Below are 115,343 nucleotides of genomic sequence, written 5' to 3'. Positions count from 1 at the left end.
GTTTGGCCGAATGATAGCCACACATGCCGTGTACCCCCCCGCCCGGAGGTGTAGATGACGAACAGATATAAATTCCCTTTGCCGATGTACGATAAGGCGAGCGCCGCAAAACCGGCCTGGTAAATAACTGGCCAATGTCGATGACGCCACCATTGATATCTCCGCCAATGTAGTTAGGATTATAATTCTCCAATTGCCGGGTATTAAAGGTATGCCTGCCAATAATGCGGTCCTGAAAACCGGGAGCGAACCGTTCCACCTGTTTCTCGATGATATCTGTCATATCCTTATTTGATCCGTTAGGGACATGGCAGTAAGCCCAGGCCGTATGTTTACCTTCGGGTGCACGGGTATTGTCAAAAAGGCTTTGCTGGGCCAATAAAACAAATGGCTTTTCAGGATGCAAACCCTCCCAGATCTGTTGTTCGCCAATTGCGATTTCGTTTAACGTGCCGCCAATATGTACCGTTCCGGCTTGTTTTGCCCCTTCTGCCTTAAATGGCACAACGTCGTCAAGCGCCCAGTCTACCTTAAAAACGCCCATGCCGTAACGATACCGTTCCAATTGCCATTTATACAGCGATGAAAACTTATGCCCGGCAATTTGCAGCAGTTGTTTAGGCGTAACATCAAACAAAACCGCGTTAGCCGATGGCAGCTGATCAAAAGCGGTGATATAGGTATTGGTTTCAATCTTTCCTCCAATCGAAATAAAATACGATGCCAGCGCATCCGCTATTTTTACAGAGCCTCCTTTAGGTACCGGCCAGCCTTTTAAATGCCCGTTAGCCATCAACACCAAAGCAATAGCCGATGTAGTAAGGTTGGTTAATGGCTGAATACTATGCGCGGCCATACCTGCCAAAAGCCCTTTGGCCTCTTCGGTTTTAAACTTTTTGGCGAGGTGAGTTGATGATGTCAGTGCATCCAGTCCAAAAATTGCCAGATCAACCGGGTGTTTCGGAAACGTAAGCGGTCCTAATACGTCAGCAGCCAAACCCGGCCATGATTTTACCAGGTGCGCCATCAGTTTAATATAGGCATCCCTATCCTCGCCAAGCAAATCGGCAGTTTCAATGATCGATTTTTTGAGTACCGCGGCTGTCCCGTTATCAAAGGGGTGCGCCGCCGCAACCTCCGGATAAATATATTCCAGGCCGTGCTCATGCAGGGGCAGCTTTTCAAAAAATGGCGATCCGGCAGCCAGCGGATGAATTGCCGAGCAAACGTCATGTTTAAAACCGGGCAGCGTAAGTTCTTCGGTGCGTAAGCCGCCGCCTATTTTGTCCTTCCCTTCCAGCAATAAAACCGAAAGCCCATGCTGCTGCAATAATATGGCTGCTGCAAGGCCGTTTGGCCCCGAGCCTACTATCACTGCATCATAATCACGTTTTTCCGGTTTCATCTGGTATCTGTTTTTAGTATTTGCCCGCCACCAATTTGCTATCGGTAAGCGCGTATGGACGGTTTACGCGGTCAAGCACAATATACACATCATTTTTCTTGTCGTCCTTGCCGGTCAACACAATGTGCGATCCCGTTGCATCTGCGTTGTAACTTAACACCATGTGCGCACGTTTACGTTTATCTTTTAGCTCTTCGGGCACACCACGCTCCCGGCGGGTTGATTGTGCCGCCGGATCAATAGCCGTTACTTCATTGCGGATGTTAGCCTTTGCTTCGGCAGGGATAAATGGTTTTGCTAATTTATTATCGCCTGCTTTCTCTCCGCCGCGATTACCACGCCTGCCTTTGCGTTTGGTAAACTCGGGCAGTTTATCCTGTAGGTAAAGCACCTTGTTCACGGTATCGGCATCGTAATAAAATACCCTTTTACCTCCGGCTACGCCTGTAAGCTCGAAGTTACGGTTGATATCGCGCATAGCGGCACCACCACCATTAGATAAGTCGAGATTTAATGGCTTATTAATATTAAAGGTTAAGGAAGACCATTTCTCGAACGTTACCCCTTGCCAGCGCACCGAATCTAAAGGAGAATAAGGGATATCCTGCCCGTTGAGTTTAAATTCACTCACATTATAATTACCCCGTAATTGTTTTACGCCGCTTGTAGATGGTTGCTTATAGGGATCATATTTAAAGTTTACATACTGCAAATAGTACAGCCAAACCAGGAATATGCCAACAGTACCAGTCTTTAAAACGATGCGTGTAACGATAAGCCATTTCTGGTTAATTTCCGGGATCAAAACCGGAGGAACGGTAAAGCGCTCTTTGATAAGCAGGTTATAAACCGGCACAATATCGTACCATAATAAAAACGCCGAGAACAATACAAAATATGAGGCATACACATGAACTCCGCCATCATAGGCAAAGTTTACATAAGTGATATCGCCCAAAGCTCCCAATAGCAACACCGCGCCAAAAGTGGTGGTTTTGCGAAAGAAAAGCATGGTGCCCGCAGCCAGCTCCACAACACCGGCAAACACCTGGTACCAGGGCACAATGCCTACCGAAAGCCAGTAGATCTTTTGCGCTGTCAGATCGCCGAAATGCGTGTTAAGTACACCTAATGAAGGATAAGGCATTTGAACCGGGAACAGCTTTGTAAAGCCGAACCCGATTATGCCTATACCTGCCCTGTACCGCACCACCACGCGCAGCCAGTAATACAGGTTATGATATTGCTTGTTTTTGTTATCAAACGCAGTCCAGATCAGACCGCCTACGATACCAATAGCAAGCGCTTCAACCCAATCAATATAGCCTAACAGGTTATATGCCGGGGTTTGAAATTTGTAAATGCTTGGCGAAAACCGCGCTATGTCATACAAGTCGCGGTAATGCAGATGGAACCAATTGATGGTTACCAGGTTATTCCACCACTCGGCAGTGGTTGGGATACACATGATAATGAAAAAGATGAAAGCGATACGAAAAGCTACACGCTGGGTAGCAGTCCATTCCTTCTGTGCGCCGGTATCAGTTACTGGGGCAGCTTGCCGGGCTTTGCTTTCCGGGACAACATTGCCCACCTGTTCGGTGTCGGGGTTTATTACTGTTGTTGCCATGATAAATATCTTTTAAAGGTTTATAGCTTATAGTTTAAGTGCCTTGCTCCTGCCCTGGGCTGCTTCCTGCAGCAGGTATTTTTTGTTAATCCTGTCCAGCTGCACATAAACAGAGTCCTTGTTATGATCAACACCTGTCAGGATAATAGTGCCGTTTTCAGGTTTGGTATAAAGCAGCGTAAACTGATCAGCCTTGTAATTACTGTTCCTATTTTTGAGCAGCAAAAGCTGTTTTACGGTATCGGCCACATAGCTGTAATAGGCCCTGCCGGTTGTACCGTTAAGTTCATATTTACGATCATCGTTGTTCCTGCTGATTTCTTCGGTGGTAGCGGTATCGGCTTTATATCTTTTTAATGAACCTATGCTGATGGTATTCCATTTTTCAAAAACAACATCGTTCCAACGACTGGTATCTGTTTGTGAGTAAGGCAATTGTTTGCTATTGATCCTGAAATCGCTCACATTATATAAACCTGCTGCACCGGCTAAACCTTTAGCTTTTGGGTATTGATAGATATCATGATGATAAGCCGCGTAAGTTTTATATCCGTACAGAAACACGAAAAAGAAAATAAACAGGCTTTTTAACACCAAACGTGATGTACGCCATTGCCCGTTTAATGAAATTTTCACTGTATTTGGTGCCGTTGGTTTACGCAGGGCTACCAGGTTATAAATACGTTGGATATCGTAAACCGTAAGGAATAAAGCAATGTTGATGAGGTAAAGCGCGTAAATTGCTTCGCCGCCATCATAAGCTATATTGGATATGAACACATTACCCGTAAATACCAGGATAATGATAGCACCGAGTGTCGCGGTTTTACGGAACAGCAGCAATACGCCAACTATTATCTCCACCAAACCCAAAAACGATTCATAACCCGGCACTATACCCAGGCTTAACGAGAAAAGTTTCCAACGGTCAAAATCACCATAAGATGTGTTCAGGTTACTGATAGATGGCAGCGGTGATTGTAAAGGAAAGAACTTGATAAAACCATAAGCGATGATTCCGATAGCCAGGCGGTAACGCAAAATCACCCTTAACCAGTAGTACAACTTATTATAGTTTTCGCTCTTTTTATCGCGGATACTCCAAACGATAGCGCCTATCAATGCAATGCCGGCTATGAATGCCCAATCGGCAAGGGTACCTATGCCCCATGTGCCGGGTGTACTGCTGCCAGATATAAATTGCGGCGTGTAACGACTGATGTAAAAAATATCGCCAAAGCCGAGGCTGCCCCACTGAATGCGGAACAGGTTGCCGAAGTACTTCCAGTCAAGCGGAAGGGCCTGCAGCACAAAGTAAATGAAGAAGAACCGAAAAGCCCCCTTTTCGTATTCCTTCCATTTGGTTTGGTTGGTGGTTAATGTGCTCATTGTTTTATGTTTTTAAATTGATTTAGAAGACGCCGGGGGCAGGTTCGAACTGCCGTACAAGGTTTTGCAGACCTCTACTTAGCCACTCAGTCACCCGGCTTTATGTCCTTACTAATAACCCGGATTCTGCGTTAGCGCCGGGTCAACATTCAGCTGATCTACCGGGATAGGCAAAATATTTTTCGTGGCGTCTGTTACGCCCAATACGGCTGCTGCCCTTCCCGTGCGCACCAAATCAAACCAGCGATGGCCTTCCAAAGCAAACTCTATACGGCGCTCGTTTTCAATGGCCAGCAAAATATCGGCTTGTGAAACCGCTGTTGTTGCTGTTAAGCCTGCGCGGTCACGTACAGCGTTCAAATCAATCCGGGCATCGGCAAGCTTATTAAGCTGTGCACGCGCTTCCGAGCGGATCAGGTATTCTTCGGCAATCCTGATGACATAAGCCGGATCTGTTGCCGGGCTGCGGTAATAAAGGTTGCCATACCATAAACCTGCAGATGTTTTAGCCACCAAAGCACTCCGGTTACCTCCTATGGTAGCGTCGTTTACCAATGCTAAAAACGCGGCGTTAGGCGCCCATTGGCGGGTACCGCTATTAGCAGGCGGCTGCCATTGCCCACGGTGACCATTGGTATAAGTAGCACTGTAAGCCAGTTCAAACACCGATTCTTTAGTACCTACCGCATTGTTGGCAAACCACGCGCTGTAAGGCTTTAACAGCGAATAATTCTGCGTATCGCCCAATACCAGCGTAGCATAGTTTTCGGCGTTAGTCCAGTCTTTTTGGTACAGGTAGTACCTTGCCTTCAAGGCATAAACTGTTTCTTTATTGGCCCTTACCGGGTTTTGCGAAGTTGGTAGCGGCAACAATGGTTCGGCAGTATTCAGGTCGCTAAGTACCTGTGCGTAAGTTTGCTCAAGCGTGCTGCGTTTGATGCCATTTTTATCTGTAGCCGATATGGTTGGCGTGGTCACTATCTGTACACCACCCCAGGTACGGGCAAGGTCAAAGTAGCATAAGGCCCGGATGAAGTACGCTTCCCCAAGCAGCTGGTTTCTTTCGGCTGTTGTCAGGGTAGCATCGGTAACGCCGGGTAATTTGGCTATTACATAGTTTGCGCGGTTTATGGTTGTGTAAATAGCCAGCCAAATACCCGATACCGTGGCGTTATCGGCCTTTACATTATGGTCAATAAACTGTTGCACGATAGATTGCGAACCTGTCCACTGGATATTATCGCCTGATAAATAGCCTACCGAAACAAAGTTTACGCCATAGTAGTTATCGGCAGATAATGCCCTGTAAATACCGCGCACCGCGGTTTCGGCAGATGCTCGATCAACAATGGTTTGTGAATCAGATACCGAATCTTTCGGCTGAACCTCCAGGAATTTTTTGCAGGAAGCCAGCGTCACAAGCGACAGAACCGGGATTGTATATTTTAAAGTTTTAAGTAATTTCATGATCGTTGCCCTCCTTATAAAGTAATATTTACACCTAACTGAACTGAGCGTGGTTGCGGTGGTGTACCCAGGTCAATACCCTGCACATCCTGTCCGCCGCCTACGTTAGCTTCCGGATCGGGCCCTGTGTATTTGGTGAACAGCAGCAGGTTACTGCCCACCACGTAAATGCGCAGCGACTGGATGTCAATTTTTTGAGTAAGTGCTTTTGGCAGTGTATAACCCAGGCTCAATGATTTAAGGCGAATAAAGGAACCGTCTTCCAGGAAGCGGCTGTTTTGTTCAAGCGTATAGTTGTTGCCATAGGCAGTTAAGCGCGGTACATCAGTAATATCGCCCGGCTTTTGCCACCTGTTCAATTGGCTGGCGAATATTACACGGTTAGCATCGCGGGTACCGCCACCTTCGCCAAAAAAGCGGTTCAGGTTAAGCACTTTGTTACCTTCTTCAAAGCTGAACAGAAAGCTGGCATCAAAACCTTTGTAAGTAATGGTGTTGCTTAAGCCGCCAAAGTACTTAGGCAGGGCATTGCCAACTATCTGGCGATCCGCAGTGTTAATCACACCATCTTTGTTAACGTCCTCGAATATGGCGTTGCCCGTTTGCGGATCGACACCTAACTGTTTATACATCCAGAACGAGAACATAGAGTAGCCCTGCTGCATCCTGATCCAGTCGCGGCTGTACTGGTTAATTGGTACCGGCAGCGATTTAATTTTATTAACGTTACCCGAGATATTGAAACTGCTGCTCCAGCTAAAATCTTTTGTTTTGATATTGTTTGAGCTGATGCTTATCTCGTAACCCTTGTTGCTTATTTTACCTACGTTGCTGTAATAAGTGCTATAACCGGTAATCTCCGGAACGGGTAATTGCAGCAATACATCGCTGGTTTGTTTAGAATATAGATCGACAGACAGGTTTAGGTGGTTGTTCAGCAAACCGAGGTCGAAGCCTACGTTGGCCTGCGCGGTGCGCTCCCATTTCAGGTTGGGATTAGCCAACTGCTGCGGCGCGGTACCTGCTTTATCGCCTCCGGTTGTATTGTCAGGATAACCTGCACCGCCGCTCCATAAACCCTGCGCCGCAAAGTTGTTGATACCCGCCTGGTTACCGGTAACACCATAGCTTGCACGCAATTTAAGATCACTGATTGAGTTTACATCTTTCAAAAAGCTTTCTTCCTTAGCACGCCATGAGGCACCTACCGATGGGAAATATCCCCATTTATTATTGACACCGAATTTTGATGAACCATCGGCACGGGCACTTACCTCCAGATAATACTTGCTGGCATAGTTGTATGAAATGCGTGAGAAGTATGAAGATAAGTTAGCCTTTGTCCAGGTTTGGTTGGCCGTACGGGTTGAAGCTGATGAAATATCAGTGTAAGCGTTGTTAGGGAAACCTGTACCCTGTGCCGATGTTAGCTGTATAATATTGCTTTGCAGTGTGTTACCCGCAACTACATCCAAAGTATGTTTTTCGCCAAACAGGTGGTGATAGTTTAAGGTTTGTTCGTTGATCCAGGCAGTGCTTTGGGTTATGGCCGATGTAGCCAGACCATTGGTTGGCGATGCACCTAACTGCGTTTTATCGTTCCAGTATTCAGATTCGTTGTAGTTGTTATAATCAACACTCCAGCTTGAGCGGAATTTCAAACCTTTCAAAATCTCAATATCAGCATAAACATTGCCGATATAGCGTAAGCTTGTGGTATGTACGTTGTAATTATCAATCAACACCTGCAGGTTATCAAAGCCAGCGTAGCGTGCAGGTGTACCATCCGGATTGGTTTCGGGCAGATAGGTTGGTGTATGCAAAGCAGACTGGAACAAACCACCCGCCGGACCATCGCCTGAGCGGGCCTGGTTACGGTACGAACGTGAAACGCTGTTACTTGTACCTACCTGTACCCTATCGCTGATGCGCTGGTCAAGGTTTACTTTAAAACCAAGGCGACTAAAATCAATTGGCTTAATATCAGCCTGCTGTTTAGTATAACCCGCCCCTATATAATATTTGGTATCCTTTGAACCACCTTCTAAAGACAGGTCATAATTAGCCAGGTTACCTGTGCGGAATAATTCGCTCAAACGGTCGTAGGTATTTTGCTGAGATGGTAAGCCCCTTGGTGCCGGTGAAGCGGTAGGGTTATCGTCAGTTGCACGGAAGGGTTGATATTGATAAGTTTTAATACCCGCCGCGTTACCCGCCGCAATGGCATCAGCCTCAGAGTTACGGTAAAACTCATTTACAATCTCGGCGTGCTGAGGGCCGGTTGTCAACTTCCAAAGCCTGCCTTTTGGCTGCCAGGCTAAACCCTGCGAAACATTGAAGTTAATTTTAGGCCTGCTGTTATAATTACCGCGTTTGGTAGTAACAATAACAACACCATTAGCGCCACGCGAGCCATAAATAGCTGTAGCACTGGCATCTTTTAAAACCTCTATATTCTCGATGTCATCCGGGTTAATGTCGGCAATTGGCGATGTAGCCCTGCCGCCTGTGTTTACCGTTTGCAAGCTGGTGTTATTTAAAAACACCCCATCAACTATATACAGCGGATCATTACTGGCGTTGATTGACGTAGTACCACGCACGCGGATAAATATTCCATCGCCAGGTACACCGGTATTTGAATTGATCTGTACGCCGGATGCCTTACCTTGTAACTGCGCGTCAAAGCTGGCAACGGGAGTTTTCTTTACTTCATCGGCCTTTATGGTTGATACCGAGCTGATGAGGTCTTTACGGGTTTTGGTACCATACCCAACTACCACTACGTCATTTAGCTGCTGCGGAATTGGCTTCAGGTAAATTTCAACAGGGCTGCCGTTAACAACTATTTCCTGCTGATCATAACCGATAAAACGAACAATTAATGTATAAGGGAATTTCTGGCCGGTTACAAAATCAAAACGGCCTTCGGCATTAGTTGAAACGGCGTGTGTAGTGCCTTTAATTGATACTACCGCCCCCGGAAGTACATCCCGGGTGGCAGCATCAAATACACGTCCTTTTAAAATGGAATTAACGGTTGCAGGCGGCTCCTGCTGGGCCACTGCCGCAAATGGGAAAAAGAACAGAAGCAGGAAAATATATTTGGAAAGTACAGTTGTGTTTTTACGGATAAATATTTCCATATTTAACGAGGTTAAAATAAATGTTCAATGCGTTTAGTTTAGCTCAGATGCAAACAGGCGGAGTGATTGGCGTTACGTAGCCGGTTTGTCATTGCTACACCGGCAAGGCTTCCTTGCCGGTTATTTTTTAATAGGGGGGTATAGTTTTAGTTCATATGCTGTGTTAAGGTACCTTACAAATTCAAATCATTTTTTTCATAGCGATGCAGGGCCGGTTTGTTAACCTGCTATAATTAATTTCACGAACAGATAGCGTTATTTACAACAACTGCACATACATGCTTTTGGAGAAGCGTGCATTAATTGTGCGTGTTCAGGAAGTACTTTGGTGGTGGTAAAAAAAGTGTTCATCACTCTTGTTTTTTTATTAGTACGGCGACAAACATAGAAATTAAAAAATAAACTACCAAATCTATAGACTATATATTTAATTTGTTACAATTGTTACATTTATCAACCAATAACAAACGTTTGCGTTGCTGCCTGTGCACGTTTGGCTTACTAATACATTATTTTAGAGGAGACCTTTTCTGATGTATTGAACTCGATATGAAGAAGTACGCATTCCTTGTTTATTATATTTTGCTTGCCACAGGCACATTTGGCCAATCAACAAAGCATGATATGCACTTTGATACACTTGCCAGCCGCTGGGATGAGGCTATTCCATTGGGTAATGGTATGCTTGGCGCGCTGATATGGCAAAAATCGGATCATTTACGTTTTTCGCTCGACAGGGCCGACATATGGGACATGCGCCCGATGAAGGGTTTACACCGGCCGGAGTTTAACTATCAATGGGTTATTGACCACGTGAATAAAAAAGACTATGCCCCGGTGCAAAAGTATTTTGATGAACCCTATGATAATGAACCAGCTCCCTCAAAAATCCCGGCGGGTGCTTTGGAGTTTAACACAGGTAGCTGGGGCAAGGTGGTATCTGTTAATTTACATTTGGCAGATGCCCTTTGCCGTGTGGAATGGGCTAATCACGCTGTTCTTAAAACATATATTCATGCTACCGCGCCGGTCGGCTGGTTCCGGTTTGAAAATATCGATACCGATCTTGTACCGCAAATAATTACGCCAAGGTATCAGGGAGAAGTAAAAGTATCCGGCGACCCGGTTGGAGGCGATGACCTTTCAAGGCTTGGCTATCCGCAGGGAAGCATCACAAAACACGGGAATAACATTACCTACATACAAAAAGGATGGAATGGCTTCACTTACCAAATTAATGTAAGCTGGCACAAAAAAGGCCTTCATACTATTGAAGGGATATGGAGTATTTCCTCGCAATACCCAAATCAACAAAAAAATGTTACGGCTGCTGTTACCAACGGGAAAGCTTTAACAAGAGGGTATGATAATGATTATGCTTCGCACAGCACCTGGTGGAAAAAGTTCTGGAATAAATCGGCAATTCATATTCCGGATACCCTGCTCGAAAAACAATGGTATCTTGAACAGTATAAATTTGGTGCTGCTTCAAGAGCCGGGGCTCCCCCTATCTCGCTGCAGGCCGTGTGGACTGCCGATAACGGGCGCTTACCGCCATGGAAAGGTGATTTCCATCATGACCTCAACACCCAGTTGAGCTACTGGCCGGGCTACAGCGCCAACCATCTGGACGAGAGCATGGCCTACCTTGATCACCTTGATCAAAACAAGGTCAACTACAAACGGTATACAAAAATGTACTTCGGCAAAGACGGCCTTGCAGTACCCGGCGTTACCACACTTAATGGTACCGAAATGGGAGGCTGGATCCAGTATTCGCTCTCTCCCACAGTATCCTCATGGCTGGCACAGCATTATTACCTGCAATGGCGGTACAGTATGGACAGAGATTTTTTACAGCGCAGGGCTTATCCCTGGGTTAGCGATGTGGCTAAGTTTATTGAAAACATAACAGTGTTGGATAGCACCGGCCATCGCAAGTTACCCATCAGTTCCAGCCCCGAAATTAATGACAATGACATTACAGCCTGGTTTCATCAAAACACCAATTATGACCTGTCGCTTATGAAATTCATTTTCAAGGCAGCAACTGAAATGGCTGTTGAATTAGGCCTTAAAGCTGAAGCTTCGCACTGGGAAAAAATTGGTTCGGAGTATGGAGACTTTGCCCTAACCAATGCAAATGAACTGATGTTTGCCCCAGGGATGCCCTACAATCAATCCCATCGTCACTTTTCTAACATGATGAGCATCCACCCCTTAGGCCTCATCAAGTGGGAAGATGGGCCGAAAGCACAATCCATAATCAATAACTCTATCCATCTGCTTGATAGTATAGGGCCCGCCTATTGGTGCGGTTACTCTTACTCCTGGCTTGCAAATATGAAAGCACGGGCTAAGGATGGTGAAGGCGCATTGAAGGACCTTAATATTTTTGCTAAGGCGTTTTGTTCTGTCAACAGTTTCCACCTTAACGGCGACCAAACCAAATCAGGATATTCCCGATATCAATACCGCCCTTTTACACTTGAAGGTAATTTTGCATTTGCATCCGGGCTACAGGAAATGCTTATTCAAAGTTATGCCGGATTTATTGAGGTATTGCCTGCTGTACCTGCAGCATGGAAAGACGTGGCATTTGAAAACCTGCGTACTGAAGGAGCTTTCCTGGTAAGTGTAAAGAAAACTGAAGGGCAGATTTCAGAAATAACCATCGCTTCAGAAAAAGGAGGTAAAACAAAATTAAAACTGCCGTTTAAAACCTGGTTTACTAACGCCCGGGAAAATGTGGAAGCAGATCAATTGGAACCTGGCTTTTTAAATCTCAGTTTTAAGCCGGGTGCTGTTATTACTATAAAGAATGGGTTCGAGTAAAAGGAGTAACCAAATGTCTCCCGGTTTTATTATCCTCCTGTTAATTATTGGCAGCTTTATTATTTTCAATATCAAACGTTTGCGCAACATTTAAAAGTAAAACGGGTGAGCTATAAAGGCCGATTTAGACTCCTACTTTACTCACAGCATTTAATCAAGCCTCTGGGTACCTGGCTTAAAAAATACCCGGAAAATGGTACCCACATCCGGCTTGCTTTCTACCACGATATACCCACCTTGTGATTCGATCTGCGTTTTAACGAGGAACAAGCCAACGCCATGAGCTCCAGGCCTGTGCGTAAATGTTTTATATAAACCAAATATTTTGCTGCCGTAGCGTTTAAGATCTATACCGATACCGTTGTCCTGGTACTCCAGGATCACACAATTCTTTTCCTCATCCAAATAGGTACTAATCAGCACTTCCGGCTTCTCATGTTCTTTCTTGTATTTAATAGAATTACTGATCAGGTTCATTAATATGCTGTCAAGGTACAGGCGCGGAAAAAAGACGGCCGGTACAATAAAATCGGTTTCAATGTCGGCTGCATGCAGGTCCAGTTCTGCCCGCATCACAGACAGGACATTCCCTGTAATTTCTTCAAAGCGCAGCAGTTCCGATTCAATTACATTTTCGTTGACCTTAATAATACCTGAGATCTGTTCGATGGTTGCTATCAGGTTATCAGAAACGGTTGTTACTTTATCAAGCAGATCGGCATGGTAAGCATCCAGCTTACTGCGGTCTGCCAGCCCGGTAAGCATCATAATATTGTACGCGTGTGTTCGGAGATTGTGAGTGAGGATGTGCGCAAAACCACTCAACTGCTGATGTCGCTGTTTCAATAAATGATGCGAGGCCTCCTCGGCCCGGTACTTATCAATTTCTACCAGGCTCCCTTTTATCTTAACAACGGTATCGTTCTCGAAAACCGCGCTTCCGGAAAAACGTACCCAAATTATTTTACCCTTAGCAGTTACCAGCTCCAGTTCAAGGTCCCAGGGTGCTCCTGATCGAGATGCTTCAGTTATGGCCGTTTCCAAAGTCCCAAGAAATGGCTCTCTAAAAAAACTTAAGAGATAAGATTTATCCGGTCGCGACTCATTTGAAATATCAAGTATGTCAAATATGGTGTCGGACCAACTGTCACTATGGTTTACCGCATCATGTTCCCAACTCCCTTCACGGGGCAGGTAGTCCGGTTTATCCTGTGGAAAAGCCCGTAAAGGCTGCATTCCGGCATCATCATAGTGATCCATATCCAATCAGTTTATAAGTATTGCAAAATAACCATTAATATGATTATTGGATAAAATACTGATAATTACAACAAATAGTTTTAAAATATAATCATTTACCCGGCATAATTTCCCAATTCCGCTATAAAATGCCATTTTCCGGATGTTTATTTTTTGTTTAAATTCAGCATTAAAATCATAATAATGAAATTGAGATATCTTGCTGCGCTGCTATTGTTTACTATAATTAGCTGTAAAATGAGCAGGGCTGCAAATGCGGCTGGGATTACCGATACTTTAGGCACGAAGATCCAGACTATTAACTACCAATTGAAAGCATCGGGCGAAGACACCGCGACTTTGGAAGATGGGCTGATGCCATGGATTAGCCTGGACCATCCCGAAAAACAGATAGACAGCCTGATTGGTGCCAATGAAGTAGTGCTTCCTTATAAAAAAGTCACTTTGATTATAGACTATCCGCTAACCAGGCAAGCCGTTTTGGAGATCAGCTCTCAAACCGAAAACTTTACCAGGAAAGACCTGATCCTGGCTATTAGCAAAAAATATCACGAGATATATGAAGAGGAAACAAAAACGGCGCAAACAAAAGTAGTCCCTCCCGACCAGCGAAATGGCGTGATAAACCGGAATGAAACCGAGGGTAAATATGGTATTTGCTGTCATGATCTTACCGATCTCGACCTCGGTTCTGTTGAGGTTTACAAGGGCATTAATGATAAAATATACCTGATATTGGAAGTTGAATCATGACAAGGATGGTAAAAACACTTTTAACAAATACTTAACATCGGCCTATTAATTTCGAACCATGAAAAAGCTCATCTCTTTACCGCTCGCTATTATTGTTATCCTATTTCTTGCTTCATGGGGCAAGACGGGGCATTTTGCTGTAGGCCGCATTGCCGAGAAACATCTTTCCGAAAAAGCTAAAGCTGGTATCCGCGAGCTGATTGGCGATACATCCCTGGCAGAGATCAGCGTTTATGCCGATGAATTAAGAATGCAGGATGCCTATAAATATACCACGCCGTTTCATTATATCAACCTGCCCCTCGGCCTTAACCGTGATAAGTTTAACACTACCGTCGTGAAGCAAACCCAAAGCAATGTGTATTCGGCACTGAGCAAATTCAGTCTTGACCTTATAGAACCGGGTAAAAGTCATGAGGAAAAAGTAATGGCCCTAAAAATGATCGTTCATTTGGTAGGCGACCTGCACCAGCCTATGCACGTGAGCAGGGCCGAAGATCAGGGTGGCAATACCATCATGGTATCGTTTCTTGGCAAACCCGGTAATCTGCATGGCCTGTGGGATAGCGGACTTATTGAACACACCGGCCTGAACGATGTTGAACTGGCCAAAAAAGTAGATCATGCTACCGACAGCCAGATCAGCGCCTGGCAACAGGATGATATCCTCACCTGGATGTATGAAAGTTACCAGGCCAGCAGCCAGCTTTACCGCGATGCCCAAAAAACGCCAGACTTTAACGAAGCTTACTATCGCTCGCATCTGCCACTGGTTGAAAGCAGGCTCGAAAAAGCAGGCATCCGCTTAGCAGGTATCCTGAATGAAGCCTTTAGCGGTGGGCCTTATAAGATCATCCCGCCGCCTGCCGTAATGGAGCTACATTAAGGTTTATTCAGCTTTAAACTGCGGATGCAGCACGATCTGCGCGGCCATAGCCGATAAATCCTGACCGGTAAATGCACCCGCGCCATCAAACTCGAAGCGATGGGCGCTGTGTACGGTGATGGTTCCGAGTGAGCCATCCGGCGGTAGGTCAACCGACCTCGCCTGCTCGCGGTCAAGCCAGTCTTCTGACTTATCAACGGCATAGATTTTAAAAGTATTGGGTTGTGTCTGCGGTTCAAACCTTAACAGTTGCTGGCTTTGGCCAACCCGGATTTCAAATGGTTTCATAAGTGTTTTGATCAATTAATGAACGGCCTCCTGTTATTGCTTCCAACAGGTCGCTTAAATTATGGTTTTGTCGCACCAAAGAAATAATACACCATCATCTCCACAAAAAAACGAAGGTTACCGGTTGATATTAGTTTTGTTACCGCTGCACTTTTTTTATACCTTCGCCGTCCGCAAATTTTTATCGTTTTATCCCTCCTGTTATGAAGAAGTTTTTATACGGCATCGATTTTGGGACAACCAACTCGGCCCTTGCTATTTACGACGAAGAAACGAAAGAAATAAGCAATACCATCATTATCCCGTCGCTCATTTATTTCTACCCGCAGTCGGGCCCGGGCAATACGCCAAATTATGTTGTGGGTGAAGAAGCGATAACAGCTTACCTTAATGATAATATGAAGGGGCGCTTTATCAAATCAGTAAAACAGATCCTGTCCAGAAGTAGTTTTATAGAAACCCGCATCCAGGGCAAGAAATATAACGCATCTGAACTCGTAGCGATCATTTTAAAAGAACTGAAAAGCCGCGCAGATGAACTAACGGGACAGGATTGCAAAAAAGCCATCATCGGCCGACCTGTTTTTTTTGATGACGACGATACTAAAAAAGACAGCCTGGCACAAACCCGGCTTACTAAAGCCGTAGGGCTGGCTGGTTTTGAAGAGATCCGCTTTCAGTTTGAACCAATCGGGGCTGCTTTTGCTTATGAAAAAAGCCTCTTAAAAAAGGAACATGTATTGGTAGCCGACCTTGGCGGTGGTACTACGGATTTTACCTATTTAGTTCTTGATCCCGAAAAAACCGGCAGTAAAGACCGGCAGAACGATATCCTGGCCAATGGCGGTATTTATATTGGCGGGGATAGCTTTGACTCGGCATTTATGTGGGACAAAGGCACCCCATACTTTGGTAAAAACACGCAGTATGAAGCCACCCCGGGTAAGGTATTAACTGTACCTAAATCGCTGTTTGCCAATATCTGCTCGTGGGAACAAATGAACTTTTTTAATAGCCTGCGCATCCAGAAGGACATAGAGGATTACTACTATTTTTCGGGCAATGATCCGCAATTTAAAAACCTCATTACCCTTATCGAGAATAACCTGGGCTATTCGGTATTTCAATCTATAGAAGAAACAAAGATCAGGCTTACAACCGCCAGCGCGGCTAAGTTTAGCTACCGTAAAATGGATATCCGCATTGATGAAGAAATCTCATTAGCTGATTATGAACAGATCATCGCTAAAGATGTAAACCGCATTGCCAACTACCTCGATGAGTTTCTGTCAAAAAACAACATCGATCCGGCTAATATTGACAGCCTGTTTTTAACCGGCGGTACATCTATGGTAGGCAGCATTCAAAAGCTGTTCAAAAACCGCTTCCCTCATATCCGGCTAAATTCGGGAGATAATTTCAAGAGTGTTGCTAAAGGTCTGGCTTATAGCGGGTACCTTTTCGCCGAGTGATCTCCAATAAAAGAATCAAAATAAGGCAATCGCCGGAGCAATACTCCGGCGATTGCTTTTTATAGCTTAGTTAATAAGTGGCAGCAAGTCTATCAAATCATTGATAACCGCGTCTGGCTTGGCCGAAAGCAATTGTTCTGCAGTATGGGCCCCAGTAGTTATCCCGATATTTAGGCTGCAACCGGCATTTTGGCCTTCTTCTATATCGATGATCGAGTCGCCTACTTTAGCTACTTCGCTTCCATTAGTGATACCGAATTTATCCATAGCAAACAAGATCATATCCGGGTTAGGCCTGTTCTTGCTCACATCCGAAGCGGTAACAAGGGCATCAAAGTCAGTACCTTCTTTCCATCCTAATTTATCGATGATTGATTGCGCTGTTGCCCTGTCATAACCTGTATCCAACACGGCATAGATATTCCGCTGTTTCAATGCCGAAAAAAGGGCTAAAGCATTATTTTGCGGCAGGATATCGGCAGTAGCGTAGGCTGTTGTAAGCTGCTCCATAAAATTCTCAAAAATCTGTCCAATCAGTTCTTCATCGGTATTATTAGCGTAAACAGCCAAAACCGACCTGATAGCCTGCTTTTTTTCTTTGCCGGCACCTTCGGTTAGTACCTGGTCAAGATTAAAATCAAACCCGGCCTCATTAATAGCTTTCTGAAGAGTTTTATATACCAGGTTATCTTCATTAACTGTTGTACCGGCCATATCAAAAACGACCATTTTTAGGTTATGCTTCATTTTAATATTTTTTAAAAATTCATGTTTTAATTAATAGCGACGCCCACCCGCACCGGTTTGCTTTCGGTAGCGTAACGAAAAGCATTGTCTACTTCGTTGAGCGTAAATTCTTTTTCTACCAGTTGTTCAAAAGGGTATTTGCGATAGTTGTTTTCAATAAAGATGGCTGCATTTAAAAAATCATCATAGTTATAATTATGCAGCCCTTTTATTCCGAGCACGCGACGTACAATCAGCTGCGCATCGACAGGTACGGGAGCAGCCGGAAATACGGCCCCTATCCAAATGGCACTGCCACCAAGCGCAAGCGATTCGACACCTGCTTTCATCGCTTCAGGATGGCCGGTCATATCGAATACCAGGTCGGCATCGGGCCATGCAAAACGCCCGTCATCATTGTTTTTTGCAAAGGTAAATATTTCGTCGGCACCAAATTTCGGCCCCCAGGTAAGGCGTACCTCATCATTATCAATAAGACCTACCCATTTAGCTCCTGCTTCCCGGCACATGGATACGCAGGATATCCCCAGCAGCCCCGCGCCAAAAACAAGCACGCTTTTACCGGCCATATCACCGGCAACCCTTAACGCGCCGGCTACTGTTGCATGCGCACAGCTGATAGTTGCGGCAACCTTTAACGGAATTTCAGAGGAGATTTTCAGAAAGGCTGTATTAGGCCTTAATACACAATAATCGGCCAGGCCTCCGTTAAACAAATCGTGGGTTGAGGCCTGGGCATGTCCATACTTAAATAACTGTTCGCTTTTTTGAGGCAGATCAGCTCTTGGCGCTTCAATGCCCGGGGGCACCGCGAAGATAGACCAGGTAACCCTGTCGCCAACAGCCACAGTTTCGCCCCTCATATCCTTTACTGTTTCCCCTTGTGGTAGCCATAGTATATCGCCCGCAATTTCATGGCCTAAAACTACCTCGTCAGGCTCCTTACGATGCCCGCAAAAAGTGTGAATATCGCTGCCACAAAGCGTGGTATAACGGTTCCTGACCAATATCGATTCCTTGTCAAGGAAGATATTTCCCTCAACCGTGCGAAAAGGCTTTCCAGGCCCTTCAAACACTACAGCTTTGCCCGGCGGGAAGTTTGGTGTTTCTTTGAACATGGGGTTTTAATTTTGATTTAAAATATAAATGACCGAATACCATCAGCAGCATCCCGGCTATACCCAGGAAAGTGCACATTTGTAAAAAGAGTGATAATACGGAATCGGTTGTATGTGTAAAATACCGTAAAAGCATCAACCCGATGTAGCCCGTGTACCCAACCGAGTCAACCACATACATCAGGAAACTTACTGTTGCGCACTCACGGGTAATAGCGATGAGCCGCTCAAAAACAACCGCGTGCACAGCCACATAGGGCAGGTAAACACCCAAACCAACCAATACCATAAATGTAAATTTCCCCATACCGCCGTACAAACCGGCCAGGGCCAGCAGCAGGATCAGAAAACCGGCAAAACTGGTGAGCATGGAAAGACTGAACGCCCGGTAATGATTTTTGATAAGTACAGTAAGGCCCGTAACTATGATAACACAGAATGAAACAATTAACTCGGAAGTAGTGAACAGTTGCGGTGTTTGCTTATAGCCAAGGCCAGCCCATAGTTCAACGGCAAAATCAGCCCTTACACTGCGCAGCAAAGTAACAAACAGGTAAACGGCTATGATGGCCAGTAAGCCCGGTGCGTATTTATTGAAAAAGTGCCACCTGTCGGCCCCCGTCATCGGCTCCCTTGCCGAACGTGAACTTACGTCAGTAACAGTAGGCCGCGGCACACAGGCCAGCATGATAATAAACAATAGTGCCGGCAACATAAACACCAGTCCGGCGACAAAGGGCATCCAGTTTTCGTTAACACCCACTGTTAACAAAAAAGCCCCTACCGATTTTGATACCCCATCCGACAGGATAAAGCTTGCGCAAAGCCCGGCAATTAAAAATTCGGTTTGTTTACGTCCCTCTAAAAAACTGAGCACCAAACCAAATATCACGCCCAAGGGCAAACCGTTCAATAACATGAACGCTAAATTCCAGGGGCGGGGAACCAATGCAAAAAGCAACAGCATCAGCTCGGCGAAACCTATCAGCATGATGATAGCCCAGATGCGCCTTGCGGGCCTTATTTCCGAAACGAATTTAATACCCACCCATTTTGCCAGTACATAGCCTATGGTTTGGGCAATGATCATCCCAAACTTATAACTCAAGCCCCATAAACCGGCATCAGCAAACGCGGCTGCAGTATAGGGTTTCCGGTAGCCGTACATACAAAAATATGTGCCAAATGCCGCGATCAACGACCATGCGGGATTGGCAAATACTTTTTTTAACCTCTCGGAGCTATTCTGGAAAAACATTTAAATTGGCTTAAGATGTCAATGTTTAGCAAAACTAAACAAAGTTTAACAAGCCAATGGATTGTAAATATTAAATTTATGTTATTAATTCATTCTCAAATAACTCTTAAAACAAAGATCAGCGACTTCAGAAAGGCAAAAATGTAAACATCCATTTCACCGGGTTATTGCTATCCTTCGCGGTGAAAACTGCAACCGGCAGTTTTATCAACACGGTATTCCATCCCTTTTTTAAACTGATCTTTACCGGATCCCGGTATTCATAGTCTTCATCTATCAATGGTGATTCGAGATTTCCTTTCCTGCCTGCAAATTTCAAATCAGGTGCTTTTACAAGGTTTCCATTTACCCATACGGCGCTTCCCCTGCCATCCCATGTACCAGGATTGGCGGTATCGGTGGCATATGAACGTGAAAGATTGTTAAAACCTATCCAACAGTTTTTATCTACATCGGTATCACTCCATATTTTTGTGGAAGCATACCATGTGGTATTTTCCTTAGGATTAGCTATTAAACCAGTCACCAAAGGATGCCACCAATGCTTTAATATTAATGTGCCGCCTGCCGCGGTAAATACCGAGCTATTCTCAACCAGGGAATCCAATTCTGGTTTAAACCTTGCTTCCAGATTACCGCCATTGCTATAAGGGCCATAAAATTTCCACACTAAATTTTGCTGTTTCCGATACGGAAAAGGTAGTGTTTTAAAGTGTTGCTGCTTTTGATCAAGCAGCCGGTTTTCAAATGCTTTAAAACTATCAAATGCTGATGTATCTGATACCGGAATAGCTGCTGTCCAACCCGGTCGCCCTCCGCCCCGCCATGACCTTTCGGCAAAGGTTAGTATAGCCGGATAAACCGGGTTCATCGTTAAAAGGTCTTCCTGCCGGTTTACGGCCCTATCGTTCCACAAACAGATCTCACCTCCTAAAACATTATCATTACCTGCAGGCACATCACCAATCATGCGGTAAAAAAGAGTTGTCACACTTTCCAGCGGATCCATATGATTAAGGTACATATGCCGCGAGTCGATATATTTTATCTTTTTATCAACAGCACCTTCTTTCATCCACAGTTGCCTGATAGTATTTGCAGGTACAATACCGCCCGGGCTCCATCCTATGGTTTTTACACCGTATTGTTCAACTGTGCGGCAGATCTCCGGTAAAAAGCCTGCATTGCTAATCTTCACCTCGTCACCGCCAATATGCAGGTAAGCAGGTTGATAGGTTTCACATACCTCCCGGATGATATCTTTCAATATCCGTATGCCGGTATCGCTTTGCATGTCGACATGAAAGGCTCTTTTAAACGCGCCGCTGTGCCCTGGCATGTCAATTTCAGGCACAAATTCTATATGGCGGTCTTTGCAAAAGCGTTGTAATTCTTTTACGTCATCAACACTATAAAATTGTCCCTTATCCCTGAGCATATTTTCGGGCTTAGTCAACTCCGGATATTGTTTTATGGCCAGGCGCCAGGCAATGTCTTCCGTTACGTGAAAGTGAAACACATTCAGTTTGTACAAAGCCATTATATCAATCTGTTGCTTCAACTGCTCAACCGATTGATAATTGCGACCAACATCAACCATATAACCCCGCCATGAAAATGCAGGCCAATCTGTTATATCACAGGCATCCAGCATTACATTATCTCTTAGTAACTGACGTAAGGTTTGGATGCCGTTAAAAATACCGTGAGCTGTGTTGGCCGTTATCTTTACATGATTTTCCGAAACCTGCAAGCGATAAGCCTCCTCCGCGTGTTGGGGCACCTTAATTTTAGCGAGCTTTAATTCGATGTAAGGTTTATGAGCAGAGGAATCATGGTCGATTGAATATGCGCCATTTACCTTTAACAGTTCCTCTACAATATTTGCCTCATTTACCAAACCTTTATCGGCAATAACAGAACTGCAACTGTAAAATGGAAACAAACCGGACTGCCACTTTAAAGATCGCGGCAAGGGCATTAAAGACGGTTTCGCACCCAGGTCAAATACATAGGGATAAAGCAGGTGCTTCCAAAGTAGGTATCCTTCGCCTTTTAAATGAAGCCCATCATTAGTAAGCTCGGGGTTGAGCAGTCCGTCTGCCCCGCAAAAAGCGTCATGAATATTGATAAAGGTGTAATGATTGCTGTTCGCACCTGTTTCAAGTTGTTGATTTACTTTAATAATTTGTGCAGACTTACCCGTATGTGTTCCAAACTTGTTATAAATTTTATTAACAGGTAAAATGCTCTGTACATAAAGCTTTGTATCAGAAGTTTTTTCATGCAGATAATTGGCGATCAGCATAATGTTTTTAACAACGCTATCCGGCGAGGTATTCCGCGACAGATCATTTACGCCGATAAGCAGAAAAACTTTCGCCGGTTTGCGGTCAGCCACTTCAGGTAGTCTGGCGATTAAACCGGCACTGATGTCCCCACTGATCCCGCGGTTTTTAATACGGCTATCACCAAATAATTCGTTCCACTCCGCTCCGTCGGTAATACTATTCCCTAAAAAAATGATATCGCCCGTAGTTTTGGGCAGCGTTTTAAAATGGGTTACCCGCTGCTGATAGTAAGTTGAAAATAGCGAATCACGATATACAGGCAATTGCACCTGCGCAGCCGTCATCAGCCTGAAAACAAGCAAACAGCACAAAGTGGTAAAAGTCCGTTTACCAGTCATGTCGGGTAAAAACTATCTGTTTATAATCGTCCTTTTCGTACAGGATACCTATATGCTTTTGATCAATAGCCACCAGGTCTGAGTAAGCGCTGTAATCTCCATTATAACCTTCTGGCGATTTTGCGATAACATAGTTCTGTTTCCAACTTTTACCTTCGTCAAAACTAACACGAAGCGTTAGGTTATCCCGGTGCAGCGTATCGGCATCATTACAAACTGCTATAATAGCTTTGCCTTTACTCTTACCCAAATTTAAGATACTCCCCTGGCAAACCGGATCGGGCAAGTGCGCGTCAAAATAAGTGGTATCCCAGGTTTGGCCACCGTTGCTGCTTATAGCAACAATTCGTTGTTTTACATTACCCAACTGGTTACGAATATTCATCATCAGTTTGTTACCACTGAGTTCGGCAGCCATATTTTCATTGGCTCCCGGTAAATTCACTTCATCGCTCAGCTTAAATGTTTTGCCATGATCATCCGTATAATAACCAAAAGCCCGTCCATCGGCGTAATGCTTTTGCGGCTCACCTGCCGAATGATTAGATGCTATATAGATCCTGCCCTTATATTTTCCGGCTGTTAGCTGTATGGCATGGCCAGGGGTATTGGCATAGCTGCGCCAGTCTTCATTAAAGTTATAAGCGCTGTTAACCTGCGGCTGTTTGGGTTTGTGCACCTGCAAGGTAATATTCACCGGGGCTGACCAGCTTAAGCCATTATCGGTTGATGTTTTATACCACACCTCACGCAGACCTTTTCCTTTACGCACCATGTTTTCGGGTGCATTACCTGTATTATAAAATAGGAACAAACGTCCTTTGGGATAGGCAGGATCGGTGTAGTCAACCACCGGGGCGGCATTACCTGTTTGCAGCGTATCATTGGAGGCCACTACCTGTAAGGCTCCCCATGTTTTACCACCATCAGTGCTTCGTTTCAATACGATCTGGATATTACCAAAATCGCCTCCGCCATTTACTCTACCTTCTGCAAAGGCAAGTAGCTCCCCGTTTGGCGCTTTAACAATAGCCGGAATCCTAAACGACTTATAGCCGTCGGCCCCCGATTTAAAAACCGTTACTTCCTGCTGCTGCGCATAAACAGCACTAACAAACAGGCTGATCAATATGGATATGATTGATTTCTTCATGTTATTTCAGTTGTTTTAATAATTGCATACAATACCATTCCTGACGGGGTAAATGAAAAGGCCCTTTAAACAAATTACCTTTGGCCGTTTGCGCCAAACTACCATCCCTGTGCAGGTAGCCAAACCATTCGCCGTTTACCGGGTCATGAAATTTATCATAAGCATAATCATGAACCATTTTGTGCCAGCGGGCATATTTTTCGTTACCAGTGAGGGTATAAGCCAACAGGGTGGCTATGATCACCTCGTTGTGCGGCCACCAGAATTTCATATCCTGCCAGTATTCCTGCACGGGTTTATCATAAACATCGCGGTAATATAAAATGCCGCCATGCTCCTTGTCCCAACCGCGTTCCCACATATAATCCAGCATAGTGCAGCCAAGCTCAATCAGGTGCGCATCATTATTTCGGTATTTGGCTTCGTGAAGTATAAACCAGGCACCCTCCATGGCATGACCGGGGTTTAGGGTACGCCCATCGATATGGTCAATAATACTGCCATCAGGTGCAACCTGTTCCATAACGCATTTAATATCGTGCTTTACAAAATCGGTCTCAATTTCTTTGATCCATTTTTCGATGTACCCGTCGCAGCGTTCATCGCCAATGGTTTCGCGTAATTGCTGGGCCGTATTGATCATGATCATGGGTACACCAATACCTTTTGAAGGACGTGTAGAGGTAAACTTTGCCGGAAGCAAACCGGGCACCGTGGCATACTCAATACATTTGCCAAACAGCTCCCTTGCTTTTTGAGCGATACCCTCATCGCCCGAGGCCTTGGCGTAAGCCGCCATGGCAATAACCGCGAATGTTTCGGAAAAAAAGTAACGACGTTTCCGGATGGGTTTGCCATCGCGGGTTACGTGGAAAAACATTTGTCCGTCGGTATCGAAACAATGATCAAGCAAAAAGTTAATGCCCGAGCGGGAAGCATCCAGCCACTCCTGTTTGGGCTCTACGGTATTATACAAAGTGGCCAGCAACCAGGCGGCCCTGCCCTGGATCCAGACGGCTTTGTCATCATCAATCAGGCTTCCGTCCTGATCACGCATGAACAGGTAGCCACCGTGTTCTTCATCAACAGAGCGGGGGAACCAGAACGGCACCGTATCCTGGAGTAATTGACGTTCGTAAAATGTTTTTAAAGTATGTAAATCGGTTTCAGAATAACTCATTTCAGTAGATTTTAATAGAACACATTTTCCTTTTCATGCGGTTGCATGGTAAATGTTGGAGCTGGCAGCCCCATCTCATTAATTAAATTAGCGCGGGTAAATGGCTGCATGGCGTAGTTGATTGCCTTGATATTTTCACCTGCCGGAATAGTAAGGTATACTTTACTCCCCCTGATAGCTGCGATTGGCAAAATACTTTGACCTTTATTGTTGATCAGCTCAAAACCTATCAGGTCTTTATTATTTGCTGTTTTTAGCTGGGCGGCAAATTCAAAGGATATCACAATTTGATTACCTTGTCTGGTAGCTGTCAACGGTTCGGGACTATTGGCTTTTACAGGTTGGTGATAAGTATAACGCGCTGCCAGCAGGGCCAGTCGTTCTCCTATTTCCCGCTTCCTGGTGGGGTGTACGTTCAATGAATCGCCGAAGTCAAAGCTTACAGCCATTTGCATATCGGGGATCTTCTTTTGCAACTTACGCTGAGTATCCCTGAAAACTGGCCATGAGGGCCTGTTGATACCCGATAGTTGTACAGTGTAAAAAGGCAGATCAGCCCCCCACGTCTGCCGCCAGCTACTTACGAGCGTTGTAAATAAATGGCTGTAAAGTTCAACGTTATGCGTATTGCTTTCGCCCTGGTACCATACCACTCCTTTTATGGGGAAGCGCGTAAGCGGATCGATGGCCGCTTCATAATTATAACAGGGCTCATAGCTATGCCGTTGCTTAATATTAACTGCATTCTTTAAATTGATAGCTGCCCTCTCCCGGCAAAAAGCCATTTCATAATCAGAACTACGCCAGTTATTCAGCATATCAACCAGTTGATCATCATGCTCCATAGTATAACGATCTATCCATGACTCGGTTGGTGAACCGCCTACAGCCACTTCAATCAAGCCGATAGGCACATCGGTATCTTTGGCTATCTTTTCACCGAAATAATAACCAACCGCCGAAAAGTCCGCCGTCGAACCGCTGTCGCATGCTTTCCATGAACCTGAAAAAAAATCGAGTTTGTTGGCTTTGGCTAAACTTACCGAATCCCAAACTACCGGATAAGTTTCTGCCTGTGGGCCGAGTTTATATAAATGCAGTTTTGCGTTTGTCGATGCAGCTTTTATAGCAGCAATACCCTCTGCCGAGTGATTTAGCGGAAAATACATGTTGGATTGTCCGGCACAAAGCCAAACATCGCCCATCAAAATATTGTTGAGGGTGATGCTGGTATCTTTAGTACTCACCGTCATTTGAAAAGGCCCGCCTGCCTTTGATGCAGGCAGCGTTACTTTCCATTCGCCATTTTCATCTGTATTCGCTTTTACAACAACTTTTTCGAATCTAACGGTTATTTCAACTCCGGCATTAGCTGTACCATATACCGGGATTGGCCTGTCACGCTGTAATACCATCTGGCTGGCGAACACGGACGGTAGTTTTAAACCACCATAATTACCGGTAAGCCTGCTGTAAGCCGTCCGGGCCAATATTGATGCACCTTCCTTATCTGGATGCAAATTATCGGCAAAGAGATCAGGGCGGTTATGAAGCGGCTTATTAAAATCGATCAGGTCGACTTGATTTGCTTTTGCAATCAAAGGGATCAGGTTTTGAATTTGCCAGTACCAATCCCTTGTACCTGATTTAAACCGCGGATGCCCGCTAAAGATTGGCGTTAACCGGCAAATGAAAATATGTACACGCGGATTGGCTTTCCTGATTGTATCAATCAACCAAGCATAATCCGCTTCAAAGTTTTGCCTGTAATCGGGCCAGTCCCGCGGATCGGTATCGTTAAGTCCGAGATGAATAATGGCTATGTTTGGCTTAGATGCTATGAGCCCTTTAAACTCCGGCGTTTTATAGTACGGATTATGACCGCTTTTAAGCAATGTAGCGCCGCTATGCCCAAAGTTTAAAACGCTGTATTGAGTGCCCAGCAGTTTTTGTAACCGAGCGGGGTAGCTTTCCTGTGCAGGATTAGCCAACCCGTAGCCATAGGTAACCGAATTACCAATGCAGGCTACCTTGATACCTCCGGTTTGCGCACATAACTGTTTTACCCCAATCAATAAAGCAAACAGCAGCAATGGGTAATACTTATTATTAAATTTCATCTGCTAAATTTTAAGGATTGGAATTAGATCAGGCATCAGTATACTCGTCGTGTGCCGGTTGCAGAAAATATAGCTGCACCGCGAGGGCTATGAGCACAACTGCCGCCAGCATGGCAAAGTCGGCCCCGAGGCTTCCGGCATCTGATGATTTGCCTAACCTATCCGTGATAAAGGCGCCAAAAAATACGCCCGTCATGTTCATGATACCGTAGGCAGTCGCCCGATTTTTTACCGGAACAAACTGGCACAGGATGGGCATATTATTAGCATCGAACATACCATAGCCCAACCCAAAGCAAATGCCCGCACCTACAACAAAGATCAGTGAATGACCAAAGCCCATTAGTAATAGTGCCGGGATAGTGAGGGACAACCCAATAGCACTTGTAAATACGCGGCCTTTTTTATTCTTATGTACCCATTTGTCGGATAAAAGCCCGCCCATGATCACTCCTACAAATGACGAAACAGCTATGGTTATGGTAGACAACGGCCCGGCGGTCGCCATATCAATATGCAGGTTTTGAGCAAACAGCGTAGGCAGCCAGTTTTTGGTCGCCCAGCCCGGCAAACTGGAAACGGCAAAATAAAACAGGATCACCCAAAAGGCTTTGTTGCCTATCAGGGCTGCAAGTCCTTTAAATAAATTTTTGTTTTGCTTTGGCTGTTGTGCTACTGTTAACTGTGTATCGCCTGTTTTATCTTTCTCTTTCAAAAACATGATCAGTATAACAGAGTACACCATGCCCACCACCCCAAATGTTTGAAAAGTAGCCTGCCACGAAAAAGCGGCAGCGGCCGTGGCTCCAAAGCCTCCCAGCGCCTGCCCAACATATAAACCCGTCATATGCACACCTACAGCGAGCGACCTTGATTTAGCGGTATGAAAATCAGCTATTAACGACAACCCAGCCGGGATATACAAGGCTTCGCTAATACCCATAACAGCACGAAGAATATACAGCTGGTTAAACGTAGCGGCATACCCCATGGCAAACGTAACACCCGACCAAACAAACAAGCTGCAAACAATTAACCATTTACGGTTTAGCCTGTCGGCGATGATCCCTGAAACCGGGCTCATCAAACCATATATCCACAGGAATACCGCCATCAGGTAGCCAAAGTTTGTGGCCGATTTCAGTTCGGCAATATTCACCTCCATGGCCGGTTTCATTACCGAGAGCATTTGCCTGTCCATATAATTGAGCAGCGCTACTACCAATAATAAGGCGACCACAAGCCAGGGATAATTTTTTCCTTGTTTCATTTGCTGTTAAATTTTCCCATGCTTACTGCCGCTGTACGGATGCCCGGCTTGATCTCGCCTCCGGGGATAAATATCTCACTACCCCATAACACAGCAGTAGTAGTTACTTGCCCGTAAAACGGTAATTGGCCAATTTTTTGCCAGGAGTTGCTCACAGTATTAAATTGAAATACATCTTTACTAAAACCCGGATGATTATTCAACAATGTTAATTTCTGTTGCTGTAAGCTTTGCTTTTCTTCATCAGTTTTAGCTTTGGCTATAAGCGCGTTATAAGTTTCAATCTGATGGAAGATGGTTCCCTTGTCTCCGCCTATTAGCAGTATGTGACGCGTACCAACAGTTACCGCGGTGGCTGCCGAAATATTAATTGGCTGTTTAGCATCTGTTACTTTGCTCAGCCCTATCCATTTGTTAATCAGCGGATCATAGCAAAAAGTATAGCCATGCAAATCGCTAATGCCCGATGCTGTACTGCTCCGGCCACCAATCACATAAACACAGGGATATTTCCCGTTGGATTGCGTAACCGCGACAGAATGTGACATAGCTACCGGCAGATCAGCAATAGACTTCCATCGCAGCGCTTGATCTGCCAGATTTAGTGCAAAACATTTAGCGGATGGCTTGCCTTCGCTTTCGCCGCCAATTAAATAGATCACTTTTCCAATACTGGTCATGCAGGCGTTTGCCAATGGCAAGGGCAATGATGGCAGATCAACAAAAACCACATCCTTTTTTTCTGAATCCCAATTCATTAAAAAAACATTAGTGCTGCCTGGGCTTGTTTCGGTTTCACCACCAGCGCAAACAATTCCTTCAGGAAGGGTTGTGCTGGCGCCATAAGCTATTCTTTGTGATAGATGTTCTGTTTTAGGTTTAAGCCAGTTGAATTTACCAGTCGAACCCTTTTCCAAAACATACACATCATCATAGTGCAGCTTTTTACCACCCTGCCAGGGCATAGCGCCATCGGCAAAGTTAGAGCCTCCGGCAATGATCAAAACACCATTGCTTGTCCCCGTAAAAACGCCGGCCAAACCTAATTGCTTATCAGTACCGGGTACAGGGGGGATACGTACCGGTACCGACCAGCTTATTTTTTCTGAACCTTTATCCTGGGCCATAACCTGCCCTGCTAACGCGATGCTGCCTGTCATTAAAAATATGTAGATTATAAATTTCATTATTACAGGTTTGCAGCAGGCGCAATTGATTTGAAATGATCAAAGCCCAGTTCAGAAACATCTAATTTAAAGTTTTCAAACTGTTTTGCCGTCATATTGGCCACCGGTAACCTAAATTCTCCGCAATCCACACCCACCAGTTTCATATAAGCTTTGCCTGTCGCTATTCCACCGTATTTGCCAAGCAGACGGATCATATCTATTGATTTTTGCTGAAGTTGTTGTGCTTCGCTCAAATCATTATTGTTAAATGCATCAATAAGCCAGTGGTATAATGGAGCGGCATAATTAAAAGTGCTGCCTACCGCCCCTTTGCTACCCACGGCAAGGGCCGAAAGCATATTTTCGTCCCTTCCCCAAAGCATATCGTATTTACCGTTTTTAAAGTTGATACAGCTTTGAAAATCCATAAAATCTTCATGAGTGTATTTAATACCGGCAAGGTTATCCATTTTGCCATCCAGGGCTTTCAGCAAATCAAGCATCGCGAAATTTCCTCCGGTCAACACCGGGATATGGTAATAATAAAAAGGCATGTTAGGTACCGCTGCTGCTACTGCCATACAGGCCTCTGCCAGCATATTTACATTGGCCGGTTTAAAGTAAAAAGGCGAGGTTAGCGAAACGGCATATAAACCTATTTTTTGCGCATGTTTGGCCAGGTCGATACAATCGGCAAGGCAGGTTCCGCCTAAAAGGGGCATCACCTTAAAATCAGGATCATGGTTTGATGCCTTGGCCCAGGCTTCGGCCACCAGCTTCTTTTCGTTCAGCGTTAAGGATACCCCCTCGCCTGTTGAGCCGTTGATGAATGCGCCGGTGATGCCGTTATGCTTCAGAAAAGCGTAGTAGGCCGGGATAATACTCAGGTCCAGTTCGCCATTTGCGTTCAATGGCGAAAAAGGCGCGCTGATCAATCCCTGTAGATGTTCAATTTTCATGTTATATATATGTAATGAGCAATAACCGGGAGACCATGCTCCCGGTTAAAAAATAGATAATGTTAAAAAGAGGCGTAACCTGCTGTTTGTACCAACAACCTGTTATTGGTTAATGTGGTACGGTCAACCGGCCAAAACAGCGCGTATGCCTGCGATGCCGGTAATGTAGTGTGTTCATACACATAGCTGTCGCCCGCTCTGCGTAAATCATACCAGCGCTTACCTTCAAATACAAACTCAAAGAAACGCTCCTGCAAAATGGCTTCCGTAGGATTGGTATCTATAGTTTGGTTAGGATATCCTTGTGTTGTCGCATCATAATTAGCACCAAAAGCTCTTGCCCTTACCAAATTGAGCTCCGCAGCCGGCGATTCGCCTAATGCTACTTTAGCCTCGGCAAGCATCAGCAGTAAGTCGGCATAACGGTAAATCGGGAAATCGTTAGTGATAAGCCTTGCTCCCGCGTTTTGCTCGCCCTGGTATTTATCTGTAAAACATCCGGCAATTTTAAAAGTACCATCGGCTAATTTTTGATAGGCTGGTTGAATGCTGGCCAGCTTGCGGCTATCCTTATCGTTAAAAGCCCTAAAAGCGGCTATCCTTACAGGCGCCCTCAGCAAACCACCCCAGTTATCAATAGTAGGCGAAAACTGGCGGTTAGCCAATGAATCATAAAAATTGGAGATCAGCCCGCTTTGCGGCACAAAACTGCTTTGCACAAATGACATCGTAGCCTCATTAAACTGGTAATGGCTTACAAATATCATCTCGTTATTGCCTTTGGTAGTTGTGGCAAAAACATCGCTGTATTTAGGCAGCAATTGCAGGGCAGGTACATTGGTTTGGATATCAGTCAATGCGGCTTTAGCTGTAGCGGCATCCGCGGCAGCATTACCACGATGGGCCGTCCACAAATAAACATCGGCTTTTAGCATCAGCGTAGCCGATTTTGACCAATACGATTTCAGGTTCCTGAAAGAATAATCCGATCCGAAACTGCCAACCGATTTATCGATATCAGCTTTAATCAATGTCAATACATCAGCCGCTGGTGAAGCCGCCTTAGCCAGGTTGGAGATGTTAAGCGTTGAACCCGAAGTTGGCTCGGTTTGGATAATAACATTTCCCCAGCTGCGGTATAATTGAAAATAGTAAAAGGCGCGCATGCCGTAGGCTATACCCAAATAGTAATTTTTATTTGTGGCCGATACGATATCGGTACTATTCAGTTTGCTTATCAATAAATTAAGCTGGTTGATATTGGTATAAAAACCACCAAAGCTGCTTATGCCGGGATTATCAAGATTAAGGTTTTGAGTCCAGAGACGTTCAAAACCCTGGGTGGCTTCGCCGGTAAAAGTGCCGTTAGTACCGGGATCTGTAGCGAAGATATCTGCACGCATCTCACCCAGCGTTTGAAAAGCGCTGTTATTAGCCCTGAACTGTGTGTGTACGCCGGCTACAAATGAATCAAACTGATCGGCAGTTTTCCAGAAATTACCATCGGTAACACTGCTTACCGGTGCCAGATCCAGTTGCTTCCGGCAGGAGCTCGATAATCCCAGGATCAAAAATCCTGCAAAGATGACTATAGTATATTTTTTCATTTCGAAATATTTAAAGGTTAGAATGATGCCTGAACACCTACTACAAATGATTTAGGGGTTGGATATGTACCCTGGTAAACTCCGGTCAGCGCTCCGTTTGATACCGGTGCCTCAGGCGTCGGTCCGCTGAATTTTTTGATATAGAAAAGGTTGCTGCCACTGGCAAACAAACGCACTTTAGACAGGAACTTGGTTTTATTAAGCATTGACGAAGCAAAATCGTACGACAAGGTTATTTCGCGGCAGGCCAGATAATTTCCGCTCTCATAAAAATTGGAATTATTGCCGTTTAGTACCGCGCTTGCATTATTGCCCCTGGTATAGTTTTGCTTGGAACCAACCACCTGATCGGCATAGTAAACCTTTGGTATGTTGGTATTGGTGTTGGTTGGCGACCATGCCTGTTTTTGCAGATCGATGTAGTTAAAAGTACCCTGGTAGTTACCCAAAGTACGTGCTACAAGATCATTATAAATGGTATTACCTAAAGTATATTCAAACCTTGAGTATAAAGAGAACGCTTTGTATGATACATTCACGTTGAAGCCACCAGTCCATTTAGGGTAGATATTACCAAGGTATACCTGGTCGCGCGAATCGATGGTATCGTTCTTGTCCACATCCTGCCAATTCACGTCGCCTGGCGTAATATGTCCACCTTTGCCTGCTGCCAGGTTAGGGCCGGTAATACCTGCAACGTTATCTATACGGTTGCCTGCTTTGGCTGCGACATCCGCGGCATCTTTAAATATAGATACCTGTTTGTAGCCATAAATCTGACCAAGTGGCTGCCCTTCCTGGATACCGCCTACCCAAATAACCTTGCCCGATTTAGGATCATATACCTGTAAGCCACCCTGCCTGTTGTTTTCGTTACCGTTATATGGCAGCTTTAAAACTTTGTTTTTTACGTACGAAGCCGTCGCGCCTACATCAATCCGCAAACCATTCGGATTGTTGATCACGTTGGCTTTTACAGTAAACTCGTAGCCTTTATTTTGCAGCGTGCCCAGGTTGGTTTGAATACTTGAGAAACCGGTATAGCTTGGCAACGGCAAACTGGTGAGCAGATCGCTGGTGATGCGGTTGTAGTAATCAAACAGGAAACTTACCCTGTCCTTAAAGAAACCGATATCGGCACCAACATCTGTAGTGCGGCTTTTTTCCCACCTTAGGTTTGCATTAGTTAAACCGGTGTTCAGGAAGCTGCCCTGCCCATTGTATAGTGTTTGGGCGGCATAAACACCCTGCACATCGTAGTTGCCTAAACCTGCGATATTACCGTTTGAGCCATAGCTTGCGCGAGGTTTAAAGGTTGAGAATACTTTATTAAGTCCCCATTTTTCAAAAAATGCCTCACGACCAACATTCCAGCCTGCAGATACACCGGGGAAATAACCGATCCTGTTGCCCGGAGCTAATTGCGAAACACCATCTTCCCTCAATACAAAGGTTAACAGGTACTTGCTGTCATAAGCATAGTTAACGCGGGTAAAGGTTGAAATGATCCGGTTTTCGGCCTGGTTACTGTAATTACCACCAACGGCAAATAAAGTGGAGGCATTAGCTGTTGATATATTATCTGTAGGCGCGTTAGTACCATCTACCTGGATACCAAGCGCTTTCTGATCATAATATTCGGCACCTATCATGGCGCTCAGGTCATGCTTGCCGAATGATTTGGTGTAATTCAGGATAGCATTATAGGTTTGTTGAAAGTTGCGTGAATAACCCGCGATAGATTCCCTGCTGGTGCTGCTGTATGATGGCGGGTTGGCAAACAAAGTAGCATAAGTTTGCGTAGCCTGCTGAAACGACTGGTTAATTTGCTGATTGAGATAGCCACTACCCGAAACCTTGAAAAACAAGCCCGGCATGATGTCCCATTTAACGGCGGCATTAGCTACGATTCTGTCAACCTCGTTACTGCGTTTAAGCTTACCCAACCAGTATAGTGGGTTACCATCACTGATGCTGTTACCAGGATTAGGCTGTGTTTTAGCCGCGTCCAACCATGGGTTAAAAGTTGGCCATAAAGCCAATGTGCGGTACAGCGAGTTCACATCACCGGCAGGTGCACCTAATTGCGATGAGGTTGAAAGTGTAACTCCGGTTGATACCTCAACATTGGGCTTAACCTTATATGAACCATTAAAATCGCCGGAATAGCGGTTATAATTAGAGCCAACTATGACACCATCCTCGTTGTAATAATCCAAACTGGCAAAAAATTTGCCTTTGTCGTTACCGCCAATGGCGCTCAGGTAGTGATCCTGCGTACGGGTGTTCCTGAATAATACGTTTTCAACTTCCTTACTATGATCTTTATAGATAATCTTACTGCCGGGATTGGCAGGATCATCCAAATCTTGCCAGCCTTGCGATAACAGGTTTTGGTTTGCGGCTGTTTCAGCACGGATATCAAAAGATGCCAGATTTGCGGCATCCGTCAGTAAACCGTATCCACGTGTGCCATTGATCTGCGCCAGTGTACGGCCAGAGTTTACGTTGCCTAAACGATTATAGTATATGTAATCGCCGGCATTCATGTAATTATAACCCTGGCGTTGACGGTTAAAACCTTCGGTGAATTTATAGGTCACCTGGGCGGTTCCGTTTTTACCTTGTTTGGTGGTGATCAGTATCACCCCGTTATTGGCACGCGCACCGTAAATAGCGGTCGAAGCAGCATCCTTCAGCAGGTCAATAGATGCAATATCATCAGCCGGGATATCATTATAAGCCCGGATAACCCCATCTACCACCACTAATGGGGCACCCGGACTATTAATAGATGCGCCTCCCCTCAATACAATCAGCGGAGTTGCACCAGGAGCACCACTACTATTAACTACCTGTAAGCCGGAAACGGTTCCCTGCAGCGCGCTGCCAATGTTTGCTCGCGGCGCTGTTGCCAATACTTTGTTATCTAAAGTAGCTATAGCGCTGGTTACGCTTTTACGTGATTGCGTACCGTAACCTACTACCACAACTTCGTTAAGAGCTTTATTATCCGGTTTAAGCGCCACGTTGATGGTAGTTTGCTGACCGACTGTAATTTCCTGTGTTCCGTATCCCATAAAACGGAAAACCAATACATCGTTTGGTGATGCCTGGATGCTGTAAGTACCATCGGCCGATGTTGGGCCACCTTGGGTTGTGCCTTTAATGGTTACGCTCACACCCGGCAGCGAGCTATGATCGTCATCTGCGGTTACCTTGCCGCTGATCTTTTTTGTTTGCGCCTGAACAACCATAAAAAGCAATAAGCTTAGTACGGTCATCAGGCCTTTTTTTAGGGTAAAACTTTGATTCATATTTTATTGATTATTTTGTATTATGTATGACATAATACAATTATGAAGTTTTAATTTTAATTTTGCAAATCAATCCGATAAAATATTTTTCGGCTGATTTACTGAGTGTTTCAAATACACTAAATGAATTAGGGTATTATTTACGGTTGATTTGTATGTTTGCAGGGAAAGAAAAAATGAAGAGCAACGGCCTTATTCAAAGCATAAAAAACATTGATACCAGTTCGCTGGTAGACCGGGTAGAAAAGAACCTGGTTGAACTGTTTATTGAAAAAAAGTTTAAGGTTGGCGACCCTATTCCAAAAGAGCTGGAATTGGCCGACGCACTCGGTGTAAGCCGAACGGTGATCAGGGAAGCTTTGTTGAGGTTGAGGCTGATGGGCCTGATAGATTCAAAGAAAAAACGCGGCGCGGTACTTACCAGCCCGGATTTGGTTTCTATCCTTGAAAAAAGCATGAACCCGGAGATCCTTGACAAGTCTACCCTAAAAGAGATCTTTGAGATGCGGCTGGCGTTGGAAATCGGGATGGCCGATTTCATTATTGAGCGGGTAAAGCCGGAAGACATTGCCGAGCTGCGCGCAATTGTTTCGGTAGAGACCTCTTCTTCCCAGGCTGTTATTTTTGATGTTGAACAGGAGATCCGTTTCCATGGAAAGCTATACGATATCACCGGTAACGAAACTCTCCGCAAATTTCAAAAAATGCTGTTGCCGGTATTTGATTATGTACACCAGAGCGGCTTACTGAAAAAGCCCGTAAAGCATAAAAAGTTCGTATCTCATGCCGGACTTATCGACTTGATTGAAAAAGGATCGGCCGAGATGCTCCGTAACGGTATGCGCAATCATTTGGAAAATCATTTTGCCAGGCTTTTTGAATAGGAATAACTCTCTTGTCTTTTGATTTAATTTCAATAAAAGGCAGCTAATTACAGGCATTGTATTTATTGTTACGTAAGGCGAACAAACTTACATTCTTATCCTTTCTATCTCTCCTATTTTTTTAGCGATTGCGGCAATATCAAATCCAAAACTTTGGCTTCAACCTCTTTTGGATTATCACTGATAAGCACAGCGCCAAGTTTATTCGCGTCCGCATCGGTATATCTTGAGGCCTTATCGGTGTAAAAAATAAGCGCATATCCATTTCAATTTTTCCCAATAAATATGAAATTCAAAAAGTAGTCTTTTTATATCTTCTGATATATATTTCTTTACATATGCCACACCTTTCATATTGGTTATTTTTATTAACCTAAACATATCGCAACTAACTAAACATCAGGTAATTTACCGTGAAAAAACGGATTGCTTTTCTTATTTCAATTATTTATTTTAGATAGCAAAATCTAACTTATCATCCACATTCATGAATACCATAATAATTGTATACCGTTCTGCCTTTTTCACGAACTGGAAGTTTTATAATACAGCTACAATTAAATATTGAGAATTCTACAGCCAGGATAACAGCATGACAACTATTTATCTTTCATCTACATTCAGAGATATGGAACCTTACAGGGCGGCTGTGGTTGAAGCTATATTAACAGATGCCTATAATGAGGAGATCAGATTATTGCATGCAGAGACTGCTGTAAATAAACCTACAACTGTGTGGGAAGAAGTTGAAAGTGAAGTTATGCGCTGCAAATATTACTTTATTTTATTGGGTGAACGTTACGGTGATATTTATGATAATAAAGGGGTAAACCCCCAAAGAATTTCTTATACAGAACATGAGTTCAATACAGCTGTAAAAGGGGGAAAAAAAATTGTTGCTTTTTGGGGAGAAGGTGAGCACTTGCAGCAGTTTATTGACCTAACCTCCAACAAACGGCCTGATAAAGAAAAACAAGAAAAGTTAAAATCCTTTAAAAAACGGGTAGAGGCGCTATCGCTTATCAAAGAGAAGGAGCCTTTTTCCAATAAAGAAGGTCTGGTTAACCAGGTACAACGGACGGTACATATCATTACAAAATCAAACCGTTCGTTATCTATAGATAACTATATTCACGTTTACTGCGACAGAAAAGATCAGGTTACCATATTTAATCAAAAAAGGTTAAGAAGTGGCTTATTCAATACATTCGTCGTCCGAGGCGATTCAAATGACTTCGGCCTGGATCTCATTACACGTTTTTGCTTTCGCGACTTAAGTATAAAACGACAACCACCAACTGTTGAACTGGGAATACTGGCTGATAATAATGATGATAATGTAACCGCTCTTTTAAATGAATTCCTGAAATTGGTTAACCGGCGCTTTTTCAAAGCCGGCCAGCAAAAGGATATGCTGATTGCATTTGATCTTGAAAAAGGTCAACAAATATTACCGCTATGTCTTAACGTATCTGAGAAAGTACTCATAGAAGACCAAAAGGTTAATTTTTTGAAATACTTTATTGATCAATGTACGAATCATTTGCCTAAGTCAGGCAAAACAGAATTCTACCTTTTCATTAACATACAAGAGGAAAAAGTAATACGCGAAAAAAGCCTTCTAAGTTTTTTTCAAAGACCCAGTTTACCGAGCCAGGAAAAAAAAAGTTCGCCAACTATCTTGAACCTCATTGATAAGCTATCGCCCAATGCGAACGATACAAAAAGGCTTGGCCGCGTATCGCAGCAAGAAATTGTTCTCTGGATGATGAAAGAACTCGGTATAAGTGAAGCCAAAGCCTACTCCGCGTTTGACGAGGAACTTAAAGATTTAAAAGATGGATACCATGATATGACCTTGGTTTATAAAAACATAAAAGAACACGTCCTAAAACCGAACCAATAGCAAAATATGGAAAATAAAATTAACCTTAACAGATTTGCTTTAACAAAGGATCGCACACGTTATTTGCCCGGGGGCGAATTAACAGAAGCTGTTGAAATTGCAATTGCCCTCGATAAGCCCTTGTTAATTACAGGCGAGCCGGGAACTGGTAAAACGCAATTAGCCCACTGGCTTGCAGAACAATTGGCTCAGCAAACGATAGGCATGGACGGGGCTTTCCGCAGTAAGCCGTTTATTTTTGATACAAAATCCACTTCCGTGGCATCTGATCTCTTTTATAGCTACGATGCTGTTAGCCATTTTGGAAAAATTCAGCGAATACCTCAAACCAAACAATTGAGTAAGGAGGAAGAAGATCTGATTTTGCGCCAGTACATTGAGTTACGTCCAATGGGGTTAGCTATCGCACAAACCCATGGTACTAATTTCGACGATTTGCGTGGGATTCGTAACTACTACAGTTCAAAAAAGGAGGAAATAAAAGAAACCGCAGAGAGAAAAGATGATAAACTAAAACATGACGCCCCACTTGAAGAAGCGCCAATGAGTAGTATCGTTCTGATAGATGAAATTGATAAAGCACCACGCGAGTTTCCGAACGACTTACTTAATGAAATGGATAATTACCAGTTTGAGATAAAGGAACTGAACAAAACTATAAAAAGAGCAAAAAACGATTGCCGGATAGTGGTAATATTAACCAGTAATGATGAGAAAACATTACCTAACGCTTTCTTGAGAAGATGCGTGTTTTATCATATCGAATTTCCTGAGGGAAAAAGGCTGCTTGATATAGCCAAACTGAAATTAAGTATTCCTCCCGACAGTCAGGGCTTCGATAATTCTATTACTGAAGCTATCAACCATTTCGAATTGCTGCGAGATAAGGTAGTAAATAAAAAACCAAGCACTGCCGAGTTTCTTGACTGGATAAACCTATTATATCATTTAAAAGACGAAAACAATGATAGTCTGCTGAACGGCGAAGGCGGCCCTCTGCATCCCTCAGCACGGTCAGCCCGTTTTGACGGCGTATTAACCAAAACACAACCTGACATTGAAGCAACCCGTATGTAATGAGCGAGATCCAGACAGCAACCGATGCAGAACTCCTGTTTAAGCTGGAAATTCTTTTTTCAATTTTGAAAAAAGAAGGCTTCCAGATTACGCCAGATCATTATGTACAAATGCTGCTGGTGGCTACACAGTTAAAACCGCAAAATCTTGGGCAAATAGCTAATAAACTTGCCCCCCTGCTGGCCACTAACCAATATGAGCAAAAAAAATTCCATGAAGTAATACAAAAGGTTGATCCTATAAGCTTTGCCAATATTGATAAGATTGAAACTGATTTACCTCCCCCATCCGAACCCGGCAATCGACCTGCATTTAAGTCTATCCAATGGCCTTGGCTTAGTCTTATTTCTATTATACTACTGTGTGCTATAATAGTTTTTTTCTTTTATCATCCTACACGTAAACCAATTAAAAACCTTTTTACAACCAATAGATTTGGCCCGTTCTATACACTGCAGAAGGATAGCTTATTAAATGTAGATGCACTCAAGCTAATAGACACGAACATTAATGCGGAAAAAATAAACTTCACCTGGGATTTCGGCAACGGAAAGCCACAGCATGGTATCAAAGCCAGTTACAGGTACAATAAGGAAGGCGATTATTCCATTAAGATTTCAGCAAATTCAAACTACTATGCGATTCCAGATTCCGCTACTGTATTGAATGTACATATTTGCCAATGGCTGCCTGTTCCAAAATTACAGGTTAAAGGCCCCGCATATATCGGTGATACAGTACAGCTTTCTGTAAAGATAAACGGTACGCCCCAAAGTTATAAATGGCAAATTGATGATAGCATTAAAAGGAATACCAATACTCCTGCATTGAACTATATTTTCAAAAAGGAAGGCTATCACCGCATAGGCTGTACAATATTAACCGGCAATAACGGCTGCGACGCCTCTACGTATACTACGGTCGAGGTATTAAATAAAAAACTTCAATTTAATGTAAAGATTTCGGGAACAAGGCAACTGAACAAAGAAATGCAACTTAAACCATGGGTATCCTGGATAATCATTTTGCTTGCTCTCGCTTGCCTGCCGATATTTTTTTTGAAACAGAAAATAAAGCAAAAAACCAAATTATTGCCTGAAAAAGGTGGCAATAAAAAGGGAAGCCTTGAGGTACCTTTTATAATGAATGATTTTGCCATCATAAAACCAGGCAGAGATCTTTATAAAATGATGCACTTGCTGAGGCGCCGCGCCGAGGAAGAGTTAGCTGCGTTAAGCATTCCACTAACACTAAAAAAGACTATCCGCAATAGTGGGCTCAGCGAATTGGTGTTTTTGCAAAAGAAAAAGTTTGTTGATTATATTTTACTGATTGACGTTAGTTTTCCCGATGGCGCAGTAGGCAAACTGTATGAATACCTGGCTCGCCTGATGTTAAAAACAGACGTACGGCTAACTATTTATAAAACCGACTACCGGTTCCACTTCAAAAACATAATGTCCGGTGCAGAAGTAAATATGATGCAATTACTGAACAATCACCCCAATAGCCTGCCTATACTCATGGGTGATGCCAGTAATCTTTTTTATACCCTATTGCCAATAATCCGCAGGAAATATCTTTCATTTTTTAATTCATGGGAAACCCGCGTAGTCATTACACCTGTACCCCGTGCTCAATGGGGCATACACGAAAAAATATTAACTAAACACTTCCTCATTTGCAGCGCCGATGAAACGGATATATTACAGTTAGTTCAAAAACTTCATTTGTCGCCAGAGCAGCAAGACGAATCGTCGATTCCTAAGAGCACCAGCACTTATGACGATGATATGGAAAATGTAAGTGAAGCCTTTAACTACCTGGAGAATGACCCTTTTTTAACGCAATGGCTTTGTGCCATTGCTATATACCCAAAATTCAGATGGGAGCTGATGCTCGCCGGTGGTCAACTATTGGAAAAAAATTACAAAAATGATAATGGCACCAGCTATGCTAATATATTAAAACTTTGCCGGATACCATGGCTAAGACGGGGTAGCATACCGTTTGCCATCAGGCTTGAGTTATTAAAGCACCTTACTGTTGAAAACGAAATTGCAGTAAGGCTGCAACTCATTAAAATGCTTGAATCAGCGAGGCTCGCAGGTACAGGTTTCTTTTACGATAGCGAATTGGAAGACCAGTTGATTACAAACAAATTTATTCTCTACGTACATAATCCTGAAATATACCACCAGTATTATGAGGCCAGTCTGCAATTCAAAAACTTATGGAAAGACGGCCGGTTATTGGATTCGCCCCTACGGATTTATCTCGAAAACAACGAGGAAGAACAATGGCAAACCCCATTGCAAAGTAATGGCACGCCACTTGCCCTCAACAAATACTTTGATGCGATTTCAAAAACCAGCCGGACAAAAGTTTACTATAAAGTTGCTGCATGTTTCTTACTTTGCGCAGTTTTTTTTGCGGCCAACTTCTACCTGCGCTCACTTGCTGCACCTCCGGCAGGTTTGGGCAGCTTATTTTCAATAAAACCGGGTCAAATGGTTAATATCAAATACAAAATTGAAAAGTTTGCTACAGAATGCGACACCCGGCAAGGTATAGTATCGGATTTAACAGGGGCGTTTCTGATAAAGGGAAAAACATACCTGATTAACTATGATTCTGTCAGTCATGAAATCCGTGCTACTGTTCCATATGACGCAGTTGCGGGTAATCAAGGTAAAGCCATCTTAAATATGGACTCAGGCAATCCCTCATATGTAGAAAACAATATTACATTAGATACACTGTTTACCAACGGGATTATTAGATTCACTTGTCATAAAAAATCTCAATCTCCGTCTCGCCCTGATTCTCTGGCTTCTCTTCGTGTTATTAGCGAAATATGGCAAGGAGGCACCAGCAAGCGGCTGATCAATATTGATGCAGCCAGGAATGTTATTTATTACTCCATAGGCAATGAATCCTCATTTGGAACCTACAATATTGCACATGTAACAAAAAAAGCAGGTGTTTATAAAATAATTACTCAAACCCAGAATCAAGGCTATAAACTTTTCTTTATCAAAAACTTCAAACAGGGAGAGTCGTTTGACTTATCCGTTTGCCAAAATTTCGCCCAAACACAAGAAGAGTTACAGACTAAAGACACCTCTTATTGTGATCATTTTAATACCATGCGACTATATTATCCGAATGATCCGGATAAAATTTTCTATCCAGCTGTTACTTCCAATACAAACCTGGCAACAAGCCAACGCAATAAACTAATACAATTGATCTCTAATAGTAAAACGAATCTCTTGAGTAAAAACGGGGTAGTAAAACCAGGCGACTTAACTTGTGATATCATTCATTTTGTTGCCCTTCAACCTAATCCAAATTCACTTTCATTACCTATTCTTAACGCAGAGGGGATTACTTTAAAAAATGGTCAATCAAGAAAAATCAGCAATCCATCGCCATTTCAACGGGACTATGATATAGTCACATTATCACCTCTCCCTAATGGCTACCGCATACTCTGGGTTGATGACCACCCAAGGGAAAATAATATAAATGATATCCACTTCTTTGAAAGAAACCACATTATTGTTGACACGCCTAAAACTAACCAGGAAGCATATAACCTCCTGAATAAAAACATATATTCCTATATCATCACAGATATTGTGCGCGATAAGGATGAATTACCCTGTGTTCTTGATAAAAGCAGAGGAGGTCTATCATTTGTTTCGGCTGTTAATTTCCCTAAACAATTTATTATCATTTGCTCTCCGGAAGGTGTTGGTGTTAATAAAGGGGAATTATTGGCCTCGGGAATACCAGAGAATCATTTAAATGCTGACAAAGATGTACTTCGAAAAATGGTAATGACATCTATTGGGAACGGGAATAAGGAAAAACACCTGCAAACCGATTGTAATGCAGTCATCACCTCGCAATTGACAGCAAAATATGACACAATACACAATTCTTATTTGGGATATAAAACATTTATTATGAATATTAGGGGAAAAATTTATGTAAACACGCCATTAAAAAAATACGGCATTGATCTTTCACTAACTTCAAAACCATCCAAAAACGCGGCTACATTTCATTATCAACGCACCGATGGATGTTCAAATACTCAGGGAGATATATTTGTACCCGTCGGTAAACAACAGCAGCTTTTTAATGATTGTAATCTTAAGCTCATTATTAATTTACAGTCTATTGAGAATAACAGAGCCAATTTCGATGTATATATCGAAGATAGCAGGGGTAAAAAGACAAATTAGCACGCTCGTAATAAAAGGACTATGCCAATAAATACAGCGGTTATTTTTTTGATATAAAATATCTTTACAAACAACAAAGAAATGGCTACAGATCCATTTAAAATAACCATCCACATGGTATCAAGTCTTGATGGCTATATTGCCAGAAAAGACAACAGCATTTCATGGTTTGAAACATCCGACAGCTATGAAAAAGGAGTTACCGTTACTCAGGAGGAAGCAACGGAGTTTCTTAAAAAGATAGATTGTTATATCATGGGATCCCGAACATATGAACTTGCGCTGGAGCTTTCAAAATCATACGGCTGGGTTTATGGCGATATACCTACTATTGTATTAACCCACAGAAATCTGCCTGTTGAAAGGCAAAATGTTGAGCTCTTTTCTGGCGATCTGGAGAAACTCATAAACGAAAAACTGAAACCAAACTATAAAAATGTCTGGCTTGTGGGCGGCGCCGAGCTTACCAAAGATTTCATCCATTTAAACCTGGCCGACGAAATAAGGCAATCCATTTTACCGATTATTCTGGGAAGCGGAACACCATTTTTTGATCAGATAGGTCAAGAAATAGCCCTGCATTTAAACAACGTAACAGCCTACAAAAACGGAATGGTGGAGCTGTGCTATGAAATAAAAAAATAATTCAAAGGCCTATAATATAAAAAGCGCTTTAGTTTTTACTAAAGCGCTTTTTTATACCAATTACGGTCAATGTTAATACTCAGTAGCACCTATATCAAACGCAGAACCTGACGGACGCACAGCGTTATAATAATCAAATTTTATGCCGTACGACAAAACATTGGCGCCTTTATTAATAAGCGGCGACGATGATTGCAGATGAAAGTTATCTGCACCGTAATTCACAAATTTACAGGTATTTACATCTGTGCTTACATAATTATTTGAGGCTGTAAGCTTCACACCTGTGCTTTTTCTGATGATGGCCTGCACCGATGCCGATTGTATAAGTACGTTATTAATAACAGTATTCATCGGGATAGTTTCAGAGTTCAACTTAATCCCGCCTAACACCGAACCAATGATGGTATTATTGATAAACTGGAAGTTTTTTCCCGGAGTATACCTCGAATCTGCAAAAATACCATACGATTTTGTGTTTATAATATAGTTGTTAAACACTACGTTATCACCCCAGCCCAAAACGATAATACCGTTACCCGGCGCGTTTTTTACCAGATTATTATAACATTTACCACCCGTGCCTTCACCTATCTGAATCCCGTTATCCTGGTATGCAGAAAAAGGGCTCCGTCCCGGGTTTTTGACTGTGTTGCTGTAAATCTCGCAGCCAGAGGTAGCACTGCCAACCTGGATACCTTCTGAACCGGTTGAATCAACCAGATTTCTATAGATCTTGGCGTTCACTACATCGTGAGGCAATACAGTACCGCATGATGTCGAAACACCATCTTCGTAAAATGAGTTTCCTATGTAAAGCCCTTCGCCTCCGGTTTTATGAACATAGTTATCGTGAATAAAAACATTCTTCATCACAAACCGGCCGCGTTGAGTTGCTACATCGCATGTAGGATCTGTTTTAGCCATGATACCTGCAAAACCACTGTTGCGTACCTCAACGGCTGCAATTTCAAAATCTGTGCTCAGATCGTCCATTGTCATGCCGATGTTGCCGCCGTTTACATCAAAGCCATACTTAATTGTTGATACGCCATTGCCCATCACCTTAAAGTATTGACAATTTTGCGTTTTAAACGCGTATGACGCCGTAGTTTCGGTAGTAAAAGATACCCTGCCGCCTTTGTTAATGATTATAATGGGGGCAACGGCTGTTCCTTTAAGATTTTTAAGCAGTAAAGAGCCTCGTTTGCCCGCCGGAACATATATGGTTGCACCTGCGGGGATCTTTGTGCCGTCAACCATCCAGTCGGTAGTTTTAACGGTGTAAGTGTAGGTACTAACTGCTGCAGTTGCTAAACTTTGTTGCGCGTTAACCTGCTCCGGAATAGCCGCTACCGGCTTTTCAATTTTGTTTACGCTTTTGGAACATCTGGCAAAACATGCTACAACGAGCAAAGTAGCTGCCATGCGAATTAAGTAATTGCTATTTCTCATTAAAAGAGCTTCTAAATATGTTTTAATTAAAAAGGTATTGATAGTCAACTTGCCCCTGCTGCGCAGAACCAGTTGTTATACGCTATACTTTTAGGTTTTGTTGCCAGGTCAATTACCACTATAAGTTTTACATATTAAAACATACTTAAAATCAGATAGTTACAAATTTTCTTTTGCCCAGCCGCGCAGCCTGTTTATGGCTTCATAAAGCACACCGGCTTCTCCCCTGAAATCGCCGGAGCCTTTCGCTTCACCCGTTCTCACATCGTACCACTCAAAAAAGCCTTTATTTTTTAGCACCCGGTCAATCATTGGGCTCAATTCAGTATAAGCTTCATTAACCATATTATTTTCAATTAACGGAGCTATCATTCGCCCGCCAAACCATGTCCAGTCGCCCCCGTTTTGGTAAGTGTATGGAGGGATGTTCGGAAACTCATCAAGAGGATATGGCGGATAAACGGTAAGGCCGATGGTTGCGTACTTTTCTTTAGAAGCTGCCTTCAGAAATTGGTTATTGATATCGGCTATCTCCTTCGGCGTATTCAGCCCTGCTTTTACAGCACATATAGTGCCGCCGAGATAAAGGATCTGTTTTTCATTAAATGAAGGAGGAAATGGCGAGCCATCAAGATAAATGTGCGGGATATATTTACCTGCCTTCGCATCCCACAAATGATTCCGTACCCTCATTTTCATTCCGACGGCTATATCTCCCCAGTAACGGGATGCTTTATAACCGGCAGGTTTAATGGCCAAAAAATCATGTACGGCCAGCAAAAACATCGCGTTATCATAAATATCAATTGCCCATTTTGTTTTATCATTGATAGCTACGCCCCAACCTTTCTGCGTTTGCACATCGCCCCAGTCAACAGTAGTAGCACCGATAACCAAATTATACTTTGCCGACCAGCGGTATTTCAGGATGTAGTTCATCGCATCTTCCATGCGTTGTGTTACTGTCAGGCCGCCTATGGTATCAGTTAAAATGCTTTTATCGCCGGTAATATCAATATACTTTTTAACCGCCTGGATCAACGATGACTCCTGGTCGGTTTCCACGGTATTTTTATGAATAGCCCAGCCGGGGGCCAGTTCCGAGTATAAATACTGGTAACCTCCGTTTGCCTGATCTTTATGGATAGCGCCGTCGGGAATATTGCCGTCTTTACCCTGAATTTTAAAAAACAGCAACAGCTTTTCTTTAACCTCATGCCTGCTATGAACCTTTAAAGAGCCTTCAATAAATGTATTAAAATCGCGGATCCAGATTTCGCCGTATGAAGTACCCGCGGTAAAGCCGGTTAACAAACGTAAAGCACGGGCCTCTACTGTATCCAGGCGGCTATCGCTCATAATTTTGTTTGCCAGCTCCTTGTCGGATACGCGGTTTTGCGCTAACAAGATTCCCGGGATAGTAATTGCAACAGATAATAGGATTGATCTTAATAGGTTCATCGATAGTAATAATCAGGTAAATTTATTAGTAATAATCAACTTTCTTCCCAATAAAAATCGAGGCTTCGGTTAAACAACAAACAACTATTTGTATGAACATTTAGTATCAAAGCCCTCAAATATTATTTAAATACGAGAAATTAGCCCTTAACAATTAAGTTAATCCTGGCACCCAGTTTTTCCATGCCAAACAATCAGCTACATTGTATATATCAAATTAAAAACATCAGCTTAAACCATGTAAATACATGGCTTAGCTTTTTATTATCTTTACCGCATTAAACTCATTAAGGTTAGTAAAGCCACTATGAAATTATCTATCGACCACAAGAGCCCTGTGCCTCTGCATATCCAAGCCGAGCAGTTGCTTCGCGAACTGATTAAAGACCCTGCCTACCAGGCAGGCAAGCTACTGCCCAATGAAGTTGAGCTGGCCAAAAAGCTGGCTATATCCCGCACCACACTGCGCCAGGCTATTAATAAATTGGTTTATGACGAGCTGCTGATCCGTAAAAAAGGCTTCGGCACCAAGGTTGCCAGTTCCAAAATCAGTTCAAAATCCATGAACTGGCTCAGCTTTTCGCAGGAAATGAAAGCGAGGGGCATCAACGTAAAAAATTACGAGCTGCATGTGAGTTGGGTATTTCCAGATGAGAGTACTGCCAGCTTTTTTGATATCAGTACTGATAAAAAGATTGTAAAAATGGAACGGTTACGCGGAGGCAGTGATAATCCCTTTGTTTATTTCATATCTTATTTTCATCCAAGGATAGGCCTTACAGGCGAAGAGGATTTTAAACGCCCGCTCTATGAAATGCTTGAGGACGAATATTCTACCGTGGCAAACCTGTCAAAAGAAGAGATTAGTGCCATTGAAGCTAATAAGTTTATTGCCGATAAGCTTGAAATTGAAACCGGCGGCCCTGTTTTATTCAGAAAAAGATTTGTTTATGACCAGGGCGAGCGCCCCATGGAGTATAATTTGGGCTATTACAAAGCCGAAAGCTTTGTATACACCGTTGAAAGCAGAAGGACCTGATCCGGTTTTGTAAAGCTTCTGTTATAAATCGTTGCAAATTATCCATAAACCGACTGTCATTTATAGCAGAATACCAATAAAAGTAAAATTTTCATATTAAGATGACAATAATTGTACGGATTACACGTATATTTGTACCATCATGTGAATAGCTGACAGGCAGCGACTCCGGTTCGACCCCGGGTTTACATCTCTTCTCATAATTTAGGTTTATAATTGGTTAGAACGCATTCCTGCCCAACAGGAGTGCTTCTTTTTTTATACCCTTTTTGAAAAGCGGAAAGCTTAATGCCTAAAGCCATTGATTTTGTTAAAACCCTAAAGCGATTTTGGGGTAACCGGTTTTGTTTGATTGCTTTGCTTAGTATCCTGCACACACCTGAAGCCAACGTGGTTTGTTGCTGAACGATATTCGCCCTTACCTCTTGAACCCACCATATAGCGCGTACAATATTGATCGGTACATAAAAACGAGCCTCCTCTTTGTACCTTCTTCTTTTGTCCGGGCTCCTGCGGATCATATGAATCTGCCGGGCCTTTTGGGTTGCGGGCAACTACATTTGGATTGAAACTATTATAATAGTCATTACGGTACCAGTCGGCACACCATTCCCAGGCGTTACCTGCCATGTCATATAAACCGTAAGCATTAGCCGGATATTTTTTTACCGGGCCGAGACCTGTTTCCCCATCCTCCGCATTGTCATGGTTAGGGAACGATCCCTGGAATGTATTGGCCATCCACCGGCCATCCTGTTTTAACTGGTTTCCCCAGGGATATAATTCACCGGCTTTGCCTCCCCTTGCAGCAAATTCCCACTCGGCTTCTGTAGGTAAACGTTTTCCCGCCCATTTTGCATAAGCGGCAGCATCCTCCCAGGCCACCTGTACCACGGGAAAATTCTCTTTCCCTTTTAAGTCGGATCCAGGCCCAAGCGGATGCCTCCAATCGGCACCTTTTTTGTATGACCACCATTGCGAAATATCATCTAATGGCACTTTTTGATTTGGCGGCGTAAAAACAACCGATCCGGCAACCAAGTCTTCAGCAGGAACGCCCGGAAACTCTTCGGCTGTTGGTTTTTGCTCGGCCACGGTTATGTAGCCGGTGGCTTTTACAAATTTGGCAAACTGCGCGTTGGTCACCTCGGTTTTATCCATATAAAAACCATCAACCAATACCCGGTGAACAGGCCTTGCGTCATCCATGGCTTCCATGCCGCCATCGGTCATGCCGGTAGGATTTACACCACCCATACTAAATGTACCGCCCGGAATCCAGGCCATATCATTATCAACTTTGTTAGCCGATGCATTGCTCACATTAACTATTGTAGGCTGAAAAGACCCACCTCCCTGGTGCATATATAAAATACTATCCTCCCTGATCATGCCATTTTTAGTGCACGAAATAGCTGCCTTAATTTTAAAACCGGCAGGGGTGGAAGTTGCAGTTGCAGGCCGCGAAGTTGCAGTATCAGTTTTGTTTTGTTCTTTATGATCGGAGGTATGGCAACTCTGAAAGACCGCTAAAAACAGCAGTAGGGCCGTTATAATTCCGGGAAGAGAAATATGCTTGCTTTTCATCAAATTCAAACTTAATGATCTTTATGCAATCAGGAATATCATTTTTGTAAAGATTGTAGGATAAAAATATTTACCAGTCTTACATTAATTACTTGTTTCCGGTTTTTTATAAATTTATCAATCCTGTTGCATCAAAAAATGCAACAACAAAAATGGACAGAAAACGCTTCATCTCCTCATTAGTAACTGCCGGCGCTGTATTGTCAACTTCGGGGGCATGGGCCAATATGCCCGAACATCCTGTTGCTAAAGCCGGTCATCAAATCCCCCCCTATTTAAAACCGGGAGATACCATTGGCATTATCAGCCCTTCAGGGTATATGAGCCTGGCCGAAATTTTACCTGCTGTACAATTGATGCAAAGCTGGAGCTTTAATATAGTTATCGGCGATAACACAGGCAAAAAGGATTTTATATACGGGGGGACGGATGAAGAGCGCATAGCAGATCTGCAGCAGATGCTGGATGATCCGGAAATTAAGGCCATCATGTGTGCAAGGGGCGGCTATGGCCTGGTCAGGATCATTGATCGTTTAAATTTTAAGCAGTTTAAAAAGCATCCTAAATGGATCATCGGCTTTAGTGATATTACCGCATTGCATTGCCATATCAGCCGCAATTTCGGGATTGCAACCATCCATTCAAAAATGTGCAACAGTTTTCCGGACGATTGGACAAAAGCTGATGCCATGCAGGTTGCCACTATTCAATCCATCAGGCAGGCTTTGACCGGCGAAAGTCTTAGCTATTCCTCGCCCACAGTTCCACAAAACCGTTATGGGAAAGCGGAAGCTACCCTGGTAGGTGGAAACCTGAGCCTGATCGCGACACTGTCAGGTACCCCGTCTGACCTGCATACCGACGGCAAGATCTTATTTGTTGAGGATACCCATGAGTACCTCTACAACATCGATCGCATGTTCTGGAACCTGAAACAAAGCGGTAAACTTTCAAACCTGGCCGGGCTCATCATTGGCGGTTTTCAGCTTAAACCCGATATTGAAGGCGAAGAATTTGGCCACACCATTTATGATATTGTTACTGAAAAAGTAAAGGAGTATACCTATCCCGTTTGCTTTGATTTTCCGGTAGGGCATCAGAAAAACAATTTCGCACTTAAATGCGGAGTAAGACACACTCTTGAGGTCGGCGCTGAAGGGAGTACACTCACATCACTATGACCTTATTTTAAGGCCTCATCAAAGTCAATAAACAAATCTGCCTGATCATTATCGTAAACCGCTCCGGCTATAATGCTTTGACCCGTTGTTCCGGGATTATTACCATGCCCCAACGGCCATGAACCTTTTGAATTGGTAACCCCAAAACCGGCATAAGAAGCTGCCTGCAAAGCAAAATCGGTACAGTTATTTTTTGATAAATGATACTCTAATCCGTCGTAATTACGGGTAAGCTTTAGGATCCGTTTAAAGCGGCGCTCGGTTATAAACTTACCCATAACCTCGTCCCACTGGTGAGCTTCATCGTTTTTAAAAGTACCAGAAGTTTCCGGCTCCCATGGCGTAGCCGAAAATATGTTATCCTTTTTAGGATAAAATCCGAAAGAAACCGAAACCGAGGTTGAATCGGTATTATACTTGATAAGCGTGATAAAAGTATGACCTGTATTAGCCCTCACAAAAACAGCTGGTTTACCGGGTTTGGGCTGCTTTACGTGAAATAACAAAGCATAGGCCGCCGCTTTTTTCCCATCATCAAAAGTGCTTACAATACGGTTGTACGTGATTGATTTACTTTTCTTTTCCTTTTTATCCTTCAGTTGAACAGGGTTGTTTACAAAAACCGAATCATCCTGAGCATTAATAGCCAACAGGCCGCTGTTTAAGCGTAACTCCCTGCCCGTAGTATCCGAGCTCAAAGAATCAGAAGCTGCGGGTAAAAGATTATTGCCATCATTTTTAAACGCCATCGCTTTAAAAAAGCATTTCATAGCCAAGGGGTACAAATGCAGTTTGGCAAATACATTGGCCAGCTTATAGTAAGTTTTAACCTTAGCCTGGTTATAGTTTGCCTCATTGGTATTGGTTACCGATAGATCTTTTAAATAGGTAAGCAATTTTTTGCGGCCTGCATGGGAATCCAGTTGACTTTCCAGCTCTGTTTCAAAGCCGGCATCGGTTTTATCAGTAACAGGCTTGTTTAATATGGGCCCGGCGGCTAAGCTTACCGGGTAACTTTCATCGATGATATTATGTGCAGATGTATCGTGCTGCAGGTTTAGCTTATACTTTACCGCGGCAGATAGCTGAGCTGATACCGGAAGCCTGAATGATATTAAAACAATGCTTACAAAAGCACTGAATAAATATTTTATATGATGAGTAGTCATGATCAATTTTAAGCTTGTGATAGTTTGTTGTTGAAATAATAACGAAGGGGGAGAGCGGTTTTTATTTACCGGCAACAACAATAGCGGGGTTGGCTATAGCTTAAAAAACGAAAACATGTGGCAGTGTTTTTCATATCTACACAAACGTAATAACATTTTAAATAGTCTACAAGTTTAGTAGATTATTTTTCTTTAAACTTGTATCGTCGATATTTCAATAAAAACAATGGATCAATACGCTTTAATTACGGGGGCCGGGAAAGGCATTGGGCGGTCAATGGCCATATTGCTTGCTCAAAAAGGATATAACCTGCTGTTGGTTTCCCGGTCGGAAAATGATCTCATTGCCTTATCCGCTCAAATAAAAACCGCCTATAAGGTTAAGGCTGATCACCTCACTATTGATCTTTCGGGGGCGGGCGCAGCCCTCCGGGTTTTCAATTGGGCTAAAAGCTTAAATGTACCTGTATCGATATTAATAAATAACGCGGGGCTTGGGGTGTGGGGAAATTTCGATGAATTAGATCTGACCGCACAAACCGCTATGATGCAGGTTAATATGAATGCCCTTACCGAGCTTTCGTATTATTTCATTCCCGTTTTAAAATCACAACAACAGGCGTTTATCCTCAACGTATCCAGCACCGCGGCCTACCAGGCTGTGCCTACACTGGCGATTTATGCGGCCACTAAAGCATTTGTTTTATCATTTAGCCGGGCTTTGCGATATGAACTTAAAGACACGTCGATAGCTGTGAGCTGCTTGTGCCCGGGCCCTACGGATACCAGTTTTGCCCACCGCGCGGGAATGGATGCCCTGGCCGATCTGGCAGCAAAATTCAACATGAAACCCGAGGAGGTTGCAGCAATTGGTATAAAAGGCATGTTCAATAAAAAAGCCGAAATAGTTCCCGGATTTTTAAATAAACTTTCGGCAGTAGCAGCAACACATAGTCCTAAAAGCCTGATTGAAAGGGTAACCGCCGGATTGTACAAGCATTAAAAAATATTTTCATAAATATTTGGACTGATTAACAATTTGTTTACATTTGCATTAGTCTACTAAAAAGATAGATTTAATATACATTGAACAATAAGCACAACATACTATTTGCATACCCAATGCGAATGCCCTTGATAACAAGGGCCATGTGCAGCTGTTGTTGTTAATTTCCCTTAAAAGGACCAGCTCCTTTCCTAAAACCGCCCCGGCGGCACCCAGCGTTTACAATTTCATTTTCCAGGTACTTTAATATCTTTTCCACCACATGGCAACGTCATATCAAAAATTCACATTAGGCTCAACAATTACGCCCGAACAACAAGCTTTTTTCAATCAGCACGGCTTTATCCATTTCAAAAATTTCATTAAGCCCGAAACTGTTACCGACATTATTAACGCGTCAAAACAGGTTGAAACAACCTGGCTAAATAACAACACCGAAAAGGTGAATGGCGTACCTATCAAATACGGTAAAGACCTTGACGGATCGCCCATTGTGCAACGTTTTGCTTTTATCAATCAGCATCACAGCCTGTTAGATGAATTTACTAAAGATCCACGTTTCCAGGTATTGCTTAACCTGATTGGCGAGGGCTCAAGGCTGGGAACAGATGAAAAGGACGGAATGGTTTTTAATCACTATGTAAACGGCCCCGAAAGCAGTTTTTCTAAAATGGGCTGGCATACTGATGGCCTCCGCGATATTTTTCACGGGCAGAAATTAAACCCGATGCTTAATGTTGGCATCCACCTGAGCACTCTGAAACCGGAGAACGGTGGTTTACGCATCCTGCCCGGTACCCATAAACAAAACCTTTACCAGATGCTTTTCCGTAAAAAATACTTCCTTGATCATGATACCGACGAAAATGAGGTAGCTATTATCCCCACGGCCGGCGACCTGACCATACATGATGGCCGTCTTTGGCATCGCGTAGCCCAATCAACCGTAATTGGTGAAGAAAGCCGCCGCAGGGTAATATATATCCCCATCATTGCCGGTAAATACGAGCCGAAACACGCCGACAGCCCTACCGCCTTTTATCAACGTTTTGCAAGTATTGTTAAATAAAAATTTATGTTAATAGCCTTATTCGTTAGTTATCTCATCCGCACCGGGAAAATATCAGCCCTGAAGAGCTTTTTTACAGAGCGGGCACTGGTTAAAGTACCTGTAAAATACACGCCAAAATACTTAAGAAGAACGGTTCAGGCCTGAGTATTACCTGAATCATTCTCCCCAAGTCATACTCGCCGCCCCCGCCGCCGCTCGGCTGGAGCCGAGCGGCGGCGGGGGATTTATAATTATCTGTTTTACTTCAACCACACAGTTTGCGTATACGCACCATTAACGGCGGCATCCCAAACTTCAAGTCGTGCCCACTTGCGGTCTTTCATGTTTAACACTTTACTAAATGTTTTTGTGCCGAAAGCTTGAGTTGAGGTAAGGTCAATGCGTTCACGGTAAACCTGTTTGCCATCGCCCGAAATGATCTCGGCAAAATTTAGCGGGAATGTCCAGCTGGTTTTAAAGCTGATGACGCATTTTCCGTCGGCCGGGATAGCTGTAGTTTCGCCCGAAGAATGGCCATTTACTGTAAAATCTTCTATCAAAACCTCGCCCGTGGTGGAAAAGAATTTGCCCTGTTCCAGCACATCCAATACTGGTTGCCAACCATTTTTATATTCCGGCTGTTTGGCAAGTTTCAGATAGTTTACATTGAGGTGTGCGTACATTTCGTTTTCGGGCTCGATACTAAAAAGGTCGGCTTCGGAGAGCACCTTCTTTTTTAGCCCCCAATTGTTCATGTCATCCATCAGGTCGAATACACGTTTCCCTAAACGAGGCTCCGACAGATCGGCTGGTAAGGCTTTCCAGGCCGCCCCCAAAAACCTGTCTGATAGGTAAAATTCTTCTTTTTTGTAAGCATCCGGAAATCCGGTAGAGCCTTTTGTACGGGCATGCGCTGTCCAGGCCAAACCGTTTTCGGCTTTGAGCAGATTTAACATATCGGTTTTATCGCCTATATGGTAAACTTTACCATACCCTGCATTCGTGCTTTCAAAAGGCGTACCTGCCTTGCGCGACATGACCCAGTAAACCGGCTTCGGGAAAAACGCCAGCCAATGGCCGCCGAAAAATTCATTAGGCTCTTCGCCGGGCAACAGCAAAAAGTTTCTGTTAGACAAACGGCTGCATTGGTCAAATAGCGCTTTTAATTCCTTAAGGCGCTGCTCATCCGGACCTTTGGGATGTGCCGTATAATGAAACTCGGCCAGGTGAACTATGTTAATACCCTGGCGCTTTAAAACCTTCACAAACGACGGACTATCAGGCACCGGCTTGCCCGCCAGTACAACACTCATGATAAACTCGTTATGAAAATGGCTGGCCATGGTTTTATAACCGGGAAGTGGTTTGTAGCTATCATCATGGGTAAATTGCTTTACCTTACTCAGCAAATTATCAGCACCATCTGTACCCAGCAGGCAAAAAAAGTTGAGCCGTTGTTTGGTTCCCGGAGGCGCGTTAAACCATGGTACAAAACGCTTATCGCCCTGTAGTTCCTGCCTGATACCAAGCCCATAGCCAGGAAGCAGATCGCGGTAATTATTGCCATACCATACAAACTTGAGGTTAAAAGCTTCATCCAACGGATAAAAATACTGGTGCGGAGCAGGGAATACGGCAATGCCTGCTCTATCATTTGTACCGATGATGGTACGATATTTTACAGCAAGGTTTTTAGCGGTATCCGGCCTATTAACATCATTGGTTTGCAGGTGTTCATAAACATCGCTGTAGCTTATTGCTTTAACCGGTTGAGTTTTCGCTACCAAACCGGCATCATACAAAATAGCCGTAGAATCAATTTGGGTTGATACAACTGCCGCCACGTTAAATAAAGGTTGCCCGTTGTAGAATGTAATTTCCAGGTCTCCTTTAAAGTTAGGCGCTTCTACTCCAGGCAAAGTAATTATTGTACGTGTGCCTTTGCTGCTTACGCTGATTGATTTTTTATGAAAATCTACTTTGTAAGAATGGTGCGGCTTCAGCGGTACCTTATCAAAAAAGATGTTCCAGCCATTTTGAGAAACGAGATCGCGCTTGCCTTCCGTGAGGATAAACTGCGGATCAACATTTTCAATCACTTGTTTATAAACTCCGGCTTTACTTAGCTGAACGCTGCTAAATAGTGGCTCGTCATTTTTTAAGTTTAGAATAAGTCGGCCATTAGTATTAGTCCCCGCAGGCCAGGTTACTGTAACATTTGAGGCACTTGCCTTTACACTTACACTGGCGGCCGGTTTAAAGTTTTTATCGCCCGCTACCTGTGCTTCCGACTTAAAACAAGTCAGTGACAGCAATCCGAAAAGAACAAGATGTTTTATTTGATTAACCATGTCGCATATTATTTAGTTACTAACGGCCAACCGTTTTGATACTTAACAGGGCTGATACACATTACCCTGCCCTTTTCTTTATGGGCTATTTCGATGGCATGATAGGCTATGAATTTATTCCCCTTTTCATCCGTAAAAATAGAGTTGTGGCCAGGGGCTGTATAAACGGCGTCTTTTACTAAAATTGTACTATTTAGCGTTTTATCGCTTTCACCTAACCGTACAAACGGACCGAGCGGATTATCGGCCTTAGCTATCATTACGGCATAATTGGCCCCCACTCCGCAACAGTTATCGCCCGAGTAATACAGGTAATAGGTACCGTTATCATAATCAAGCCACGAGCCTTCAACCAGGTTGCTGTAACTTTTATCCTTACCCGGCTCAACAACAACTGTTGGCTGCGAGCCATCTTTAAAGTCCGACCAGTCATCTTTCATTTCCTGTACCCGCAACGGCTGAAAATCCGATCCCCAGTAAAGGAAGTGCTTCCCGGTTTTAGGATCAACAAAAGCTTTAGGATCTATACAGTGAAAATCCGGGCCTTTCATAAAGGGTGTACCTCTGTCGGTGAACGGACCAAGCGGATTATCGGCGTAAGCTATGCCCATCCATTTGCCGGTCAGCTCATTGGGATCGGCAGAAAAAAACATGACAAACTTGTTGAGTTTAGCATCGAAGAAAACATCAGGCGCCCAAAAGTTTTGTGTATTGGAGGCCCATGAAGGTTTTTGCGGCAGGGCGTCGCCTGCGTAGGTCCAATGCTCATGATCTGTTGACCAGGCCACCTGGATATTGATCATTTTTCCATCACCTCCCGGCGATTGGGTTGCATAAGCGTAATACTTACCATTATAACTGATCACCGTGGGATCGGGAAAATCCCTGTCAAGCACAACATGAATAAGACCGCTGTAAGGCACTGCCTTAGTTGGCTCAACTTGCTGCGCATGGCTGCTACAGGCAGTCATAGTACCAAGCAGGCCCAGCATCAGATAAGTAAAAAACTTCTTCATAGGTATAATTGGTTTAAAGGAGGCATTAGCTGGAAACAAGACTTACGAAGTTTTAAAAACTTCGTAAGTCTGTAATAAACCTGCATGTCAGGTAATAAGCAGATTTTTGTGATAAGTTAACGCGAGAGGCGCATGTGACGCGGCCCTGCTTTAAATATTGGTTTCCGGATCAGGAAATCATCTGCACATCAGCACATTTGAAATCCGCACATCCTAAAAACTATCGTCCGGTCAATTTCTTGATCAGGTTTGTTTCTTCCGGAATGTAGGCAGTACCATCCTTACGGAAAATATCATGGAACCATAGTTTAGGTTCTTTGCCATCAGGCATTGGGGTATCCCAGGCGTAAATGGTATTGGTTTTGCCGCTTACAAAACCCCAGTTTATAGCGCCCACATTTTCTTTTTTAAGCATTGGCAATACCGTGCCGAACAGACTGTTGCGCGGACGGGCCATGTATTCAGTACAAATCAACGGGCGACCATTCATTTTCAAAAACTGCACTGTTTTCAGGTGTTCAGCTTCTGGAGTATAGTCATGATAAGTAACAATGTCCGAGTTAGCTATCTGGAATTTGTTTAACTCTTCCAGGTCCCAGCGCCAAACACCGGCACTAATTGGCTGACTCGGGTTTACCTGCCTTGCCCATTTGAAAACGCTTTTAAGCAATGGTAACGAGCGGCTGCCTTTATCTGAGTTGCCTGGCTCATTGTACAAATCCCAAAGCAGTACGCGCTTATCATTGGCGAAACGCTTCAATACGTCTTTTACATATTTTTCAAGCACCGGCGAATTTGCCGCGTTATCAGATGCCGGCTGCCCCGGATCCTGCATCCAGCCTGAATTATGGATACCCGGTTTTGGCTCTGGCTGCTTACCAACTTTAGGCACTTTGTTCCAGCAATCGTCAAAAAATACAAACATGGTTTTAACGCCGTGCTTACTGGAGATAGCCAGGTACTCGTCCATACGTTTTTTGAAACCTTCAGGATCCTGCTCCCAAGCTAAATGGTGCAGGAATACGCGCATTACATTCATGCCGATGCCCTGAGCATAGCCCAATTCTTTATCTATTGTTTTTGGATCGAAAGTATCGGCTTGCCACATCTCTAACTGATTGATGGCTGTGCTTGGAATAAAATCGGCACCAACCAGCCATTGTTGCTGCGCGTACCATGTTTTTGCCTTCGCTTCAGACCATACCTGCGCCGGCGCTTTCTGCTGCGCCATTACCCTCATCCCCAATGGCATTGCCAAAGCAAGGGCCAATACTTTTAGTTTTGTTTGCATTTATATGTATTTAATAGTTTAATTCTGTTTTACCCATTTGTCATTTCGACGAACCGGAGGGGGATTATGAGCGAGGTGTGAGGAGAAATCTTATACGCCATGCTATTGACTCTGCATAATGTACAAGATTTCTCTTTCGCCCCAGCGCTCCAAGCCTCCACTGCTCTATCGAAATGACATTTACTTTTTGTTTTGCTCTTATTTCTTTACCACTTTCCCCTTTATCATCCAAATCTCTGTCCCCTTCCCAAACGCGTTAGTTGATGTAAGCGCTATGATAGTATCATCATTAAGCACACACAACGCATTCCACAATCCGTGTTTGTTAAGCGGAATATCAAATGGCGTTGGTACACTTACAAAATCTTTAGCATTGCTGTTACCCAAAGCTACCTGCATACAGGCTTGCTCCCAGTTATGGTTGCGGTTTTGGGTACTTTGATATGATAACACCGTTTCGCCGCTGTGCAGCTGCCTTAAATAAGGCGCCCCTGCATAAACTGTATCAGGTAGTTTGGTTGCGAGCGCGTATGTGCGTTCGGCATCATCGCCGCCTACTGTTTTTTTCCAGTTTTGGCCTATGCTGTTACGGATGATGGACGGCTTAAAAGTTGCTCCGGCGTTATCTTCTATCGAAAATACGATCTCATTTTTCCCTTTCAGGATAATGGGTACCGGCATACCATCCCGGTGATTTGGCCTGAAGGATACTATTTCAGGCTGTTTTGTCCAGCTTAAGCCATTATCCTTTGAACGGAATATGGAAATATTTTGCTCGTTTGATTTGGTATAAACACCCTCGTTTGAAAAGTATAACTGGATCTCGCCCGATGGCAATTGAATTTGGGATGGTTCCCAGCAGCCGTCGTCAAAGTTGTAATGTGCTTCGTAAATCAGGCGCTCATCCGTCCACGTTTTGCCTTTATCGTAGCTTTTTTTGGTACGGATAGCAAAGTGTTTAGTGGTATCCCAATTGCCGTTTACTTTATGTGGGCGTGGGTTGTATGATGCCAGCAAGGAATGATCCTTTAGCTCTAATATTTCGGGCACCGCCATATTTACACCAGGTACAGGTTTGGCAATTACAACGGGTTCATTCCAGCTTTTACCAAGATCATTACTTGTGATACATTCAATTCCCCCGGCACTTTCATAAACACAAAACAGGTTGCCATTACTCAGCTGGATCATGCGGGCGTAATTACCATTCTTATTACCAACCTGTTTTAGGGTGGTTTGATCCCAGGTAATGGTTTTATTATTAACGGCATTGTGTTGCCCCAGAACCATCACCGGGGCAAACACACCCATTAACCAAATGAATATCTGCCGCATAACCAATTATATTCTCCTTTATTTATGTAGATATTTTATTTTACGTCGGCCAGCCAAAAGCTAAATGGCTTGTCCCTGTCACAAACCAAAGTTTCACCATCAAACTCCAGTTCGGCGGCATGGATAGATGTGCGTTTGGTTGTGTAACTGTAAGCGCCATCGGCATCAAGGCCGCCATCTTCAAAATGCTTTTTTCGACCGGGATGGGTAAAGTAAATGATATATGCATGGCCTTCACTAACCACCACATCTGCGTGTGCACCTGTCGGTGTATCCTCCGGCCGGTGCCCTGGCTTATCCAGCACCAAACCCTGATGTTCCCAGGTTTTAGCATCTTTTGAGCGATAAACACGCTGACCTTGCCACTCATCGGTAATCATCCAGTAATAATCTTTAAACCGGAAGATCTTGGGACCTTCATGCGCACGCCCTTCAATAGCGGGCTTATCTTCCGCTTTCCAGTTCACCAAATCATTACTTTCGGCAGTCATGGTAATGCTGCCCAGTTTTTGATCCTTGTACCACATGTGCCATTTACCGTCGGGCAGTTTCATGAGTGTCGGGTCGATGATGTTATGATCGGGCAAATTCAACGGGCCTTCATATTTCCAGTCCCACAGGTTTTTACTGGTATAATGCACCAGGTGCGAATCGCCTCCCCACTGGCTGTATACTCCGGGGATATATACAACAAACATGTGGTATATGCCTTTATCAAAAACCACATCAGGTGCCCAAAAAGTGTTTTGTCCGCGTTCATGCTCAAGGTTCAGCGCGCCACGGTAAACCCATGTATGCCCATGATCCTTTGAAGTAGCGATGCCAATGGCAGTACCATAACAAAACGCCACTCCAGGCGATTGTACATTGGCCCGGCGTTGGGTATATAACATTGTCCACTCCTTTTCGGCTTTGTTATAAACTAATACAGGGTCGGCAGCGCCGTCGTAAATTGGGTCGCGGTACAGCGGCGATGGCGGCTGATTTTTAACCGCGGCATCCTGTGCCAGGGCAGTAAAACCAACCATCATCATTAAACCGCATACTATTCCTTTTATCATGGATGTATTTCTCATTATTCAGTAACCGGGAAAGCCGAGATCCTTAACCTTGCACCACCCATAGGTACCAGCGTAAGCTCTTTAGCAGGCTCTTCTGTTTTTACAGGGCTTTGTGGCAATACACCGCATAAACCGGTTTCGTCAATTTTCCAACCCGGTAGCTGTTTGCCTTTTGCTTTCAACTCTATCGGGGCATTGGCATTGGTGAACGGGTTGTTATCCTTTGGCCATGAGCGATGAATAACTTCTATCGATTTTTCAGGATGCTGTTCATCTATCAACAAACCGTAGTTCCATGGCGATGCTGCGTAGATGTTATAAGATGGCCATTTCTGCGGGTCGGCACCCGGTTGCCAGTGCGAATCGCCCTGGGCATCTTTCAGGTTATCACCTTTGGTATATTGCTCTTCAATTTTCAAAGAATAAGTAAGCGGGCCATAGCTAACACTTACGCTATTTTTGTTTTTAGCCCACTCCTGTACTTTCAATTGCATCGGTAATTGAAGTGTTACCTTATCACCGTTTTTCCAGCTTTTTGCCAAACGGATATAATCGCCTGTTGAAGTATTTACATCTACAGCAACACCGTTAACTTTTACAGATGCGCCTTTGCACCATTCAGGTATGCGCAGGTAAAGCGGAAAATCAACTGCTTTAGGCGTAGTAACAGTAAAATTGATCTGATCCTGGAACGGGTAATGACTTGTTTCGGCAATGCTTACCGCGGTGCCGTTACCAACTTTAGCGTTAACCTTACCTTCGGTATAAAGCAAGGCGGCTATGCCGTTATCAGGGGTAGCCATCCAGCTGTTTTCGGCATAATATACCCAGCCGGCGGCATGGTTATGTTGGCAGCAACGGCTACCGAAAGGGTTCATCATTAAAAACGGACCTTCATTGGCTATACCCGGATGGTGATTTTTACCATCGCTCACTACCATGTTAGGTGCAGTTAAATAACGCAAAGCACGGTAATCAGGCATAAAGGCAGCCGGGAAAGTATTGAAAGCAACATCTTCGCAATTTTCGGCCCAAAAACGGTCGCCGGTATTGCCCAGCAACAGCTGGTCAGATGTCATTTGCTCCACCAAACCGCAGGTTTCTACTGCCTGGCGCGGATCATCGTAACCTTTACGGGCATTTTCATCGGCACCAAACATACCGCCCGGAACCTGGCCGTAAATATCACGGATGAGTTTAAAATTGTTGTAAGTAGCATCCAGATCCTTTTTATCATGGCTTTGCAGATAATAAGTCGCCGGTTCACGGAAACATTGCGCCACGTTAACATTGTGCCAGTTGGGCAGGTTATTAGCCTGACGCCAGTCGGCAGTGTTTTTATCAAGTTTGGTAGCTAAGTCAAGCAAAAACTTATCGCCGGTGCGGTTGTACAACCAGTATACACTCAGCATATTATCCCCGCCGCGGCTGTTTTCCCAGTAATCCTTTAAAAATTTGCTATCAGGTACCGATAGCTCATATTTAAAGTACTTGGTCATGAAAGGAATAACGCGCGGGTCTTTAGTGTATTCGTAATATGATTGCAGGCACCACAGCATTGGCATGTTAGTCCACAAATCGCGGTTGCCGTTATGTTCAACTGCCGGGCCGAAATCGCCGTTATCCCGCTGGTTATTTAGCACAGCGTCAATCCAGAATTTGGTTTCGGCTATCATCTTTTTATCTTTCAGCGTGTAGGCTATATCGGCATAACCCTTTAACCAATAAGGCAGCTCTTCCCAACCATATTCGCCTTTACCCTCTTTATTAAGCCAGGCATTATTGGTTTTTGAAAGCCATACACTAATCTCGCCCAAATTACCGGTTAAGCCATCACGTTGCAGCTCCAGCATTTTCTTTAGCCAGCCGCCGGCTTCAATGCTACCTGTAGGCAATTTGGCAAAATATTGTCTTTGCAGCGGAGCGCGGTTATTTACATAAAAAGCATTAGCACTTTTATTATCTACGGTTGTAACGGTTGTTGCTTTCACTCCCTGGGCACTTGCTGTTGCAAAGCCCGCACATATCATAGCCACGGAAAGACAAACCTCCCTGCGCATTAGTTTTATACTGTTTTTGATAGTCATACGTAAAGATATTATTTCACCAACGACGGATCGTATAGTTTACTGTTGGCTTTTTGTAACAATTCAACAGGCATTTTAATCACTTTGCGATCATAAGTCATAAACCCGTTCACTTCACCTTCCACATCTGTTGTTTGTGTATATACTGCTGCCGAAAGGCCCACTTTAATCAGCTCCTGCAACCTATCGGTAAAGGTTGAATACCTTTTAAACAGGTCGTCACCGTTTTTAAAGTTTTGATAACCCCAGTTTTTGTTTGCCTGCCAGGTATGGCCATCAACAGGCCAGCCAAGGCCACCAAACTCGCCCAACACAACGGCTTTGGTTTTACCGAAAATTTCCGGACGAGGCATAGCCGGATGCGGGTAATTGTGCAGATCGACGATGTTACCGGTATCGTAGAAGTTACCACCGCTGGCACTGTTTACCAAACGTGATGGGTCTTTTTTCTCAGTCCACTCGGTAATTTCAACAGTTTTAAACTGGCCCCAGGCCTCGTTGAACGGAGTCCAAACTACAATACATGGATAGTTATATAACGAGTTGATGATCGCGTTCCATTCTTTGCGGTAGTAACCTTCAGATTCAGGAGTACGGTCTTTATCGGTAGCGCGATCAAGCACACCCGGGCGGTTTTCCCAGTGGTTACCTAAATCGCCGCTTGGCATATCCTGCCAAAGCAACATACCTGTTTTATCGCAATAAGTATAATAACGTGCCGGTTCAACTTTGATGTGCTTACGGATCATGTTAAAGCCCATTTCTTTAAGCTTATCAATGTCAAAGCTCATGGCCTCATAAGTTGGCGGGGTGTATAAACCATCAGGCCACCAGCCCTGATCAAGCGGGCCATATTGAAATACAAATTTATTGTTCAGCAACATACGCTGAATACCGTTGGCATCAGGGCCAAGCGAAATTTTACGCATGGCAAAGTAGCTGCCTATTTCATCAACCGCTTTGTTGTTGCGGATAACGGCAACTTTCAGGTCATACAAAAACGGATCGGTAGTTGACCATAAGTGTTGATCTTTGATATCAAGCACCGCAGTTTCGCCGGCGTCAATTGTTTTTTCAGATACAAGGGTTTTGCCGTTCCAGGCGCTGATCTTCAGCTTATCGCCCGGCTGGCTATTTGAAACTTCGGCAGATACCGATAGTGTGTGATCGTCAATGTTAGGAGTTTGTTTGGTGGCTTCAATGTGCGTTTTAGCTACACCTTCCAACCAAACAGTTTGCCAGATCCCGGTAACCGGAGTATACCAGATACCTTCGGGCTTTTTCACTTGTTTACCACGCGGCTGCGGCCCTTCATCAGTCGGGTCCCATACGCTTACGGTAATATCTTGTTTTGAACCGCCTTTTAAATAAGGGGTAATGTTGAATGTAAAAGGATCGAAGCCGCCTTCATGAACGCCGGCGCTTTTACCGTTTACAAATACTTCGGTACGCCAGTCAACCGCGCCAAAATGCAGCAGTACATCTTTACCTTTTAATGTTTTATTTAAGCTGATGGTAGTTTTATACCACAGCATACTATCCTTACCAACAGTTTTACCAACGCCTGATAGCGCCGACTCAACCGCGAAAGGCACCAGGATTTTCCCCTCGTATTTTGCAGGCCCTGTAGTAGCTTTAGGTACTATGGCATAGTTCCATAAACCATTCAGGTTTTGCCAGTTACCACGCACCATTTGCGGGCGCGGATATTCAGGAAGTGGTGCTTTAGGGTCAACTTTTTCGGCCCATGGAGTTGTGATCTTGTCTTTTATCAAATGCCATTCGCCCTGCTGTGCATTGGCAGATAGATAGGTAGAAATGAAAAGAGACAGGCAAAGCGATAGTTTCTTCATTAGTAAAATGGAGTGTAAGGATGTTATGTTAATTAATAATGCAGGAAAGAAAAAAGGCCCCCGCTGTAACGGCGGGGGCCGATAAGTTATTGTAGGGTTATTTTTGATACTGGTGAGAAAACAAGGTCTTCAACACCGGCAACTTTTAAACCAATACGTGCAAATACATAATTCTGAGCAGGAGTTATAGTAGGCACATCAAAGCTCAAACTCAGGTTGGTCATGCTTGTAATAGCAGAGCCTGCAATTGATGGCGGGTCGCCATCGCCTATACGGTAACCACCCGACACAAACTGTGTTTTGTTAACATATAAATAAACACGATCAATGTTTTTTGCATTAGCATCAGTGATTATTTTCTGTATATCAAAAGTAGCAGTTACCTTTCTGCCGGTAGCTGCAAACTTGGCATTTTGCACCAAGTAATAAGGAGTTACCTCAATATCAACTGTCTGGCTGCCTTTTAAGTTTACCGTTAAGCTATCGCGGGTTCCGGCTGGTAACTCTTTCCACATAAACGGCCCCTGATTTGCAGGGATAGTGAACTTATAAGTGCCGTCAAATAACAACTGCGCGTAATTACCATCGGGATCAAAGGTTCCCTGTATGGCTGATTTTGTTGCAAAACCAGGCTGATATATTTGGTAAGGAACAGCGTTATACTCAACGTTTATAGCTTCGCCTTTGTAAACCAACCTACCGCTCAGTCTCGATGTGGGCGCATCGTAATTGTCTTTCTTACAGCCCGAGGCAGCAAGAAAAAGCCCTATTAAAATATGATGAAACTTGATTTTCATAAACACTTTTCTTTAACTCTTATTGATTTGGTTGTTTAACAATTTTCGGGTTGGCTGCTATAACATCGTCACCAATGCGTGAATAGTAGTTACCCAACAGGAACCTGTTTGAACCTGTTACCGGCGAAGGTTTTATTTCCTTAAATATCCACTTTCCGTTGTTAGCATCACCCGGATTATAATATTTATATGGCCACAAGCCAAAAGGTTGTGTGCTGCGTTTAGTGGCTTTACCAATGTTAGCAACCAGATCGGCAACTGACATTGAGTTACCATCCCAAACGGCATCAGCAATTCTCCAGCGTTTCATATCAAATAAAGTATGTCCTTCAAAAGCAAGTTCAACACGGCGCTCATGAACAATACGGTCAAAATAATTAGCCGCGGTAAGCACCAATGGCGTGGTAAGACCGGCCCTTAAACGCACCTGGTTAATGTATGTTGAGGCTTCGGCGTAATTACCCAATTCGGCGTCAGCTTCAGCTGCGTTCAACAACACCTCAGCATAACGGTAACGGATAAAGTTAACATCACTACCACGACCACGACGACCAGAACCTACAGTTGGATCAAGGTATTTACGGATATAAAAACCGGTTTGCGTACGGAATTCCGCGCCGTTAACCGGACCATCTTTACCCACTACCTGCACCTTGCCCAAGCCCGGAACATCTTGTGTAATGGTAGCATCGCTGCTTGATATAACAGTACCGTTACCTAATTGATAACCTGCATATACCTCGGTACGTTTGCCTTTAAATAATCCATTTGGCAATAACACTGTGCCGGCAAGCCTTGCATCCCTACCAGCAAACATATCTAACTGATCGGTATAGTAAATAGGGTTACCTGCGCCATCTTTAGTTGCCATTGGAGCATATGAATTGTCAAGCTTTTCAAACGCCTCAACCAGGTTTAATGACGGGTTTAACCTACCTGCGTCCAAACCTTCGTCTGAAATTGAGAAAGGCTGGTCGTTAGTGGTGAAACCGTGTGTTTTACCGCCGTTGGCCTTGAAATCCTCAACCCAGATTGACTCCGAGCTGCTTTTATCAAGGAACAAGTTGGCAAAGTTATCGCTTAAATCAGGTAATTGTTTGTAAAGCGAATAATTACCGGCTGTACCTGATATAATCTCTTTGGCAGCAGCAAGCGCTTTAGTGTAATAACCTGTAGCAGAGCTTGCCGGGATACCTACCTCGCCGCCTGGCAATGAAACCTGAGGCGTTGTAGCACCATATTTAGCTATTGAAGCAGCATATAAAGCGGCCCTTGATTCCATAGCCAATACAGCAGCCGGGGTTGCCCTTGATTTTTCAGAAACATTAACAGGTAATAAACCTTTTATTGCTTCTGCCTCGCTAATGATAAAGTCATAAACTTCCGACTCTTTTGCACGCGGGATCTGTAAAGCTTCAACGTTGCCCGAGAAATCATAATTAAGCGATTTGGTGATCAATGGAACGCCGCCCATTCTTTTTACCAGCTCAAAGTAATACTGGGCACGTAAAAAACGGCCTTCGGCAATAAATTGATTTTTCTGCGCGTCGGTTAGTTTGGTAGCAGCGGTAGCACGCTCAATAAATAAGTTCAAATCACGAACATATTTATAATCCCATGTATTCCATGAGCCAAAATCCCAGCCTGTACGCTGTACTATATAATAGCTTCCGTTTTCTGAAGGGAATGATTCGCTGAAATCAGCAAATGAAGCCCAGCCGTTATCCAGACCAGAAAAATCGTAAACACGGTTATATAAATCAGCAAGAATAGAAAGTACAAGGTTGGGGTCGGAGAATGCAACATCTGAAGTTACCACCTGCTTGGGGGGTACATCCAAAAAAGCACTGTCTTTTTTGCAGGCCCCTGTAACTAACAGGAGTGCAAATGTTGATATTATGGTTGTTTTTTTCATTTGGTTTAAACTTGAGGGATCAATTAAAAGGTTAAATTAACACCAAAGTTGAGCACCTTGCTCTGTGGGAATTGTAACCCGTTATCATCCGTTGTTTCAGGGTCAACGCCATACTGTTTCAGGTTATCAAACGAGAACATATTGTAGGCGTTAACATAGAAGCGAGCTCTCTTGATCTTCACTTTAGCCAGCAGCTGTGTAGGCAGCGAGTAACCTAACTCCAGTGTACGTACCCTCAGGTATTTTACACTATGCAACCAGAAGGTTGAGTTACGGTCATAATCGCTGTTGGTTGTGCCCGGGTTAACCCTGTTTGCAGGATATTTACCAGGAATCCATGCGCTGTTAATATCAAACGGATCTGCACGATGGTACCTGTCTTCAAATATTGTGTTCAGGTTACCATTGTTTTGGAACGCCCACCTTGTTTCATAGTTCTGGAACCAGGTGTAACCGGCACCTCCTGAAAAGTCAGCGTGGAAGTCAAAGCCATGATATGCAGCACCCAATGTTAAACCAAAGTTGATATTTGGCTGTTTACCATAACCATAACCGATAGGACGCGTATCATAACCGTCAATCTTACCGTCACCGTTCCAGTCTTTGTACATCAAGTCGCCCGGAAGCATTGTCCTGTTACCCTGACCGTCGTTATTGATCTTATAGTTGTTGATCTGTTCGATAGATGAGAACTGACCTATAACTGTGTAACCCCAGTCGATATTGGCATACCTGTTTACGGCCGAGCCAAAGTAACGCTCTAATGAGTTACCAAAATATTCGTTCCTGAATATCGATTTCTGACGTGAGTAAGAAATGTTACCGCCAATATTATAGCTTACTTTTCCAACCTTATCATTCCAGTTTAATGAAAACTCACCACCCGATTGTGAATCACTGCTTGAATTTTCCGCCGGCAATGAATAGCCTACTTCCAGTGGCAATACCAGTTTTGATGGCGGGCCAGCCAGGCCTGTACGTTTACGGTAGAAATAATCAACAACACCGCTCAACCTGTTGTTCAACAAAGTAAAGTCCATACCTACGTCGGTCATTTTACTTTTTGACCATGAGATATTTGTTGTTACCAAACCCTTGTCGGTTGAAGTAACTATAGCATTACCGTCAATAATTGCAGTACCTGCATTGTAGTTATAACCCGGTAAATAAGCATATGGGGTTACGATTGGGTTAGATGCATTGTTTGGATCACGGTCATCACCCAATACACCGTATGACGCACGGATTTTCAAATCATTCAGAATGCTGTTTTCGCCAAGTAGTTTCTTCATGAAACCTTCCTGGGTAACACGCCAACCGATAGACCCGCCCGGGAAATAACCTACACGTTTATCAGGAGCAAAAAGGTATGAAGCATCCCTTCTGCCAGATAATTGCAGGTAGTATTTGTTATCGTAGTTGTAATCAAGTCGACCGATGTAACCTATACGAGCTTCTTTATTGTCGCTGTCCTGGTATTGGTCGGCAGTTGGGAAGTAAATAAGCGGCAGGTTGTTTGATACTGGTGAAGCGTGGATCCAGTTACGTAAGTGTTGTAACTCAATACGCTCAGATACAAATATCGCACCTATGGTGTGTTTACCAAAGGTGTTGTTGTAGTTGATTTGCCATTGGTAAGTTTTAGCGAACTCTTTTCTCTGCTCGCGCTCACGCCAAGGGTTGGTACTACCACCGGTAATATCATAAGTATCAGTTGCCGGGCGATAAGTGTAAGCATTGTAAGTATACTCCTGGTTATTTAACAGGTAATCAGCAATATAGTATGAATACAAACCTTTTAACAATAAGCCTTTAATACCTGGCACTTGGTATTCGGCACCAAAATTGGTTTGCAAAACTCTCCAGTCGCTATGGTATAAACCCGAAAGCTTGTCATTAAGGAAAGCGTAGTTTGACTCGGTGTGACCGATATCATTCAGATAAGCAGGATTGTCGTTAGCGTAAGGACGCTCAAGCGGCGTATTTCTTAAAACGGCGAAACGGGCCAGGAAGTAGTCGTCACCACCCGGTACACCAGGGTTTTCACGAGTTTCGATACGACCGTTGATATCCATGCTTACTTTCAAGCCGTTGGCTACTTTTAACGATACGTTTGATTGGATGTTTGAGCGGTTAAACTTATACTCTTTACCTAACTGTGAGTTCTGGAACAGGTTTGTTGCAGATACATAGTAGTTCAGTTTATCAGTACCGCCGGTAAAGTTGGCGTTAACCGAGTTTTGAGGAGCATTATTGTTTGCTTTCAAAACATAATCGCGCCAGTTAAAGCTTTGGTAACCTTTTTCGGTTCCGGCTTTGTACTTGTCAAGATCAGCCTGGGTAATGGTTGTTGAACCGTTGCTGTTAACCTGTGCATCAGCCAAATAACGCATGTAATCATACGAATTGGTTAATACGTTAGGGAAACGGTACCAGTTTTGGAAACCAAGATAAGCATCAATGTTAACACGTGAGTCGCCCGAACCTTTTTTGGTAGTTACCACCACAACGCCATTTGCAGCACGCACACCGTAAATTGCGGCAGATGCGTCTTTCAATACTGCGATACTTTCAACGTCGTTTGGAGCAAGGTTGTTAAACTGGCCTTCATCCTGCTGGATACCATCAATTACATATAATGGTGCACCCATGTTACGGATCTGGATACTTGCGCTGGCACCTGGCCTGCCTTCTGATTGTCTGAAGGTTACACCCGGAATTTTACCGGCAAGCGTTGTACTAACGGTTGAACCCGCGTGTACACGATCGATGTCCTTACTGGTTACGCTGGAAATAGCACCGGTAATGGATGACTTTTTCTGTGAGCCGTAACCGGTTACTACAACCTCCTGCAATGATGAATTTGTTTCGCGAAGCCGAACTTTAAGGGTTGTTCTGCCTTGCAGGGCAATCTCTTGTGCAACGTAGCCGATGTAAGTAAATGTTAATGTACTGTTTGCTGTAGGTACATTAAGTGAAAAGTTACCCTGAGCATCAGTCGTTGTTCCACCTTGTGTACCTTGCACCCTTACGGCTACGCCTGTTAGCGCCAGGCCGGTGGTGTCTGTCACAGTTCCCGAAACCTTAATTTTATTTTGCGCAGACGCACTAAACGAAAAAAGGAAACCGGTCATGATGAAAAAAGCGATTAGCATTACTTTTGGGCTCCACTTACTGGGCGGCCACTGCACATGAGGATTTCCCCCATGCCTGAGTAGTAAAAATTTTCTCATAAATGATCTATTAATTGGTTAAGTTTTGATTTTAAAAATGTACAATTGACATATCTAAAATCATGCTTCAAAGAAAAAGGATTTTAGCCCCGGCGATTAACCAAATCATATCAATACTTAGTCAAAAAGTATCAATTTTCAGGAGGGTAGAAACGCTGCAACAGATTGGTTATATTTGCTTTAAGCTGATTATTTTGAAACCACTATACATATTTTTATTACTTTTAACAGTATCCTGCGGCATTTGTAATGCCCAGACGTACTACTTCAGGCATTACCAGGTTGAACATGGTTTATCGCATAATACCGTTTACTGCAGCCTGCAGGATAAGCGTGGCTTCTTGTGGTTTGGCACCAAAGATGGTCTTAACCGCTTTGATGGCTATACCTTTAAAACATTCAGGCATAACCCTGCCGATAAAAGCACCATTTCAAATAACATGGTGCATACCCTGTCTCTTGATCAAAAAGGCACCCTGTGGATAGGCACCGACGAAGGCTTGGATAAGTACGATCCGCAATCAGAAACATTTGCACATATCAATACCGCAAATATTAACGGCGTACGCAGTATCACCTTTGATGAACACAATAACTGCTGGTTTATAGCCGGGGCCTCATTGATTAAGTACGATCAAAAAACCGGCGAAAAAATTGACTATTGGCCATGGCAACACTTTGAAGCTACATCGGTAGTAATTATTAATGGTATCGTGTGGACATCAGCCTCATCGGGCGTAATGGAGAAAATGGATCAGGCAAACCGCACATTTACTTCGTACAACCTGTTTAAGCCAACGGATAACGTTACATCAAAATTTATAGAGAAGATCTATTACGCAGGTAACAATAAAATATTTGTGGCCACTAACAGTCACGGTTTCAAAGAGTTTGACTCCGAAACCGGTGCATATACCGATCTGCTTAACTACAATCCGGATAAAACCGCGATTTATGTACGCGATTTTTTAAAATACAGCGACACTGAATACTGGATAGCAACAGAGTCTGGCGTATTCATTTACGATTTGGTAAAGGGTACGTTCCTTAATCTCCGAAAACATTTCAATGACCCTTATTCCATATCCGACAATGCCGTTTATTGCCTTTATAAAGATTCGGAAGGCGGCGTGTGGATAGGCACCTACTTTGGTGGCCTTAATTATTATCCTAAACAATATTCAACCTTCAACAAGTTTTATCCCGATACCGAACCAAACTCGCTTAAGGGAAATGTTGTGCGCGAAATTAATAAAGACATGTACGGCAACCTGTGGATGGGTACGGAAGATAACGGGCTTAACAAACTATCCCCTGACAAACATACCTGGACACATTACTATCCCAACGGAAAAGCCAGCATTTCAAACACCAATATCCATGGCATACTACCGGTTGGCAACGAATTGTTTGTAGGTACTTTTGAACGTGGCCTTGATATTATGAACATCAAAACCGGGAAGGTAGAACGCGTTTACCTGGCCGGCAATCAAAGTAACGATCTTAAAAGCAACTTTATAATTTGCTTTTGCAGAACCCGGAGCGGGCTCATATTTGTTGGCACCACACGCGGCTTCTACAGGTATAACTTAACTACTAAAGATTTTACCCTGATAGATAAGTTACCTCCATACGATTTCATTTATGCAATAACCGAAGACCATAAAGGTAAAATATGGATAGGCACCGTGCGCGATGGTATTTACTGTTACAACCCGGCAAACAATACCAGTACTAAGCTAAACTATCGCTACCCCGTTAAAAACGTACTTAATACTACTACAGTTAATGGTGTTTTTGAAGATAGCAGCCACAAATTATGGTTTGCGACGGAAGGCCTGGGGCTATGGAAATATGACCCGAAAGCTGATAGCTATAAATTTTATGACAGCAATAAAGGCTTTCCGAGTAATTATATTTTCCGGGTTGAAGAGGATAGTCATAAAAACCTGTGGATCAGCACTACGCGCGGTCTCGTTTGCTTCAATCCTGCTACTGAGGCAATTAAAATTTATACCAAAGCCAATGGTTTGCTAAGCGACCAGTTTAATTACAACTCATCCTTTAAAGATGCCGATGGTACTATGTACTTTGGTTGCGTACGTGGCATGGTTAGTTTTAATCCTGCCAATTTTAAAATCAATCACTTCATTGCTCCTGTTTATATAACCGGCTTCCAGGTACACAATAAGGAGATTTCCGTTAAGGGTGCTGATTCGTTGCTCAGCCAATCCATCATCAGCACAAAAAAAATCAACCTCAATCATAACCAGTCGTCATTTAGTATCGATTTTGCAGCGCTGAGTTTCCCGTCGCCGGAAATGACCCAATATAAATACACGATGAAGGGTTTGGATAAGGGCTGGACCGAACTTAAACGCAACCGTAAAGTTTATTTTACCCAATTGCAGCCCGGTCATTACACCTTTGTGGTAAAAGCGGCGGGTAATAACGGTATCTGGACCCAAAAAGAAACAACCCTCGAAATTAATATAGCGCCGCCTTTTTGGGAAAGTGTTTGGGCTTATATCGCTTATTGCATGTTGTTTTTGCTGACCGGCTACTATCTGCTAAGAAGCTATCACCGCAAGACCCGCGAAAAAAACAAACGCATTATCGAAACCCTCGAAAATGACAAGGAAAAACAGATCTACAATGCCAAAATTGAATTTTTCACCAATGTGGCCCATGAAATCCGCACGCCGCTAACCCTTATCAAAGGGCCTATGGAAAAGGTGATCAGGAAGGCCGAGCATGTTCCGGAGATTCAAAACAATCTGAAGATCATGGAAAAAAACACCAACCGATTGCTTGATCTTACCAACCAGCTGCTTGATTTCCGCAAAACCGAAACTAACGGCTTTAGCCTCAGCTTTGTTAGAACAGACATCACCGATCTGCTTGCCGATACCTTTATGCGGTTTAAACCTATGGCAGAGCAAAAGAACCTCAGCTATACGTTTATACATCCGGCTAAAACCGTTTATGCCTACGTTGATATTGAAGCATTCACCAAAATTATAAGTAACCTTATTAATAATGCTATCAAATACAGCACATCTGATGTTGAGATCGAGCTAATTGATCACCCGGATAACGACCCTACTTTTACCATAGAAATAAGGAATAGCGGCAACCTGATCCCTTATGAAATGCGCGAAAAGATCTTTGAACCTTTCTTCAGGATGAAGGAGTCGGAAAAGCAGATTGGTACGGGAATTGGCCTCTCTTTATCGCGCTCCTTAGCCGAATTGCATAAAGGTTTATTGGTGTTGAATAAATCTATTAACGATTTTAATATATTTAACCTTACTTTGCCTGTACACCAGGAAAAAGAATTCGACCTGCATATTCCCCCCGATGAATATGAGCAGGCAGACCTAAGTAACAGAGAGGAGAATATTGACTTTATGAAACCAGTTATACTTTTAGTGGACGATAACCCGGAAATACTTGATTTTATTTCGGATGATCTGAGCGACAAATATTCGGTTATTAAAGCCCTTAACGGACAAGAAGCGCTGGATATGATAGCAATAGAAAACATCCAGCTTATTATAAGCGACGTAATGATGCCGGGAATAGATGGGTTTGAACTGTGCAAAACTATTAAAACAAACTTCGACTACAGCCACATCCCCATTATACTGCTAACTGCTAAAAACACCCTTCAAAGTAAAATTGAAGGCCTGGAAGTTGGCGCCGATGCCTATATCGAAAAACCATTTTCGCCAGAGCATTTACAAGTGCAAATAGCCAACTTACTTATTAACCGCAATAAGATCAGGGAGCATTTCGCAAGTTCGCCATTGGCGCATATCAAGTCGATGGCGTATTCAAAACCTGATGAAAGCTTTTTGGATAAGCTCAACGGCGTTATCTACAAAAACATTCAGAACGCCGAACTTGATGTAGAGCAGATAGCCAATCTCATGAATATGAGCAAGCCAACCTTATACCGCAAGGTTAAGGCTATTTCCAACCTTACTATTAACGAGCTCATCAATATAACACGATTAAAGGCTGCCGCTCAATTGCTGGAAGAAGGCGATTATAAGATCTACGAAGTTGCAAATATGGTAGGTTACAGCTCGCAATCGCACCTGGGCCGTAATTTCCTGAAGCAGTTTGGCACTACGCCGACTGAGTATCAAGCTGCTAAACGGAGCAAGGTGAAACAGGTTTAATATCAGACGGCAGTTCAAGCGATGACACTTGAACTGCCGTCATAATAATAAGACTTTATGTTTCAAATACTAATTCATCATTTTCGTAAACCCGAACACAAAAACTCATTGAAGATTCAGGATATAATAGGATAGACTGATATGGCTGAATATTTCGAATCGCCCACTTGAATTCGGGATCTTCTGACAAAGCTACAAAACTTATCTCCCTGCCGTATCGGGCCTCGAATAACATACCTTCAGGCTACAATGTTATGGAAACAGGCAAATCTTTCTCCATGCAAAAAAAATTAAGTTTATGAGCCATACAGTTTTCAAGATTAGCCCGAATATAAAAATTAAATCATTCAGCAGGCCTGCATGGAAGTTCAAGCACAGGCAGTTGAACTCTTTTTAAATTAAGCGTGGACGCATAATTATGTTACGTGAGCAATTAAACGAGCAAAGGTTTTTAAAAATCCCCTCTTAAGAGGGCGCGCGGAGGGGAGAGCGGTAGCAGGGGCGTGTTTCTGCCGTATACCCATCAAAGCAGAAACACACCCCTCCACCCCTCTCAAGAGGGGAATCGCACATTCCAACGCTTTTCTTAGGCTAACGACTATGCAGTGGACGCTTGAACAGGCGTGCTTAATTCGAATGATGATGATTAATTTACTTCCTTGTATGCAATTTGGTTAAAGCAAACTGCCCTATCCTATCGCCTTCATCAACACCATTAGTGATAGACGGCATGTAATGAATACCACCATAAAACCTGCTGATAGCCGCTTCTTCGGCCGCGGCTTTAAATGATTTGAAGTTACGGACTGGGATAGAAAACTCCATTTCGGTTGAATCAGTAAACGAAAACTCATCGCCAAATAATTTGCTTAACACCGCTGCCGAAGCGGTAGAAACTACACTGTGCCCGCTGGTATATTCAGGAAAAGGTGGCGTTTGCAGCAATGGCATCCAGCTTTGATCAATGTACTGGTTGATATAAGTTTCGGGCCTGATCACTTTACTGCGGTATTTTTCGTCCCAGCAATTGATAAAACTATCCGCGATAACCACAGCTATGCTGGCGTATGCCTCCGAACTTTTTATATAATCAGCTTTAGCTTTACGGCAGGCCAGCGCGGTGATATTGATCCAATGGCCTCCCGGCGAAATTTTTTTGGTGGCAAACATCGTGTGCCCGTTGATATTCACCTTAAAAGGGTTATCGTCCCAAAAGGTGGCGATGGTAGCCTCGTCATCGGTCAGGTGCTTACCGGTATCATAAACCTCCATGGCCAGCTTGTAAAAATTACTGCCCGGAATATTGGAAAATGTAAACGGATGAGCCGGCTTAAACTGCTGGGCCGAATCAAGCAAAAACGGCCGGATTTCGTTCCAGTGTGGTTCAATTCCTTTCATGTAGGCTGGCGGAGTAGGCTTCCAGCTGGCATCATCAGTTTGCACATCATATTTTGACAGCGAGCGGGTATGTTTATAGTTATCCTTGCTTGCCCACTTGATTATCCTGTCGGCAATAAGCTTACCGTATTCAATCGAGTTGTTGTATACGCTATCGGGCATTCCGGTTTCTTTAAACTCGCCCATCAGCTTGTCATGAAAACTTTCAATCCGGCCTTCGCTCATGATCAATATTTTGCCAACGGTTAAAACAGCATGGGATGCGGATAGTGTAAAGCAGTATTTTTTACCGGCGATGGGCTTCGGTACAGAATCCAATCCTTTCAATTGCCCCTCAAGCGACTGGTAATGATTATCGCCATTGCGCGCGGCTTCATAAGCTGCAACGCTGATATAAGCATAAATACGACTGGCAACAGGCGGCGAATAAATATCATGCCGTACTACATCTGTAACATCCTTGATAGACCGGTGGATAAAGTCGGGGTTCTCGGCCGGCTTCTCCCAGCTTTTTTTACTGCACGATGAGCAGGCTATAACAACAATAAGGGCAAAGTATAATCTCTTCATTATGATGAACAGAAAGGCTTGATCAGTTTAATTGGTTTATCCCTCAAACAAGGGCTCTGACCAAAGCTAACAGTTAATAAATATTAAAATATGAGCCGATAGTAAATAACTAACTTTTGATACTATTTGCAGAATCCGGAATTGTAAAATCCATTTTCTTTACGGTGGCTTATTGCATTAAAACCAATAACTTAGAGCTTAACCAAAGCATAAACCATTAATAAATTATTAACCGTATTTGCATGATAAAAAGTTTACCCAAAGCGTTTAAACTATCTACCTTATTGTTGCTGTTTTTAGGTGTTGGCTGTTCAAAAAAATCATCCGGTCCAACCCTGTTTAAACTGCTTGATGCATCTCAAACCGGTATCGATTTTAAAAATACCATTACTGAGAGTGACAGCATCAACATCCTCAATCACCCGTATTTGTACAATGGCGCAGGCGTTGGCGTTGGCGATTTTAACCACGACGGTTTACCCGATGTTTACTTTGCCGGTAACATGGTTGCCAATAAATTATACATCAACAAAGGCTCACTTACATTTAAAGATGTTACCGATGCGGCCGGCGTGGCCGGTAATGGCGATTGGTATGCAGGGGTTTCGGTAGTTGATATCAACAACGATGGCTGGCTGGATATTTACGTTTGTTCATCTTTTAAAAGCGATCCAAATCATCGTAAAAACCTGTTATACATTAACCAGGGAGCTAACAAAGACGGGGTACCAACATTTAAAGAATCGGCTGCAGCATATGGGCTGCAGGATACCGGCTACAGCACCCAGGCTGTATTTTTTGATTACGATCATGATGGCGATCTTGACATGTACCTACTCACCAACTTTTTAGGCAAGGAAACCCCGGTAGCCTATCGCCCTAAATTAACTGATGGCAGTGCTCAGAACAACGATCGCCTTTATCGCAACAACGGCAACGGTACATTCACCAACGTAACCAAAGAAGCCGGTATCTTGATAGAGGGCTTCGGTAACTCGGTTTCTATCTGCGATGTAAATAACGATGGCTGGCCGGATGTTTACGTTGGTAACGACTTTATTTCAAACGATTTGCTTTGGGTAAACAATAAAAACGGAACTTTCACCAACCGCGCCGGTGAATACTTTAAGCATACAGGCTGGTCGGTAATGGGATCAGACATGGTTGACATCAACAACGATGGCAAGGCCGATCTTGTATCGCTGGAGATGCTGCCCGAAGAAAATGTGCGCAAAAAAACCATGCTCGTTGGCGATAATTATATCACTTATATCAACAATAAAAAGTTCAATTACGAGCATCAATATATCCGCAACGTGTTGCAACTGAACCAGGGTCAAACACCTGCAGGTCACCCGCAATACAGCGAAATGGCTTACCAGGCAGGCATTTATCAAACCGATTGGAGCTGGACGCCGTTGGTAGCCGACTTTGATAATGATGGCTACCGCGATATGATGATCACCAATGGCTATCCCCGCGACGTAACAGATCTTGACCATGCCCTTTACAGTAACGACCAGGGCCGTACTGTTAAAGAAAACACTACGCTGGCTGCCGCCGATTCATTTCCGGTTGTAAAAACATCAAGCTATGCGTTCAGAAACGCCGGCGGCTATTTGTTTAAAGATCAATCGAAGGATTGGGGCATTGTAAAACCCACTTTTTCAACCGGCGGTGTTTATGCCGATCTGGATAATGATGGCGACCTCGACCTTGTGATCAACAATATTGATGATGACGCATTTGTGTATGAAAACACAGCCAACACCAAAACACAGGTAGCTAAAGATCATAATTATCTAACCGTTGCCCTGCAGGGCGATAGTAAAAACGTTGGCGGCATTGGCGCTACCATCCGGATCTATTACAAAGGCAATCAGCAGTTTTATGACCAGCAGCCTTGCCGCGGGTACATGAGTACGGATGACGCCCGCGGGCATTTTGGTATCGGCGCGTCAACTACCGTCGACTCGTTAAGGGTACGCTGGCCCGATGGTAAAACCCAACTGCTTACCAACGTAAAGGCAAACCAAACGCTCACGCTCCAATACAAAAACGCGGCGGGTTATTTTCCAACCGATGCCGCGGGTAAAATCGTCCCGGTATTTCAGGACGCAAATAATGCTACCGGTATAAAATATGTGCACCAGGAAAAAGATGCCATCGACTATAACATACAACCTACCCTACCGCACAAATTAAGCCAGTACGGGCCAGCTATTGCCGTTGGCGATGTGGACGGCAACGGCTATGATGATTTATTTGTGGGAGGCGCTGCCGGCAACAAAGGCGTATTTTTTATGCAGGATGCCAGCGGACATTTCACAATGGACAATAATCGCTTCATCAACGAAGAGATTAAAGATGAAGAAGATATGGGAGCCCTGTTATTTGATGCCAATGGCGATGGCTTCCCGGATCTGTACATTGCAAGCGGCAGCTACGAATTTCAGAAAGGACATACCACCGCGCAAGACAGGCTTTACATCAATGATAAAAAAGGCCATTTCACGCGTGACATTACAGCGGTACCTGTAGAATACGATAACGGCTCATGTGTTCGCGCGGCAGATTTTGACGGCGACGGCGATCTTGACCTTTTCGTAGGTTCAAGATCTGTTTCAGGAGCTTACCCTTCCTCGCCTGTTAGTCATTTACTCAGGAACGATGGTGGTAAGTTTACCGATGTAACCGGTCAGCTTTGCCCGGATCTGGTTCATGGCGGTATGATCACTGACGCCTTATGGTCGGACTTTGATAAGGATGGTAAAACCGATTTGGTTGTAGTTGGCGAATGGATGCCGGTTACTTTTTACAAAAACAATGGGCATGGTTTCAGCAAGGCTAAATCGGGCATTGATGACCATGTGGGCTGGTGGAACAGCATTGTTGCAGGCGATTTTAACAATGACGGCAATATTGACTATGTGGCGGGCAACCTGGGGCAAAATTCAAACTTCAAAGCATTATTTGAACAACCCATGACCATTTTGGGAAAAGATCTGGATGGTAACGGATCGTTCGATGCCATGATATTTTGCTACTTAAAGGATGAGGACGGTTCACAAAAGCCGTTCCCGATGCATACCCGCGATGACCTGATCAGTCAGCTCATTTCCATCCGCAAAAAATATCCAAGCTACCGCGGCTTCGGTCACGCTACCATGAATGATCTGTGGAGCGATAAGGATAAAGAAGGTGCCGTGATCCTCAAAGCAACCGATATGAATACCAGCCTCATCGCCGGGAAAGGTAACGGAAACTTCAGCATTAGCGCCTTACCGCAAGACGCGCAAATGGCACCTGTTTATGGCATGATAACGAAAGATGTTGACCATGACGGTAACCTTGATTTATTAATGGTAGGCAACGATTTTGGCATGGAACCTTTCACTGGCAGGCATGACGCTTTTATGGGCTTATACATGAAAGGTGACGGAAAAGGCGGCTTTACGCCGCTATCAATCGCAAAAAGCGGTATCTACGTGGCAGGTGATGGAAAAGCTCTCGCAAACATACAAACAGCTAAAGGAGCTTTGCTGGTAGCTACTCAAAACCAGGATAGCGTAAAAGTATTCCGCAATACCGGTGCTAACGTCGGCAAGCGATACATCAAGCTAAAACCTGATGATTTTTATGCTGATATCACCCTTAAAAACGGCAGCAAAAAACACGTTGAGTTTTATTATGGATCAACATACTTGTCGCAATCGTCACGTGTATTAGAGTTAGATGCTAATGCAGGGGATGTGACAATAACGAGTTATAATGGCAGGAAAAGGAAGGGATAAAACAATTAAAAACATGTCATTGCGAGCGAAGCGTGGCAATCGCACGGAAGTTTAGCGGCTCTGTATAATATGCGATTGCTTCGTGCCTCGCAATGACATAATTTAATAAACCCGCCGCCACTCGGCTGGAGCCGAGTGGCAATTATTCCCAGGCCTCTGGCCTGCTACTCCGGCTTCGGCGGCCAGAGGCCGCTTGATAGTTACCACTCGGCTGGAGCCGAGCGGTGGCTTTTTTTTAGGGTAAGGATCAAAACAAAAACGCCCGGACAATATGCCCGGGCGTTTTCTTTAATACATAAACCAAAATTTACGGTTTAGTTTTGCTCATTGCCGAAATACCGGCATCAATATACTGACCGCCTACAGTTTGGTTGCAATGAATAGCTATGACGTTTTTACCATTAAGGTTTATCGCATTCTTGCCTTCCTTAGTAATTTGGACTATCGCATAGCCTGATGTGTAACCTTCTTTTACGGCAGCTTTAACACCATTGATATAAACCTCGCAGGCATCATCATGATGCAATGACAGCACCAGATCATCCTTGTTTACGTTTGACGTATTTAGCGTAAACTCCTGCCTGATCCAGATATCTTTACCATCCCATACGGTTTTCACAACAGCCCCTGGAGTATTGGCAGTACCAAAGCCAGCCTCGCCTGATTTCCATGCGCTATCGTCAAACTTTTCGCCAAACCAGCCGTCAGCAGGTTTATCAAAAGTGTATTTCCAGGTACGTGCTTTATCTTTTGATGATGGCAACACCTCGCGGATATACTCTTCATCGTGAATGATCTTATCATTTGATGCCTTGATAGTTGCAACCGGGCCTTTTACAATTTCCCTGTCGTAAGTAAGCAAGCCGTTTAGCTCAACTTCTACGTCGGTAGTTTCGGTGTACACCGCGGCACTTAGGCCTTCATTAGTTTTGTAGATCACGAGGTCGTTGGCAAACTCATCATACAAGTTGGTATAAGCTTTTTGATTATCCATCATGATGTATGTCGGGCCTGTTTTCCAAACGTGACCGGGAATGATGTAACCGATGCCGCCATATTCGCCGCAGGCCAATACCTGTGTTTTGCTTGAAGGTGCTGCAGGCGGCGGATAGCTGTGAATATCCAGGAAATCGCCCACACCAAAATGACTGCCGCCGCTGGCTTGATTGATTAAACGCGAATTATCCAGTTTACGCACCAGGTTCACTAATCCGGGCGTATTGTGCTGTCCTTGTGATTCGTTAAACACCACCCATGTTACAATAGAAGGTGAATTCCAGTGCGTTTTAACCATACGGGTTAATTCTGAAGCATAAGCAGCCGTATCAACCGGGGGCGTGTGCTCAGTATAAGAATTAGCCGAAGGCATATCCTGCCAAATCATCAGACCCAGTTTATCGGCCCAATAGTACCAGCGGTATGGCTCAACTTTAATGTGTTTGCGCACCATGTTATAACCAAAATTTTTGATCATTTGCAGGTCGTTTTTGATAGCCGCATCGGTTGGCGCGGTGTAGATACCATCTGGCCAGAAACCCTGATCTAACGGACCAATCTGGAACAGGAATTTATTATTCAGGAAAAGCTTTTTGTAGCCGTCCTGCTCACCTACCGAAATTTTGCGCATACCAACATAACTGTTGATAGCATCAACCTTTTTGCCACCTTTTTCAAGTGTGATATCCAGGTCATACAAAAACGGTGAATCCGGCGACCATAATTTGGCGTTAGGAACGGGCACAGTAAACTCGGCATTAGGCTTGCCCGAAGCTGTACTTACAACCTTGCTGCCATCTTTTACCTTTACATTAACTGTGTAACCTGCTGCAGTAGCTGCATCTACATTCAATTTTACTACTGATTGATCAATATCCGGGGTTATCCTGATATCGCTGATGTTTACTACAGGAACAGGTTCCAACCAAACTGTTTGCCAGATACCTGTTGTTGAAGTATACATGATACCTTGAGGATGCAACGTTTGTTTACCGCGTGGAAAACCACCGTCATCAGTAGGGTCATAAACACGCACGGTGATCTCCTGCTCGCCCGCGCCTTTAATAGCTGATGTAATATCATAGCTGAACGGATCATAACCACCGGTATGCTTACCAAAGCTTTTGCCGTTAACAAATACTTCGCTTTCGTAATCAACCGCGCCAAAATGTAGCAGGATATGCTCACCTTTCCATGAAGCAGGAACGGTAAACTTACGACGGTACCAGATGCGGTCGTGTTGTTCCATCACGCCGGACAAAGCTGATTCAACCGGGAAAGGCACAAGGATGGTTTTCGATAACTTGCCTTTAGGCACTGCCTCACCGGCGGTTCCCGGCTGGTATTGCCACAGACCGTTCAGGTTCATCCATTTTTCGCGCGCCAATTGCGGACGAGGATACTCCGGCAGTACATTTTTCGGGTCGACATCTTTGGCAAAGCGCGTCATTAATACGGCTTTTTTAGGCTGCCATTCCTGCGCATGGGCAAAGCATGGCAATGCGGCAGCGGCAATTACAATAAACTTTTTTATGTTCATAATTGTAGGTTATAAAGCCGGCTAAACAGTTCCGACAAACCATTTAAACCGGCCATACAGGCTTTTGAATTAATTATTTCGCACTAAAAGTATAGGATAAATTGAACCGATTTTAACGTTTGGTTACGTTTGATTGGTTTTGAAGAAAAGTTGATACGATTTGTTGCAGGTAACAGCCCGTAAACTAAGAAGCAGGAAAGAGATTATCCTTTCCTGCTTTTTAGTTTATAATATCATTTAACGTAGAGACGCATCACGTACGTCTTTAATTGAATAACAAATCTACCATGATCTACATGTGGGAGACGCATATGATACGTCTCTACATTATAAATCTACAATAAAATTACTTTACAGGCTTCACACCTTCGCTTGTCATAATAACCCGCTTAATGCTGCCATCTTTATTGTAATACAAATAATCGATACAAACCGAACGGTGGAAACTGCCTGCATCAGGCACCAGCGCGCCGTTATGATATATAAAATACCATTGGCCTTTAAATTCAATAATAGCCTGATGATTGGTGTTCGAGTTACCTGCCAGCTCGTTAATGATCCCCTTATATTCCCAAGGACCGTTGATGCTTTTGCTCATCGCATAAGCTATTTTTTCAGGAAATTCATAGGCGTATGACAGGTAATACCAGCCATTACGGTAATGTACCCACGGCGCTTCAGTATAATGCGGCAGGGTGATGGTTTTGATCTCGCCGTCAAGTTCGGTCATGTTACTTTTCAGCTTGGCATAGTAGCAAATGCCATTACCCCAAAACAGGTAGGCCTGTCCATCTTTATCAATAATAACCGTTGGGTCGATATCATCCCAGGAATGTTTTACAGCTTTGGTCATATCATTGGTAACTAAAGCGCTGCCCCGGGCATCTTTAAACGGCCCCAACGGACTGTCAGATACAGCTACCCCAATAGCCTTGCCTGGAATAGTACCGTGTTCAACAGCTACATACCAGTAAGACTTACCATTGCGCTCAATCACCTGCGAAGCCCATGCATCGGCCTTAGCCCATTTAAATTCTTTAACGTTAAGGGGCGATGGATGCTCCGTCCAATTCACCATATCGGTTGAAGTGAAGCAAGCCCAGTCGTGCATGGTATAACCGTTATGGCCGGGTGCAGCCTCGTCATGACCGGTGTATAGGTATACCTTATCCTTATAAACCATAGCAGCCGGATCAGCGGTATACTTATACTTGATAATGGGATTACCATCGGCACGAAAGGTGGTATCAAGGGTGGTGGCTTTGGCTGAAGTCAGGCAGCCAAGTACAAAACTTAATGCAATTAGGTAGTGTGATATTTTCATATGTTAATCTTAACAAATGTATTATTCAAGCGTCCACGCTTGAATAATACAAAATGTGAGCGTCCACGCTCACGTTATTGGTTTTTTCGGGTGAGTAAGCGTGGACGCTTACACGAAAATGGGTTCAAGCGCGGACGCTTAAACCTGCGAAATAAAAACCATGTCATTGCGAGGAGGAACGACGAAGCAATCTCGTAGCTACGCAGTTCGGATATGCATGAGCTACGAGATTGCAATCTATCGCTCACAATGACATAACTTTATATGAGCTTATAAAGCTATTTCCCTACAACCGGCCATCCATCAACCCAATCCAGTTTTTCCACCCTCAACTTAGAAATCCCCTTATCTGCCGCGTCATAGCCGTGAAAGATGATATAATCAACTCCATCAAAAGTACTTACCCCGTTATGGCCTACACCATACCAGTTAGCGTCGCCGGCCAGCAGGATACTGCCACCGCCTTTATTCATGGCTATGCCTTCTTTATCCAGGTATGGCCCCTTCAATTTTTTGGAGCGACCGATGATCATTTTGTAAGTGCTCTTAGGCCCTTTGCAGCAATAATCTATCGAGGCAAACAGGTAAAAATAATTATCGCGTTTAAATATAAAAGGCGCTTCAATGGCATTACCGCCTGCATCAACAGGGTTACCGTCAACAGCCGGCAGGTTTTCTGCCGCTGCTTTTCTGCGGGTAGCAATGGTTGGGATCTCGTTAATGTCCTCCGCAACGCTTAGCCTGTCTTTATTCAGCTTCACCAGTTTCAGGCCATCCCAAAACGAGCCGAATACGAGGTATGGCGTACCATCTTTATCGATATTTAAATTAGGGTCGATAGCGTTCCAGTTAGTTTTACCGGGGATAGATTGAATTACCTTACCATGATCGACCCATTTATAGTTAGCATCATTGGTATGAAGCGTAGTATTGGTTGCGACACCAATGGCCGATGTATTTTTGCCAAATGCCGATACCGAATAGAACAAGTAGTATAATCCGTTGTAAAAAGAAATATCCGGAGCCCATATATGACCTTTAAAACCGGGAATAGCATCAACCGCCCATTGTGGGGCAGCGGCAAATACCGGTTTCTCAGCCTTCCAATGCACCCTATCGCTTGATGACCACATGGCAATGCCATTGCCCGTACAAAAGATATAATAAGTACTATCCTGCCGGGTTATTACCGGGTCGTGCACCGATATATCAGTCCTTAGTTCCTGGGCATTACTTATAATGCCCGGGAACAATAAGGATATGATCAGAATGATCTTTTTCAAGGGTTATTTGTTTTTAAGCCTTACTATTTTGAACGAGTACGGCTCAACAGCAAGCTTCAGGGTATTGCCGGAGATATCAATCGTGCTTTCAACCGGGCTGACAGCTGTAGGCGCAGTCAACGAGTTTTCGGCATCCTTACTTTCAGCTTTCAGCGTTGTAACCGTAGCCTGTTTTTGATAGCCTTTTGAGCCGGTAATTTTAAAGCTCACATTTTGTGCCGATGTACTGGTATTCACAAATTTGATCACCAACTCGTTAGTGTTCTTGTCCAGGCTGGCTGTAGCATAGCTGTCATTTTGCCCGGCTACAGCTTCATTGTTCAAAGTAAGCGGTACCACATCGGTACCTTTGTTTATTGAAAACAATTGCTGCACATAGTAATTTGGCGTAGCATAGCTTTTCAGGTTATCAAACCAGATGAGGTTTGGTGTCCACTGCCAACCTTCTACGTGGGCAAAAAGCGGGGCGTATGAAGCCATGTTCACCACATCGGCATTACGCTCTAAACCTGTCATGAAAGCAGCCTCAGACAACGCGCACTCCCAGTTGTTTTTATTATCCGGGTTTACTGTAGATACACTTTGCGCGGCATATTCACCGGCGAAAATCTTAGGGCCTTTACGGTCATAGTTATCATAACGGCGGGCATTGTCCCTGAACCATTTTGCCGGCGCATAATAATGCTCATCTAAAATATCGGCTCCCAAACTACGGAACGTTTTGTTTAACAGGTCAAACTCTTTGCCTTCAGGTGATGGGCCTAAAGCCGATACAATCTTCACATCAGGGTATTTAGTTTTGATAGCCTTGGTGAAAATTTTCCAGCGGTCAATGTATTGCGGGCCCCATTGCTCGTTACCCACACCAATCATTTTTAAATTAAATGGCGCCGGGTGACCAAGATCGGTACGCAGCTTACCCCATTTGGTGCTGGCATCGCCATTGGCAAACTCAATCAGGTCGAGCGCGTCCTGCACATAAGGATCAAGCTTATCCAACGGAACTAACTCGCCGGTATTAAATTCGCAAGCCATACCACAATTCAGGATAGGCAGCGGTGAAGCACCAATATCTTCGGCAGTCATGAAATACTCCATGAAACCCAGACCGAAAGTTTGGTAATAATCAGGTGCCGGACGATGTTTAAATTCGGTGTTCCAGCGGTTGATGATGTTCTCGCGTTTATCAACCGGGCCTATGGTTTTTTTCCATTGGTAGCGATTGTTAAGCTCACGCCCTTCAACAATACATCCACCCGGGAAACGTAAAAAGCCAGGCTTAAGATCTGCCAGTCGTTGTACCAGATCAGCACGCAAACCACCCGGACGATTTTTCCAGGTATGTTCAGGGAACAGCGAGATCATATCCAGATCGATGACGCCCTTGCCGCTCATCCAAACGTATAGCTGAGCCTTAGGTGTTGTAGCACTCGATTTAAATTTTACGCTGTAGCGATTCCATTCTTTATCAGTTGGCATAAGCTCTGCCTTGCCTATGATATCACCGTTATCACCATGCAGTTCAATGTTCAGTTTTACGTAGGTATCACCTTCCTGTTTGGCTATTACCGAAAAGCTGTACTCTTCGCCTTCCTTAACACCCATCCCCCCACGGAAGCCCTCGTTTGAGAAACCATAAAAACCGGCATCGCTTGTGATATAACTTTTTATAAAATGAGCATTCTCCGGGCGTTCAACGGCACGGTTAATTACTTCCGTACGGCCATCGCCCCCGTCCTTCTTCTGTTCCTTCCATCCCATTAAAGGCATGTTAAATTCAAACGAACGGTTTTTTACCAGCTCGGCGTATACACCACCATCGGCAGCAAGGTTGATATCTTCAAAAAATATCCCATACATGGTAGGCTGAATATGCGCCTTTACCTTATCCGCGGCAATGGTATACTGTGTTTGCGCGTTTGCCATAGCAAAAGCACTGGCCGCACATAACGTTAAAAAAGTCCTTTTTAACATGATTTACTTATTTGGAGAATTTGTAAATGGTAACTGTATGGTAGGTTTGCCCTGGTTTTAACACTGTTGAAGCAAAAGCCGGCTGATTTGGCGCGTCTGGAAAATGCTGTGTTTCCAAGCAAAAAGCCGAGCGGTACGGATAGGCTTTGCCGCCCTTACCGTCTTTAGTTTCGCCGGTTAAAAAGTTGCCGGAGTAAAACTGCAGACCAGGTTCTTCGGTAAATACCTCCATAGTAATACCGGTAACAATACTTTTAGCGGTAGCTACCGGCGTGGTAAGATCATGTTTGTTCAATACAAAATTATGATCGTAACCTTTACCGTTTTTCAATTGCTCATCGGCAGTGCCAATGTCTTTACCAATAGCTTTTGATGTGGTAAAATCAAACGGGGTGCCTTTAACCGGCTGTAATTTGCCGGTTGGGATAAGTGTGGTATCCACAGGCAAAAAAGCATCGGCGTTTATTTGCATTACGTTATCTGTAATAGTAGGGCTGCCTGCACCATTCAGGTTAAAATAAGCGTGATTAGTTAAATTAACAATGGTAGGTTTATCGGTAGTGGCTTTGTATTCTATTTTCAATGAGTTATCATCACCCAGGGTATAAACTACAGTTGCAGTTAAATTACCGGGATAACCACCTTCACCATCTTTTGAAACATAGGTAAGTTCCAGTTGTGAAGCGCTTAATTGCTTGGCAGAAAATACCTTGCCATAAAAACCATTAAAACCGCCATGCAGGGTATTTACTCCATCGTTAATATCCAGCTGGTAAGCTTTACCATCAAGCGTGAATTTACCTTTGGCAATGCGGTTGCCATAACGACCAATGATGGCACCAAAATATGGCTCCTTCGGTTTTTGATAGCTTTTCACCGAATCATAACCTAAAATAACATCGGTAGCTTTACCGTCTTTATCGGGTACCAACAGGCTCACCAGCCTGCCGCCATAATTGGTGATAGCTGCGGTTACGCCGCCGGTATTTTTAAGGGTAAAAAGCTTTGTTTTTTGCCCTTGTACATCGGCTTCAAAATTTGCCGAATCGGGTATAGCATGGGTAGTTACCGAAGTTGAATCTTTCACGGTTGAGTCAGTTGCTTTAGGATTACCGTTGCAAGCCGCGAAAAGTGCAGCCGAACAGCTTAACATCATTAATAAATTCTTGTTATTCTTCATAATTTGAGGTTGTTAGCTTGCCTTTTACAGCATTACCGTTTTAACTATTATAATTTCCGGAACAAATAAATTGGCTTAAACTGATAACTGGTGATCAGCGAGACCAATGTATAAAAATTAATTTATAATTGTTAAAAAAACACTTAAAATATTTAATTAAAAAAAGCCCGCCTCGCGCGGGACTTTCTTATTCAAAAATCAAATATTTCAACCATTTACCAGAACTTCACGTAAAGCATGGTAAGCAGTATAAGCGTAACTATAATTAATGCCATGGTCGATTTTTCTACCTTGAACATACTACGCGGAATTTCGAGTGCTTTAGGGTTAACCTTCGGTCCGGCTAAACTAATACCTATCGTCACGATCATGGTGAACAGGAACGACAAGCCCATACAGATCAGGAAAGGGATCTCATAACCGCCTTTGCCATTAGGGAAAGCCGTGTAAAGGAAAGTTTCATGACCGAACAGTTTGGGAGCGTAGTTATTGAACAATACCGACATACCAAAGCTTGTTAAAATACCCGCTATAGCAGCTGCGCTGGTAGTACGTTTCCAGAAGAAACCTAAAAGGAAAATAGCAAAGATACCCGGGCTGATAAAGCCTGTATATTTTTGAATGAAGGTAAAACCACCTTCGCCGCCTATGCCCAGCAAATCTTTCCAGGTAAGTATGATTGAGAATACTAGGGCAGCCACAATGGTAAGTCTTCCGAATACCACCATGTTTTTTTCGCTGGCTTCTTTATTGATATGCTTTTTGTAGATATCCAGCGTAAAAATGGTAGAGATGCTATTGGCCTTACCTGCAAGTGACGCCACAATGGCGGCTGTAAGTGCCGCTACCGACAGGCCTTTTAAGCCGGTAGGCAAAAACCCAAGAATAGCCGAATAAGCGTTATCTATTTTGAAATGTCCGCCGGTTGCCATTTCCTGTTGTAAAGCACCGTTTTTGTATAGCACGTAGGCAGCGATACCCGGTAAAACTACAATTACAGGCATGGCCAGTTTCATTAAACCGGCAAATAAGATCCCGGTACGGGCAGTTTTAAGATCGGCACCCAAAGCGCGTTGGGTAATGTACTGGTTACAGCCCCAATAGTTCAGGTTCACAATCCATTGACCGGCGAAATACATGGCAATACCCGGCAGGGCCAGATATTTATTGATCTCTTCCTGCGGTGCGCCCGGCTTAGGTTTAGCCATCATCATTCTGAAATGCTCAGGAGCATCGCTCATCATCTTGTTTAAACCGGCCATGGCATCTTTACCTAAACCAAAATGCTCGCTCACCAAAGTAAGCGCGATATAGGTTGTAGCCAAACCACCGATAACCAGTACCAAAACCTGGATAACATCTGTAAAGCCAATCACCTTCATACCACCAAGGGTAATAAACAGCGCGAAAATAGATAGCGCGATAATGATCTCATGCAGGTAGCCGCCCCCCATCAGGTTGTTGATAGCCAAAGCACCCAGATAAAGTATAGAGGTAAGGTTCACCAGCACGTATAGCAACAGCCAGAATATGGCCATGATAAAGCTCACCGTTTCGTTATAACGGTTGTGCAAAAACTGTGGCATGGTGAATATCTTATTTTTAAGGAAAATTGGGATAAACCACACAGCCACAATGATAAGTGCTATAGCGGCAACCCATTCATAGGCTGCTACGGCAAGCCCTACTTCAAAGCCCTGACCGCTGGTACCTATAAACTGCTCGGCCGATATGTTAGATGCAATCAGCGAAGCGCCAATAGCCCACCAGGTGAGCGAACCTTCGGCCAGGAAAAAGTCGTGACTATCGGATACGCCTTTGATCTTTTTACGGCTGTATACCCAGTACCCGTAGCCCGTAACTACAATAAAATAGATTACGAAGATCACGTAATCGATAGTTGCAAATTTGTTCATTATTAGGTTTAATGGTCGCCCCTCCCAACCCTCCCCTAAAGGGCGAGCGCTTTCAAGAGCTTTTGGTTAAGTTTAAATTCTTTTATTCATTACATCATTGCCGGGTACAAAGCAACCCTCAATATGCAAGCCCATCTGTAAAGTTTGGGATTGCTTCGTTCCTCGCAATGACGGTTTATATTTCAGACTTACGAAGCTTTAAAAACTTCGTAAGTCTTTTCTTAATTTAGAAAGTATTACAGCTTATAAGCCGCGTCATTCCACCTGATCTCGTTCCTGAACTGGTCAAGCTTGGTGTCTTTACCAATACGTAAAAACTCAATACCTGCCATATCAGCAAAATCGTTGATCAGCTCGGCCGATAGGTTTTGACTGTATGCGGTGTGGTGCGCGCCACCTGCGTAGATCCATGCCGCGCAGCCGGTTTTCATATCAGGAAGCGGTTTCCAAAGGACCCTTGCAACAGGTAGTTTTGGCAAATCTTCTACCGGTTCAATTGCTTCAACCTCGTTAACAATTAAACGGAAACGGTTGCCCATATCCACAATCGAAGCGTTTAATGCTGCACCGCCGGCTACGTTAAATACCAAACGGGCAGGGTCAGCTTTGCCGCCAATGCCTAAGGCATGCACTTCCAATGCTGCTTTGCCGTTAGCCAGACTGCTATCTACCTCAAGCATGTGTGAACCTAAAACTAAAGCATTGTTCGGGTCGAAGTGGTAGGTATAATCTTCCATGAAAGCGTTACCGCCTGGCAATCCTGCACCCATTACTTTAAATGCGCGTACTAAGGCGGCAGTTTTCCAGTCGCCTTCACCGGCAAAACCGTAACCATCGGCCATTAAACGCTGTGAGGCAATACCCGGTAACTGGATCATGCCATGCAGATCTTCAAAAGTATCGCTGAAACCTTTGTAACCGCCATCTTGTAAAAACTTACGTAAGCCAAGCTCAATTTTTGCAGCGTCATAAACCGACTGATACCTTGCGCCGCCTTGTTTAAGATCATCGGTCATGGTATAAATAGCTTCGTATTCGTCGGTAAGGGCTTTAACCTCCGCGTCGCTGATGCTGTCAACGACAGCCACCAGATCGCCAATACCATAAGTATTTACCGCGAAACCAAATTTCAATTCAGCCTCAACTTTGTCACCATCGGTAACGGCAACAAAACGCATGTTATCGCCAAAGCGAACAAATTTAGCGCCTTGCCAGTCGTACCAGCCCGCCGCTGCACGGCTCCAGCTTTCAATGTCTTTCAACACCTCGCTATCTTGCCAGTGACCAACAACCACTTTACGGTTAATGCGCATACGTGATACCATGAAACCGAACTCCCTGTCGCCATGAGCGCTTTGGTTCAGGTTCATAAAGTCCATATCTATCGAACTCCATGGAATATCGCGGTTATACTGGGTATGCAGGTGCAGCATCGGTTTTTTAAGGATGCTTAAGCCCCTGATCCACATCTTAGCAGGCGAAAACGTATGCATCCAGGCAATAACACCGATACAGTTTTCGGCAACATTAGCCTGCTGCAAAGTGTTATAAATTTCTTCGGTTGATTTTACAACCGGTTTGTATACCACGCGTACCGGGATGTTAGCCGCGCCATCGATACCTTTAGCTATTTCCTGTGAGTGCTCGGCAACTTTTTTTAGTGTTTCTTCTCCGTATAAGTTCTGGCTACCTGTAATGAACCATACTTCAAATGTTTTCAGATCAATCATATACTATTTAGTGATTTATTGAATTAGCGAATTAGTGATTTAATGAATTGGTTTAGTTTTTTGGTGACAGTTTAAATAGTGCTGCACCATGTTTATTTATTTTTTGCTGATAGCCTGAGCTGTACTGGCCAACATCCTGCTTTTTCCACAAATCGCGTACGGTTACTTTACCTTTCAGGCCCAGATCTTTAAAATTCAGGGATACGGTTTTGTCGTCATCTCCAATATTGAAGAAGGCTGCATAAATGTCTTTACTGCCCGGAATCTGTGAATACCAGATCATAGCGCCATCTTTTTTGTACAGTTGTTTTGGATGTGCTCCTTTTTGATTTACCGCTATTACCTCGTCATTGGTAAATAGCTTCAACTCAAAATCACGGTTTTCGGGCAGGTTACCGCCAAGCATTAACGGCGACTGAAAGATGCTCCAGAAAGTCATGTGTGTAATCTCTTCATCCTGGGTGAAGCGGCTGAAACGTTCTTCGCCTACCGGCCCGCGTTTGCTCAGCTTTCCTATCTGGATCATATCGCAATCTGGCCAGTGACCGGGACCACTTACGCCTTCCCAGCTTTTAGCATAATCAAACATGTGCAGGATCTCTTTCCAGTTATCCCAAAAGTCATCGGCCATGCGCCACATATTGGCATATTTGGTAGCGTGTGCTGCTTGTGCAACCGGAGTTTCACCTGGCGACAGGCTCAGCACAACTGGTCTGCCGCATTGCTGAATCGCTTTCTGATAACCTTCAACCTCTGCATTGCTGTACGGGCGCGAAAGGTCATCTACCTTAATAAAATCTACTCCCCATGAAGCATAAAGCTCTAACAGCGAGTTCAGGTATTCCTGCGCGCCGGGCTTCTTCATATCCAAACCATACATATGGTTCATCCATGGGCATTTTGAGTTGGTATCGGCCACCATATCTGCAGTGATGCCATTGGTGCCTTTTATCGGCGATTTTGCCCAAACCGCCTGCCTCGGGATTCCTCGCATAACATGGATCCCAAATTTCAGGCCCTTGCTATGGATATAATCGCCAAGTGGTTTAAAGCCGTTACCACCAAAAGCCGATGGAAACTTATTTGGCTGTGGAGTTAACCTTCCCCATTTATCCATAGTTAACCATGGCACATATGAACCATCCTGTAAACGCAATTGAAAAGGGTTGCCAATATTGCTGCCCGGAGGATTATCATACGACCATAAAAAGTCAACCACTACATACTCCCAGCCATATTGTTTCAGATGATCGGCCATGTAATCGGCATTGGCTTTTACTTCATCTTCATGTACTGCCGAGCCAAAACAGTTATAACTGTTCCAGCCCATAGGTGGGGTTGCTGCAACTTGCGCCGATAAGCGGCTGCAGGCGAAAAAACAAAGCAGCAGGAAAAACAGGTTTATTTTTTTCATCAGGTTTATTGTCCGTAATATGAATCAGGTCCGTGTTTACGCTCGTAATGTTTTTTAATCAGCGCATCTTTTAAGCGGGGGGCGCTTCTGTCAATTTGCTCTGTAAGGTAGGCCATCTGGGCTACAGCTTCAAGTACGGCGCTGTTATAAACTGCTTTTTCGGCGGTTTTACCCCAGGTAAACGGTGCGTGATTACCTACCAGTACCATTTCAACTTCTTTGTAATCCAAACCTTTTTCTTCAAAGCATTCCATGATCTGGAAACCGGTTTGATACTCGTAGTTACCTTTGATCATTTCATCATTCATAGGTGGAGCACAGGGAATATCAACCGTTAAATGATCGGCGTGAGTAGTACCGAAGATAGGGATATCACGTTGAGACTGTGCCCAGGCAGTTCCGTAGGTAGAGTGCGTGTGCACAATACCATTGATACCATCCCAATGCTTGTAAAGTACGGCGTGGGTTTTGGTATCGCTTGACGGGCGAAGGTCACCTTCAATGGTATTGCCATCAAAATCAACAATCACCATTTTTTCTGGTGAAAGGTCTTCATAAGGTACACCGCTTGGTTTAATAGCGAATACACCTAATTCTCTGTCGGCAGCGCTTACGTTACCAAAGGTGAACAGCACAAGGCCAAGTTTAGGCAGCTGCATGTTGGCATTATAGGCACTAAGCCTAATATGATCATATTTACTCATTTCGTTATTATGCGTTTTGCAGTTCAGGATTATTTTTCAGGGCAACCTCAGCGGCAACAAACCGGCCTAATGTGCTGTATTGATTATAGCGTTGCTGATAAACCTCTTTCAGCGCAATGTTTGGCTCATAAACCACGTCAAACCCACGGCCCATGGCTGTCATGGCTTCTTCAATGGTGGGATAAATGCCCGCAACCACTGCCGCGAACATAGCCGCGCCCAAAGCACAGGTGTGTTTAAACTGGTGAATACGGATAGGCATACCCAAAACATCGGCCATCATTTGCATCACGAAAGATGATTTTTTTGCCACACCACCAATACCGATGATGCCTTTTACCGGGATCCCTTCGCTGATAAAACGATCAACGATACTCTTGGCTCCGAAACAGGTAGCCTCGGCCAGTGCACGGAATACCCTTGGCGCATCGCTGCCTAAACCCAGACCGGTAATAGCACCTTTTAATTCCTGGTTGGCATCCGGCGTACGCCTGCCGTTAAACCAATCAATAGCCAGCTCATTACTTTCATCAATTGGTAACAAAGCCGCTTGTCTGCTCAGTTCAGGGATGATCATCTCAGAAATTTCTTCTTTCAAAGCTTCGGCGGTAGCTGCGTCAATTACCTGCGATTGCGACAGCAGGTTGTTTAATGGCCAGGCCAGGATATTCTTGAACCAGGCATAAGTATCGCCAAAAGCCGACTGACCAGCCTCTAAACCTGTCATACCCGGAATAACCGAACCGTTAACCTGTCCGCAAATGCCGCGTACCAGTTTGCCCTCCATCTCTGCTGATGGGGCTACCAAAATATCGCAGGTTGATGTACCCATTACCTTACTCAGGTGATAAGGCTCAATCTGGCCGCCAACCGCGCCCATATGGGCGTCAAAAGCGCCGGTACCTACAATCACATCGGTTGAGAGTCCCAATATCTCCGCCCACTCCGCGCTAAGATTTCCGGCCGCTTCATCGGCAGTGTATGTGTCTTCATATAATTTATCCCTGAAACCAGCCAGCACCGGATCAAGGGAAACAAAAAATTCTTCGGGAGGCAAGCCATTAAACTCCTCTGCCCACAACGCTTTGTGACCTGCAGAGCAACGGCCGCGCTTAATATCCTTAACATCGGTACCACCGGTTAACAGGAACGGAATCCAGTCGCAATGCTCAACCCATGAGGCCGCGGCGTCACGTACTTGTGCATCAACCCTTAATACGTGTAATAACTTAGCCCAGAACCACTCCGACGAGTAGATGCCGCCAACGTATTTCAAATAATTGGTATCAAATTTTGTAGCATGCTCATTGATCTGCGCGGCTTCTTTAACCGAGGTGTGATCTTTCCAAAGCACAAACATGGCATTGGGATTTGTTTCAAAACCGGGGGTTAAAGCAAGCGGAGTTCCGGTCGCGTCAACAGCAACCGGGGTTGAGCCGGTAGTATCAACCGAGATACCTTTTATGTTTTTCGCGATGGCCTCGCCACCGGCTTGTGCAATACAATCTTTAATGGTGGCTTTAAGTCCGTCGATATAATCCTGCGGATGCTGACGGAATTGATTTTCGGCAGGTACGCAATACTTGCCATCGCGCCAGCGGGGATAATTAAATACTGATGATGCTATTTCTTCTCCGTTTGCGGCATTCACTATCACAGAACGCACAGAATCGGAACCATAATCGACACCGATCACTAATTGGTTATTGCTCATATAAAGATTTATAATTATTGTCGAAATAACACTTAATTATTGACAAAGAGAAATTTTATTTAAAAAATTATTCATGTAAAATCGATTATTAGGTTAGCAGAGATGTAAACCCTGTAAAAAAGTCATTACATAAGTAAATCAGACACAGAAAAGACTTGGAGAAAGGGCCAGCGGAGAGGCGATAATTAGTGTTATTTTAACAATATAAAAACATCATCCCGTAGCGGATTTGCTGTTTTGGAATGGTAAAACGTTTAATTTGGGAGATAATTAAATCATATCCTCATCATGCTTATGAGCAAAATGCGTGCTAAGCCAGTATCGCTTTTATTAACACGAGGCTCCTATGGAGCCCTAAAATTTTGCATTGCGGAAATTCTATAAACACGATACTCCTACGGAGTTGAAAAGCATATTGGCCAAAGCACTCCGTAGGAGTATCGTGTTTATAGTCAAAGAAATAACGGATTAAGGCTCCGTAGGTGCCTCGTAAATCAACGCACACTAAAAACCTTCATCTGCACGAGATCAGCAAACCTTCACTGTCTCCACTCCCAACAAATCACCCAGCTTTTTAATTTTTGATGCAATATGCCCCTTACCTACTGCACAATGGTGCGCGGGGCCATGCGAATTCCAGGTTTCTACAAAAGTCCTGGCACCGATTGCAAATTTGTAACGACTGTTGGTGTTCCCTATTTCCAGTATCGGCCCGGCAACAGATTCTGCTTCTGCTACCAGGAAAATGATTTTACCGCCCGCCGTTTCCACAACCGAGAGCATGGTAACAGGGCCATGACTCACCGACATCTCTACCGAAAGGCCATTACCAACCTTGCCATGATAAACCTGTAGCGGCTTTACTTTGATCTTCCCTTCGGCAATGGCCGGGTGACAGGGGCCATCATGTCCCATCAGCACCACATCATCGTTAAAGTCCATGGCGTAGTATTCGGTAAAGGAACCACCCGCGCCAAAACTGTCCATTATTTTCATGGCCTGGGCATTTTTGATCTCATACTCGCCTGCTACCGGAATACCTGCCGCCGTAAGCAGCGAATTCCCCAGGATCACCGAGCTCATGGTATCCTCATTAGCCGCATTGCCTGTTCCTTTATGATAGTAGGCCATGGAGCCAAGATTATATTTCGCCACCAGTTTATCCAAAGCAACAGCGGTTGTAGCGGCGCGTTCCAGTTCAAAATCCGAACAATCAGACTGGACATCAAACCGTTCGTGAAACTCTTTTAGCTTGTCTTTAACCTCAATCTCCTGAACTGTATCGCGTAAGCCCGATAGCTCATCAACCTCCATAATTTCAATATGGCCGCCAAATGTGGCGCACTGCAGCGTGAGGTCGGAATAGATATCCAGCATACCACCATAGTAATTGCCCATAATTCCCAATGTGTTGTGGTACATGGTGTTGGCCACTTTAGCCGCGGCTATCCACTCTTCTACCTGCTGCCAAACATGCGGATCGTTATGCAGCATGCCCGTTATTTGATAAAAAGGAATAGTGGCCCGTTTAAACACATTGGCTATTTCGGGTACCGGGCAAGCCGAGCAATAGGCCAGCCATTCGCCGGTCATGGCTGTGCGGTTTTGCATTTTGTTGAAAGCCGTGTAATCAATAGCCGCGCCCGGCGTAAGGTTCAGGATCACCACCGGAACTTTAGCTTTTTTTACAACGGGCAATACGGTGGATGATAACGCGTAAGTGGTAACGTATAAAAATATCAGGTCCACATCTTCCCGGCGAAAATGGCTGCCCGCTTCAAATGCCTTTTGCGGTGTATCAATAAGCCCGAGATTAACCACTCCCGAACCAAAACCGGCAAGCTTATCTGCTACCTCATCCACGTAACCCGATAGCCGCTGTTCAAGCCCTTCAAACTGATCCCAATAAGTATTAAGGCCGATACCGAAAAGTCCAATTTTAAGGCCTGGGGTTATTTGATTGCCGGAAGTATTCATTTTGTGGTTTATTGTTGCGTAATGGATGGATTTGACTGATAATTAGAAAGCTATAAACTTAATATTAATTTAGGTGTTGTTTAAAACAGGTTATTTTTTCACTTTAGGGGCGGCACATTCGGCTATACAATATACGCAGCGAATTTTTAAATGGACAGCAGCGTTATACAGCTTCTGAATAAACATCGTTTTTAAACAACTCATCATAATTTGGTGTGAGTCAAATATTGCCATATAAACCCTGGTACCAATACACATTTTGATATTTAAGATGTATTTATTGATGCCGGACAGCATTACCATATGATCAATTACTACAAATACCTGCCTGTAAGTAAGGAAGACGAAAACTGGGGACTATGCGTGTTAAATACCGGCTGTACCCATATTGAGGCCTCGGGCTCATACCCTGGCAAGGCACATCCCGCGCATCATAATTTTAACTGGAACACCGGCCGTGTACTGAACGAGTACCAGGTAATTTATATAACCCGGGGCAAAGGCCTTTTTGAATCAGACAGTTGCAAACGGATTGAAGTAAAGGCCGGCAGTGTAATAGTTTTGTTTCCGGGAGAGCGGCACCGTTATAAGCCTGATGAAAAAACCGGCTGGGATGAATACTGGATAGGCTTTAAGGGCGAAGTGATGGATAACCTGATCAACAAAAGTTTTTTTAAACCGGAAGCCCCGTGTCTTAGCATCGGTTTTAATGAAAGCATTTTTGGTCTCTTTAATAACATCATCGAAAAAACACAACAGGAAGATACCGGTTACCAGCCCCAGATCTCAGGCGCGGTGCTGCACCTGTTAGGAAGCTTTCATGCCGTGAGCAGACAAAACGCGGTGAGCGATGGCCGCGAAGTATTGATCAATGAAGCGAGGCTTCTTTTCCGCTCAAATATAACTGCCGATTTTTCACCGGAACAAGCTGCGTCTCAATTAGGCGTAGGTTATTCCTGGTTCAGAAAAGCCTTTAAAAGCCATACAGGGTTATCACCAGGCCAGTACTATATCCAGTTAAAAATAGATCGTGCAAAAGAATTACTGAATGATCCGTCTATCCCTATTAAACAGATTGCTTACGATCTGAGGTTCGAGTCGTATTTTTATTTCTCTAAACTGTTTAAAGAAAAAACCGGCATTGCCCCTACCGATTACCGGAAACGGGCGCAGGGAGATCTTTAAAACCAGCTATCATAAATGATAAACCTAATATCAAAAAGTGTAACCGGTACTTTTGCGTTCATTGATAGATTTGGGTCGATGATATAGCCGCTTTTCGCTGAAAATTTTAGCACCTGCAGTTCAGTAATAACAAAACCAATGAAAAAACTTATCCTGCTTAGCCTGTTGGCTGCCATTTTAACTGTCCGGTTCGCATCGGCGCAAAGCATTACAAATTTTGATAAAAACGGTAAGCAGATAACTAAATTCGATAACCTGGGCAACGCGGTTGACGCGCACGACGGCGAGATAGCCTTATTTAACGGCGTGTACTACCTGTACGGTACCAGTTATGATTGCGGTTTTGAATGGGGAAACAAAACGGCCCCCTTTTGCGGTTTTAAAACTTACTCATCAACCGATTTGCAACACTGGACCGACAGGGGATTTATGTTTGATGCCCAAACGCCCGTTTGGCAAAGCCGCTGCGATGGTAAAACCTATGGCTGCTTTAGGCCGCATGTTATCTATAATAAAAAAACAAAACGCTACGTACTGTGGATAAACGTTTATGATAACCGGGTTGGCTACCGGGTATTTACCAGCAAAACCCCGGTTGGGCCATTCATTGAAATTAAGGAGCCAACCCTTGCAGTAAACAGCGAAATGCCGGTTGCAGGTTTAAACAATGGCGACCATGATACTTTTGTTGATGACGATGGCACAGCCTATTTAGCGTATACCGACTGGCGAACAAAAGGCAGTATCGTTATTGAAAAATTAAGCGCCGACTATTTAACCGGAACCGGGCAGTATGTAAAATCGGTTACTACTGGTAATACCGAAGCACCGGCATTGTTCAAGCGTAAAGGCAAATATTATCTTATTTACTCCGACCCTAATTGTGGTTATTGTTCGGGCACCGGGGCTTCTTACCGTACTGCATCGTCGCCATTGGGGCCATGGTCAGATGGGATCAAGATCAGTGATAACTCCTGCGGCGGGCAACCCTCGTTTGTATCAACCATTAAACTGGATTCAGAAACGATTTTCCTTTTCGGCAGCGATTTGTGGAACAACGCGGCCAAAAACGAAGCCCTTGCAAATTTTTACTGGGCACCGCTCAGCTTTGCCGCCGATGGCTCCATCAACCCCATGGAGTGCCAGCAAACAGCAAATTTTACCAGGAACCCCAGCCCGGTAAAACCAACTGAAGATTTTATAACCGGGTGCGACATTGGCAAAAATGTACAGCGTGCGCAAATTTTTACGGCAAGCAGGAACGGCAATTTAGCCAGCATCAGTTTTGCTACTTTTCAAACAGGGCATCCCGATTCCGGTCTGGCTATTGAGGTATTTGAACTTAATAATACCGGATCACCAACAGGTAAAGCATTGGCTTCCGTTACTTTACCTGCTGATTCTGTTTCATGGTCGGCCAGGAACGTTATTGTAAAGACAAATATTCCTGTTACCGTCGGTAAGCGATACGCTGTCGTTATACAATCGGCCACTACCAAAGGCTGCTATGGCTTTGCCTATAATGATCTGTTAACTGATCCTAATAATGTATCGTTAATAAGTAATGATAATGGAGCGAGCTTTTCGGCAGAAAAAAGCAGGTTGCTTAAATTGCAGGTTGTGATTCGGTAGTTAACCTCCTACAATTACCAGCATTTGATCACATGATTTGTTTATTGCCACCGACGACGTGTGCCCCCGTTATTATGCACCAGAGGTGCTACCTGTTTGTAGAATAAGGTTTGCAACGCAGTATTGTGCGCCGGTAGGTGCTACCCTGACGCAGAAAATATCTACATCGCGAGGGTAGCCTCTACGAGGCAAAGCGTCTTCACCACTCTTTCGCTACAAATAGGTATCCCCTACGGGGAATTAGAAAGCCATAAACCCTGTTCATCCTGGCGCAGGTTCAAGCGTAGACGCTTAATCGTGCAACTGGTAAGGGTGCGGGATTGTGCGATTCCCCTCTTGAGAGGGGAGGAGGGGTGTGTTTCTGCTTTGATAAGTTAATTGCATAAACACACCCCTGCAACTACACATTCCACCGCGCCCCCTCTCAAGAGGGGATTTAAAAAAACAAGTCGCTTATCTTTTCATATAAACCATTAACGAAGCCTTAGCTAACGATTGCTTACCCAGCATGTAACCGGTTAAAGCCGCGGTTGAAGCTTGCGTTGTGCCCAGTTTGGCTGTTTTTAAAGCATATACGGTGATAAGATACCGGTGGTCGCCCTCGCCAACGCCGGGGCATGGGCCCTGGTAACCGGGTACGCCTACATCGTTAATACTTTGCAGGCTGCCTTGCGGAGCTAAACCACTTTTTACGTCGCCCGCGCCTTGCTTAAGTTCATGAATATTTGCGGGAATATCTACAACAACCCAATGCCAGAACCCGCTTCCGGTTGGGGCGTCCGCATCGTACATGGTTATGGCAAAGCTTTGGGTGCCCTCCGGTGCGTTAACCCAGCTTAGTTGCGGCGATTTATTGCCGCCATTGCATCCAAAATTACCGGCAATAAACTCATTGCTGAACTGTCCGCCTAAATCGGCACTTTTTAAAGTAAACGTTTGTGAACATGCAGCCTTAGCTATAAAAAAGCTGATGAATAGAGAGAAAATCGTTTTCATAATAACAGTATTTAATTACGCTACAAAGTTGGCCTTGCGGGCGTTCACACTGTTATTGCAAACGGTTCAAATAGTAGTGCAAGCGGCTCAAACTACAATTTGCTGACCGTAAGCCGCCGGGGTAACCCCGAACTTTTTCTTAAAAGCTGTATTAAAATTCGACAGGTTTTCGTAACCGAAAGTGCCGTAAAGCTCACTTGCCCTGCGCCCACTCTTTAGCTCAATGCAGGCAGCTTCCAGTTTCCTTTCGCGGATATATTTTTGCGGCGACAGGCCATAAGCTTTCTCAAAATCCCGTTTGAATGACGACAGGCTACGATTGGCCAGAAAAGCCAATTCATCAAGAGTGAGGTTATTAAACAGGTTATTTTCGACCAGTTTTTGCAGCGATAAACCGGTATTGTTATGCTCGCTACCAAGTAAGGTCGTCAACTGAGTTGGGTATAATTCATAAATGATAAGCAGCAACTCCTCCAGTTTATGCAGCGCTACCGGGTATGAAAGCTGCTGCTGCCCGTCAACCAAAGTCCGGATACCCCGGAGGTATTCATTAAGGTAAGCGGTGTTTGAAAAAAGCAAATAAGGCGAACCATCAGCTTGCGTATTTTTTGTGGAAAGACCATGCTTAGCAAAAAATTCTGTAATCAGCCGCTGCGGAAAGAAGACGATAAAACTACTGTAAAGCACATCATTTGAAGTCCCGTTTACGGTATGCTCCGCGATAAGAGTATTACCTTCGGGAATCAGCAAACCTTGTCCTGGCCTGATGATGGTACAATCGGCATGACGATAAAGCTCTTTTTGCCCGTTAAGCACAAAGCTTACGGCGCATTGGTTAAAAATCACCTGGTTTCTGAGCAGGCTGCCGCGCTCCTGGTAGTACACAAAAGAGATCTCACCCGCTTTAATTTGCGGCTTATCTTTTACTGCTCCGGGTACGGTAATGGCTTCCATTTAATGATCGATAGCGTAAAACTAACAAAAAAGCGGAACGGCCAATCGCCGGTTCCGCTTAAAACTGTAACAAAAACTATCTTTTACTTAACGCTGTTTGCCGCCTCGATAATTACTTTGGCAACAGCCTCGGGTTGCGAAATAAATATGACGTGGCTGCCTTTAACCTCGGTTATTTTAGCTCCGGCACGTTTATACATGGTACGCTCAACATCAGGCACTATACTTTTATCTTCGGTAGCTACTATGCCATAGCTCGGCTTGGTTTTCCAGGCGGCTTCGGTAATAGGGGTTATAAAACATTGAACAGAGGTTGGCCCTTGTGAAGCAAACATAAAGTCGGCCTCGGCCTGGCTCAAATCGCCGGCAAACCCACCATGAAATTTAGCTTTATCATAGTAAACAAAGCCTTTATCGTCTGGCGGCAAAATTCCGTTTTCGGGAGCGGGAGGTGCAGATTGTACCCATTTTATGGTGTTCTCGCCTTTATCCGGAGCAAAAGCGGCAATGTAAACCAAGGCCACTACTTTTGAATTATTCCCGGCTTCGGTAATTACTGTACCGCCATAGGAGTGGCCAACCAAAACTGTGGGGCCGTCCTGTTTGTCCAGGATCCGGTTAGCCGCGTCAACATCATCCTTAAGCGAGGTTAAGGGATTTTGAACTACGGTAACATTGTAGCCTTTTTTAGTAAGGATATTGTACACGGCTTGAAAGCCCGAGCCATCGGCAAAGGCGCCATGTACCAATACAATGTTTTTAACAGGTGTGCCCTGCGCGCTTGCTTTAAAGGTAAGGGCAAATAAACTGCCTGATAAAACTACTGCCGCAATTAAATATTTATTTAAGCGGGCTTTCATTGATTTGGCTTTCATGTTGTTTTTGAGTTTAGTTTTCACAAATGATGTGTTGATTAATGTTACTAACCTCACTAACCCAAACCTCACACCAAAAACACAAACAACTATATTACAACACCTTACAACAAAAAACCATAAACCACAATAACGATATATCGGATTTACACGACGATGCTATCCGTATATCATAACCCGCTATTCGTTGGCCAGCGCCACAATATCTTTCCCGTCCAGGATCCAGCGCCCCGTTCCCCGGTTCGCGGTATTAATCATGGCTTCGCCAACTTCCTCCAGTGTAATAAAACCTTTAGGGTAAATAAGCCTGCCGAGGGGATACATCCAGCTGATGTATTTATAAAAAGACAGCGTATTTTTTGCGCCTTTAAAGCTTTTCATAAATCCCGGCCTGAAGTTAAAGACCTGTTTAAAGGGCAGCTTCATCAAATCGTTCTCAGTTTTGCCTTTTACGCGTGCCCACATGCTGCGGCCGGTTTCCGTACTATCGGTACCTGCCCCGGATATGTAGCAAAAGGTCATATCCGGATTAACACGGCTCAGTATCTCGGCAACATGCATGGTAAGCAGGTAGGTTACTTTGTAATAAGCCTCTTCACTCATACCTACCGACGAAACCCCTAAACAAAAAAAGCAGGCATTATAACCTTGCAGATGGCTTTCTATGGGCGTAAGGTTAAAGAAATCGGCGTGAATAATTTCTTTGAGCTTAGGATGCGTAACGCCGCTTGGTTTACGGTTAATGATCAATACCTCTTCAACCTTATTGCTCAGCAAACATTGGTGTAGTACCCCCTCGCCTACCATACCGGTAGCGCCTGTAATAATTACCTTTATTTTATTAGTTGTTTCCATGATAATGATGTAGCCGATTATACATTTAAAATATTGTATCTTATTGCAGATTTATTTACCTATTCCTATACCGTGTGTTAATTATATGTTACAATACAAACAATTATATAACCATAACGCTTTAACAATAAATTAGTTGAAATGCCGAAATGGTTAAAGATAACCTTAAAGATCGCCGGAGCGTTCGTGGGTTTAATTATAATTTTATTTATCGCCCTTACTGTTTATGTTAATTATAATAAGCAGAAAGTGCTTGCTATGATCACCTCCGAACTTAACAAAAACCTGAACGGCACACTCACTATAGGCACTATCAACCCTACATTGTTTAAGGGGTTTCCGGGCGTATCTGTTGAACTGAAAGATGTGGTACTGAGAGATAACCGCTGGGCCCAGCATCATCATACTTTACTTACCGCAAAAGATTTTGAAGTATCGGTTAATGCCTCGGCGTTGCTTAAAGGCGAGGTGGTGATCAATAAAATAGATATCAGCAATGCCGATATCGACCTGTTTACCGATAGCACCGGCTACAGCAATACAGCTATATTTAAAGCAAAACCTAAGGTTGAAAAAGACCCAAAAGAAAAACAAACCAGCTCATCAACACAAATCAAACGTTTTTCCTTAAACAAAGTGAACTTTGTGGTTGATGACCGCCACGCTTATAAACTGTTCAAATTTGCTGTTAATGATATCCAGGGCCACATGGATTATCCTGCCAAAGGATGGAATGCTGATATCGATCTGAATACCATGGCAAACAGCTTTTCCTTTAATACAAAAAAAGGAAGCTTCATGAAAAACAGGCTTTTAAAAGGCCACTTTGATATCAGCTACGACGATGATTCGCAGATCATAAACCTTGCACCCAATACACTTAACATTGGCGATAACCCCTTCACGGTTGGCGCGCAGTTTAACCTTAAATCTCCGCAAACAGATTTTACTATTAACCTCAAGGTTGACGATATTTTGTGGAATGATGCTGCCAACCTACTGGCTGCCAATATCACCAAAAGCCTCAAAATGTTCGATCTGAAAAAACCTATTGATGTAACCTGCGACCTGAAGGGAAGTTTTGGAGGCGGCGGTGATCCATCCATTTACGTTACGGCCAAGGTAAAAAACAACGTTTTGAAAACCCAGGGCGGCACTATTGAAAACTGTAGTTTTAATGGTGTATTCAGCAACAACTATATCAATGGCAAAGGGCTAAATGACGATAATTCGGTTATCAAACTTTATCATTTTAACGGTTATTACAAAGATATTCCGTTTACAATTGATACCGCGTTCATCAACAACCTGAACACGCCGGTGGCAACAGGCATTTTTCGTTCACGCTTTCCGGTTACCAAACTTAACCCGGTTATTGGCGATGAAAGCCTGAAATTTACCAAAGGCATTGCCGACCTGAAGCTGGCCTATAAAGCTGATATTGTGAATTTTAAATTCACCAAACCCTTTGTTACCGGGAATGTGGATATTAAAAACGCGGATGTAGAATACCTGCCACGTGGCCTGGTATTTAAAAACAATTCCATCGCTTTAAAATTTACCGAGAAGGATCTTTATATCAATAACATCCGCCTGCAAAATGGCAGCAGTATAGTTTATATGCAGGGCAAGGTGAGCAACTTTTTAAACCTGTATTATACCGATCCGGAAAAGATCCTGATCGTATGGCAGATCACCAGTCCGCAGATCCGCCTTGGCGAATTTTTGGGTTTCCTGAACAACCGCGGATACGAAATCAGTGCCGGCCATAGCGGGTCGGGCAAAAAGATGTCGAATGCTAAGATCACCAGTCAACTTAATACCGCGTTTGATAAAGGGCAGGCCGAGCTCCATTTACGTTTGGCAAAAGTTTACTACAAAAAGTTTTTAGCCACCGATGTGAATGCAGACATCCTGCTGGCCGACAACACCATGAAGATGCGCAATGTGAGCCTCAAAAGTTCGGGCGGAACATTGAATTTAAGCGGATTGGTATTGCAGGGGCCAACCAATAGTTTTGCTATCAGCACAACTATTAACAACGTAAATACTAATACCTTCTTTGCGTCGTTTAACAACTTCGGTCTCAAGGATTTCACCAGCGATAACTTGCGTGGTTTCCTTTCGGCAAGAGTGGATATTAAAGGCGGGATCAAAAATACCGGCGATCTGGTACCAAAATCAATCAAAGGCTTTGCCCAGGTTAATTTAAAAGACGGTGCACTGGTCAATTTCGCCCCGATAAAAAGCGTAGGCAAGTTCGCTTTCCCTTTCCGCGATTTGGACAATATCACTTTTGGCGATTTGAAAGCCAGATTTGATCTTGACGGCGATAAGATAAAGATCGCCCCTATGCAAATCAATTCGAGCGTTTTGAATATGGATGTAGAGGGAACCTATTCGCTATCACGGGGCACCAACATTGCACTGGATGTTCCGTTACGGAACCCGAAAAACGACAGCAAGATTGAGGACGAGGCCGAACGAAACAAAAAACGAATGAAAGGTATTGTTTTACATATCCTTGCCACCGACGGCGATGACGGTAAAATAAAGATAAAATGGAATAAAAATCACAAAAAAACCAAGCAGGATGATGACGACCAGAAGACAGACGATAAGCAGCAAACACCGGAACCAGCGCAAGATTAATAAAAATTCACATAATCTTCACTTTAACCGTTGTTTCATGGTGTTGAAATGACACTATAATAGCAAATAAATGCTTACCTTTGTGCTGTTCATTATAAGGTAATATGTTGATTAAACATTTATTGGTTAGCACATTATTTTAAAACTTTTAAACCGCTCGTTCCTTACAGCAATAATATCAGTAGAAAACCCTCGTTTTAAATATTAAATACTTATCCCGGGTTCACAAATAAAGAAGGAAGCAAAGTTTAATGTAGTATGTTTTAACTCCGGTTGTTTAACCTGGCACAAGTATCTTATTGAACCGTTTTTAGCTTAATAATCTGTATTAAAAAATGAGACAACTTAAAATATCCCAATCAATCACTAACCGTGAATCAGCATCGCTCGAAAAATACCTGCACGATATTGGCAAGGTAGATTTGATCACAGCTGAGGAGGAAGTGATCCTGGCGCAAAAGATTCGTGAGGGCGACCAGGTAGCGTTAGAACGTTTGACAAAAACTAACCTTCGCTTTGTGGTATCGGTTGCTAAGCAGTACCAAAACCAGGGCCTTACCCTGGGCGACTTAATAAACGAGGGAAACCTTGGCCTGATCAAAGCGGCAAAACGCTTTGACGAAACTAAAGGTTTTAAATTTATTTCATATGCCGTATGGTGGATCCGTCAGTCAATTCTGTCGGCCATTGCCGAGCAATCACGTATTGTGCGTTTACCATTGAACCAAATTGGTTCATTAAGTAAGATTCATAAAGCCGCTTCAAAACTGGAGCAGGAGTACGAAAGGCAACCAACACCTGAAGAACTTGCAGACAACCTTGAAATTTCGGTTGATAAAATTGCCGATTCAATGAATAATGCAGGTCGTCAGATTTCAATGGACGCGCCTTTTATCCAGGGTGAAGAAAATACTTTACTTGACGTGTTGGCCAGCTCTGATGCTGCAACCGATACTGAAGTAATGGCCGATTCATTATCGCAGGAAATTAAACGTTCGTTAGGTATCCTTGCCGAACGCGACCGTGAAGTACTGATGTTATTTTTTGGCCTTGGAGGTCATGCGCCACATTCATTAGAGGAAATAGGTGAAAAATTTGATTTGACCCGCGAACGCGTTCGCCAGTTGAAAGACAAGGCTTTGATGCGTTTACGTCACAACTCAAAATCAAACCTGTTGCAATCATACTTAAACTAATCCAGGATATATCCGCCTGAGTTTTTATACCAAAAACGCGAATGATTTACTCATTCGCGTTTTTTTGTGGGGTAAAAAGTTGTGTCATTGCGAGGAACGAAGCAATCGCATGCTATACAGAGCCGCTCTGCTTTCGTGCGGTTGCCATGCTTCGCAATGACATATTTTTTTACTAATCAAATACAACGACACTCTACTTCCCACCAACAAAATCTTTTTGCTTATTGCGGTATTGCGGCAGCTCATACCAGGCTTTTGCCGGTCTATTTGCGGGGAAGCCGTGTTCTGCCCGGTAGGCTTTTCGTTCGGCAGTAAAATCCCACCAGTTTTTGCCGGTGTCACCATGTTTTATATAATGAGCAAGCAACCGATATGAGTCCTCTACACAAGGGTCGGCCCAGGCGCCAACATGACGCTCAAAAGCATTAAATAACTCAACCGGGTCTTTGCCCTTTAACTGTTCTAACGAGTAATACCCTTGCTGCATCAGCTCGGTAGCAAAGTTGATCCCCAATGACGGAATACTTTGAAATTCAATAAGCGCGTTAATTTCTTTTGCACGTTCGGCATCTGCATTTAATATCATCGCCACTTCGTCGGGGGCAAAAGTAGTGAGGTCAGAAATCTTAGTTTTTTGAGCCCTGAGCAGCGCCTTCTCTTCGGCATTTAAGAGCAGATTAATTGATTTCTTCATAATTTAGGTAGATATAACAACTAAGTTAAAAAGGAATCCTGAGAAACAAAAAAAGCCTTTCTAAATAGAAAGGCTTTTATATATCATCTGCACATTTAAAATCTGCACATCTGTAATCAAAATTTATTTCATCGATTTGATAAAATCATCAAACAAATACCTTGAATCGTGCGGGCCAGGTGAAGATTCAGGGTGATATTGTACCGAGAATGCCTTTTTACCTTTTACACGGATCCCTTCTATCGACTGGTCGTTCAGGTTAACGTGAGTAATCTCTACTTTATCCGAAGCACGTACCGCCTCAGGCACTACACCAAAACCGTGGTTTTGTGAAGTAACCTCGCAATGGTTAATGATGATATTTTTTACCGGGTGGTTTAAGCCACGGTGTCCGTTAAACATTTTTTGAGTTGGGATGTCATTAGCCAAAGCCAGCAGCTGGTGACCTAAACAAATACCAAACATTGGTTTATCGGCAGCTAAAATTTCTTTTACTGTTTCAACCGCGTAAGGCATAGCAGCCGGATCGCCAGGGCCATTTGAAATGAAATAACCAGTAGGCGCAAAATCCTTTTCCATTTCGGCATAAGTTGTTTTAGCCGGGAACACTTTTGCATAAACCTCGCGCGAATCAAAATTGCGAAGGATATTTTTCTTTACACCAAGGTCAAGCACAGCTACACGGTAAGGAGCATCTTCGCTACCAAAAGTATAAGTTTCGGTAGTTGATACCTGCGATGAAAGCTCCAGGCCATCCATTGAAGGCACCAGGTCAAGTTTTGCTTTCAACTCATCCAGATCCAATATTTCTGACGAGATAATAGCATTCATAGCGCCTTTATCACGAATGTGGCGAACAAGCTGGCGGGTATCGATATCAGAAATACCTACAATGTTTTGTTCCTGGAAATAATCCTGTATCGATTCATCAGCCTGTTTACGGCTGTAGGCGATGTTATAGTTTTTACAAACAAGACCAGCAATCTGGATCCTGCCCGATTCAACCTCTTCATTAGCAATACCGTAGTTACCAATGTGCGCATTGGTGGTTACCATAATTTGCCCAAAGTATGAAGGGTCGGTAAAAATTTCCTGGTAGCCGGTCATGCCGGTATTAAAACAAATCTCGCCGGTGGTAGTACCCATTTTGCCAGCAGCTTTACCATAAAAAACGGTACCGTCAGCAAGCAGCAATATAGCCGGTAGTTTGGTGAAATAGTTCATCGCTTAAAAAAATTGAAAGGGTTAAATGATCGGATTGCCTGGTTCAAAGCCCCGTGAAAACTGATAGAAATAATGAAGTAAGGAACTTCCGGATTCACGGCGCAAAAGTAAGATTTTATTTCGGATTTCGAATATGGGATTTCGGATTTTTTTTATTTCGGATTTTTTATTGAAGAATAGCGTCCTCTAAATCAAAATAGCAAATCAAAAATATAACCTCCGAAATCGAAATTCTGAAATCCGAAATCATGATTACCTTTGCACTGCCGATAAAACATTTATCAATGTCTGTAAATAAAGAAATAAAGCGTATCACCACCAATACTATTCAGGAAATGAAGGTTAGTGGTGAAAAGATCTCTATGCTTACCGCATATGATTATTCAATGGCTACTATAGTCGACGAAGCTGGGACGGATATCATCCTCGTTGGCGATTCGGCCTCAAACGTAATGGCCGGTCACGAAACTACGTTGCCTATCACGCTCGATCAGATGATCTATCATGCTTCATCCGTAGTACGTGCAGCAAAACGCGCCTTAGTGGTTGTCGATTTGCCATTTGGTTCATACCAGGGCAACTCAAAAGAAGCTTTGAACTCGGCCATCCGTATCATGAAGGAAGCCGGCGCACATGCCGTTAAAATTGAAGGCGGTGTTGAAATAGCCGAATCGGTAAGCAGGATCTTAACTGCGGGCATCCCGGTAATGGGACACCTTGGGCTTACCCCTCAATCCATATACAAATTCGGAACATATACAGTTCGCGCCAAACATGAAGCCGAAGCACAAAAACTACGTGAAGATGCGGTTAAGCTACAGGAGCTTGGCTGCTTTGGTGTAGTGTTGGAAAAAATTCCGGCCAAATTGGCCCAGGAAGTGACCGCTAATCTGCAGATCCCTACAATAGGTATTGGCGCCGGTCAGCATTGCGACGGACAGGTATTGGTGATCCACGATATGCTGGGAATTAATAAAGGCTTCAAGCCCCGTTTTTTACGCCAGTATTCCAACCTGTATGATGTTATGCACGACGCAATCAAAAATTACAATACCGACGTAAAAAGCAATAGCTTCCCTAACGAAAAGGAACAATATTAATCAGCTTATGGTTGATAGTTCATAGATCATAGTAAAAAATGATCGGCTATGAACTATCAACCATGAACCATAAACTAAACAATGCCTCGTCCCGAATTTAATTATAGCAATAACGATATTACCGATAAGGATGTTCTTTATGAAGACAATCACCTTATTGGCATAAACAAGCGCGCGGGCGATATTGTGCAGGTTGATGAAACCGGCGACGAGCCATTAGACGAAAAGGTAAAAAAGTACATCGCCCACAAATACAGCAAACCCAACGGCGCGTTCCTGGGCGTGGTACACCGGCTTGACAGGCCGGTAAGCGGCGTGATTCTGTTTGCTAAAACCAGCAAAGCGCTTGACAGGATCAACAAAATGTTTAAAGCCCGCGAAATGCATAAGACCTATTATGCAGTAGTGCGCAAAAAACCGTTCCCCGAGGAAGGGACGCTGGTGCACTGGTTGATCAAAAACTCTCAAAAAAATGTAACTAAAGCACACGACAAGGAGGTACAAGGTAGTTTACGTTCTGAACTGAGCTATAAACTGGTTGGCGAGCTAAACGGATATTATCTAATTGAGGTTGACCCAATAACCGGTCGCCCGCATCAGATCAGGGTACAGCTTTCAACCTTGGGTTGCCCAATTGTTGGTGATAATAAATATGGCTATCCCCGTGGCAGCTTACGCAAAAGCATTTGTTTGCACGCTCGTAAACTGACTTTTATTCATCCGGTAAAAAACGAGCCGGTTGCCATTATTGCACCCGTGCCACGTGATGGCTTTTGGGAAAAGTTTGAGGGAATGATGGTGGGGTGATGCGAAACCGATTTGATCGCTGCTTCATTCTTCAAAAAAACATTAAAAACTCAGCAGGATTGATACGTCGTACATCAACAAATACATTGTGAAGGTGATCAAAATCCGCGTCCGTTGTTAAAAGCTGCAAACTCAAAAGGGCGGCAAGTGACGCGATCCAAAGATCATTCTTACCCATATTACGCGGAGTATTAAAATCATAAACGGTAAAGGCAGGATTTGCCTTTTGGGAAAACGCATCAATTTCTGCGTAGATATTTACATACAGTTAATTAACCTCAATAATATTAACCTCATCTAAAAAACTATCAAGTAAAGCACGCCTGTTAACACCCCAACTATTTTTAATAGCGATTGACTTAAGCTCGGCTTCCGAAACAACTGAGAGATATAATTGAGCTTAGTTTGGATTAATAAAATTTACAACGCCAGCGAAATCTTTCGCTCTTATAATATTCAAAACAATGTTAGTATCAAGTAACAAATTCATCATTTGTCCTTACTCATTTGTTTTGACAAATCATTCCATTCTTCCTCTGTAAATGGTTCGATTTTGGGCGAATTCTGAAGGGCTTTTATTAAACTCCTGGTATTTTTGTTAGATTTCAAACTAAAAGCTGTTGTCCCCCCTGCAGCTAACACCTCTTCGGGCGAATGCGTAGGATGAGTTTTAAATGAGCCGTTATTAGTAGAAATATTATGCTTCATCGCTTTTTAGCTTTTATCAAAGATAACGAATATTTTTAAACATCACATCTTCAACACCTCGTTCCAGATCCGCTCATCTACAGGCACACCTTCTGTCAAATTCTTTTCTCTTGTCTTTATAGTTCCTTCACCAGGGTAAGATATTGATGCCCCCTCATGCTCCGGTGTACTTGTTTTGGTATAGTTAATGATTTCCTCAATCAGGCTTTCCGTTTGTTCGCTGCTATTTGGTTTGATACAAATAAACACCTGGGAAATACCTGATTCGTGTTCACTTTTAGTTATTTCTGCGGTTGATTTACCACCGCTTAACACGGTAGCTAAAACATCAAGCACCAATGACAAACCCGATCCCTTCCAAAAACCAACGGGCAGCAAGCGCTGTGATTTTAATATAGCCGCGGCATCGGTACTAAGCTTTCCTTCTTCATCATAACCGCCAGGCAAAGGCAGCGCCTCATTATTATTCGATTTATATTGCTTCAATTTTCCTACCGCATATTGGGATATAGCCATATCCAAAACAACATGCCCGTTTTTACGGGGCACTGCAATAACCAGCGGATTATTACCAAGCCGCGGACTAATACCACCCCATGGTGGCAGGTTAGCTATTGTATTTGTAAAAGATATACTAATAAAACCGGCATCGGCCGCCTGCCAGCCGTAAGTGCCACCACGCATCCAATGGTTAGTATTTTTTAATGCCACGCAGCCAATGCCATTATCGGCAGCAAGTTCTATTGCCCTGTTCATGGCAAAACGTGCATTTAGTATGCCCGGCCCAAGGTTGCCGTCCCATTGTTCAATAGCTCCAAAACCGGTTACCTTAACAGGATCGGCATGGATAGTAATTAATCCGTTTTTGATATAATTTACAAAAACCGGGAAACGGCTTAAGCCATGGGTATAAACGCCATCCCGGCTATTTTCAGCAAAAACAGAGGCAATAATTTCAGCTTTGCCATCGGTAAAGCCAAGAGTCAACAGTACTCTTTTAAATTCAGCTTTAAGCTTTTGGAACGGAACACGCATCGGTTTTGAAATAAATTTAATTTATAACGTTTATTACAGTATACTGATGCAAGGTAATCAACCATATTTTATAATTTTGCCCTCAATAAATGAAAAAAGCTCCGCTGTTGTTTTTCCTGTTGCTGCTAAGCATTGCGCTGATCGTTAATTCATGCAAGAAAGATAACTTAAGCCACATACCAGGGCTAATGGCCGGAAAGTGGCAACTTGCCTCAATAACCGTTACCAATTATGTTGGCGACTCACAAGTTTCATTAGATACGTTAAATCAAACCTGTAGCATTATTCAGTATTTCACTTTCAAGGCTGATAATTCTTGCAATTACACTAATTTTCAATGTAATGCCGATTCGGCGGTAGGCCGTTGGTCGCTAACGGCAAATAAATTATTTTTAGCTTCGGATATGGTTTGCAAGGATAGCACCAAATCATCGGGCGGTACTTCAAAGCCGTTTGCAAACGCTAAAATAGTCACGTTAGGTAACTATTCGCTGGTATTGGAAACTGGGGATGTTGAACCAAACTACTCGGCAACTAAAAAAAGACGAATTATGCGATATGGCTTTATCAGACAAAGGACAACCGCAAGCCAGTAAAAAATTTAGTTTTAAATTATAAAATGGTTTTAGTATAATAGTTTCAATACCAGTTAAACATTCAGCCCGATGAAACTATTACAGTTTCATCTTCGTTGAAAAACATATTATCGATGAAAAAAAGAATTGCCATTTTCGCTTCAGGTTCCGGTTCAAACGCTCAGAAATTAATGGAGCATTTTAAACGCAATGCCGATGCTGAAGTTGTACTGATACTCACCAACAACCCGCAAGCTTACGTTTTACAACGCGCCGATAACTTTGAAGTGCCATCGCATATTTTCAGTCGCCACGAGTTTTATGAAACAGATGGTGTTATCCGTCTGCTTAAAAACCTTCAGGTAGACCTGATTGTACTG

At 43.7% G+C, this 115,343-nt stretch carries 77 protein-coding genes, 1 tRNA gene and 1 pseudogene (2 of these 79 only partly in view); 25 read left to right on the top strand and 54 right to left on the bottom strand.

All coding sequences use genetic code 11. The features are described 5' to 3' along the window. The 6 genes from EAH55_RS06690 to EAH55_RS06665 all read right to left on the bottom strand — a co-directional run. Positions 1 to 1,405, bottom strand: partial view of a phytoene desaturase family protein gene (locus tag EAH55_RS06690; RefSeq protein ID WP_121808932.1) — the 5' portion only. Its footprint begins 41 nt before the window's first position; the window shows 1,405 of its 1,446 coding nt (coding positions 1–1,405); the start codon lies at positions 1,403 to 1,405; its stop codon lies beyond the left edge, outside the window. 13 nt (positions 1,406 to 1,418) lie between these two features. Next, on the bottom strand, positions 1,419 to 3,035 hold the full coding sequence (locus EAH55_RS06685) for a hypothetical protein (RefSeq protein WP_121808931.1): 1,617 nt from the start codon (positions 3,033 to 3,035) through the stop codon (positions 1,419 to 1,421). 27 nt (positions 3,036 to 3,062) lie between these two features. After that, positions 3,063 to 4,424: a DoxX family protein gene (locus EAH55_RS06680; RefSeq protein ID WP_121808930.1), complete on the bottom strand. Its 1,362-nt coding sequence runs from the start codon at positions 4,422 to 4,424 to the stop codon at positions 3,063 to 3,065. Between the two features lie 29 nt (positions 4,425 to 4,453). Continuing rightward, a tRNA-Cys gene (locus EAH55_RS06675) sits at positions 4,454 to 4,524 on the bottom strand. A gap of 11 nt (positions 4,525 to 4,535) precedes the next feature. Beyond that, the gene (locus tag EAH55_RS06670; protein ID WP_121808929.1) at positions 4,536 to 5,891 is read right to left on the bottom strand and encodes a RagB/SusD family nutrient uptake outer membrane protein; all 1,356 of its coding nucleotides are present in this window, start codon (positions 5,889 to 5,891) and stop codon (positions 4,536 to 4,538) included. A gap of 14 nt (positions 5,892 to 5,905) precedes the next feature. Continuing rightward, the gene (locus EAH55_RS06665) at positions 5,906 to 9,037 is read right to left on the bottom strand and encodes a SusC/RagA family TonB-linked outer membrane protein (protein WP_121808928.1); all 3,132 of its coding nucleotides are present in this window, start codon (positions 9,035 to 9,037) and stop codon (positions 5,906 to 5,908) included. Positions 9,038 to 9,586: 549 nt separating this feature from the next. Between EAH55_RS06665 and EAH55_RS06660 the strand changes: the two genes are divergently transcribed. Then, on the top strand, positions 9,587 to 11,872 hold the full coding sequence (locus EAH55_RS06660; RefSeq protein WP_121808927.1) for a glycosyl hydrolase family 95 catalytic domain-containing protein: 2,286 nt from the start codon (positions 9,587 to 9,589) through the stop codon (positions 11,870 to 11,872). Positions 11,873 to 12,022: 150 nt separating this feature from the next. On the opposite strand, the gene EAH55_RS06655 is transcribed toward EAH55_RS06660, so the two are convergent. After that, a complete protein-coding gene (locus EAH55_RS06655) occupies positions 12,023 to 13,132 on the bottom strand; it encodes a sensor histidine kinase (RefSeq protein ID WP_121808926.1) in 1,110 nt (369 codons plus the stop codon). 183 nt (positions 13,133 to 13,315) lie between these two features. Between EAH55_RS06655 and EAH55_RS06650 the strand changes: the two genes are divergently transcribed. Continuing rightward, a complete protein-coding gene (locus EAH55_RS06650; RefSeq protein ID WP_121808925.1) occupies positions 13,316 to 13,885 on the top strand; it encodes a hypothetical protein in 570 nt (189 codons plus the stop codon). A 58-nt stretch (positions 13,886 to 13,943) separates the two neighbouring features. Then, positions 13,944 to 14,771 carry a S1/P1 nuclease gene (locus tag EAH55_RS06645; protein WP_121808924.1) on the top strand — a complete coding sequence of 276 codons (828 nt, stop codon included), beginning with the start codon at positions 13,944 to 13,946 and terminating at the stop codon, positions 14,769 to 14,771. Between the two features lie 3 nt (positions 14,772 to 14,774). On the opposite strand, the gene EAH55_RS06640 is transcribed toward EAH55_RS06645, so the two are convergent. Beyond that, complete coding sequence (locus EAH55_RS06640) at positions 14,775 to 15,059, bottom strand: hypothetical protein (protein WP_121808923.1); 285 nt, start codon at positions 15,057 to 15,059, stop codon at positions 14,775 to 14,777. Between the two features lie 203 nt (positions 15,060 to 15,262). Here EAH55_RS06640 and EAH55_RS06635 point away from each other — a divergent pair, with 203 nt between their 5' ends. After that, positions 15,263 to 16,531, top strand: coding sequence for an Hsp70 family protein (locus EAH55_RS06635; protein WP_121808922.1), 1,269 nt, complete (start codon positions 15,263 to 15,265; stop codon positions 16,529 to 16,531). Between the two features lie 66 nt (positions 16,532 to 16,597). On the opposite strand, the gene EAH55_RS06630 is transcribed toward EAH55_RS06635, so the two are convergent. The 12 genes from EAH55_RS06630 to EAH55_RS06575 form a co-directional block, all read right to left on the bottom strand. Continuing rightward, entirely contained in the window at positions 16,598 to 17,278 is a 681-nt protein-coding gene (locus EAH55_RS06630; protein WP_121808921.1) for an HAD hydrolase-like protein, read from the bottom strand. Positions 17,279 to 17,304: 26 nt separating this feature from the next. Next, positions 17,305 to 18,396 carry a zinc-binding dehydrogenase gene (locus tag EAH55_RS06625; protein WP_121808920.1) on the bottom strand — a complete coding sequence of 364 codons (1,092 nt, stop codon included), beginning with the start codon at positions 18,394 to 18,396 and terminating at the stop codon, positions 17,305 to 17,307. Continuing rightward, positions 18,347 to 19,654: a DUF5690 family protein gene (locus EAH55_RS06620; RefSeq protein ID WP_121808919.1), complete on the bottom strand. Its 1,308-nt coding sequence runs from the start codon at positions 19,652 to 19,654 to the stop codon at positions 18,347 to 18,349. Before EAH55_RS06620 ends, EAH55_RS06625 begins: the two co-directional genes overlap by 50 nt. A gap of 127 nt (positions 19,655 to 19,781) precedes the next feature. Then, on the bottom strand, positions 19,782 to 22,343 hold the full coding sequence (locus EAH55_RS06615) for a family 20 glycosylhydrolase (RefSeq protein ID WP_121808918.1): 2,562 nt from the start codon (positions 22,341 to 22,343) through the stop codon (positions 19,782 to 19,784). Continuing rightward, positions 22,333 to 23,496, bottom strand: a complete 1,164-nt coding sequence (locus EAH55_RS06610; RefSeq protein WP_121808917.1) for a sialidase family protein — start codon at positions 23,494 to 23,496, stop codon at positions 22,333 to 22,335. Before EAH55_RS06610 ends, EAH55_RS06615 begins: the two co-directional genes overlap by 11 nt. A 1-nt stretch (position 23,497) precedes the next feature. Then, entirely contained in the window at positions 23,498 to 24,676 is a 1,179-nt protein-coding gene (locus EAH55_RS06605; RefSeq protein ID WP_121808916.1) for an AGE family epimerase/isomerase, read from the bottom strand. Between the two features lie 11 nt (positions 24,677 to 24,687). Continuing rightward, complete coding sequence (locus EAH55_RS06600) at positions 24,688 to 26,796, bottom strand: GDSL-type esterase/lipase family protein (RefSeq protein WP_121808915.1); 2,109 nt, start codon at positions 26,794 to 26,796, stop codon at positions 24,688 to 24,690. A 28-nt stretch (positions 26,797 to 26,824) separates the two neighbouring features. Then, positions 26,825 to 28,066, bottom strand: a complete 1,242-nt coding sequence (locus EAH55_RS06595) for an MFS transporter (RefSeq protein ID WP_121808914.1) — start codon at positions 28,064 to 28,066, stop codon at positions 26,825 to 26,827. After that, on the bottom strand, positions 28,063 to 29,253 hold the full coding sequence (locus tag EAH55_RS06590; protein WP_121808913.1) for a kelch repeat-containing protein: 1,191 nt from the start codon (positions 29,251 to 29,253) through the stop codon (positions 28,063 to 28,065). Before EAH55_RS06590 ends, EAH55_RS06595 begins: the two co-directional genes overlap by 4 nt. Positions 29,254 to 29,255: 2 nt before the next feature. Continuing rightward, positions 29,256 to 30,194 carry a dihydrodipicolinate synthase family protein gene (locus EAH55_RS06585; protein ID WP_121808912.1) on the bottom strand — a complete coding sequence of 313 codons (939 nt, stop codon included), beginning with the start codon at positions 30,192 to 30,194 and terminating at the stop codon, positions 29,256 to 29,258. A gap of 62 nt (positions 30,195 to 30,256) precedes the next feature. Then, complete coding sequence (gene nanU, locus EAH55_RS06580) at positions 30,257 to 31,801, bottom strand: SusD family outer membrane lipoprotein NanU (protein ID WP_121808911.1); 1,545 nt, start codon at positions 31,799 to 31,801, stop codon at positions 30,257 to 30,259. 17 nt (positions 31,802 to 31,818) lie between these two features. After that, positions 31,819 to 35,118 carry a SusC/RagA family TonB-linked outer membrane protein gene (locus EAH55_RS06575; RefSeq protein WP_208644801.1) on the bottom strand — a complete coding sequence of 1,100 codons (3,300 nt, stop codon included), beginning with the start codon at positions 35,116 to 35,118 and terminating at the stop codon, positions 31,819 to 31,821. 176 nt (positions 35,119 to 35,294) lie between these two features. Between EAH55_RS06575 and EAH55_RS06570 the strand changes: the two genes are divergently transcribed. From EAH55_RS06570 to EAH55_RS06550, 6 genes and pseudogenes are all read left to right on the top strand, one after another. Then, positions 35,295 to 36,002 (top strand): FadR/GntR family transcriptional regulator, encoded by a 708-nt coding sequence (locus EAH55_RS06570; RefSeq protein WP_114940233.1) that lies wholly within the window; start codon positions 35,295 to 35,297, stop codon positions 36,000 to 36,002. Positions 36,003 to 36,594: 592 nt separating this feature from the next. Continuing rightward, complete coding sequence (locus EAH55_RS06565; protein WP_121808910.1) at positions 36,595 to 37,908, top strand: DUF4062 domain-containing protein; 1,314 nt, start codon at positions 36,595 to 36,597, stop codon at positions 37,906 to 37,908. A 6-nt stretch (positions 37,909 to 37,914) separates the two neighbouring features. Beyond that, positions 37,915 to 38,985: an AAA family ATPase gene (locus EAH55_RS06560; protein WP_121808909.1), complete on the top strand. Its 1,071-nt coding sequence runs from the start codon at positions 37,915 to 37,917 to the stop codon at positions 38,983 to 38,985. Next, a pseudogene (locus EAH55_RS31490) lies at positions 38,985 to 39,608 on the top strand (PKD domain-containing protein); the annotation flags it as partial. The gene EAH55_RS06560 and the pseudogene EAH55_RS31490, both read left to right, overlap by 1 nt. A gap of 435 nt (positions 39,609 to 40,043) precedes the next feature. Next, positions 40,044 to 43,241 (top strand): hypothetical protein, encoded by a 3,198-nt coding sequence (locus tag EAH55_RS06555; RefSeq protein ID WP_162996764.1) that lies wholly within the window; start codon positions 40,044 to 40,046, stop codon positions 43,239 to 43,241. 81 nt (positions 43,242 to 43,322) lie between these two features. Further along, positions 43,323 to 43,886 (top strand): dihydrofolate reductase family protein, encoded by a 564-nt coding sequence (locus EAH55_RS06550; RefSeq protein ID WP_121808907.1) that lies wholly within the window; start codon positions 43,323 to 43,325, stop codon positions 43,884 to 43,886. Positions 43,887 to 43,958: 72 nt separating this feature from the next. On the opposite strand, the gene EAH55_RS06545 is transcribed toward EAH55_RS06550, so the two are convergent. After that, a complete protein-coding gene (locus EAH55_RS06545) occupies positions 43,959 to 45,314 on the bottom strand; it encodes a right-handed parallel beta-helix repeat-containing protein (RefSeq protein WP_162996763.1) in 1,356 nt (451 codons plus the stop codon). 186 nt (positions 45,315 to 45,500) lie between these two features. Next, positions 45,501 to 46,802: a glucosidase family protein gene (locus EAH55_RS06540; RefSeq protein ID WP_121808905.1), complete on the bottom strand. Its 1,302-nt coding sequence runs from the start codon at positions 46,800 to 46,802 to the stop codon at positions 45,501 to 45,503. 307 nt (positions 46,803 to 47,109) lie between these two features. Between EAH55_RS06540 and EAH55_RS06535 the strand changes: the two genes are divergently transcribed. Beyond that, positions 47,110 to 47,841: a GntR family transcriptional regulator gene (locus EAH55_RS06535; RefSeq protein ID WP_121808904.1), complete on the top strand. Its 732-nt coding sequence runs from the start codon at positions 47,110 to 47,112 to the stop codon at positions 47,839 to 47,841. Between the two features lie 318 nt (positions 47,842 to 48,159). Here EAH55_RS06535 and EAH55_RS06530 read toward each other — a convergent pair whose 3' ends face one another. After that, entirely contained in the window at positions 48,160 to 49,428 is a 1,269-nt protein-coding gene (locus EAH55_RS06530) for a formylglycine-generating enzyme family protein (RefSeq protein ID WP_244228103.1), read from the bottom strand. 152 nt (positions 49,429 to 49,580) lie between these two features. On the opposite strand from EAH55_RS06530, the gene EAH55_RS06525 reads away from it, so the two are divergent. Next, positions 49,581 to 50,609 (top strand): S66 peptidase family protein, encoded by a 1,029-nt coding sequence (locus EAH55_RS06525; RefSeq protein ID WP_121809052.1) that lies wholly within the window; start codon positions 49,581 to 49,583, stop codon positions 50,607 to 50,609. A gap of 2 nt (positions 50,610 to 50,611) precedes the next feature. On the opposite strand, the gene EAH55_RS06520 is transcribed toward EAH55_RS06525, so the two are convergent. Next, complete coding sequence (locus EAH55_RS06520; protein WP_162996762.1) at positions 50,612 to 51,778, bottom strand: C97 family peptidase; 1,167 nt, start codon at positions 51,776 to 51,778, stop codon at positions 50,612 to 50,614. Between the two features lie 226 nt (positions 51,779 to 52,004). Between EAH55_RS06520 and EAH55_RS06515 the strand changes: the two genes are divergently transcribed. The 3 genes from EAH55_RS06515 to EAH55_RS30815 all read left to right on the top strand — a co-directional run bounded on the left by EAH55_RS06515 (position 52,005) and on the right by EAH55_RS30815 (position 54,000). Then, on the top strand, positions 52,005 to 52,781 hold the full coding sequence (locus tag EAH55_RS06515) for an SDR family NAD(P)-dependent oxidoreductase (RefSeq protein WP_121808902.1): 777 nt from the start codon (positions 52,005 to 52,007) through the stop codon (positions 52,779 to 52,781). A gap of 265 nt (positions 52,782 to 53,046) precedes the next feature. Next, positions 53,047 to 53,853: a phytanoyl-CoA dioxygenase family protein gene (locus tag EAH55_RS06510; protein ID WP_121808901.1), complete on the top strand. Its 807-nt coding sequence runs from the start codon at positions 53,047 to 53,049 to the stop codon at positions 53,851 to 53,853. Between the two features lie 6 nt (positions 53,854 to 53,859). Continuing rightward, positions 53,860 to 54,000, top strand: a complete 141-nt coding sequence (locus EAH55_RS30815) for a hypothetical protein (RefSeq protein WP_162996761.1) — start codon at positions 53,860 to 53,862, stop codon at positions 53,998 to 54,000. Positions 54,001 to 54,095: 95 nt separating this feature from the next. Here EAH55_RS30815 and EAH55_RS06505 read toward each other — a convergent pair whose 3' ends face one another. From EAH55_RS06505 to EAH55_RS06460, 10 genes are all read right to left on the bottom strand, one after another. Next, positions 54,096 to 56,186: a CehA/McbA family metallohydrolase domain-containing protein gene (locus EAH55_RS06505; RefSeq protein WP_121808900.1), complete on the bottom strand. Its 2,091-nt coding sequence runs from the start codon at positions 56,184 to 56,186 to the stop codon at positions 54,096 to 54,098. Between the two features lie 8 nt (positions 56,187 to 56,194). Next, positions 56,195 to 57,202, bottom strand: a complete 1,008-nt coding sequence (locus tag EAH55_RS06500; RefSeq protein ID WP_121808899.1) for a glycoside hydrolase family 43 protein — start codon at positions 57,200 to 57,202, stop codon at positions 56,195 to 56,197. A gap of 220 nt (positions 57,203 to 57,422) precedes the next feature. Next, positions 57,423 to 58,493, bottom strand: coding sequence for a cellulase family glycosylhydrolase (locus EAH55_RS06495; RefSeq protein WP_208644800.1), 1,071 nt, complete (start codon positions 58,491 to 58,493; stop codon positions 57,423 to 57,425). Positions 58,494 to 58,691: 198 nt separating this feature from the next. After that, positions 58,692 to 59,828, bottom strand: coding sequence for a sialidase family protein (locus tag EAH55_RS06490; protein ID WP_121808898.1), 1,137 nt, complete (start codon positions 59,826 to 59,828; stop codon positions 58,692 to 58,694). 35 nt (positions 59,829 to 59,863) lie between these two features. Next, positions 59,864 to 60,889, bottom strand: coding sequence for a family 43 glycosylhydrolase (locus EAH55_RS06485; protein ID WP_121808897.1), 1,026 nt, complete (start codon positions 60,887 to 60,889; stop codon positions 59,864 to 59,866). A 14-nt stretch (positions 60,890 to 60,903) separates the two neighbouring features. Continuing rightward, positions 60,904 to 62,976, bottom strand: a complete 2,073-nt coding sequence (locus EAH55_RS06480) for a beta-L-arabinofuranosidase domain-containing protein (RefSeq protein WP_244228102.1) — start codon at positions 62,974 to 62,976, stop codon at positions 60,904 to 60,906. Between the two features lie 11 nt (positions 62,977 to 62,987). Further along, the gene (locus tag EAH55_RS06475; protein WP_121808896.1) at positions 62,988 to 64,829 is read right to left on the bottom strand and encodes a glycoside hydrolase family 2 protein; all 1,842 of its coding nucleotides are present in this window, start codon (positions 64,827 to 64,829) and stop codon (positions 62,988 to 62,990) included. Positions 64,830 to 64,915: 86 nt separating this feature from the next. Beyond that, positions 64,916 to 65,626, bottom strand: a complete 711-nt coding sequence (locus EAH55_RS06470; protein WP_121808895.1) for a DUF3823 domain-containing protein — start codon at positions 65,624 to 65,626, stop codon at positions 64,916 to 64,918. 19 nt (positions 65,627 to 65,645) lie between these two features. Then, positions 65,646 to 67,541 (bottom strand): RagB/SusD family nutrient uptake outer membrane protein, encoded by a 1,896-nt coding sequence (locus EAH55_RS06465; protein ID WP_121808894.1) that lies wholly within the window; start codon positions 67,539 to 67,541, stop codon positions 65,646 to 65,648. A 23-nt stretch (positions 67,542 to 67,564) separates the two neighbouring features. After that, complete coding sequence (locus EAH55_RS06460) at positions 67,565 to 70,774, bottom strand: SusC/RagA family TonB-linked outer membrane protein (RefSeq protein WP_244228101.1); 3,210 nt, start codon at positions 70,772 to 70,774, stop codon at positions 67,565 to 67,567. A 62-nt stretch (positions 70,775 to 70,836) separates the two neighbouring features. On the opposite strand from EAH55_RS06460, the gene EAH55_RS06455 reads away from it, so the two are divergent. Further along, positions 70,837 to 74,961, top strand: a complete 4,125-nt coding sequence (locus EAH55_RS06455; protein ID WP_121808893.1) for a hybrid sensor histidine kinase/response regulator transcription factor — start codon at positions 70,837 to 70,839, stop codon at positions 74,959 to 74,961. Between the two features lie 651 nt (positions 74,962 to 75,612). Here EAH55_RS06455 and EAH55_RS06450 read toward each other — a convergent pair. After that, on the bottom strand, positions 75,613 to 76,929 hold the full coding sequence (locus EAH55_RS06450; protein ID WP_121808892.1) for a vanadium-dependent haloperoxidase: 1,317 nt from the start codon (positions 76,927 to 76,929) through the stop codon (positions 75,613 to 75,615). Between the two features lie 242 nt (positions 76,930 to 77,171). Here EAH55_RS06450 and EAH55_RS06445 point away from each other — a divergent pair, with 242 nt between their 5' ends. Continuing rightward, positions 77,172 to 80,723, top strand: a complete 3,552-nt coding sequence (locus tag EAH55_RS06445) for a VCBS repeat-containing protein (RefSeq protein ID WP_121808891.1) — start codon at positions 77,172 to 77,174, stop codon at positions 80,721 to 80,723. A 307-nt stretch (positions 80,724 to 81,030) separates the two neighbouring features. Here EAH55_RS06445 and EAH55_RS06435 read toward each other — a convergent pair whose 3' ends face one another. From EAH55_RS06435 to EAH55_RS06385, 11 genes are all read right to left on the bottom strand, one after another. Then, positions 81,031 to 83,259, bottom strand: a complete 2,229-nt coding sequence (locus tag EAH55_RS06435; protein WP_121808889.1) for a glycoside hydrolase family 2 protein — start codon at positions 83,257 to 83,259, stop codon at positions 81,031 to 81,033. A 346-nt stretch (positions 83,260 to 83,605) separates the two neighbouring features. Continuing rightward, positions 83,606 to 84,583, bottom strand: coding sequence for a glycoside hydrolase family 43 protein (locus EAH55_RS06430; RefSeq protein ID WP_121808888.1), 978 nt, complete (start codon positions 84,581 to 84,583; stop codon positions 83,606 to 83,608). Positions 84,584 to 84,861: 278 nt separating this feature from the next. Next, positions 84,862 to 85,866 (bottom strand): family 43 glycosylhydrolase, encoded by a 1,005-nt coding sequence (locus EAH55_RS06425; protein WP_208644799.1) that lies wholly within the window; start codon positions 85,864 to 85,866, stop codon positions 84,862 to 84,864. Between the two features lie 3 nt (positions 85,867 to 85,869). Beyond that, positions 85,870 to 87,840 (bottom strand): alpha-L-arabinofuranosidase C-terminal domain-containing protein, encoded by a 1,971-nt coding sequence (locus EAH55_RS06420; RefSeq protein WP_121808887.1) that lies wholly within the window; start codon positions 87,838 to 87,840, stop codon positions 85,870 to 85,872. Positions 87,841 to 87,847: 7 nt separating this feature from the next. Next, positions 87,848 to 89,020, bottom strand: a complete 1,173-nt coding sequence (locus EAH55_RS06415; RefSeq protein ID WP_244228100.1) for an aldose epimerase family protein — start codon at positions 89,018 to 89,020, stop codon at positions 87,848 to 87,850. Between the two features lie 215 nt (positions 89,021 to 89,235). Beyond that, positions 89,236 to 90,936, bottom strand: coding sequence for a sodium:solute symporter family transporter (locus EAH55_RS06410; protein WP_121808886.1), 1,701 nt, complete (start codon positions 90,934 to 90,936; stop codon positions 89,236 to 89,238). 236 nt (positions 90,937 to 91,172) lie between these two features. Beyond that, positions 91,173 to 92,666: an L-arabinose isomerase gene (gene araA, locus EAH55_RS06405; protein ID WP_121808885.1), complete on the bottom strand. Its 1,494-nt coding sequence runs from the start codon at positions 92,664 to 92,666 to the stop codon at positions 91,173 to 91,175. Between the two features lie 52 nt (positions 92,667 to 92,718). Then, entirely contained in the window at positions 92,719 to 94,080 is a 1,362-nt protein-coding gene (locus tag EAH55_RS06400) for a glycoside hydrolase family 27 protein (RefSeq protein ID WP_121808884.1), read from the bottom strand. 5 nt (positions 94,081 to 94,085) lie between these two features. Further along, a complete protein-coding gene (locus EAH55_RS06395) occupies positions 94,086 to 94,784 on the bottom strand; it encodes an L-ribulose-5-phosphate 4-epimerase (RefSeq protein ID WP_114940093.1) in 699 nt (232 codons plus the stop codon). Between the two features lie 7 nt (positions 94,785 to 94,791). Continuing rightward, positions 94,792 to 96,498, bottom strand: a complete 1,707-nt coding sequence (locus EAH55_RS06390; RefSeq protein ID WP_121808883.1) for a ribulokinase — start codon at positions 96,496 to 96,498, stop codon at positions 94,792 to 94,794. A 528-nt stretch (positions 96,499 to 97,026) separates the two neighbouring features. Continuing rightward, positions 97,027 to 98,475: an arabinose isomerase gene (locus tag EAH55_RS06385; protein ID WP_121808882.1), complete on the bottom strand. Its 1,449-nt coding sequence runs from the start codon at positions 98,473 to 98,475 to the stop codon at positions 97,027 to 97,029. Between the two features lie 303 nt (positions 98,476 to 98,778). On the opposite strand from EAH55_RS06385, the gene EAH55_RS06375 reads away from it, so the two are divergent. Both EAH55_RS06375 and EAH55_RS06365 read left to right on the top strand, forming a co-directional pair. Beyond that, positions 98,779 to 99,660, top strand: coding sequence for an AraC family transcriptional regulator (locus EAH55_RS06375; RefSeq protein ID WP_121808880.1), 882 nt, complete (start codon positions 98,779 to 98,781; stop codon positions 99,658 to 99,660). Between the two features lie 138 nt (positions 99,661 to 99,798). Further along, positions 99,799 to 101,292, top strand: a complete 1,494-nt coding sequence (locus EAH55_RS06365) for a family 43 glycosylhydrolase (RefSeq protein ID WP_121808878.1) — start codon at positions 99,799 to 99,801, stop codon at positions 101,290 to 101,292. Positions 101,293 to 101,745: 453 nt separating this feature from the next. On the opposite strand, the gene EAH55_RS06360 is transcribed toward EAH55_RS06365, so the two are convergent. From EAH55_RS06360 to EAH55_RS06345, 4 genes are all read right to left on the bottom strand, one after another. After that, positions 101,746 to 102,288, bottom strand: a complete 543-nt coding sequence (locus EAH55_RS06360; protein WP_121808877.1) for a YbhB/YbcL family Raf kinase inhibitor-like protein — start codon at positions 102,286 to 102,288, stop codon at positions 101,746 to 101,748. An 87-nt stretch (positions 102,289 to 102,375) separates the two neighbouring features. Continuing rightward, on the bottom strand, positions 102,376 to 103,242 hold the full coding sequence (locus EAH55_RS06355; protein WP_121808876.1) for a helix-turn-helix domain-containing protein: 867 nt from the start codon (positions 103,240 to 103,242) through the stop codon (positions 102,376 to 102,378). Positions 103,243 to 103,325: 83 nt separating this feature from the next. Then, the gene (locus EAH55_RS06350) at positions 103,326 to 104,141 is read right to left on the bottom strand and encodes an alpha/beta hydrolase (protein ID WP_244228099.1); all 816 of its coding nucleotides are present in this window, start codon (positions 104,139 to 104,141) and stop codon (positions 103,326 to 103,328) included. Between the two features lie 156 nt (positions 104,142 to 104,297). Further along, entirely contained in the window at positions 104,298 to 104,972 is a 675-nt protein-coding gene (locus EAH55_RS06345; protein ID WP_121808874.1) for an NAD-dependent epimerase/dehydratase family protein, read from the bottom strand. 141 nt (positions 104,973 to 105,113) lie between these two features. Between EAH55_RS06345 and EAH55_RS06340 the strand changes: the two genes are divergently transcribed. Continuing rightward, positions 105,114 to 107,624, top strand: coding sequence for an AsmA family protein (locus EAH55_RS06340; protein WP_121808873.1), 2,511 nt, complete (start codon positions 105,114 to 105,116; stop codon positions 107,622 to 107,624). A 335-nt stretch (positions 107,625 to 107,959) separates the two neighbouring features. After that, a complete protein-coding gene (locus EAH55_RS06335; protein WP_091165711.1) occupies positions 107,960 to 108,820 on the top strand; it encodes a sigma-70 family RNA polymerase sigma factor in 861 nt (286 codons plus the stop codon). 193 nt (positions 108,821 to 109,013) lie between these two features. Here the strand turns inward: EAH55_RS06335 and EAH55_RS06330 are convergent, their stop codons facing one another. Together EAH55_RS06330 and carA are read right to left on the bottom strand one after the other, a co-directional pair. Further along, the gene (locus EAH55_RS06330) at positions 109,014 to 109,514 is read right to left on the bottom strand and encodes a helix-hairpin-helix domain-containing protein (protein ID WP_121808872.1); all 501 of its coding nucleotides are present in this window, start codon (positions 109,512 to 109,514) and stop codon (positions 109,014 to 109,016) included. A gap of 123 nt (positions 109,515 to 109,637) precedes the next feature. Beyond that, positions 109,638 to 110,738 carry a glutamine-hydrolyzing carbamoyl-phosphate synthase small subunit gene (gene carA, locus EAH55_RS06325; protein ID WP_112575856.1) on the bottom strand — a complete coding sequence of 367 codons (1,101 nt, stop codon included), beginning with the start codon at positions 110,736 to 110,738 and terminating at the stop codon, positions 109,638 to 109,640. A gap of 284 nt (positions 110,739 to 111,022) precedes the next feature. On the opposite strand from carA, the gene panB reads away from it, so the two are divergent. Both panB and EAH55_RS06315 read left to right on the top strand, forming a co-directional pair. After that, positions 111,023 to 111,838 carry a 3-methyl-2-oxobutanoate hydroxymethyltransferase gene (gene panB / locus EAH55_RS06320; RefSeq protein ID WP_121808871.1) on the top strand — a complete coding sequence of 272 codons (816 nt, stop codon included), beginning with the start codon at positions 111,023 to 111,025 and terminating at the stop codon, positions 111,836 to 111,838. A gap of 81 nt (positions 111,839 to 111,919) precedes the next feature. Then, positions 111,920 to 112,645, top strand: coding sequence for an RluA family pseudouridine synthase (locus tag EAH55_RS06315; RefSeq protein WP_121808870.1), 726 nt, complete (start codon positions 111,920 to 111,922; stop codon positions 112,643 to 112,645). A 489-nt stretch (positions 112,646 to 113,134) separates the two neighbouring features. Here the strand turns inward: EAH55_RS06315 and EAH55_RS06305 are convergent, their stop codons facing one another. Together EAH55_RS06305 and yiaK are read right to left on the bottom strand one after the other, a co-directional pair. Next, positions 113,135 to 113,353, bottom strand: coding sequence for a hypothetical protein (locus tag EAH55_RS06305; protein WP_112575853.1), 219 nt, complete (start codon positions 113,351 to 113,353; stop codon positions 113,135 to 113,137). A 42-nt stretch (positions 113,354 to 113,395) separates the two neighbouring features. Next, positions 113,396 to 114,388, bottom strand: coding sequence for a 3-dehydro-L-gulonate 2-dehydrogenase (yiaK, locus tag EAH55_RS06300; RefSeq protein WP_121808869.1), 993 nt, complete (start codon positions 114,386 to 114,388; stop codon positions 113,396 to 113,398). An 89-nt stretch (positions 114,389 to 114,477) separates the two neighbouring features. Between yiaK and EAH55_RS06295 the strand changes: the two genes are divergently transcribed. Continuing rightward, positions 114,478 to 114,984: a lipocalin family protein gene (locus EAH55_RS06295; protein ID WP_112575851.1), complete on the top strand. Its 507-nt coding sequence runs from the start codon at positions 114,478 to 114,480 to the stop codon at positions 114,982 to 114,984. A 113-nt stretch (positions 114,985 to 115,097) separates the two neighbouring features. Then, positions 115,098 to 115,343, top strand: partial view of a phosphoribosylglycinamide formyltransferase gene (gene purN, locus EAH55_RS06290; RefSeq protein WP_112575850.1) — the beginning only. 333 nt of this gene lie beyond the right edge of the window; 246 of the gene's 579 nt are visible here — the first part of the coding sequence; its start codon is at positions 115,098 to 115,100; its stop codon lies beyond the right edge, outside the window.

Origin of the sequence: Mucilaginibacter kameinonensis (assembly GCF_003675385.1) — a bacterium.
GTDB classification, from domain to species: domain Bacteria; phylum Bacteroidota; class Bacteroidia; order Sphingobacteriales; family Sphingobacteriaceae; genus Mucilaginibacter; species Mucilaginibacter kameinonensis.
The sequence above is the reverse complement of the archived record's forward strand: the minus strand, read 5'-3'. Positions and strand labels throughout refer to the sequence as shown.

What these genes read in the sequence shown, in the direction of transcription:
- EAH55_RS06685 (WP_121808931.1), bottom strand. Translation starts at nt 3,035, where the DNA reads ATGGCAACAACAGTAATAAACCCCGACACCGAACAGGTGGGCAATGTT.
- EAH55_RS06680 (WP_121808930.1), bottom strand. Translation starts at nt 4,424, where the DNA reads ATGAGCACATTAACCACCAACCAAACCAAATGGAAGGAATACGAAAAG.
- EAH55_RS06670 (WP_121808929.1), bottom strand. Translation starts at nt 5,891, where the DNA reads ATGAAATTACTTAAAACTTTAAAATATACAATCCCGGTTCTGTCGCTT.
- EAH55_RS06665 (WP_121808928.1), bottom strand. Translation starts at nt 9,037, where the DNA reads ATGGAAATATTTATCCGTAAAAACACAACTGTACTTTCCAAATATATT.
- EAH55_RS06660 (WP_121808927.1), top strand. Translation starts at nt 9,587, where the DNA reads ATGAAGAAGTACGCATTCCTTGTTTATTATATTTTGCTTGCCACAGGC.
- EAH55_RS06655 (WP_121808926.1), bottom strand. Translation starts at nt 13,132, where the DNA reads ATGGATCACTATGATGATGCCGGAATGCAGCCTTTACGGGCTTTTCCA.
- EAH55_RS06650 (WP_121808925.1), top strand. Translation starts at nt 13,316, where the DNA reads ATGAAATTGAGATATCTTGCTGCGCTGCTATTGTTTACTATAATTAGC.
- EAH55_RS06645 (WP_121808924.1), top strand. Translation starts at nt 13,944, where the DNA reads ATGAAAAAGCTCATCTCTTTACCGCTCGCTATTATTGTTATCCTATTT.
- EAH55_RS06640 (WP_121808923.1), bottom strand. Translation starts at nt 15,059, where the DNA reads ATGAAACCATTTGAAATCCGGGTTGGCCAAAGCCAGCAACTGTTAAGG.
- EAH55_RS06635 (WP_121808922.1), top strand. Translation starts at nt 15,263, where the DNA reads ATGAAGAAGTTTTTATACGGCATCGATTTTGGGACAACCAACTCGGCC.
- EAH55_RS06630 (WP_121808921.1), bottom strand. Translation starts at nt 17,278, where the DNA reads ATGAAGCATAACCTAAAAATGGTCGTTTTTGATATGGCCGGTACAACA.
- EAH55_RS06625 (WP_121808920.1), bottom strand. Translation starts at nt 18,396, where the DNA reads ATGTTCAAAGAAACACCAAACTTCCCGCCGGGCAAAGCTGTAGTGTTT.
- EAH55_RS06620 (WP_121808919.1), bottom strand. Translation starts at nt 19,654, where the DNA reads ATGTTTTTCCAGAATAGCTCCGAGAGGTTAAAAAAAGTATTTGCCAAT.
- EAH55_RS06615 (WP_121808918.1), bottom strand. Translation starts at nt 22,343, where the DNA reads ATGACTGGTAAACGGACTTTTACCACTTTGTGCTGTTTGCTTGTTTTC.
- EAH55_RS06610 (WP_121808917.1), bottom strand. Translation starts at nt 23,496, where the DNA reads ATGAAGAAATCAATCATATCCATATTGATCAGCCTGTTTGTTAGTGCT.
- EAH55_RS06605 (WP_121808916.1), bottom strand. Translation starts at nt 24,676, where the DNA reads ATGAGTTATTCTGAAACCGATTTACATACTTTAAAAACATTTTACGAA.
- EAH55_RS06600 (WP_121808915.1), bottom strand. Translation starts at nt 26,796, where the DNA reads ATGAAATTTAATAATAAGTATTACCCATTGCTGCTGTTTGCTTTATTG.
- EAH55_RS06595 (WP_121808914.1), bottom strand. Translation starts at nt 28,066, where the DNA reads ATGAAACAAGGAAAAAATTATCCCTGGCTTGTGGTCGCCTTATTATTG.
- EAH55_RS06590 (WP_121808913.1), bottom strand. Translation starts at nt 29,253, where the DNA reads ATGAAATTTATAATCTACATATTTTTAATGACAGGCAGCATCGCGTTA.
- EAH55_RS06585 (WP_121808912.1), bottom strand. Translation starts at nt 30,194, where the DNA reads ATGAAAATTGAACATCTACAGGGATTGATCAGCGCGCCTTTTTCGCCA.
- nanU (WP_121808911.1), bottom strand. Translation starts at nt 31,801, where the DNA reads ATGAAAAAATATACTATAGTCATCTTTGCAGGATTTTTGATCCTGGGA.
- EAH55_RS06575 (WP_208644801.1), bottom strand. Translation starts at nt 35,118, where the DNA reads ATGAATCAAAGTTTTACCCTAAAAAAAGGCCTGATGACCGTACTAAGC.
- EAH55_RS06570 (WP_114940233.1), top strand. Translation starts at nt 35,295, where the DNA reads ATGAAGAGCAACGGCCTTATTCAAAGCATAAAAAACATTGATACCAGT.
- EAH55_RS06565 (WP_121808910.1), top strand. Translation starts at nt 36,595, where the DNA reads ATGACAACTATTTATCTTTCATCTACATTCAGAGATATGGAACCTTAC.
- EAH55_RS06560 (WP_121808909.1), top strand. Translation starts at nt 37,915, where the DNA reads ATGGAAAATAAAATTAACCTTAACAGATTTGCTTTAACAAAGGATCGC.
- EAH55_RS06550 (WP_121808907.1), top strand. Translation starts at nt 43,323, where the DNA reads ATGGCTACAGATCCATTTAAAATAACCATCCACATGGTATCAAGTCTT.
- EAH55_RS06545 (WP_162996763.1), bottom strand. Translation starts at nt 45,314, where the DNA reads ATGGCAGCTACTTTGCTCGTTGTAGCATGTTTTGCCAGATGTTCCAAA.
- EAH55_RS06540 (WP_121808905.1), bottom strand. Translation starts at nt 46,802, where the DNA reads ATGAACCTATTAAGATCAATCCTATTATCTGTTGCAATTACTATCCCG.
- EAH55_RS06535 (WP_121808904.1), top strand. Translation starts at nt 47,110, where the DNA reads ATGAAATTATCTATCGACCACAAGAGCCCTGTGCCTCTGCATATCCAA.
- EAH55_RS06530 (WP_244228103.1), bottom strand. Translation starts at nt 49,428, where the DNA reads ATGAAAAGCAAGCATATTTCTCTTCCCGGAATTATAACGGCCCTACTG.
- EAH55_RS06525 (WP_121809052.1), top strand. Translation starts at nt 49,581, where the DNA reads ATGGACAGAAAACGCTTCATCTCCTCATTAGTAACTGCCGGCGCTGTA.
- EAH55_RS06520 (WP_162996762.1), bottom strand. Translation starts at nt 51,778, where the DNA reads ATGACTACTCATCATATAAAATATTTATTCAGTGCTTTTGTAAGCATT.
- EAH55_RS06515 (WP_121808902.1), top strand. Translation starts at nt 52,005, where the DNA reads ATGGATCAATACGCTTTAATTACGGGGGCCGGGAAAGGCATTGGGCGG.
- EAH55_RS06510 (WP_121808901.1), top strand. Translation starts at nt 53,047, where the DNA reads ATGGCAACGTCATATCAAAAATTCACATTAGGCTCAACAATTACGCCC.
- EAH55_RS30815 (WP_162996761.1), top strand. Translation starts at nt 53,860, where the DNA reads ATGTTAATAGCCTTATTCGTTAGTTATCTCATCCGCACCGGGAAAATA.
- EAH55_RS06505 (WP_121808900.1), bottom strand. Translation starts at nt 56,186, where the DNA reads ATGGTTAATCAAATAAAACATCTTGTTCTTTTCGGATTGCTGTCACTG.
- EAH55_RS06500 (WP_121808899.1), bottom strand. Translation starts at nt 57,202, where the DNA reads ATGAAGAAGTTTTTTACTTATCTGATGCTGGGCCTGCTTGGTACTATG.
- EAH55_RS06495 (WP_208644800.1), bottom strand. Translation starts at nt 58,493, where the DNA reads ATGCAAACAAAACTAAAAGTATTGGCCCTTGCTTTGGCAATGCCATTG.
- EAH55_RS06490 (WP_121808898.1), bottom strand. Translation starts at nt 59,828, where the DNA reads ATGCGGCAGATATTCATTTGGTTAATGGGTGTGTTTGCCCCGGTGATG.
- EAH55_RS06485 (WP_121808897.1), bottom strand. Translation starts at nt 60,889, where the DNA reads ATGATAAAAGGAATAGTATGCGGTTTAATGATGATGGTTGGTTTTACT.
- EAH55_RS06480 (WP_244228102.1), bottom strand. Translation starts at nt 62,976, where the DNA reads ATGACTATCAAAAACAGTATAAAACTAATGCGCAGGGAGGTTTGTCTT.
- EAH55_RS06475 (WP_121808896.1), bottom strand. Translation starts at nt 64,829, where the DNA reads ATGAAGAAACTATCGCTTTGCCTGTCTCTTTTCATTTCTACCTATCTA.
- EAH55_RS06470 (WP_121808895.1), bottom strand. Translation starts at nt 65,626, where the DNA reads ATGAAAATCAAGTTTCATCATATTTTAATAGGGCTTTTTCTTGCTGCC.
- EAH55_RS06465 (WP_121808894.1), bottom strand. Translation starts at nt 67,541, where the DNA reads ATGAAAAAAACAACCATAATATCAACATTTGCACTCCTGTTAGTTACA.
- EAH55_RS06460 (WP_244228101.1), bottom strand. Translation starts at nt 70,774, where the DNA reads ATGAGAAAATTTTTACTACTCAGGCATGGGGGAAATCCTCATGTGCAG.
- EAH55_RS06455 (WP_121808893.1), top strand. Translation starts at nt 70,837, where the DNA reads ATGCTTCAAAGAAAAAGGATTTTAGCCCCGGCGATTAACCAAATCATA.
- EAH55_RS06450 (WP_121808892.1), bottom strand. Translation starts at nt 76,929, where the DNA reads ATGAAGAGATTATACTTTGCCCTTATTGTTGTTATAGCCTGCTCATCG.
- EAH55_RS06445 (WP_121808891.1), top strand. Translation starts at nt 77,172, where the DNA reads ATGATAAAAAGTTTACCCAAAGCGTTTAAACTATCTACCTTATTGTTG.
- EAH55_RS06435 (WP_121808889.1), bottom strand. Translation starts at nt 83,259, where the DNA reads ATGAACATAAAAAAGTTTATTGTAATTGCCGCTGCCGCATTGCCATGC.
- EAH55_RS06430 (WP_121808888.1), bottom strand. Translation starts at nt 84,583, where the DNA reads ATGAAAATATCACACTACCTAATTGCATTAAGTTTTGTACTTGGCTGC.
- EAH55_RS06420 (WP_121808887.1), bottom strand. Translation starts at nt 87,840, where the DNA reads ATGTTAAAAAGGACTTTTTTAACGTTATGTGCGGCCAGTGCTTTTGCT.
- EAH55_RS06415 (WP_244228100.1), bottom strand. Translation starts at nt 89,020, where the DNA reads ATGAAGAATAACAAGAATTTATTAATGATGTTAAGCTGTTCGGCTGCA.
- EAH55_RS06410 (WP_121808886.1), bottom strand. Translation starts at nt 90,936, where the DNA reads ATGAACAAATTTGCAACTATCGATTACGTGATCTTCGTAATCTATTTT.
- araA (WP_121808885.1), bottom strand. Translation starts at nt 92,666, where the DNA reads ATGATTGATCTGAAAACATTTGAAGTATGGTTCATTACAGGTAGCCAG.
- EAH55_RS06400 (WP_121808884.1), bottom strand. Translation starts at nt 94,080, where the DNA reads ATGAAAAAAATAAACCTGTTTTTCCTGCTGCTTTGTTTTTTCGCCTGC.
- EAH55_RS06395 (WP_114940093.1), bottom strand. Translation starts at nt 94,784, where the DNA reads ATGAGTAAATATGATCATATTAGGCTTAGTGCCTATAATGCCAACATG.
- EAH55_RS06390 (WP_121808883.1), bottom strand. Translation starts at nt 96,498, where the DNA reads ATGAGCAATAACCAATTAGTGATCGGTGTCGATTATGGTTCCGATTCT.
- EAH55_RS06385 (WP_121808882.1), bottom strand. Translation starts at nt 98,475, where the DNA reads ATGAATACTTCCGGCAATCAAATAACCCCAGGCCTTAAAATTGGACTT.
- EAH55_RS06375 (WP_121808880.1), top strand. Translation starts at nt 98,779, where the DNA reads ATGATCAATTACTACAAATACCTGCCTGTAAGTAAGGAAGACGAAAAC.
- EAH55_RS06365 (WP_121808878.1), top strand. Translation starts at nt 99,799, where the DNA reads ATGAAAAAACTTATCCTGCTTAGCCTGTTGGCTGCCATTTTAACTGTC.
- EAH55_RS06360 (WP_121808877.1), bottom strand. Translation starts at nt 102,288, where the DNA reads ATGAAAACGATTTTCTCTCTATTCATCAGCTTTTTTATAGCTAAGGCT.
- EAH55_RS06355 (WP_121808876.1), bottom strand. Translation starts at nt 103,242, where the DNA reads ATGGAAGCCATTACCGTACCCGGAGCAGTAAAAGATAAGCCGCAAATT.
- EAH55_RS06345 (WP_121808874.1), bottom strand. Translation starts at nt 104,972, where the DNA reads ATGGAAACAACTAATAAAATAAAGGTAATTATTACAGGCGCTACCGGT.
- EAH55_RS06340 (WP_121808873.1), top strand. Translation starts at nt 105,114, where the DNA reads ATGCCGAAATGGTTAAAGATAACCTTAAAGATCGCCGGAGCGTTCGTG.
- EAH55_RS06335 (WP_091165711.1), top strand. Translation starts at nt 107,960, where the DNA reads ATGAGACAACTTAAAATATCCCAATCAATCACTAACCGTGAATCAGCA.
- EAH55_RS06330 (WP_121808872.1), bottom strand. Translation starts at nt 109,514, where the DNA reads ATGAAGAAATCAATTAATCTGCTCTTAAATGCCGAAGAGAAGGCGCTG.
- carA (WP_112575856.1), bottom strand. Translation starts at nt 110,738, where the DNA reads ATGAACTATTTCACCAAACTACCGGCTATATTGCTGCTTGCTGACGGT.
- panB (WP_121808871.1), top strand. Translation starts at nt 111,023, where the DNA reads ATGTCTGTAAATAAAGAAATAAAGCGTATCACCACCAATACTATTCAG.
- EAH55_RS06315 (WP_121808870.1), top strand. Translation starts at nt 111,920, where the DNA reads ATGCCTCGTCCCGAATTTAATTATAGCAATAACGATATTACCGATAAG.
- EAH55_RS06305 (WP_112575853.1), bottom strand. Translation starts at nt 113,353, where the DNA reads ATGAAGCATAATATTTCTACTAATAACGGCTCATTTAAAACTCATCCT.
- yiaK (WP_121808869.1), bottom strand. Translation starts at nt 114,388, where the DNA reads ATGCGTGTTCCGTTCCAAAAGCTTAAAGCTGAATTTAAAAGAGTACTG.
- EAH55_RS06295 (WP_112575851.1), top strand. Translation starts at nt 114,478, where the DNA reads ATGAAAAAAGCTCCGCTGTTGTTTTTCCTGTTGCTGCTAAGCATTGCG.